This is a genomic window from Kitasatospora sp. NPDC093550, assembly GCF_044764985.1.
Classification (GTDB): domain Bacteria; phylum Actinomycetota; class Actinomycetes; order Streptomycetales; family Streptomycetaceae; genus Kitasatospora.
Map to the genome: position 1 here is coordinate 175,893 of NZ_JBIWJF010000006.1, position 110,584 is coordinate 286,476.

The 110,584-nt window shown below is 75.4% G+C and carries 101 protein-coding genes, 4 tRNA genes and 2 pseudogenes (1 of these 107 running past the window's edge); 56 read left to right on the forward strand and 51 right to left on the reverse strand.

Annotated elements, in window-relative coordinates:
* Nucleotides 1–389 precede the first annotated feature (389 nt).
* Complete coding sequence (locus tag ACIRD3_RS11720; protein ID WP_402214370.1) at nt 390–1,343, reverse strand: alpha/beta hydrolase family protein; 954 nt, start codon at nt 1,341–1,343, stop codon at nt 390–392.
* A 131-nt stretch (nt 1,344–1,474) separates the two neighbouring features.
* On the opposite strand from ACIRD3_RS11720, the gene ACIRD3_RS11725 reads away from it, so the two are divergent.
* A complete protein-coding gene (locus tag ACIRD3_RS11725) occupies nt 1,475–2,056 on the forward strand; it encodes a TetR/AcrR family transcriptional regulator (RefSeq protein ID WP_402214371.1) in 582 nt (193 codons plus the stop codon).
* 43 nt (nt 2,057–2,099) lie between these two features.
* Here ACIRD3_RS11725 and ACIRD3_RS11730 read toward each other — a convergent pair whose 3' ends face one another.
* The 3 genes from ACIRD3_RS11730 to ACIRD3_RS11740 all read right to left on the reverse strand — a co-directional run bounded on the left by ACIRD3_RS11730 (nt 2,100) and on the right by ACIRD3_RS11740 (nt 6,773).
* Nucleotides 2,100–2,516, reverse strand: coding sequence for a carboxymuconolactone decarboxylase family protein (locus ACIRD3_RS11730; protein ID WP_402214373.1), 417 nt, complete (start codon nt 2,514–2,516; stop codon nt 2,100–2,102).
* Nucleotides 2,517–2,679: 163 nt separating this feature from the next.
* Nucleotides 2,680–3,783 (reverse strand): NADH:flavin oxidoreductase/NADH oxidase, encoded by a 1,104-nt coding sequence (locus tag ACIRD3_RS11735; protein WP_402214375.1) that lies wholly within the window; start codon nt 3,781–3,783, stop codon nt 2,680–2,682.
* Between the two features lie 227 nt (nt 3,784–4,010).
* Nucleotides 4,011–6,773 carry an ATP-binding protein gene (locus ACIRD3_RS11740; protein ID WP_402214748.1) on the reverse strand — a complete coding sequence of 921 codons (2,763 nt, stop codon included), beginning with the start codon at nt 6,771–6,773 and terminating at the stop codon, nt 4,011–4,013.
* Nucleotides 6,774–6,986: 213 nt separating this feature from the next.
* On the opposite strand from ACIRD3_RS11740, the gene ACIRD3_RS11745 reads away from it, so the two are divergent.
* Nucleotides 6,987–7,913, forward strand: a complete 927-nt coding sequence (locus tag ACIRD3_RS11745) for a hypothetical protein (RefSeq protein WP_402214377.1) — start codon at nt 6,987–6,989, stop codon at nt 7,911–7,913.
* Between the two features lie 74 nt (nt 7,914–7,987).
* Here ACIRD3_RS11745 and ACIRD3_RS11750 read toward each other — a convergent pair whose 3' ends face one another.
* On the reverse strand, nt 7,988–9,382 hold the full coding sequence (locus ACIRD3_RS11750; RefSeq protein ID WP_402214378.1) for an MFS transporter: 1,395 nt from the start codon (nt 9,380–9,382) through the stop codon (nt 7,988–7,990).
* Between the two features lie 458 nt (nt 9,383–9,840).
* Here ACIRD3_RS11750 and ACIRD3_RS11755 point away from each other — a divergent pair, with 458 nt between their 5' ends.
* Nucleotides 9,841–10,683, forward strand: coding sequence for an alpha/beta fold hydrolase (locus ACIRD3_RS11755; protein WP_402214380.1), 843 nt, complete (start codon nt 9,841–9,843; stop codon nt 10,681–10,683).
* Nucleotides 10,684–10,788: 105 nt separating this feature from the next.
* Here the strand turns inward: ACIRD3_RS11755 and ACIRD3_RS11760 are convergent, their stop codons facing one another.
* The gene (locus tag ACIRD3_RS11760) at nt 10,789–11,982 is read right to left on the reverse strand and encodes a Cmx/CmrA family chloramphenicol efflux MFS transporter (protein WP_402214382.1); all 1,194 of its coding nucleotides are present in this window, start codon (nt 11,980–11,982) and stop codon (nt 10,789–10,791) included.
* 307 nt (nt 11,983–12,289) lie between these two features.
* Here ACIRD3_RS11760 and ACIRD3_RS11765 point away from each other — a divergent pair, with 307 nt between their 5' ends.
* Entirely contained in the window at nt 12,290–13,474 is a 1,185-nt protein-coding gene (locus tag ACIRD3_RS11765) for an erythromycin esterase family protein (RefSeq protein ID WP_402214384.1), read from the forward strand.
* 25 nt (nt 13,475–13,499) lie between these two features.
* On the opposite strand, the gene ACIRD3_RS11770 is transcribed toward ACIRD3_RS11765, so the two are convergent.
* The gene (locus ACIRD3_RS11770) at nt 13,500–14,006 is read right to left on the reverse strand and encodes an NUDIX domain-containing protein (protein WP_402214386.1); all 507 of its coding nucleotides are present in this window, start codon (nt 14,004–14,006) and stop codon (nt 13,500–13,502) included.
* Between the two features lie 419 nt (nt 14,007–14,425).
* Between ACIRD3_RS11770 and ACIRD3_RS11775 the strand changes: the two genes are divergently transcribed.
* The gene (locus ACIRD3_RS11775; RefSeq protein ID WP_402214388.1) at nt 14,426–15,253 is read left to right on the forward strand and encodes a helix-turn-helix domain-containing protein; all 828 of its coding nucleotides are present in this window, start codon (nt 14,426–14,428) and stop codon (nt 15,251–15,253) included.
* The gene (locus ACIRD3_RS11780) at nt 15,250–15,465 is read left to right on the forward strand and encodes a DUF397 domain-containing protein (protein WP_402214389.1); all 216 of its coding nucleotides are present in this window, start codon (nt 15,250–15,252) and stop codon (nt 15,463–15,465) included. The genes ACIRD3_RS11775 and ACIRD3_RS11780 overlap by 4 nt, the downstream gene beginning before the upstream one ends.
* A 122-nt stretch (nt 15,466–15,587) precedes the next feature.
* On the opposite strand, the gene ACIRD3_RS11785 is transcribed toward ACIRD3_RS11780, so the two are convergent.
* Nucleotides 15,588–16,979: a uracil-xanthine permease family protein gene (locus tag ACIRD3_RS11785; RefSeq protein WP_402214390.1), complete on the reverse strand. Its 1,392-nt coding sequence runs from the start codon at nt 16,977–16,979 to the stop codon at nt 15,588–15,590.
* Nucleotides 16,980–17,230: 251 nt separating this feature from the next.
* Between ACIRD3_RS11785 and ACIRD3_RS11790 the strand changes: the two genes are divergently transcribed.
* Together ACIRD3_RS11790 and ACIRD3_RS11795 are read left to right on the forward strand one after the other, a co-directional pair.
* Entirely contained in the window at nt 17,231–17,788 is a 558-nt protein-coding gene (locus tag ACIRD3_RS11790) for a hypothetical protein (RefSeq protein WP_402214392.1), read from the forward strand.
* On the forward strand, nt 17,785–18,084 hold the full coding sequence (locus ACIRD3_RS11795) for a hypothetical protein (RefSeq protein WP_402214394.1): 300 nt from the start codon (nt 17,785–17,787) through the stop codon (nt 18,082–18,084). Before ACIRD3_RS11790 ends, ACIRD3_RS11795 begins: the two co-directional genes overlap by 4 nt.
* 81 nt (nt 18,085–18,165) lie before the next feature.
* On the opposite strand, the gene ACIRD3_RS11800 is transcribed toward ACIRD3_RS11795, so the two are convergent.
* Complete coding sequence (locus ACIRD3_RS11800) at nt 18,166–18,801, reverse strand: CatB-related O-acetyltransferase (RefSeq protein WP_402214750.1); 636 nt, start codon at nt 18,799–18,801, stop codon at nt 18,166–18,168.
* A gap of 232 nt (nt 18,802–19,033) precedes the next feature.
* Here ACIRD3_RS11800 and ACIRD3_RS11805 point away from each other — a divergent pair, with 232 nt between their 5' ends.
* From ACIRD3_RS11805 to ACIRD3_RS11815, 3 genes are all read left to right on the forward strand, one after another.
* A complete protein-coding gene (locus tag ACIRD3_RS11805) occupies nt 19,034–20,017 on the forward strand; it encodes an RNA polymerase sigma factor SigF (RefSeq protein ID WP_402214396.1) in 984 nt (327 codons plus the stop codon).
* A gap of 65 nt (nt 20,018–20,082) precedes the next feature.
* Nucleotides 20,083–20,478, forward strand: coding sequence for an STAS domain-containing protein (locus ACIRD3_RS11810; protein ID WP_402214397.1), 396 nt, complete (start codon nt 20,083–20,085; stop codon nt 20,476–20,478).
* A gap of 147 nt (nt 20,479–20,625) precedes the next feature.
* Nucleotides 20,626–21,090 (forward strand): ATP-binding protein, encoded by a 465-nt coding sequence (locus ACIRD3_RS11815; protein WP_402214399.1) that lies wholly within the window; start codon nt 20,626–20,628, stop codon nt 21,088–21,090.
* A gap of 58 nt (nt 21,091–21,148) precedes the next feature.
* Here the strand turns inward: ACIRD3_RS11815 and ACIRD3_RS11820 are convergent, their stop codons facing one another.
* Complete coding sequence (locus tag ACIRD3_RS11820; RefSeq protein WP_402214401.1) at nt 21,149–21,520, reverse strand: PRC-barrel domain-containing protein; 372 nt, start codon at nt 21,518–21,520, stop codon at nt 21,149–21,151.
* A 292-nt stretch (nt 21,521–21,812) separates the two neighbouring features.
* On the opposite strand from ACIRD3_RS11820, the gene ACIRD3_RS11825 reads away from it, so the two are divergent.
* The gene (locus ACIRD3_RS11825) at nt 21,813–22,988 is read left to right on the forward strand and encodes a mechanosensitive ion channel family protein (protein WP_402214403.1); all 1,176 of its coding nucleotides are present in this window, start codon (nt 21,813–21,815) and stop codon (nt 22,986–22,988) included.
* Between the two features lie 38 nt (nt 22,989–23,026).
* Here ACIRD3_RS11825 and ACIRD3_RS11830 read toward each other — a convergent pair whose 3' ends face one another.
* From ACIRD3_RS11830 to ACIRD3_RS11840, 3 genes are all read right to left on the reverse strand, one after another.
* Nucleotides 23,027–23,806: a hypothetical protein gene (locus tag ACIRD3_RS11830; protein WP_402214405.1), complete on the reverse strand. Its 780-nt coding sequence runs from the start codon at nt 23,804–23,806 to the stop codon at nt 23,027–23,029.
* Between the two features lie 167 nt (nt 23,807–23,973).
* Nucleotides 23,974–25,077 carry a glutamate--cysteine ligase gene (locus ACIRD3_RS11835; protein ID WP_402214407.1) on the reverse strand — a complete coding sequence of 368 codons (1,104 nt, stop codon included), beginning with the start codon at nt 25,075–25,077 and terminating at the stop codon, nt 23,974–23,976.
* A gap of 50 nt (nt 25,078–25,127) precedes the next feature.
* Nucleotides 25,128–25,844: a TetR/AcrR family transcriptional regulator gene (locus ACIRD3_RS11840; RefSeq protein WP_402214409.1), complete on the reverse strand. Its 717-nt coding sequence runs from the start codon at nt 25,842–25,844 to the stop codon at nt 25,128–25,130.
* Nucleotides 25,845–25,976: 132 nt separating this feature from the next.
* Between ACIRD3_RS11840 and ACIRD3_RS11845 the strand changes: the two genes are divergently transcribed.
* Both ACIRD3_RS11845 and ACIRD3_RS11850 read left to right on the forward strand, forming a co-directional pair.
* Nucleotides 25,977–28,196 carry an MMPL family transporter gene (locus ACIRD3_RS11845; protein ID WP_402214411.1) on the forward strand — a complete coding sequence of 740 codons (2,220 nt, stop codon included), beginning with the start codon at nt 25,977–25,979 and terminating at the stop codon, nt 28,194–28,196.
* A gap of 85 nt (nt 28,197–28,281) precedes the next feature.
* Nucleotides 28,282–29,091, forward strand: coding sequence for a hypothetical protein (locus tag ACIRD3_RS11850; protein WP_402214413.1), 810 nt, complete (start codon nt 28,282–28,284; stop codon nt 29,089–29,091).
* A gap of 67 nt (nt 29,092–29,158) precedes the next feature.
* On the opposite strand, the gene ACIRD3_RS11855 is transcribed toward ACIRD3_RS11850, so the two are convergent.
* On the reverse strand, nt 29,159–29,800 hold the full coding sequence (locus tag ACIRD3_RS11855) for a hypothetical protein (protein ID WP_402214414.1): 642 nt from the start codon (nt 29,798–29,800) through the stop codon (nt 29,159–29,161).
* A gap of 138 nt (nt 29,801–29,938) precedes the next feature.
* On the opposite strand from ACIRD3_RS11855, the gene ACIRD3_RS11860 reads away from it, so the two are divergent.
* A complete protein-coding gene (locus ACIRD3_RS11860; RefSeq protein WP_402214416.1) occupies nt 29,939–31,303 on the forward strand; it encodes a M14 family zinc carboxypeptidase in 1,365 nt (454 codons plus the stop codon).
* Nucleotides 31,304–31,347: 44 nt separating this feature from the next.
* Here ACIRD3_RS11860 and ACIRD3_RS11865 read toward each other — a convergent pair whose 3' ends face one another.
* From ACIRD3_RS11865 to ACIRD3_RS11885, 5 genes are all read right to left on the reverse strand, one after another.
* Nucleotides 31,348–33,591, reverse strand: a complete 2,244-nt coding sequence (locus tag ACIRD3_RS11865; protein WP_402214418.1) for an MMPL family transporter — start codon at nt 33,589–33,591, stop codon at nt 31,348–31,350.
* A 157-nt stretch (nt 33,592–33,748) separates the two neighbouring features.
* Nucleotides 33,749–35,794, reverse strand: a complete 2,046-nt coding sequence (locus ACIRD3_RS11870) for an NHL repeat-containing protein (RefSeq protein ID WP_402214420.1) — start codon at nt 35,792–35,794, stop codon at nt 33,749–33,751.
* Nucleotides 35,795–35,986: 192 nt separating this feature from the next.
* On the reverse strand, nt 35,987–36,409 hold the full coding sequence (locus ACIRD3_RS11875; RefSeq protein ID WP_402214421.1) for a heme-binding protein: 423 nt from the start codon (nt 36,407–36,409) through the stop codon (nt 35,987–35,989).
* Nucleotides 36,410–36,469: 60 nt separating this feature from the next.
* Nucleotides 36,470–37,660 (reverse strand): MFS transporter, encoded by a 1,191-nt coding sequence (locus tag ACIRD3_RS11880; protein WP_402214423.1) that lies wholly within the window; start codon nt 37,658–37,660, stop codon nt 36,470–36,472.
* Between the two features lie 242 nt (nt 37,661–37,902).
* Nucleotides 37,903–38,370 (reverse strand): MarR family winged helix-turn-helix transcriptional regulator, encoded by a 468-nt coding sequence (locus ACIRD3_RS11885; protein WP_402214425.1) that lies wholly within the window; start codon nt 38,368–38,370, stop codon nt 37,903–37,905.
* Between the two features lie 244 nt (nt 38,371–38,614).
* On the opposite strand from ACIRD3_RS11885, the gene ACIRD3_RS11890 reads away from it, so the two are divergent.
* Nucleotides 38,615–39,712: a chemotaxis protein gene (locus ACIRD3_RS11890; protein ID WP_402214427.1), complete on the forward strand. Its 1,098-nt coding sequence runs from the start codon at nt 38,615–38,617 to the stop codon at nt 39,710–39,712.
* An 87-nt stretch (nt 39,713–39,799) separates the two neighbouring features.
* Here ACIRD3_RS11890 and ACIRD3_RS11895 read toward each other — a convergent pair whose 3' ends face one another.
* Nucleotides 39,800–40,108, reverse strand: a complete 309-nt coding sequence (locus tag ACIRD3_RS11895) for a hypothetical protein (RefSeq protein WP_402214428.1) — start codon at nt 40,106–40,108, stop codon at nt 39,800–39,802.
* 305 nt (nt 40,109–40,413) lie between these two features.
* Here ACIRD3_RS11895 and ACIRD3_RS11900 point away from each other — a divergent pair.
* Nucleotides 40,414–40,740: pseudogene (locus ACIRD3_RS11900) on the forward strand (aminoglycoside phosphotransferase family protein); the annotation flags it as partial.
* On the opposite strand, the gene ACIRD3_RS11905 reads toward ACIRD3_RS11900, so the two are convergent.
* Nucleotides 40,740–42,368, reverse strand: coding sequence for an IS200/IS605 family accessory protein TnpB-related protein (locus ACIRD3_RS11905; protein WP_402214430.1), 1,629 nt, complete (start codon nt 42,366–42,368; stop codon nt 40,740–40,742). The pseudogene ACIRD3_RS11900 and the gene ACIRD3_RS11905 sit on opposite strands and share 1 nt — an antisense overlap.
* 404 nt (nt 42,369–42,772) lie before the next feature.
* Here ACIRD3_RS11905 and ACIRD3_RS11910 point away from each other — a divergent pair, with 404 nt between their 5' ends.
* From ACIRD3_RS11910 to ACIRD3_RS11930, 5 genes are all read left to right on the forward strand, one after another.
* The gene (locus tag ACIRD3_RS11910; protein WP_402214432.1) at nt 42,773–43,567 is read left to right on the forward strand and encodes a GNAT family N-acetyltransferase; all 795 of its coding nucleotides are present in this window, start codon (nt 42,773–42,775) and stop codon (nt 43,565–43,567) included.
* Nucleotides 43,568–43,608: 41 nt separating this feature from the next.
* Nucleotides 43,609–43,833: a translation initiation factor IF-1 gene (infA, locus tag ACIRD3_RS11915; protein WP_402214434.1), complete on the forward strand. Its 225-nt coding sequence runs from the start codon at nt 43,609–43,611 to the stop codon at nt 43,831–43,833.
* A gap of 175 nt (nt 43,834–44,008) precedes the next feature.
* Nucleotides 44,009–45,106, forward strand: coding sequence for an alpha/beta fold hydrolase (locus ACIRD3_RS11920; protein WP_402214435.1), 1,098 nt, complete (start codon nt 44,009–44,011; stop codon nt 45,104–45,106).
* 157 nt (nt 45,107–45,263) lie between these two features.
* Nucleotides 45,264–46,256, forward strand: a complete 993-nt coding sequence (locus ACIRD3_RS11925; protein ID WP_402214437.1) for a DUF4232 domain-containing protein — start codon at nt 45,264–45,266, stop codon at nt 46,254–46,256.
* A 387-nt stretch (nt 46,257–46,643) separates the two neighbouring features.
* Entirely contained in the window at nt 46,644–46,979 is a 336-nt protein-coding gene (locus ACIRD3_RS11930) for a hypothetical protein (protein WP_402214439.1), read from the forward strand.
* 165 nt (nt 46,980–47,144) lie between these two features.
* Here ACIRD3_RS11930 and ACIRD3_RS11935 read toward each other — a convergent pair whose 3' ends face one another.
* Complete coding sequence (locus tag ACIRD3_RS11935; protein WP_402214440.1) at nt 47,145–48,206, reverse strand: AraC family transcriptional regulator; 1,062 nt, start codon at nt 48,204–48,206, stop codon at nt 47,145–47,147.
* 143 nt (nt 48,207–48,349) lie between these two features.
* Here ACIRD3_RS11935 and ACIRD3_RS11940 point away from each other — a divergent pair.
* A tRNA-Glu gene (locus ACIRD3_RS11940) sits at nt 48,350–48,421 on the forward strand.
* Between the two features lie 59 nt (nt 48,422–48,480).
* Nucleotides 48,481–48,678 (forward strand): hypothetical protein, encoded by a 198-nt coding sequence (locus ACIRD3_RS11945; RefSeq protein ID WP_402214442.1) that lies wholly within the window; start codon nt 48,481–48,483, stop codon nt 48,676–48,678.
* A gap of 322 nt (nt 48,679–49,000) precedes the next feature.
* Here the strand turns inward: ACIRD3_RS11945 and ACIRD3_RS11950 are convergent, their stop codons facing one another.
* From ACIRD3_RS11950 to ACIRD3_RS11960, 3 genes are all read right to left on the reverse strand, one after another.
* A complete protein-coding gene (locus ACIRD3_RS11950) occupies nt 49,001–49,660 on the reverse strand; it encodes a hypothetical protein (protein ID WP_402214444.1) in 660 nt (219 codons plus the stop codon).
* Between the two features lie 92 nt (nt 49,661–49,752).
* Entirely contained in the window at nt 49,753–50,943 is a 1,191-nt protein-coding gene (locus ACIRD3_RS11955; RefSeq protein ID WP_402214446.1) for a serine hydrolase domain-containing protein, read from the reverse strand.
* Between the two features lie 207 nt (nt 50,944–51,150).
* Nucleotides 51,151–51,915, reverse strand: coding sequence for a GntR family transcriptional regulator (locus ACIRD3_RS11960; RefSeq protein WP_402214448.1), 765 nt, complete (start codon nt 51,913–51,915; stop codon nt 51,151–51,153).
* Nucleotides 51,916–52,150: 235 nt separating this feature from the next.
* Between ACIRD3_RS11960 and ACIRD3_RS11965 the strand changes: the two genes are divergently transcribed.
* A complete protein-coding gene (locus ACIRD3_RS11965) occupies nt 52,151–53,692 on the forward strand; it encodes an alkaline phosphatase family protein (RefSeq protein WP_402214450.1) in 1,542 nt (513 codons plus the stop codon).
* Nucleotides 53,693–53,963: 271 nt separating this feature from the next.
* Here the strand turns inward: ACIRD3_RS11965 and ligA are convergent, their stop codons facing one another.
* The 5 genes from ligA to ACIRD3_RS11990 form a co-directional block, all read right to left on the reverse strand.
* Nucleotides 53,964–56,042 carry an NAD-dependent DNA ligase LigA gene (gene ligA / locus ACIRD3_RS11970; RefSeq protein WP_402214751.1) on the reverse strand — a complete coding sequence of 693 codons (2,079 nt, stop codon included), beginning with the start codon at nt 56,040–56,042 and terminating at the stop codon, nt 53,964–53,966.
* A gap of 363 nt (nt 56,043–56,405) precedes the next feature.
* Nucleotides 56,406–56,594, reverse strand: a complete 189-nt coding sequence (locus tag ACIRD3_RS11975) for a hypothetical protein (protein WP_402214753.1) — start codon at nt 56,592–56,594, stop codon at nt 56,406–56,408.
* Between the two features lie 182 nt (nt 56,595–56,776).
* On the reverse strand, nt 56,777–57,595 hold the full coding sequence (locus tag ACIRD3_RS11980) for a methyltransferase domain-containing protein (RefSeq protein WP_402214452.1): 819 nt from the start codon (nt 57,593–57,595) through the stop codon (nt 56,777–56,779).
* A 44-nt stretch (nt 57,596–57,639) separates the two neighbouring features.
* Nucleotides 57,640–59,208, reverse strand: coding sequence for a murein biosynthesis integral membrane protein MurJ (gene murJ, locus ACIRD3_RS11985; RefSeq protein WP_402214454.1), 1,569 nt, complete (start codon nt 59,206–59,208; stop codon nt 57,640–57,642).
* A 237-nt stretch (nt 59,209–59,445) separates the two neighbouring features.
* Nucleotides 59,446–61,086, reverse strand: a complete 1,641-nt coding sequence (locus ACIRD3_RS11990) for an FAD-dependent monooxygenase (protein WP_402214455.1) — start codon at nt 61,084–61,086, stop codon at nt 59,446–59,448.
* A 316-nt stretch (nt 61,087–61,402) separates the two neighbouring features.
* Here ACIRD3_RS11990 and ACIRD3_RS11995 point away from each other — a divergent pair, with 316 nt between their 5' ends.
* Nucleotides 61,403–62,434 carry a glycosyltransferase family 2 protein gene (locus ACIRD3_RS11995; protein WP_402214457.1) on the forward strand — a complete coding sequence of 344 codons (1,032 nt, stop codon included), beginning with the start codon at nt 61,403–61,405 and terminating at the stop codon, nt 62,432–62,434.
* A 72-nt stretch (nt 62,435–62,506) separates the two neighbouring features.
* Here the strand turns inward: ACIRD3_RS11995 and ACIRD3_RS12000 are convergent, their stop codons facing one another.
* A complete protein-coding gene (locus ACIRD3_RS12000) occupies nt 62,507–63,229 on the reverse strand; it encodes a TetR/AcrR family transcriptional regulator (protein ID WP_402214459.1) in 723 nt (240 codons plus the stop codon).
* Between the two features lie 164 nt (nt 63,230–63,393).
* Here ACIRD3_RS12000 and ACIRD3_RS12005 point away from each other — a divergent pair, with 164 nt between their 5' ends.
* A complete protein-coding gene (locus ACIRD3_RS12005) occupies nt 63,394–64,995 on the forward strand; it encodes an FAD-dependent monooxygenase (RefSeq protein WP_402214755.1) in 1,602 nt (533 codons plus the stop codon).
* Between the two features lie 34 nt (nt 64,996–65,029).
* Here ACIRD3_RS12005 and ACIRD3_RS12010 read toward each other — a convergent pair whose 3' ends face one another.
* Complete coding sequence (locus ACIRD3_RS12010; RefSeq protein ID WP_402214461.1) at nt 65,030–65,302, reverse strand: hypothetical protein; 273 nt, start codon at nt 65,300–65,302, stop codon at nt 65,030–65,032.
* 107 nt (nt 65,303–65,409) lie between these two features.
* Here ACIRD3_RS12010 and ACIRD3_RS12015 point away from each other — a divergent pair, with 107 nt between their 5' ends.
* Together ACIRD3_RS12015 and ACIRD3_RS12020 are read left to right on the forward strand one after the other, a co-directional pair.
* Nucleotides 65,410–66,066 (forward strand): hypothetical protein, encoded by a 657-nt coding sequence (locus tag ACIRD3_RS12015; protein ID WP_402214463.1) that lies wholly within the window; start codon nt 65,410–65,412, stop codon nt 66,064–66,066.
* Between the two features lie 368 nt (nt 66,067–66,434).
* The gene (locus ACIRD3_RS12020) at nt 66,435–66,932 is read left to right on the forward strand and encodes a hypothetical protein (RefSeq protein WP_402214465.1); all 498 of its coding nucleotides are present in this window, start codon (nt 66,435–66,437) and stop codon (nt 66,930–66,932) included.
* 119 nt (nt 66,933–67,051) lie between these two features.
* Here ACIRD3_RS12020 and ACIRD3_RS12025 read toward each other — a convergent pair whose 3' ends face one another.
* The gene (locus ACIRD3_RS12025; RefSeq protein WP_402214467.1) at nt 67,052–68,077 is read right to left on the reverse strand and encodes a hypothetical protein; all 1,026 of its coding nucleotides are present in this window, start codon (nt 68,075–68,077) and stop codon (nt 67,052–67,054) included.
* A 501-nt stretch (nt 68,078–68,578) separates the two neighbouring features.
* Here ACIRD3_RS12025 and ACIRD3_RS12030 point away from each other — a divergent pair.
* Nucleotides 68,579–69,535, forward strand: a complete 957-nt coding sequence (locus ACIRD3_RS12030) for a ribonuclease BN (protein WP_402214469.1) — start codon at nt 68,579–68,581, stop codon at nt 69,533–69,535.
* Nucleotides 69,536–69,586: 51 nt separating this feature from the next.
* Here ACIRD3_RS12030 and ACIRD3_RS12035 read toward each other — a convergent pair.
* Nucleotides 69,587–69,910 (reverse strand): annotated as a pseudogene (locus ACIRD3_RS12035) (pyridoxamine 5'-phosphate oxidase family protein); the annotation flags it as partial.
* A gap of 105 nt (nt 69,911–70,015) precedes the next feature.
* On the opposite strand from ACIRD3_RS12035, the gene ACIRD3_RS12040 reads away from it, so the two are divergent.
* Entirely contained in the window at nt 70,016–70,309 is a 294-nt protein-coding gene (locus tag ACIRD3_RS12040) for a hypothetical protein (RefSeq protein WP_402214471.1), read from the forward strand.
* On the opposite strand, the gene ACIRD3_RS12045 is transcribed toward ACIRD3_RS12040, so the two are convergent.
* Nucleotides 70,290–70,742, reverse strand: coding sequence for an iron chaperone (locus ACIRD3_RS12045; protein WP_402214473.1), 453 nt, complete (start codon nt 70,740–70,742; stop codon nt 70,290–70,292). The genes ACIRD3_RS12040 and ACIRD3_RS12045 overlap by 20 nt on opposite strands.
* 194 nt (nt 70,743–70,936) lie before the next feature.
* Here ACIRD3_RS12045 and ACIRD3_RS12050 point away from each other — a divergent pair, with 194 nt between their 5' ends.
* Nucleotides 70,937–71,347 (forward strand): PPOX class F420-dependent oxidoreductase, encoded by a 411-nt coding sequence (locus tag ACIRD3_RS12050; RefSeq protein ID WP_402214475.1) that lies wholly within the window; start codon nt 70,937–70,939, stop codon nt 71,345–71,347.
* A 144-nt stretch (nt 71,348–71,491) separates the two neighbouring features.
* Here ACIRD3_RS12050 and ACIRD3_RS12055 read toward each other — a convergent pair whose 3' ends face one another.
* Together ACIRD3_RS12055 and ACIRD3_RS12060 are read right to left on the reverse strand one after the other, a co-directional pair.
* Entirely contained in the window at nt 71,492–71,833 is a 342-nt protein-coding gene (locus ACIRD3_RS12055) for a VOC family protein (RefSeq protein ID WP_402214476.1), read from the reverse strand.
* 91 nt (nt 71,834–71,924) lie between these two features.
* On the reverse strand, nt 71,925–72,878 hold the full coding sequence (locus tag ACIRD3_RS12060) for an AraC family transcriptional regulator (protein ID WP_402214478.1): 954 nt from the start codon (nt 72,876–72,878) through the stop codon (nt 71,925–71,927).
* Nucleotides 72,879–73,073: 195 nt separating this feature from the next.
* On the opposite strand from ACIRD3_RS12060, the gene ACIRD3_RS12065 reads away from it, so the two are divergent.
* Nucleotides 73,074–73,982: an MBL fold metallo-hydrolase gene (locus ACIRD3_RS12065; RefSeq protein ID WP_402214480.1), complete on the forward strand. Its 909-nt coding sequence runs from the start codon at nt 73,074–73,076 to the stop codon at nt 73,980–73,982.
* Between the two features lie 161 nt (nt 73,983–74,143).
* Here ACIRD3_RS12065 and ACIRD3_RS12070 read toward each other — a convergent pair whose 3' ends face one another.
* Complete coding sequence (locus ACIRD3_RS12070; RefSeq protein ID WP_402214482.1) at nt 74,144–75,700, reverse strand: RICIN domain-containing protein; 1,557 nt, start codon at nt 75,698–75,700, stop codon at nt 74,144–74,146.
* A gap of 416 nt (nt 75,701–76,116) precedes the next feature.
* Between ACIRD3_RS12070 and ACIRD3_RS12075 the strand changes: the two genes are divergently transcribed.
* Nucleotides 76,117–76,716, forward strand: coding sequence for a TetR/AcrR family transcriptional regulator (locus ACIRD3_RS12075; RefSeq protein ID WP_402214484.1), 600 nt, complete (start codon nt 76,117–76,119; stop codon nt 76,714–76,716).
* 69 nt (nt 76,717–76,785) lie between these two features.
* A complete protein-coding gene (locus tag ACIRD3_RS12080) occupies nt 76,786–77,526 on the forward strand; it encodes a VC0807 family protein (RefSeq protein WP_402214485.1) in 741 nt (246 codons plus the stop codon).
* Between the two features lie 236 nt (nt 77,527–77,762).
* Here ACIRD3_RS12080 and ACIRD3_RS12085 read toward each other — a convergent pair whose 3' ends face one another.
* The gene (locus ACIRD3_RS12085) at nt 77,763–78,032 is read right to left on the reverse strand and encodes a hypothetical protein (protein ID WP_402214487.1); all 270 of its coding nucleotides are present in this window, start codon (nt 78,030–78,032) and stop codon (nt 77,763–77,765) included.
* Between the two features lie 520 nt (nt 78,033–78,552).
* Here ACIRD3_RS12085 and ACIRD3_RS12090 point away from each other — a divergent pair.
* On the forward strand, nt 78,553–81,042 hold the full coding sequence (locus ACIRD3_RS12090; protein WP_402214489.1) for an FtsX-like permease family protein: 2,490 nt from the start codon (nt 78,553–78,555) through the stop codon (nt 81,040–81,042).
* A 97-nt stretch (nt 81,043–81,139) separates the two neighbouring features.
* Here the strand turns inward: ACIRD3_RS12090 and ACIRD3_RS12095 are convergent, their stop codons facing one another.
* Nucleotides 81,140–81,352: a cold-shock protein gene (locus ACIRD3_RS12095; protein ID WP_393028426.1), complete on the reverse strand. Its 213-nt coding sequence runs from the start codon at nt 81,350–81,352 to the stop codon at nt 81,140–81,142.
* A gap of 437 nt (nt 81,353–81,789) precedes the next feature.
* Between ACIRD3_RS12095 and ACIRD3_RS12100 the strand changes: the two genes are divergently transcribed.
* Both ACIRD3_RS12100 and ACIRD3_RS12105 read left to right on the forward strand, forming a co-directional pair.
* Nucleotides 81,790–83,562, forward strand: coding sequence for a DUF4157 domain-containing protein (locus ACIRD3_RS12100; protein ID WP_402214491.1), 1,773 nt, complete (start codon nt 81,790–81,792; stop codon nt 83,560–83,562).
* A gap of 82 nt (nt 83,563–83,644) precedes the next feature.
* Nucleotides 83,645–84,451, forward strand: coding sequence for an SDR family NAD(P)-dependent oxidoreductase (locus ACIRD3_RS12105; RefSeq protein ID WP_402214493.1), 807 nt, complete (start codon nt 83,645–83,647; stop codon nt 84,449–84,451).
* A 47-nt stretch (nt 84,452–84,498) separates the two neighbouring features.
* Here the strand turns inward: ACIRD3_RS12105 and ACIRD3_RS12110 are convergent, their stop codons facing one another.
* The 3 genes from ACIRD3_RS12110 to ACIRD3_RS12120 all read right to left on the reverse strand — a co-directional run bounded on the left by ACIRD3_RS12110 (nt 84,499) and on the right by ACIRD3_RS12120 (nt 86,965).
* Complete coding sequence (locus ACIRD3_RS12110; RefSeq protein WP_402214495.1) at nt 84,499–85,458, reverse strand: hypothetical protein; 960 nt, start codon at nt 85,456–85,458, stop codon at nt 84,499–84,501.
* The gene (locus ACIRD3_RS12115) at nt 85,455–86,462 is read right to left on the reverse strand and encodes an SPFH domain-containing protein (protein WP_402214496.1); all 1,008 of its coding nucleotides are present in this window, start codon (nt 86,460–86,462) and stop codon (nt 85,455–85,457) included. Before ACIRD3_RS12115 ends, ACIRD3_RS12110 begins: the two co-directional genes overlap by 4 nt.
* 83 nt (nt 86,463–86,545) lie before the next feature.
* Entirely contained in the window at nt 86,546–86,965 is a 420-nt protein-coding gene (locus tag ACIRD3_RS12120) for a MarR family winged helix-turn-helix transcriptional regulator (RefSeq protein WP_402214498.1), read from the reverse strand.
* A gap of 99 nt (nt 86,966–87,064) precedes the next feature.
* Here ACIRD3_RS12120 and ACIRD3_RS12125 point away from each other — a divergent pair, with 99 nt between their 5' ends.
* The 3 genes from ACIRD3_RS12125 to ACIRD3_RS12135 all read left to right on the forward strand — a co-directional run bounded on the left by ACIRD3_RS12125 (nt 87,065) and on the right by ACIRD3_RS12135 (nt 90,292).
* Nucleotides 87,065–87,892 carry an SDR family oxidoreductase gene (locus ACIRD3_RS12125; RefSeq protein ID WP_402214500.1) on the forward strand — a complete coding sequence of 276 codons (828 nt, stop codon included), beginning with the start codon at nt 87,065–87,067 and terminating at the stop codon, nt 87,890–87,892.
* Nucleotides 87,893–88,089: 197 nt separating this feature from the next.
* Nucleotides 88,090–88,854, forward strand: a complete 765-nt coding sequence (locus ACIRD3_RS12130) for a VOC family protein (RefSeq protein WP_402214502.1) — start codon at nt 88,090–88,092, stop codon at nt 88,852–88,854.
* A 346-nt stretch (nt 88,855–89,200) separates the two neighbouring features.
* Nucleotides 89,201–90,292: a VWA domain-containing protein gene (locus tag ACIRD3_RS12135; protein ID WP_402214504.1), complete on the forward strand. Its 1,092-nt coding sequence runs from the start codon at nt 89,201–89,203 to the stop codon at nt 90,290–90,292.
* Nucleotides 90,293–90,362: 70 nt separating this feature from the next.
* On the opposite strand, the gene ACIRD3_RS12140 is transcribed toward ACIRD3_RS12135, so the two are convergent.
* Nucleotides 90,363–90,884 carry an ArsR/SmtB family transcription factor gene (locus tag ACIRD3_RS12140; protein WP_402214506.1) on the reverse strand — a complete coding sequence of 174 codons (522 nt, stop codon included), beginning with the start codon at nt 90,882–90,884 and terminating at the stop codon, nt 90,363–90,365.
* Nucleotides 90,885–90,942: 58 nt separating this feature from the next.
* Between ACIRD3_RS12140 and ACIRD3_RS12145 the strand changes: the two genes are divergently transcribed.
* From ACIRD3_RS12145 to ACIRD3_RS12155, 3 genes are all read left to right on the forward strand, one after another.
* A complete protein-coding gene (locus ACIRD3_RS12145; protein ID WP_402214508.1) occupies nt 90,943–91,863 on the forward strand; it encodes a S41 family peptidase in 921 nt (306 codons plus the stop codon).
* 141 nt (nt 91,864–92,004) lie between these two features.
* Entirely contained in the window at nt 92,005–93,882 is a 1,878-nt protein-coding gene (locus ACIRD3_RS12150; RefSeq protein ID WP_402214510.1) for a hypothetical protein, read from the forward strand.
* 82 nt (nt 93,883–93,964) lie between these two features.
* Nucleotides 93,965–94,405: a VOC family protein gene (locus ACIRD3_RS12155; RefSeq protein ID WP_402214511.1), complete on the forward strand. Its 441-nt coding sequence runs from the start codon at nt 93,965–93,967 to the stop codon at nt 94,403–94,405.
* Nucleotides 94,406–94,449: 44 nt separating this feature from the next.
* Here the strand turns inward: ACIRD3_RS12155 and ACIRD3_RS12160 are convergent, their stop codons facing one another.
* On the reverse strand, nt 94,450–94,959 hold the full coding sequence (locus tag ACIRD3_RS12160) for a nuclear transport factor 2 family protein (protein WP_402214513.1): 510 nt from the start codon (nt 94,957–94,959) through the stop codon (nt 94,450–94,452).
* A 124-nt stretch (nt 94,960–95,083) separates the two neighbouring features.
* Between ACIRD3_RS12160 and ACIRD3_RS12165 the strand changes: the two genes are divergently transcribed.
* Nucleotides 95,084–96,022 (forward strand): LysR substrate-binding domain-containing protein, encoded by a 939-nt coding sequence (locus ACIRD3_RS12165; RefSeq protein WP_402214515.1) that lies wholly within the window; start codon nt 95,084–95,086, stop codon nt 96,020–96,022.
* The gene (locus ACIRD3_RS12170) at nt 96,009–96,176 is read left to right on the forward strand and encodes a hypothetical protein (RefSeq protein ID WP_402214517.1); all 168 of its coding nucleotides are present in this window, start codon (nt 96,009–96,011) and stop codon (nt 96,174–96,176) included. The genes ACIRD3_RS12165 and ACIRD3_RS12170 overlap by 14 nt, the downstream gene beginning before the upstream one ends.
* Before the next feature lie 34 nt (nt 96,177–96,210).
* On the opposite strand, the gene ACIRD3_RS12175 is transcribed toward ACIRD3_RS12170, so the two are convergent.
* Nucleotides 96,211–97,986 carry a hypothetical protein gene (locus ACIRD3_RS12175; protein ID WP_402214519.1) on the reverse strand — a complete coding sequence of 592 codons (1,776 nt, stop codon included), beginning with the start codon at nt 97,984–97,986 and terminating at the stop codon, nt 96,211–96,213.
* 342 nt (nt 97,987–98,328) lie between these two features.
* Between ACIRD3_RS12175 and ACIRD3_RS12180 the strand changes: the two genes are divergently transcribed.
* The 5 genes from ACIRD3_RS12180 (at nt 98,329) to ACIRD3_RS12200 (ending at nt 101,128) form a co-directional block, all read left to right on the forward strand.
* Nucleotides 98,329–99,660: a hypothetical protein gene (locus ACIRD3_RS12180; protein ID WP_402214521.1), complete on the forward strand. Its 1,332-nt coding sequence runs from the start codon at nt 98,329–98,331 to the stop codon at nt 99,658–99,660.
* A gap of 87 nt (nt 99,661–99,747) precedes the next feature.
* Nucleotides 99,748–100,560 (forward strand): maleylpyruvate isomerase family mycothiol-dependent enzyme, encoded by an 813-nt coding sequence (locus ACIRD3_RS12185; RefSeq protein WP_402214522.1) that lies wholly within the window; start codon nt 99,748–99,750, stop codon nt 100,558–100,560.
* Nucleotides 100,561–100,856: 296 nt separating this feature from the next.
* Nucleotides 100,857–100,928: transfer RNA gene (locus tag ACIRD3_RS12190), tRNA-Gln, on the forward strand.
* 28 nt (nt 100,929–100,956) lie between these two features.
* Nucleotides 100,957–101,041 (forward strand) — tRNA-Ser (locus ACIRD3_RS12195).
* Nucleotides 101,042–101,045: 4 nt separating this feature from the next.
* Nucleotides 101,046–101,128: transfer RNA gene (locus ACIRD3_RS12200), tRNA-Tyr, on the forward strand.
* A gap of 119 nt (nt 101,129–101,247) precedes the next feature.
* Here the strand turns inward: ACIRD3_RS12200 and ACIRD3_RS12205 are convergent.
* Nucleotides 101,248–101,826, reverse strand: coding sequence for a hypothetical protein (locus tag ACIRD3_RS12205; protein WP_402214524.1), 579 nt, complete (start codon nt 101,824–101,826; stop codon nt 101,248–101,250).
* Between the two features lie 258 nt (nt 101,827–102,084).
* Here ACIRD3_RS12205 and ACIRD3_RS12210 point away from each other — a divergent pair, with 258 nt between their 5' ends.
* Both ACIRD3_RS12210 and ACIRD3_RS12215 read left to right on the forward strand, forming a co-directional pair.
* A complete protein-coding gene (locus ACIRD3_RS12210; protein WP_402214526.1) occupies nt 102,085–102,723 on the forward strand; it encodes an ATP-dependent Clp protease proteolytic subunit in 639 nt (212 codons plus the stop codon).
* Nucleotide 102,724: 1 nt separating this feature from the next.
* The gene (locus ACIRD3_RS12215; protein ID WP_402214528.1) at nt 102,725–103,327 is read left to right on the forward strand and encodes a ClpP family protease; all 603 of its coding nucleotides are present in this window, start codon (nt 102,725–102,727) and stop codon (nt 103,325–103,327) included.
* Between the two features lie 67 nt (nt 103,328–103,394).
* Here the strand turns inward: ACIRD3_RS12215 and ACIRD3_RS12220 are convergent, their stop codons facing one another.
* Together ACIRD3_RS12220 and ACIRD3_RS12225 are read right to left on the reverse strand one after the other, a co-directional pair.
* Complete coding sequence (locus ACIRD3_RS12220) at nt 103,395–103,937, reverse strand: helix-turn-helix domain-containing protein (RefSeq protein WP_402214530.1); 543 nt, start codon at nt 103,935–103,937, stop codon at nt 103,395–103,397.
* 153 nt (nt 103,938–104,090) lie between these two features.
* A complete protein-coding gene (locus tag ACIRD3_RS12225; protein ID WP_402214531.1) occupies nt 104,091–104,888 on the reverse strand; it encodes an NAD-dependent epimerase/dehydratase family protein in 798 nt (265 codons plus the stop codon).
* Nucleotides 104,889–105,358: 470 nt separating this feature from the next.
* On the opposite strand from ACIRD3_RS12225, the gene ACIRD3_RS12230 reads away from it, so the two are divergent.
* Nucleotides 105,359–106,144 (forward strand): hypothetical protein, encoded by a 786-nt coding sequence (locus tag ACIRD3_RS12230; RefSeq protein WP_402214533.1) that lies wholly within the window; start codon nt 105,359–105,361, stop codon nt 106,142–106,144.
* Between the two features lie 46 nt (nt 106,145–106,190).
* Here ACIRD3_RS12230 and ACIRD3_RS12235 read toward each other — a convergent pair whose 3' ends face one another.
* Both ACIRD3_RS12235 and ACIRD3_RS12240 read right to left on the reverse strand, forming a co-directional pair.
* Nucleotides 106,191–107,192, reverse strand: a complete 1,002-nt coding sequence (locus ACIRD3_RS12235) for a hypothetical protein (protein WP_402214534.1) — start codon at nt 107,190–107,192, stop codon at nt 106,191–106,193.
* 61 nt (nt 107,193–107,253) lie between these two features.
* Entirely contained in the window at nt 107,254–109,161 is a 1,908-nt protein-coding gene (locus ACIRD3_RS12240) for a protein kinase (protein ID WP_402214536.1), read from the reverse strand.
* 336 nt (nt 109,162–109,497) lie between these two features.
* Here ACIRD3_RS12240 and ACIRD3_RS12245 point away from each other — a divergent pair, with 336 nt between their 5' ends.
* Nucleotides 109,498–110,322: an SDR family NAD(P)-dependent oxidoreductase gene (locus tag ACIRD3_RS12245; RefSeq protein ID WP_402214538.1), complete on the forward strand. Its 825-nt coding sequence runs from the start codon at nt 109,498–109,500 to the stop codon at nt 110,320–110,322.
* Between the two features lie 129 nt (nt 110,323–110,451).
* Nucleotides 110,452–110,584: the 5' end (the start) of an NADP-dependent oxidoreductase gene (locus tag ACIRD3_RS12250; RefSeq protein WP_402214540.1), read on the forward strand. Its footprint extends 791 nt past the window's final position; only the first 133 of its 924 coding nucleotides appear in the window; it begins with the start codon at nt 110,452–110,454; the stop codon falls past the right edge of the window.

Below are 110,584 nucleotides of genomic sequence, written 5' to 3' on the forward strand. Positions count from 1 at the left end.
GGGGGGGGGGGGGGGGGGGGGTGGTGGTTTGGGGGGGGGGGGGGGGGGGGGGGCGGCCGCCCCCCCCCCCCCGGCGGGCGCGGCCCCCCCCCCCCCCCCCCCCCCCCCCCCCCCCCCCGCCGCACTCCGCGGCTCCGCCGCTCAGCCCTCCGTCGCTCCGCCCTCCGTCGCGTCCCACGGCCGGCGGCTGCCCGCCGGGAACCCGGCCCGCGCGGCGAGGGCGAGCGCGGCCGCCGGCCGCAGGTCCTGCGCATCGGCCGAGTACGCCGGGACCGGCGCCAGTCCAGCCTCCGTCAGGCGCTGCGCGCGGGCGGCGTCCAGCAGTTCGTCCAGACGGCGGTGGAAGCCGGCGACGTACGCCCCAAGGCCGGGTGGAGGCCGTCCGAGGGCTACTTGGCCTCGACCCGTCCGACCGGGTCGGGGTCGCTGGCCAGGGCCTCGCACGCGGTGTGCCAGGCCGGGTCGCCGGGGTCGAGCCGGCTGTGGAGGTAGGCGGCGGTGAGCCGCCCGAGGGCGGCGACCCGTCCGGGGTTCTCGTCGGTGGTCTCGGCGGCGTCGTACCCGGCGATCCCGCCGAGTCCGTGCTCCGCGTCGAACAGGGTCAGCAGGGACTTGGGGCCGGGGGCGAGGGTGTAGGGGTCGGCGTGCCAGTCCGGGCCCATGTCGGTGAAGTGCCGGGGGTCGTCCTTGTCGCCCGCGACGACCAGGGCGGGGGTGGTCATGGTGGAGAAGTCGACGGCTCCGATGATCGGCCACTGCTCGGCCATCGGGCCGTTGAGGACCTCGCCACCCCTGCCGGGCGCGGCGAGCAGCACGCCCGCCGTGATCCGCGGCTCCGCCAGGCGCACCACGTCGCCGGTGGCGGGGTCGTGGAGCCCGGCGCCCAGCAGGAGGGCGGCGGTGAAGCCGCCGAGCGAGTGCCCGGCGAGGGCGACCTTGGTGCGGTCGATCCGTCCCGCGAGCTGCGGGACGGTGCGCTCGATCACGTCGAGCCGGTCGAGGACGTGGGTCATGTCCTCGGCGCGGGAGCGCCAGAAGTCCGGTGCGCCGGGGGCGTCGGCGACCAGGTGGCTCAGCGTCCGGGAGGTGAGGTGGGTGGGCTGGATGACGACGAACCCCTGGGCCGCCCAGGAGTTGGCGAGCGGCGCGTAGCCGTTCAGCGAGGACAGGTTGTTCGAGGGGCCGTGTCCGTGGGAGAGCAGGAGGACGGGAAGGCCGCGTCCGGTCGCGGGTGCGGAGACGCGCACCTGGAGGTCCACCGGCCGCCCGGGCACGGACAGGACCACCGGGCTGTACGACAGGACGGGCACGGGGACGGGTGCGGTCTGGGTGGATGCGCTCATCGGGGTCCTTTCGCGGATGCTCCCGGCTTCGGCCGGGGGCGTCCCGCTTCGGCTAACCTGAAGCGGAACGCTGTCCCATTTACTATCCGGAACATGGTTCCGTTTTGTCAACGGTCTCGGAGGGAGACGTCGTGTCCAGCGAGAGCCCCACGGGGAAGGCGTCGGCGCGGAGCAAGCGGGCCGACGCGCTGCGCAATCAGCAGGCGCTGCTCGCGGCCGCGGCCGAGGTGTTCGTGGCCGCCGGCGTCGATGCGCCGGTCCGCCAGATCGCGGCCAGGGCGGGGGTCGGAACGGGAACGATCTACCGGCACTTCCCGACCCGGGCCGATCTCATCACGGCCGTCTACCGCCACCAGATCGAGGAGTGCGCGCAGGCCGGCCCGCGGCTACTGGCCGACGCCGACTCCCCGTTCGCCGCCCTGTGCCAGTGGATCGACCTCTTCGTCGACTTCCTGGTCACCAAACACGGACTGGCCGACGCGATGCAGTCCGACGGCAGCGGCTTCGCCGCACTCCACAGCCACTTCCTCGACCGCCTGCTGCCGGTCTGCGCGCAGTTGCTCGACGCCGCGGTCCAGGCGGGTGAGATCGGGCCGGACACCCGGCCCTACGAACTGATGCGCGGCATCGGCAACCTGTGCATCGGAGGCGCGGACCCGCAGTACGACCCGCGGCGCCTGGTCGAACTCCTCCTGCACGGACTGCGGCTCTGACGGGTGCGGCGGGGCGTCCCCGCCCGCGCGGGGTGGTGGGCCGTCAGGAGTGCTGGAGCGGGAGGAGGCCGCGTTCGGTGAAGACCTTCTTGGCGACGAAGGTGGCGTTCAGGGCCTTGGGGAAGCCGCAGTAGCCGGCGGAGTGCAGCAGGGCCTCGACGATCTCCTCGGGGGTGAGTCCCACGTTCAGGGAGGCGTTGATGTGGACCTCCAGCTGCGGCTCGCAGCCGCCGAGCGCGGTGAGCATGCCCAGGGTGACCAACTGGCGGTCGCGCGGGGCGAGTTGGGGGCGGTTGTAGATCTCCCCGAATCCCCAGGCGACGATCTGGTGGCCGAGTTCGGGGCTGATGTCCTCCAGTGACTCCACCACCCGGCGCCCGACCTCGCCGTCGATCCGGTCCAGCACCTCCAGCCCGTGCTCGAAGCGCTCCCGGCGGACCTGCGCGTCGTTCGTGCCCATGTGTCGCACTCCTGTCTCCGGGCCGCCCGTACCGGCGGCCGCGTCGCGTTTTCGACCTGGGCAGAACCGTAGGACTTGGAGTGCGCTCCAACTCAAGCCCGACACTCCCGCCCCCGCGGGGGAGGGCGGCGGGGGCGGGCCGGGACGTCGGGGTGACCGGGTGTCAGGCGCGGTGGTACTGGGCCGGGGTGGGGACCTCGCCGCCGAGTTCGGCGGCGGCGTGGCGGGCCCAGTACGGGTCGCGCAGCAGCTCGCGGCCGAGCAGGACGGCGTCGGCGCGGCCCTGGGTGATCAGGGCCTGGGCCTGGGCGGGGTCGGTGATCAGGCCGACGGCGGCCACGGGCAGGCCGGCCTCGCCCCGTACGGCCTCGGCGAAGGGCACCTGGAAGCCGGGCGCGGCCTCGATCCGGGCGTCCGGGACGATTCCGCCGGTGGAGACGTCCAGCAGGTCGACGCCGTGCGCCTGCAGTTCCTTGGCGAGGCGGACGGTGTCCTGGGAGGTCCAGCCCTCGCGGCCGTCCTCGGGGTTCTCGGTGAGCCAGTCGGTGGCGGAGACGCGGAAGAAGACCGGCAGCCCCTCGGGCCACACGGCGCGCACCGCGTCGACGACCTCCAGTGCGAAGCGGATCCGGCCCTCGAAGGAGCCGCCGTAGCCGTCGGTGCGGCGGTTGGTGTGGGGGGAGAGGAACTGGTGGATCAGGTAGCCGTGGGCGCCGTGGACCTCGGCGACCTGGAAGCCGGCGTCCAGCGCGCGCCGGGCGGCGTCGGCGAACTGCCGCACGATCGCGCCGATCTGGTCCTCCGTCAGCTCGTGCGGCGCGCTGTGGGCGGGGGAGAAGGGCTCGGTGCCGGGGCCGACCGGCGTCCAGCCGTGCTCCTCGTCCGCGGCCAGCGGGCGCCCGCGCTCGACCCAGGTCCGCTCGGTGGAGGCCTTGCGCCCGGCGTGGGCGAGCTGGATCGCGGGGACGGTGCCCTGGGACGTCAGGAAGGCGGTGATCCGGCGGAAGGCCGCGGCCTGCTCGTCGTTCCAGATCCCGAGGTCGTACGGGCTGATGCGACCCTCGGGGCTGACCGCGGTGGCCTCGGTGATGATCAGTCCGGTGCCGCCGGCGGCGCGCGCCGCGAGGTGGGTGAAGTGCCAGTCCGTCGGCACCCCGGCCGCCACCCCGTCCGGCAGGGCGCTGTACTGGCACATCGCCGGCATCCAGATCCGGTTGGGGATGGTCAGCGAGCGCAGGGTGTACGGGGTGAAGAGGGTGGTGCTCACGTCGGACTCCCGGTGGGGTCGGCGGCGCCGGACAGAGGGCGGCGACCGCAACTGCTTGCAGCTGCAACTTATGTATTCAAAGATAGTTGCACGCGCCTGACATTTGCAAGGAGTGCGGTATGTGCAGGGAGTGCTCCGACCGCCTCCCGCCCCCGGAACGCGCCGCGGCGCCCAGAGCCGCCGCGGCGCTCGGAGCCCGCCGCGGCGCTCGGAGCCCGCCGCGGCGCTCAGAGCAGGCCACCCGGCCGCAGCAGCCCGCGGGCCCGGGCGGCCAGGCCGTCGGCCCCGCACCGGCCGGCCAGCTCCAGCCCGCGGGTGAGCGCGGCCCGGGCACCCGGTGCGGTGGTCCCCAGCGCCTGCCCCAGGTCGACCAGTGCGAGCGCGTGCTCGTAGCGGGCCGGTGAGCGCTCCAGCACGCCGACCGCCTCCGCCAGCAGCTCGGCCGCGCGGGACCGCTCGTGGACGGCGGCGCACAGCCGCAGCGCGCTGCCCACCGCCGACTCCGTCCCCGACTCCCGGGCCCGGCGCACCGCCTCCGCGGCCAACTCCCGGGCCCGCTCCGGCTCCTCGGGCGCCACCGCCCGCGCCAGGTGGCCCAGCCACGGTGCCCACACCGTGTTGCGCCACCCGCGCGCGTCCAGGGCCGCCCCGGCGGCGGCCAGCGTCGCCGCCGCGCCCGCCGCGTCGCCCCGGGCCAGCAGCAGGCGCCCGTACAGCGTCGGGGCGTCCGGCAGCACCATCACCGTCGGGTACGGCGGAGCGAAGGCGTGGTCGCGCGCGAGCTCCAGCGCCTCCTCCAGCCGGCCGCGGGCGGCCAGCGTCTCGGCCAGCGCCCCGACCGCGTCCCAGTGCAGGGGGACGTCCGGCCCGATCCGCTCGGCGATCCGCAGCGCCCGGCGCAGGTAGTCCTCCGCCGCGGCGAGCGCTCCGCACCGGAAGCGCAGCATGCCGGTCAGCAGGTAGGCGAAGCCCAGGTGGCCGCCGCTCCACCCGGCGACCTCGTACGCCCGCACCGCCTCCACGAACAGCTCCTCCGCCCGGTCGACCCGGTCGGCGTACAGGTAGCTGATGCCCAGGATCCCGGGCAGCTCGAAGCCCCAGGTGGTGTTGGTCCAGCCCAGACTGCGCGGCAGCCGCCCACCCGGCAGCGCGGACTCGCCCAGGGCGAGCGCCTGCGCACGGTCGACGCCGCGCAGCGTGAGGTCCCAGCAGCGCAGTACGGCCACCGCGTGCGCCAGCCCGTCGCGTTCGAACACCGCCCCGCCCGCCGCCTCCCCGCCCGCGCCGGGGTCGCCGACGCCCGCGCCGATGTCGCTGAAGGCCAGACCGACCGTGCCCAGCATCCGGTCGAACTCCGCCAGACGCCGCGAACGGCCCGGCCCGTCCGGATCCCGCGACTGGAACGCGGCGAACATGAAGTGCGCGACCTCCAGGCGCAGCCGCCCCGGCCCGGGCCCGCCGGCAGCCGCCTCCTCGGCGCACAGCGCGGCGGCCTCGCCGACCCGGTTGCTGTGCGCGAGGGCCTGGGCGAGCCGGAAGACCGCGTCCACCCGCAGCTCCGGGCCCAGCCCGTACGGGTCGGCCAGCGCCAGGCGCAGCTGGTTGACGGTCGTCGCCGGATCGGTCAGCAGCGCCGAGCAGCCGAGTTCGTAGAGCACCTGGGCGCGGTCCTCGTCGGCGGGCGGCTCGCTGATGGCGCGGCGCAGGCAGCGCTGCGCCGCTTCGGGCGCGCCGATGGCCAGGTGCTCGCGGGCCGCCCGGCGCAGCTTGTCGACGATCGCGCCGTCCCCCTCCGGCAGGATCTCCAGCAGGTGCCGGGAAGCCGCCAGCAGGCCGAGGCCGGCGTTCTCCAGCTCGACGGCGGCCACCCCGTGCATCCCGGTACGGGTGGACGGCGGCATCGACTGGTACACCGAGGTGGCGATCAGCGGGTGGACGAACTCCAGCCGGCCCGCCGCGGTGCCGGTCAGCACCCGGTGGCGCCGCAGCTCCCGCACCGACTGGGCGGCGGTCTCCGGGCCCTGGGCGCAGATCGCGGCCGCGAGGTCGGGGCGGATGTCGGTGTCCAGCACGGACGCCGCCCAGGCGAAGCGCAGCGTGGTCGGACCGAGCCGCTCCAGCCAGTGCCGCAGCGTCATCCCCCGCGCGGTGGCGGCGAGTTCGCGCAGCTGCCCGCTGCTCTCCTCGACCGGGTCGAGCCGCTGGTCGGCCACCTCGCGCAGCAGGGCCGCGGTCTCGTACGGGTTGCCGCCGGTGACCGCCCACACGTGACGGCAGAAGGCGTCCTCGGCCGCGGCACCAAGGGCCTCGCGGACCAGGTGCGCGACCGAGGCGGGCTGCAGCGGGCGCAGTTCGTGCCGGCGGTCGGCCCGCTCGGCGAGGCCGCGCTGCAGTGCCAGGGCGTCGTCGGGGAACTCGTCGCGGCTGGCCAGCACCAGCAGGGCCGGAAGCTCCCGGACCCGGACCGCGAACCCTGCCAGCCAGCCCAGCGACTCCGGATCGGCCCAGTGCAGGTCGTCGACGATCACGGCCAGCGGGGAGCGCACCTGCACGAGGCGGGTGAGGACGAAGTCCAGCCCGTCCCGCACCCCCTGCGGGTCGAGCTGCCCTCCCGGCGGCACCAGGCCGGTCGCCGGGCCGACGACGTCCTCCCACGGACCGAAGGCCCGGGCCCGCTCCTCGTCGGACAGGGCCGCGAGCACCGGGCGCACCAGCTGGCGCACCACGTGGAACGGCTCGTGGCACTGGCGCTGCCCGCCCCGGGCGAACAGCACCGTGCAGCCGGCGTGCCGCGCGGCCCGCCGCACCTCGGTCAGCACCGCGGTCTTGCCCAGTCCCGCCGCGCCCGTGTACAGCAGCAGCTCCCCGACCTCGGTGCCGACGGGCCCGGTGAGCGCCTCGATCGCCCGGCTCGCCGAGCGGATCTCGGCCTCGCGCTCGTGCAGCCGACCACCCTCCGCGCCGGCCCCGCCTCCGCCCCCGGGCTTCATCTCGGTCACCTTGCCTCCAATTCGCCGTGTCGAAAAGGCCGTTGAGAGGCCGACGGTACTGCCGCGGAGGCGGCCGCGGTGGGGGCTTGACAAAGCCGTCCGACGGCCGTCCCGAAAACCCGTTGGCCCCCGGCCGTCCGGCCCGCGATACTTCGCGCGGTACCAGAGGGCGGGACCGGATGCCGGGTGGAACGGGCAAGGGGGAGTGCGTTTTTGGAGGTCTTCACGTGCGAGGGGTGCGGTGCCGTCCTGACCGCGCCGTTGTCCCGGGTCCCGTTCCCCGTCTACGCCCACGCCTCCTACGGCAACGGCCACCCGATGCCCGTCCTGATGGCCTCGGGCACCTACGCCGCTGACGACGACCCGGCCGGGGACACCCGCTTGATCGTGATCGCCCCCGGCGACGCCGTCGGCACCGCCCTGGTCCAGCGCCGCGAGTACGGCGCCTGCTGCGGCATCGACGGCCGTTACGGCCCGAACGTCACCTGCGCCGGCTGCGGCCGCAAGGTCGCCACCAGGGTGGACGACTGCTCGCTGTGGCAGGCCACCTGGCTGGAACCGCACGCGGTGCGCGCCGTACCCGCGGGCCCGGACCGCCCGGTCGCCGGCTGGGCCGAGCTCACCGCGCGGTGGTGCGCCACCGAACCGCTGGACCAGTCGGGCGAGTGGGACCCGCGCTGGGAGGCGGAGGCCTCCGTGACCCTCGCCCACCTGCACCACCTGGCGCAGGGCGCGCTCATCACCCTCCCCGGCGGCCCGTTCGCGGACGCCTTCCGCCCGCTCCTCGGCGAACTGCCGCCCCCGGCACCCGGCCCCGCCCTGCGCGCGGTCCTGGCCGGACCGGGGCTGCCGCTCTCCGGCCCCCTGCCCGACATCGCCGTGGTCCCGCGCCACCCGCAGACCGGCGAAGCCTGGCCCACACCCCCGGGCGTGGCCGCCGCACCACTGGCCGCCGCGTACTGGACGCACTTCGCGTACCTCCGCGAGCGACTGATCCGGCCCGCCGCCGGCCGGCTGCCCGCGGACGTCGAACGCGACGACCTCCTGCCGCCCCACCCCCGGCGCCCCGTCCTCCTCGTCTGGGGGGCCTACGCCACCGCCCTGGAGCGCCTCGGGCACGCTCCGGTCAACGGCCGGTGAACCAGCGCCGGCGCCGCCCGGAAGACCCCGGGCGGCGCCGATGGTTCACACGCCGGCCGTCAGCGCACCAGCTGTCAACGCACCGCCTGCGGGACGCGCTGCGCCGGGACGGACGGCGCCGCACGCCCGGCCGACGAGGCGTCGGCCGCCGGAGCCGCGCCCAGCGCCGTGCCCCGGGTCTCCTCCGCCCACAGCACGCACACCAGCAGACCCAGCGCCGTGGTGCCCGCCGCGATCAGCATGGTCGGCCCGGTGCCCAGCCCGGTCAGCGACAGCGGCAGCAGGTAGGTGCCGACGGCCGCGCCGATCCGGCTCACCGAGGTGGCCACACCCACCGCCGTGGCCCGGATCTCGGTCGGGAACAGCTCGTTGGGGTAGGTCCAGTCGAGCACGTTCGGCCCGCCGCACAGGAAGGCGTACGCGCACAGCGCCAGCAGGGCGACCGCGGCCGGGGCACCCGGCCACACGCCCAGCAGCGCCAGCGGCACGGTCATCAGGGCGAACGACCAGATGATGACGGGCCGTCGCCCCCGGCTGTCGATCAGGCGCAGCGCCGGGTAGCAGCCCAGCAGGAACACCAGGCTGATCAGCCCGGTGCCGAGGGTCTCCATCACGGTGCCGCCCGGCATGCCGAAGGAGGAGAGGATCTGCGGGCCGAAGGTGAGCATCGCGAACAGCGGGCCGACCTGGCAGAGGAAGAACAGGCCGCAGAACAGGGTGCGGCGCCGGTAGGGCTGGGTCAGCAGCAGGCGCAGCCCGCCCGGGCCGCCGCGCCCGGCCGGATCGGGCATCAGCTCGCGGCCGTCGACCCGCACCCCCAGGTGCTTCTCGACCACGCGCACCGCGTCACCGACCCGCCCGTTCGCGGCCAGCCAGCGCGGCGACTCCGGCGAGCCGCGCCGGATCACCAGGAACACCACGCACAGCACCGTCGAACTCGCCAGCATCCACCGCCAGCTGCCCGGCCCCGCCAGCTCCAGGAACAGGTAACCCACCACGTACGCGAGCACCGAGCCCGCGTACCAGGCCACGATCTGCTGACCGAGCAGCCGCCCGCGGTGCTTGGCGGGCAGCCACTCGGCGAGCAGAGAGGTCGCGATCGGGTAGTCGGCGGCCACGGCCATGCCGAGCACGAAGCGCAGCACGGTGATCGCCCACACCGCGTCGACCCAGAAGGAGGCCACCGAGCAGGCCACCATCACCAGCAGGTCGGCGGTGTACATCACCTCCCGGCCGATCCTGTCGGTCAGCACGCCGAACAGCGCGCCGCCGACGAACATGCCCACCAGGGCGGCGGCGCCGATCAGACTGACCTCGGCGGTGGACAGCCCGAGGTCGGGACGCATCCCGATCAGGGCGACGCCGACGATGCTCAGGATGTAGCCGTCCAGCAGCGGCCCGCCCGAGCAGGCCAGGGCCAGCCTGCGGTGGAAGGCGGTATACGGGGCGTTGTCGATGGTCTGGGACATGTGCTTGGGGTCCTCCGGAGCGTACGGCGGGCGGCGCTGCGCCCGTCCGTGCGCCGGGTAGACGGCGGGGAACGACGCCGCCCGGCTCGGGCGGCGCCACCGCCCGATCACACCGGGCGACCGTCCACGGTTGCCCGGCCCGGCCACCGTCACCACCGGGGCGAAGGTCGGCCGGATTCGTGCCCAAGGTCCCGAAGCGGACAGGCCCTCCGCCCGTGCCGGATCGCCGCCCGGCCAGTCCTGCCGCGGCCGACGGCCGCCGCGGGGCCGTACCGCCGCCCGATCGCGTCCGCGCGGTGACGCTCGTCACCCCGAGGGGCCCAACCGGCCCTCACCCGTGACCCGTGTCACATCGTCAGCGGTCAGGTGCCCACCTCGGGCCGCCGCCCGGGGTTGGGCCGGGGGACGCGCGGGATAGCCTGGCCGCCGACACGGGAACGAGGGGGGAACCGGGGCCGATGACGTACGCGACGACACCGGACGGCGTCCGCATCGCCTACCAGCTCCAGGGCGGCCAAGGCCAGGGCGGCCAGAGCGGCCAGGACAGCGAGGGGACGCCGACGCTGGTCCTGCTCGCGGGCCAGGCCAACAACCACCACTGGTGGGACGCGGTCCGCGCCGACTTCCACCCCGCCCGCAGCACCCTCACCCTCGACTACCGCGGCACCGGCGACAGCGACAAGCCCGACACCCCGTACAGCACCGAGCTGTTCGCCCGGGACGTCGTCGCCGTCCTCGACGAACTCGGCATCGACCGGGCCGACGTCTACGGCACGTCCATGGGCGGACGGGTCGCCCAGCAGCTCGCCGCCCGCCACCCGCACCGGGTCGGCGCCCTGGTCCTCGGCTGCACCTCACCCGGCGGCCCGCACGGCGTCGAACGCGGCAACGACGTCCGCCGGGCCCTGGCGCAGACCCGCCCCGGCGCCGCCCGGCAGGCCCTGCTGGAGCTGATGTACACGCCCCGCTGGCTCGACTCCCACCCCGGCCCGCACCACACCCTCGGCGACCCCGACATGCCCGCCCACGCCCGGCACCACCACCTGGTGGCCAGCAACCGGCACGACGCCTGGGACCTCCTGCCGCGGATCGCCGCGCCCACCCTGGTCGTCCACGGGAGCGACGACCTGCTCAACCCCGCCGCCAACGCCCCCCTGCTGGCCGACCGCATCCCCGGCGCCCGGCTGCACCTGATCCCCGGCGCCCGGCACGCCTACTTCGAGGAGTTCCACGCCCAGGCCGGGCCCCTCGTCCTGGACTTCCTCACCACCGCCCCGCGCGGGCCGGCGCAGCTGGTCTGACTGCCCCCGGCCGCCGAGCCGGCCCGCCGGCCCGCCGACCGACGACCCCGCACGCTCCGGCAGGAGCGTGCGGGGCCGCACCGGGCCTCCCGGTTCCGCGTCGGGCTACCGGCTGTGGTCGTCGGCCGTGGACCCGGTGGTGCGGCCGGCGGTGAGGGCGGGGAGGAGCGGGAACGCGATGAGCAGCGCCACCGCGACGAGCAGGCCGCTCGCCCAGAGCGGCCCGAGACGTCCGGCGTCGGTGCCCAGGGCGGCCGCGGCGATGACGGGGCCGGCCGCGGCGCCCGCGTTGAGTGCCGCGGTCGCGTACGAGCCGGCCATGGTGGGGGCTCCCGCGGCCTCGTAAAGGACCCGCGTGATCAGCGTGCCGCCCAGCGCGAACGACAGCGCCCCCTGCGCGAACACGAGGACGAACAGGGCGACCGGCTCGTCGGCCGTGACCGCCAGAGCCGGCCAGCCGACGACCAGCAGCGGCCCGCCGACCGCGACGACCGCCCCGGGGCGCCGGTCGGACAGCCGTCCGGCGACGGTGGCGCCCACGAAGGAACCGGCACCGAAGAGCACCAGCGCGACGGAGACCCACAGCTCGCCCAGCCCGGCGCCGCCGGTCACCACGGGGGCGAGGAAGGTGAGGCTCGCGAACGTCGCCGCGTTCACCAGCGCGCCGAGCAGCATCACCAGGACCAGCCGCGGCCTGGCGAGCTCGGCGAGTTCCGCGCGCAGGACCGGCCCGCCGGCCGCCCCGTCCCCGTCACGCCCTGCCGGGATCCCCCTCAGGATGCCGAGCGCCGCCGGCAGGCAGAGCGCGGCGACGGCCCAGAACACGGCCCGCCAGCCGAGCACCGCGCCGAGCACCGATCCCCCGGGGACACCGGCGACCGTGGCCACCGTCGTGCCCGACAGCAGCACGGCCAGCGCGCGTCCCCTCCGGTCGGACGGGACCAGCGCGGCGGCAGCCGTCAGGGCCACGGCGAGGAACCCGGCGTTCGCGAGCGCGGCCACGACCCGGGTGGCGAACAGGACGGGGAAGCCCGGGCTGACGGCGCCCACGGCGTGAGCCGCCGCGAAGACGAGCACGAACCCGAGCAGGGCGGCGCGCCGGGGCCAGCGCCGGGCGAGCGCGGCCACCAGCGGGGCACCGACCAGCATGCCGACCGCGAAGGCCGAGGTGAGCGCGCCAGCCGTCCCGACGGTGACGTCGAGATCCGAGGCGATGTCCGGCAGGAGGCCGGCGAGCATGAACTCCGAGGTCCCCATGGCGAAGACCGCCAGGGCGAGCAGGTACAGCGGAAGAGGCATCGAGTGGCTCCGAGGTGAGAGAGGCACGAGAAGGTCATCTCGTCACCGCGGCCAGCCCCGGGCGCACACGCGTCCCACCGCCGTCCCTCCGCCGTCCCCCGGTGGGGAGCGGCGCGCGACGACAGGGCTACGGGCTCAGTGGTTCAGGGGGCTGACGGCGTGACCGAAAGCCCCCACCGTGTCCGACTCAGGACTCGACATGGTCCGTACGCTACCTCCCGCCCCCGGGGGCACGGCAACCGCCCGTTCCGGAGAGCGGACCGACTCGCTTGACCTCAAGTCGACTTGAGCTACCAGACTGGCCGGCATGCCGAACGACACCGCAACCAGCAGCCGTCAGCCCGTCCTCCCTCAGCCGGTTCTCCCGCTGACCGACACCGCGCTCGACGAGATCGCCGCCCGACTGGCCGCCGGGGCCACGGTGATCGGCGTCGGGGAGTCCACGCGCTTCTCCCGGGAGACCTTCGGGGTACGGGACCAGCTGTTCCGCCGACTCGTCCGCGACCACGGCTTCCGCGCGCTGGCCCTCCAGGACGGTGCCGGTGCCGCCGCGGCCCTCGACGCGTACGTGGCCGGCGGCGAGGGCACGGCCGCGTCCGCGCTGGCCGGCGCCTGGAGGCCGTGGCGCACCGAGGAGACGGCCGGCGCCCTGGAGTGGATCCGGGCGTTCAACCGGGAGCACGCGGACGACCCGGTCCGGATCATCGGCGTCAAGCCCGTCCAGGCGGCGCCCGCCGACTACGACGCCGTCCTGGAGCACGTGCGCGCGGTGGCGCCGGAGCGGCTCGCGCAGCTGACGGCCCACCTGGAGCCCATCCGCACCGCCCACACGCTCGACGAACACGTCCAGCGGGCGCGTGGAGTCCACCCGGGACGGCCGTTCGCCGAACACGCCCGCGACGCCCTCGCGTTGGTCGAATCCCTCCCGGGGGCCGGCGGGGAGGCGCTCGCGCGGATGCGCCTCATCCTGGAGTTCCACGACCGCAGCGTCGCCGGGCGCGGCACCTTCGCGGGCGAGGCGGAGGTCGGGGCCGACCTCGTCACCGACTTCCAGCGCCGGACCGGCCTGCGCACCGTCTACTGGGACGGCATCGCCCACACCTCCGCGACCGACACCGCCTTCGGTCTCGCCCCCGAGCAGGGCGCGCAGGCCACCACCGGCAGTCTGCTGCGCAAGCGCTACGGCGGGCAGTACGTCTCCGCGGCGATCGGCTTCCACCACGGTGACCTCGGCGTGGCCGTCGTCCCCGCCCCGGGCGCGGACCTGGTCGACGCGGAACTCGGCGGGACGGACCTGCCCGCCCACTGGCTGGACCTGCGCCAGGACGCCGTCCGCAGGCGGTGGGACGGACCGGCGAAAGCCCGCGTCATCAGCGGCGTCTACACCGTGGAGCGGGACGCCGTCGAGCACCTGGCCGTCGACTCCCTGGCCGAGGCCTTCGACCTCCTCATCCACATCCGCGAGGTCTCCCCGGTGCACTGGCTGGCCTGAGCGCGGGCGCGTCGGGCACTTGCGGTCAGCCGACCGGGACGGGGACGCCCCGGATGAGCAGCGGCAGGCCCGCGCCGTGCTCCCAGGCGTCCCAGGCGTCCTCGACGCGCCGGAGCTGGTCGTCCGCCATGACGCGGCGCAGCTTGGGCTGGGGCACCCAGTGCAGCGCGCGGATACCCGTGGGCGGCTGGTGCGGCCGGACGGCCCCGGCCTGCCGGGCGGTGACCACCCCGCCCGCGTACACGAAGTCCAGGGCCTCGGGGAGTTCGCAGGCGGGGGAGTAGTCGACGGTGAGGATGGTGCGGAGGGGAAGGACGAGCCCGGTCTGCGTCTCCAGGTGCCGGCGGGCGGCGAAGTGCGGGAGCTCGTTCTGCTCGGCGCTGCCGCCGGGCAGGGTCAGTCCGTCGTGATGGGCGGAGTCGACGAGCAGGACGAAGAAGTCGCCCGATCCTTTGGGGTCCTCGCGCAGGACGAACACCTGCTGCCCCGACCGCCGGCCGGGAGGCTTGCTGTCACCGAGGATCGCGCTCAACTCTGCTCCCCGTGCGAGGACTTGCCGTCGGACTGAAAGGGCCACCCGTCGAACGGCCGGCGCCGCGCCTTCCCCCCGGTCCCCGGCGCGCACTCCCGCGGGTGCAACGACTCGATCAAGCCGAGATCCACCAGCCGCTCGGGCCCGGTCGCCCCCAGCGGCCGCAGCACCGCCTTCCCGAGGAACACCTCCACGAACACCCCCTCGCTGGGCCGCCCGTCGTGCGGTCTGCTGAAGTCCCGCACCACCTCGTGGAGTTGGAAGGGGGGAGAGGGATTCCGAGCGTCAGACATGAGGTCTCCACAGGTAGCACTGCGCTTCCGGCGAATCACCGGGTGTAGCCATGGTGGTGCCTCGCTAGCTACGATTGCCAGCCTTCAACCTTCACTGTTCCGTCGAGTGACAAGGCAGGGAGAGCCATGGGGCACGATGAAGACGATCAGTCCTTGTCTCCTGCTGTGCGCTTCGGCAATGAACTCCGCAGGCAACGGCGCGCAAGAGGGTGGTCCCAGGCGTCCCTGGGCAAGCGCATGGGCTACAGCCATGGGCTGATCTCATACCTCGAAGGGGCCAAGAAGCCCGTAACCCGTAAATTTGCGGTTGCAGCCGACCGGGTGTTCGAGACGGACGGGATGTTCGTCGAGCTGTGGCGCAGGATCTCAAATGCCAGCCTGCTGGAAGGATTCGATGAGTACGTCGAGTCCGAGGCGCGGTGCCGAAGGATTCGTACCTTTGAATTAAACGTCATGCCGGGCCTGTTCCAGACAGAGGCATACGCGACGGCCCTGGCGACTGCGGCGGTTCTTCGAGGCAGCATCACCAAGGCCCAGGCTCAGGAGCGAGTCGACTTCCTGATGGGGCGTCAGCAGGTGCTTCGCCGTGATCCGCCGCCGACAGTGCACGCCGTCATGGATGAAAGCTGCTTGCTCCGGCCAGTGGGGGGACGGGGCGTCATGGTCCGCCAGCTTCAACACCTTGAGAGTCTGGCCGAGCTTCCAACGGTGACCCTTCAAATCGCCCCCTTCGCCTTGGGGGAGCACGTCCCGTTCACGATGCCCATCGTTCTGCTGACACTGCGAGACCGTTCGATTGTCGGCTATGCCGAGTCCCAGGCACGTGGCATCGTGGAGCGAGGGCGCACCACGGTCGAAGGCTGGGACAGTGACTACGATCAGCTCCAGGTGGAGTCACTGTCCAAAGTGGCTACGCTCGACCGGATTCGCGCTGCTTGGAAGGACCTTGAATGATCAGCCCCACTCTCGACCTCGCTGGCGCCAGATGGCAAAAGTCCGGTTACAGCAACAACGGGGGCAACTGTGTGGAGGTGGCTCCCGGCTTCCCCGGTGTGATGCCCGTCCGCGATTCCAAGGACCCCAACGGACCGGCTCTGGTCTTCCCCGCCGAGGCCTGGGTGGCGTTCGTCGCGGCTGTCCGTGGTGGCGAGTTCGGCGACGTCTGAGCAGATCCGTAGGCCCGGACCGCGCCTACGCGCGGTCCGGCCATCGTTTTGAGTGGCTCGCGAGTCAGGAGCGCCAGACCCGGCGGACGTGGGCTCGCAGCCCGCGTCCGCCGGGTGCATCCTTACGATTCGTCAGCCGACGGCTGCTCGTCGTACGAGGACGTGCCCTCGTCCAGCAGCGGCTCCTGCGTCTTGAGGTGCGCCGGGGCCAGGGCCCGCAGCGCGTGGTAGCCGGTGATGACGACCAGGGTGCCCAGGGCGATGCCGCTGAGGGTGAAGGTGTCGGTGAACTTCATCGTCACGTTGCCGACGCCGATGATGATGCCCGCCGCGGCCGGGACGAGGTTGAGCGGGTTGCGCAGGTCGACGCCGGACGTGGTCCAGATCTGGGCGCCGAGCAGGCCGATCATGCCGTACAGGATGACGGTGATGCCGCCGAGCACCCCGCCGGGGATCGCGGCGACGACGGCGCCGAACTTGGGGCAGAGGCCGAACAGCAGGGCGAAGCCGGCGGCCGTCCAGTACGCGGCGGTGGAGTAGACCCGGGTGGCGGCCATGACGCCGATGTTCTCCGAGTAGGTGGTGTTCGGCGGGCCGCCCACCGCCGTGGAGAGCATGGAGGCCACGCCGTCCGCCGAGATCGCGGTGCCGAGCTTGTCGTCCAGGTTGGTGCCGGTCATCTCGCCGACGGCCTTGACGTGGCCGGCGTTCTCGGCGACCAGGGCGATCACCACGGGCAGGGCGACCAGGATCGCGGACCACTGGAAGGACGGGCCGTGCAGGGTGGGCAGGCCGACCCAGTCGGCCTTGCCGACGCCGGACAGGTCCAGGCGCCAGTGGTCGGTCAGGTGGCCGCTCGCGTCGACCGAGTGGATCTTGCCGAAGACCCGGTCGAACAGCCAGGAGATCCCGTACCCGAAGACCAGCCCCAGGAAGATCGCCACCCGCGACCAGAAGCCGCGCAGGCCCACCACGGCCAGCCCGGTGAACAGCATCACCAGCAGCGCCGTCCACTGGTCCTGCGGCCAGTACGTGGAGGCCGTCACCGGGGCCAGGTTGAAGCCGATCAGCATGACGACCGCGCCGGTGACGACCGGCGGCATCGCCGCGTGGATGATCCGCGCCCCGAAGCGCTGGACCGCCACGCCCACCAGGAACAGCGCCACGCCGACCACGAACACCGCGCCGGTCACCGTCGCGCTGGTGCCGCCCTGGGCCCGGATCACCGCGGCGACGCCGACGAAGGACAGCGAGCAGCCCAGGTAGCTGGGCACCCGGCCGCGGGTGGCGAGCAGGAAGATCACGGTCGCCACGCCGGACATCATGATGGCGAGGTTCGGGTCGAGGCCCATCAGTACGGGCGCCACGAAGCTCGCCCCGAACATCGCCACCACGTGCTGGGCGCCGAGGCCTACCGTGCGGGGCCAGGAGAGCCGTTCGTCGGGGCGGACCACCGCCCCCGGTGCGGGCGTGCGCCCGTCACCGTGCAGCTTCCAGCGCACGCCGAGATCCATGAGGGGACTTCGCTTTCTCTGTACTTCCGAGGAACCGTCGGCACCATTCTGATGGCCGCCGGATGCCCGGACGATCACCAGCCCCGCCCCCGCGGACGCGGCCCCGCACACCGGAACGCCCCCGCCGCCGGGCGCGGCGGGTAGAACGATCCCCCGGCAGGGAAAGTGACGTCGCATCAGGCAACGACGGGGCGCCACCGTGTCCGAACGGTTCGTCCCCGTCGTCCGCCCGCCCGCCCGAGGGAGCCGCGATGACCGTGCCGCCGCAGCCGACCTGCCCGCACCACCCGAACCTCCCGAACCAGCAGGGCTGCCCGTACCCCCCGGGCTGCCCGAACCTCCAGACCCGCCAGAGCGAACTGCTGGAGCTCTACAAGCTCGCCGTGGAGATGGCCGACCGCATCTCGGCCCGCCGGGGCACCGCCAACACCTTCTTCCTGTCCGTGCAGACCGCCCTGGTCACCCTCATAGGCTTCGGCATCCCCAAGCTCTCCGAGTCCCCGTGGTGGGTGTCGACGGCCGTCGCGCTGGCCGGCCTCACCCTCTCCGTCGCCTGGTGGATGCAGCTGCGCAGCTACCGGGACCTCAACGCCGCCAAGTTCGCGGTCATCAACGAGCTGGAGGCGGAGCTCGCGGCGCGGATCTACACCGACGAGTGGCAGTCCCTCAGGAACCTCACCCGCAGCGGCCGCTGGCACAAGCACTACACCGAACTGGGCACCAGCGAACGGTCGGTGCCGGTGGTCTTCGCGGCCGCCCACCTGATCCTGCTCACCGGCACGCTGGTCACCGGCACACTGGCTTCATGAGTCACCTCGATCCGATCGCCGACCTCATCCGCGCCTGCCTGCCCACGGAGGCGAGGCCTCCCGCGGGCTCCGACGACCTCTTCCGGATCTACGCCGTCCTGCTCCAGGCCAAGGGCGACCAGGTCACCGACGAGGACGTCCACAACGCCTGGACCGCCTGGGCGCAGTCCACCGACGACAGCCACAAGTCGCTGGTGGCCTTCGACGAACTCGACGCGCCCACCCGCGCCCTGGACGCCCCCTACACCCGCGCCATCCGTACCGCCGCCCGCCGCCTGCGCCATTCCACGGCCTGACCCCACGGCCTGACCCCACGGCCTGACCGACGACCCCACGGCCGCGGGCCCGCGCCCCGGCCCCCCGGCCACGGCCGGGGTTCAGGGCGCGGCGGCCTCCAGGTCGTCGACGGTGCCGGACATCACGGTGCGCAGGTGGCGGGTGAGGTGCTCGGCGGGCCAGTGCCACCAGGCGAGCGCGAGCAGCCGGGCGACGTCCGCCTCCGGGTAGCGCGGGCGGAGCACCCGGGCCGGGTTGCCGCCGACGACGGCGTAGTCCGGGACGTCGGAGGTGACGACGGACCCGGCGGCGACGATCGCGCCGTGGCCGATGCGCACCCCGGGCAGGACGGTGACGCCGTGGCCGAGCCACACGTCGTGGCCGACCACGGTGTCGCCGCGCCCCGGCAGGCCGGTGATCAGGTCCAGGTGCTCGGCCCAGGCACCGCCCATGATCGGGAAGGGGAAGGTGGAGGGGCCGTCCATCCGGTGGTTGGCGCCGTTCATCACGAACCGCACCCCGGTGGCGAGGGCGCAGAACTTGCCGATGACGAGCTTCTCCGGCCCGTAGTGGTACAGCACGTTGCGGGTCTCGAACGCCGTCGGGTCGTCGGGGTCGTCGTAGTACGAGTACTCGCCGACCTCGATCAGCGGCGAGGTGACCAGCGGCTTGAGGAGCACCACCCGGGGCTGCTCGGGGAAGGGGTGCAGCACGGTCGGGTCGGGCACGGCGGGGATCACGGCGGCACGCTCTCGGATCGGTGACGGGACGCGGGCGACGGCGCGCGGGCCGACGGCGGCGGGACGCTCCATGATCCACCGGGCCGGGGGCTTCCGGCAGCCGGTTCGTCTGCCATCCACCCGGTCCCCGGACGGGTTTCACGAAACCTCCACCCGGGGTGGCCGCATCGACCGGCCGTCACGGGGTAGCCGGGGCGTTCGACCGTGTCGACACGAGGAAGGGACTCCCATGGCCGTGAGCACTGGTGAACCGACCGTCTGCGCCGACCCGTCGACGGACCTCCCGTCGGCGGCTCTCCCGTCGGCGGCCGGCCCGTCGACGGGAGAGCCGCCGTCCCCGCCGTCCCCGCCCGCCGTGCCCCCGCTGCCCGCCGCGCCCGTCGGGTCCGCCGCCGGCCTGCGGGACCTGCTCCCGCCCCAGCTCGCGGCGGTCGAGGACCCGCGGGAGGTCGCCCCGGCCGACGCGCGGGAGCTCACCCGGGTGCTGCTGCGCCGCCTCGGCACGCTGGAGGAGGGCACCCGGGAGTACTCCTACGTCCGCGCCACCCTGGTGGAGATGAACCTGTCCCTGGTGCGGTTCGCGATCCGCCGCTTCACCACGCACCGCGAGCCGCAGGAGGACCTGCTGCAGGTCGGCGCGGTCGGCCTGATCAAGGCCATCGACCGCTTCGACCCGGACCACGGCGTCGAGTTCACCAGCTTCGCCCTGCCGACCGTCCTCGGCGAGATCCGCCGCCACTTCCGCGACACCACCTGGGCCGTCCACGTGCCGCGCCGCCTCCAGGAGCTGCGCATCGTCCTGGCCAAGGCCCAGGACAGCCTCGCGCAGGAACTGGACCGGGCCCCCACGGTGGCCGAACTGGCCGAGCGCCTGGACCTGTCCGAGGAGGAGGTGGTCGAGGGCCTGACCGCCGCGAACGGGCACACCGCCGGCTCGCTGGACACCGGCACGGAGGACGACGAGCGCCCCGGCCCGCTGGGCGAGCGCCTGGGCGGCGAGGACCCGGAGCTCGCCCTGGTCGAGAACCTGGTGGCGCTCAAGCCGCTGGTCGCCGCGCTGCCCGAGCGCGACCGGCTCATCCTGTCGATGCGCTTCTGCGAGGACCTGACGCAGTCCCAGATCGGCGCCCGGCTCGGGCTGTCCCAGATGCACGTCTCCCGGCTGCTCGGGCGCACCCTACGGCACCTGCGCGAGGGACTGGAGGAAGGCTGACCCCTGCTTGGCCGACGGGCGGGATCTCCGTATGGTCGGAGGGCACGGACATGGAGGGGACGACGATGACGCCATCCGACAACGACCAGGCAGACCGCGTGCTGGAAGCCTTCCCGCCCCGGGCGGGGCAGGCGGTGGAGGTCCGTCCCGGGGCGGGCGGCGCGGAGGTGTGCGTGCTGGCCGGCGACCTCGACATCGAGAACCTCGCCCCGGCCGCCCGGGCGCTCACCGCCCTGGTCGCCCGGCGGCCCCGCGCGGTGGTGGTCGACCTGTCCGGCGTCGGCTTCTGCGACTCCTCCGGCCTGAACCTGCTGCTCAAGACGCGGCTGGCGGCGGAGGAGGAGGGGGTGGCCCTGCACCTGGCCGCGGTGCCGCCCACCGTCATGCGGGTCCTCGAACTGACCGGAGCGCACGCGGTGTTCTCCCTCCACGCGTCCGTCGAGTCGGCCCTGAGGGCCTGAGCCGGCGCCGGCCCGGGGTCGTCCGCCGGTGCTCACGGGGTTGTGCCGTTCGGGCCACGGCCCGGGGGCCGGGCGGTGCATAATCCCGAAAGCGCCGGGAAACCGACCATGCGACAAACCGCCGTCGATCCGAAGGGGTGCCCTCAGATGACGATGAGCCGGGGAACCCTGGAGGGAGACCCGCACCGGGCCGGGCCCGCCGTGCCCGTCGGCGGCCAGCGCCGCAGACTCACCCTGGCCGGGCTCCCCAAGCCGGTCGCCCACGCCAGGACCTTCACCGCCGGGGCCCTGGACGACTGGTACGCCCGTACGGGCGAGGGCGTCGCCGCGGACGTGGTCCTGCTGGTGGCGGAACTGGTGGCCAACGCGATGCTGCACGGCGACGGGCCGCTGGAACTGGTCCTGGACGCCACCCGGGCCCGGCTGCGGATCGAGGTCAGCGACCGCAGCCCGGCCATGCCCGCCCCGCGGCTGCCGCACCGGCCCGCCCTGCCCGGCGGCCACGGCCTGGTCATCGTCCAGCGCATCGCCGACCGCTGGGACGCCGAACCGCACAGCCAGGGCAAGACCATCTGGGCCGAGTTCGACGCCCACCGCCTCACCCGCGGCTGACCCGCCGCCGCCCCGCGGACGGCCGTGGCCGTGGCGCGGGGCGGCGCGGTCGGACGGGTCAGCGGATGCGGCCGTTGCCGTAGAACGGGCCGTAGTACAGCGCGTACAGGTCGCGGACGTCCGGCTCCGCCCAGTCCCGGCCCTCGACGAGGTCGGGGCTGTTGCGGATCTCCTCCTTGGTCCGGTCGACGTACACCTTCTGCTCCCCGATCTCGATCCGGGCGACGGTGCCGGCCGGCAGCAGCACCCGCTTGCCGAAGATCCAGGGACCGGTGTCGACCACCAGGTACTGCGCGTCCACCTCCTCGGACAGCTTGTCCACCTTGCCGATCGGACCGTCCTCGGCCTCCACGTGGAACCCGATGAGATCGGTGCCGGCGGTGTGACCGGAAGCGTCGCGGAACTCCCAGATACCGGTGCTGTCACTCATGCCCTGCTCCCTTCCGTGGCCACGGACCGGGCCGGATGCCCGGTCCGACGCGGACACGCAGACCGGCTGCCCCCGCCCGCCGCTTCCATGCCACCCCCGGCCGGGAACCCCCGCGCCGCGCCCGGCCTGTGGCCCGCAGGGACCCCGGCCTCCTGCCCGCCGAGAGCCCGCCACCCCTGCCCGTTCCCCGTTCTCCCGCGCCCCGCGTCCGCCGGCGGCAGGAATGCCCGGGCCCCTTCGGGAAAAACGTCCCCCGACCCCCTGACCCCGGGGCAGAAGGGAAGAGCGGACGATGTGGTGGAGTCTGGTACGCCTGGCGCTCGCGGGCGCCGTGGCGGTCCTCGTCGCGTACGGCTTGGACCGGGCCGCGCAGGCGGCGGTGCGGCGGCTGGTCGTGCGCGGCGCCACCAGCGGGGTGCCGCTGCTGGTGCGCAGGTGCCGGCTGCCGATCCTGGCCCTGACGACGAGCCTGCTGCTGCTCGGCGCGCTGCCCTGGGTCGACGCACCGCCCGCCGCCCGTGAGGGGCTGCGCCATCTGGCGGTGGTCCTGGCGATCGCCGCCGGGGGGTGGCTGTGCGGCCGGGTGGTGGCGCTGCTCGTGGACAGCGCGCTGCGGCTGGCCGTGCACCGCCGGGACCCGGCGTGGGCCGGGCGGGCCCGCACCCAGGCCGGCCTGCTGGGCCGGATCGGCCAGGCGGTGGTCGCGGTGGTGACGCTGGCGGCGGTCCTGATGACCTTTCCGGCGGTGCGCGGCATCGGCACGAGTCTGCTGGCCTCGGCCGGTCTGGCCGGGGTGGTGGCCGGGGTGGCGGCACAGAGCACCCTGGCCAACGTGTTCGCCGGTGTCCAGATGGCCTTCGGCGACCTCGCCCGGATCGGGGACGTGGTCGTGGTGGGCGGCGAGTGGGGGACGGTGGAGGAGCTCACCCTGACGGCGGTGGTGATCGAGACCTGGGACCAACGGCGGCTGGTGATGCCGATGTCGTACTTCGCGGGCCGCCCGTTCGAGAACTGGTCGCGCCGTTCCAGCCGGATCACCGGCACCGCGCTGCTCCACCTCGACCACCACGCCCCGGTGGCCCTGCTGCGCGAGGAGTTCGAGGCCTTCCTGGCGAAGAGCGAGCTGTGGGACGGCCAGGGCAGCGCCCTGCAGGTGGTCGACACCACCCCGACCACGATCGTGGTCCGGGTGCTGGCCACCGCGGCGAACGGCGCCGACGCCTTCGAGCTGCGCTGCGAGCTGCGCGAGCACCTGGTCGGCTTCCTGCGCGACCACCACCCGTACGCGCTGCCCCGGCTGTCCGTGACCCAGGCTCCCGGTCAGCACCCGGACGCCCGGGACGCCCGGAACGACCCGGACACGCGGAACGACCCGGACGCCATGGGCGCCATGGGCGCCTCGGAGGTCCCGGACCCCCGGGCCGCGGCCGACGCGCCGCGCCCGCCGTGGAGGCCGCCGCGCCGGTGACCGCCGCGGCGCTCCGCCCCGCCGCGACCGCCGGGCTCTCAGCGTCCCTCGACCGCGCGGGCGTCGCCGGTCAGCGCGTAGCGGCGGCAGGCCAGCAGTTCCTCGCAGGTGCTGCCGATCTCCTTGCCCAGCAGGTGCAGGACGCCTTCGGCGTCGCGGTCCGGGACGTAGCCGGGGGCGACCCGCAGGGCGAGCAGGCCCAGCTCCCGGAAGCCGCCCAGCATCCGCTGCTGCGCGCCCAGGCCGCGGGCGACGAGGGCCCGCCAGGCCTCGACGTCGTGGCCCTCCGGGGTCCGGACGCCCTGGAGGTCGATGGGCGGGACGTCCGGGCGTTCGCGGAGTTCGGTGACCGCGTCGGCGACGGCGGCGCCGACCAGGGCGGCGTCCAGCGGAGCGTCGCCGGCCTCCACCCGGACCCGGGCCAGCCGTTCGGCGATCAGGTCGGTGAGCTCGGCCAGCCGGCCGCGCAGGTCGACCACGGCCTGGACGGACAGCACCGGCCAGGAGTCCCAGACGTGGGAGAGCGGGGGCCCGGCCTCGCGTTCCACGGCCTCCTCGATCGCCTCGGCCACCGCCGCGAGGTCCAGCAGCCGGTAGGCCGTGGGACGGGAGAGGCCGAGCTCCGCCATGGCGTAGGCGCCCCAGGTGGGGAAGCCGAGCGCCGTCCAGACCCGGCCGCGGTGCGCGGCGCGCACCGCGCGGGTCAGCACCAGGGCGGAGGTGCGCGGATCCGCCACCGCCGCCCTCAGCTCGTCGGTCAGCCTCCGGGCCTCGGCCGCGTCGGCCACGGGCCCCGGGTCGTGCTGTCGTTCGCCCATACGTCTGCATGTGCCCTCACCCGGACGGGTCGAACCGGGACAGAATGGTGTGAATCGTCCAGTCGGTTCGGTCGTCCAGTCGGTCCGGTCGTCCGGTCGTCCGGTCGTCCGGGGTGTCCGGCTCGGTCAGCTCGGTCCGGGTCGTCCGGGCCGGTCCGGGCCGCGGCTCATGGCGTGCGGGTCACCGTGGATCCCGCCAGCCGTTCGGCCAGGCCCTGCCGGCCGTGCTCCCGGAACCAGCGGCGCTGGCGGTCGGCACCGTTGCCCGCGCGCTCGAAGCCCCACCACAGCCCGGCCACCCGGCCGGTGTCCCCGGCCGCCTCCAGGCCGGGGGCGATGTGGGCGCGCAGCTCCTCGACCACGGTCGCGGCCGGGCGGGCGCTGCCGTCGGCGGGGGAGACCAGGCGGCCGTGCAGGCCGGTGCGGGCGGCGTGCCAGGTGGCGGCGCGCAGCAGTTCGTCGGGGGTGTCCGGGCGGGGGAGTCCGGCCCGTTCGGCCAGGACGGCGGTGGTGACCAGGGCCCGGACCAGGCCGGCGAACAGCTCGGCGTCGGCGACCGTCAGCTGGACGTCCATCGCGCGCACCTCGACCGTCGGGTAGCGCTCGGACAGCCGGGCGTGCCAGTAGAGCTGGCCGGCGTCGGAGATCGCCCCGGCGGTGCGCAGGGCCGTCACCCGCCGCCGGTAGTCGGCGGCGTCGCGGAAGGCGGGCGGCGGGCCGCTGACCGCCCACTGGTCGAAGTGGACCGTGCGCCAGCTGGCGAAGCGGGTGTCGCCGCCGCGCCAGTAGGGCGAGTTGGCGCCGAGTGCGATGAGCACCGGCAGCCAGGGGCGCAGTCGTACCAGGGCGCCCAGGCGTTCCTCCTCGTCGGGGACGCCGACGTGGACGTGCATGCCGTTCAGCATCAGGTCGTCCACCAGGGCGGGCGCCTGGCGCTGGGCCCGCCGGTAGCGCGCGCTGTCCGTGACCGGCACCGGGCCGGGCGGCCCGAAGGGGGACGAGCCGGCCGGGACGAGCCGGCAGCCGTGCCGGGCCGCGGCCGCGCTGAGTCCGGCGCGCACCCGGGTGAGGTGGCGCGAGACGCCCGCCAGGTCCTCGCAGACCGGGGTCGCGCTCTCCACCTGGACCTGGAGCAGCTCGTGCTGGGCCTCCGCGGGGCGCAGCGCGGGCGCCCGGGAGGCGGTGGCCAGGACCTCGGCGGCCCGGGGCAGCGGGGTGCCGTCCCGCGGGTCGACCAGCAGGTACTCTTCCTCGACTCCGAGTGTCAGCATGCTGCTCCGGCTACCCCCGGGCGCCGGTCGTACGCGCCCGGCGGGGCCGATCACCGGGCGTCGGCGCCCGCCCCGGTTCCGTCGCCCGCCTCCGCCTCCGCCTCCGCCGTCGACGTCGTCCCCGCCTCCGCCTCCGCCTCCGCCGTCGTCCCCGGCCCCGTCCCGGCGCCGGCGAGCAGCGCGTGCACGGCGGCGGCCATGGTGTGCCGGGCCTGTTCGACGTCCAGGCCGCAGCCGCGCCAGTGGTGCCAGGCGCTCCAGGTGGTGACCGCGTCCAGGGCGTTGAGCAGGTCGGTGCGGGCGGGCTCGGGCAGCGGGTCGAGTTCGGCGGCGAAGACCTGGGTGAGCCGCAGCCGGGCGAAGTCCAGCATCTGCCGGACGGCCTGCTGGACCCGCGGGGAGGGGTTCTCCAGGCGCATGATGGCGAGCCTGGCCGGGGTGACGCCCTCCAGGATGCGGGCGCGCTGTTCGGTGATGGCCGCCACCCGCAGCTCGCGCGGCCCTTCGGTGGGCAACGGCCTGATCTGGGCGGCGAGCTGTTCCAGGCGCCGGTTGACGGCGACCTCGGCCAGCTCGGCCATGTCCGCGAAGTGGTGGAAGACCAGCCGGCGCGAGACGCCGGCCCGTTCGGCCACCTTGTCGGCGGGGAAGTGCGCCTGGTTCTCGTCGAGCAGCGACAGCACCGCGTCGGCGATCTTCTCGCGGGTCTGCCGCCCGCGTTCCGTGCGCCCGTCGGGGACGGGAGCGGCGGTTTCGGTCCGTTTCACGTGGGCCCCCTCGCCCTCTTTGACTTTCTTGCACCGCGAGTGCAAGTGTACGCGTTGCACGGTGAGTGCAATAAGTTTGGCGGGGGCCCGTTGCGCGCTGCCCGCCGCACGAGAAGGGGCCGTCCGCCGCCGATGTTCACCACTGTGGGGCGCTGGTGCGCCCGCAGGCCCAAGCGCGTCCTCGCGGCCTGGCTGCTGCTGGCCGCCGCCGCGCTCGCCGCCCTCGCCGCCTTCGGCCGCGTCACCAGCGAGGCCGTCTCCATCCCCGGCAGCGACAGCCAGGCCGCCAAGGACATCGCCGACCGCGCCTTCCCCGCCCCGGCCTCCGGCAAGCAGCCCGTCCTGCTGCACGCCCCCGACGCCGTCGCCGCGCTCACCACCCCCGCCACCGCCGCCGCGGTCCGCGGCGCGGCCGCGGCCATCGCGACGGTGCCGCACGTCGTCGCCGTCACCACGCCCTACGACCCGGCCGGCGCCGCGGCCATGAGCGCCGACGGCCGCACCGCCTACCTCTCGGTCGAACTCGACGTCCCCGGACGGGACGTGACACCCGCGACGACCGACGCCGTGCTCGCCGCGGCCGCCCCGGCCACCGCCGCCGGCATCGAGGTCACCCCGGGCGGCTACCTGGCCGCCGCGGTCGACAAGGGCAGCACCGGCCGCAGCGAGGCCATCGGCCTGGGCGCCGCCCTGGTGATCCTCACCCTCACCCTCGGCGGCCTGCTCGCCGCCGCCCTGCCGCTGCTCGCCGGTGTGGTCGGACTCGCCATCGCCCTGCCCGTCCTCGGCCTGGCCGGCCACCTGATGGACGTGCCCGAGGCCGGCGAGACCATCGCCGCCATGATCGGCCTGGGCGTGGGCATCGACTACACCCTCTTCGGCCTCACCCGGTTCCGGGACCTGCGCGCCGCCGGAGTCGGGATCGAGGACGCCGCCGTGCGCACCACCGCCGGCTCCGGCAAGTCCGTCGCCTTCGCCGGCGGCGCCGTCGTCGCCGCGCTCGCCGGCCTGGCCCTGGGCGGCCTGCCACTGCTCTACGCCCTGGCACTGGCCCCCGCGATCGCCGTCCTGACCGCGCTGGGCGTCAACCTCACCCTGCTGCCCGCCACCCTCGTCCTGCTCGGTGCCCGCCTGAGCCCCAGGGCCGCCGCCCCGGCCCCCGCCGGGCGCCCGCGCGGCTGGGGGCGGATCGCCGCCCTGGTCGCGGCCCGGCCCTGGTCCCTGCTGCTGGCCGGCCTGGCCCTGCTCACCGCCCTCGCCGCCCCGGCCGCCGGCCTCCACCTCGGCCAGCTCGACGCCGGCAGCAAACCCGCGGGCAGCATGAGCCGCACCGCCTACGAGCGGATGGCCGCCGCCTTCGGACCGGGCGCCAACGGCACCCTCCAGGTCGTCGACGTCCTGCCCACCCCGGCCACCCCCGGATCCGCCGACCCGCGTGCGGCGGCCGTGACCACCGCGCTGCGCACCGCCGAGGGCGTCGCCGCCGTCAGCCCGCCCGCGCTCGCCGCCGACGGACGCACCGTCCGCTGGCAGCTCACCCCGGCCACCGCCCCCTCCGACCCCGCCACCGCCGCGCTCGTGCGCCGGCTGCGCGCCGACGTGCTGCCCGCCGCCACCGCCGGCACCGGCCAGGCGGTGCACGTCGGCGGCACCCCCGCCGCCCAGGCGGACCTCAACGCGCGCATCGCGCAGCGCATGCCCCTGGTCGTGGGCTTCGTGCTGACCGTCGCGGGCCTGCTCCTGCTGCTGGCCTTCCGCGCGCCCCTGGTCGCGGTGAAGGCGGCCGCGATGAACCTGGTCTCGGTCGCCGCCGCCTACGGCGTGCTGACCGCGGTCTTCCAGGACGGCCACGGCGCCCGGCTGATCGGCCTGGACGGCGCGGTGCCCGTCCCCGGCTACGTGCCCCTGCTGATGTTCGCCGTGCTCTTCGGCCTGTCGATGGACTACGAGGTCTTCCTGCTCAGCGCCGTACGGGAGGGCTACCTGCGGGAGCGCGACAACCGCCGCGCCGTGGTGGCCGGCCTCACCGCCACCGGACGGATCATCAGCTCGGCCGCCCTGATCATGGTCGCGGTCTTCCTGAGCTACCTGCTCTCCGACGACCCGGTGGTCAAGATGTTCGGCATCGGCCTGGCCACCGCCGTCGCCCTGGACGCCACCGTCGTCCGCGGCCTGCTGGTGCCCGCCACCATGGTCCTGCTCGGCGACGGGAACTGGTGGCTGCCCCGGTGGCTCGACCGGCTGCTGCCGCACGTCGACATCGAGGGCGACGGCCACCAGGAGCCCCCCGCCACGCCCGCCACCGCCGCCCCGGAGGCGGACCCGGACCCGGCCGCGGCCGCCGCCCGCTGAACCCCGCGGGCCCCGCCCGTCCCCCGTCCCCCGTCCCCCGTCCCCCGTCCCCCGTCCCCGATCCACGGACCAGGAGCAGTTCCCGATGTACCCGCACCCGCGCCCGCGCCGTCTGCCGGCCCTCACGGCCCTCGCCCTCACCGCCGGGGCCGCGTTCGTCGCGGCGCCCGCCGCCCACGCCGCCCCCGACTGCGGCCGGCCACCCGTCCAGTACTCCGTCGACGGCGGCGCCCACTGGACGAACGGCGCGACCATGCCCGCCGAGTCCGCCACCGTCCAGGTCCGCCTGGCCGGCGTCCCGACCGCCGGCTGCGACTACCACGTCTCCCTGGGCTCCTACGAGGCCCAGGGGCCGACCTGGGCCACCTCGGGCCGGCAGGCCTTCCTCGGCTGGGCGACCACCACGCTCACCCGCGAGCACTACCGCGACACCCTCGACGTCACCGGCCACCTGCCGCACTGCTTCGGCGAGTTGGCCCTCTACGCGGTCGGCGAGAAGTACGACGGCGGCGACAGCGACCACCCGCTGCCGCACTACCCGGACGAGCCGTTCTCCGGCCTCCAGATCGCCTCCTGGAACGGCGGCACCGCCTGCGCGCCCACGCCGACCGCCACACCCACGACCGCCGCACCCACGCCGACCGCCGGGCCGACGGCCACCGCCGCGCCCGCCTCCCCGACGCCCGCGCCGACCGACAGCGCCTCCCCGGCCGCCCCGGCACCCTCCCCGGCCCGCCCCACCGCCTCGCCCCGGGCCACGACCACGGCCACGGCCGCCCCGACGCTGGCCGCCACCGGCTCCGACGACGGCCTGCTGACCGCCGCCGCGGCGGGCGCCGCGCTCCTGCTCGCCGCCGGCGGCGCCGCGGCCTACGCCGGACGCCGCCGCCGCTGACGGCACGCCGACGCGCGGGCGGGTGCCGCATCGTGAGGGGACGGCACCCGCCCGCGAACGCGCCGGATCAGCCGGCGTTCAGGGCGGCGTCGACGGGCTGCCCGGCGGCGGCCTGCTCGACGCGCCGGGCGAGCATCGTCGCCATCTTCTGCAGCTGCGCCACGTCCGAGGAGTCCTCGAGCATGACGCCCGCGAAGGCCGTGCCCACCCGCATCAGGACGACGTTGCGCGGGCTGTCGTGGTACGTGCCGCCGTAGGCGACGGTCTCGTTCCCGGTGGCCGGCACCGAGAGCTTGGAGGAGGTCTTGCCGGCCTTCGCCTCGAACTCCTTCGCGGTCTTCGCGAGGTACGCGCTCGCCTCGGCCGAGGAGCCGAAGGTGGTGATCTTGAAGGTGGCCGTGACGGCCCCGGCCTCGAAGTCGGCGGTGCCGTCGAGCTTGCAGCCCGGACACTCCTCGCCCGACTCCTCCGCGGTGGCGACCCGGTTGCGGTGCACCTCCCAGCCGGGCATGGCCGCCCGACCCGGCAGGGTCTGCTTCAGCGCGACCTTGTCGGACAGCACCGTCGTGAAGTCCGGCCACTTCTGCGCGCCGGCGGCGAGGTCGCCCGAGATCGGGCTGGACCCGCAGGCGCTCAGCGCACCCCCCAGGACGACCGCCGCCATACCGATGCCCAGGACCCGTGCGCCGGTGCCGATCCGCGTGACCATGTCCAAAACCCCGTCCCTAGCTTTCAAGATCATCGGATCTTACGTCAGATCACAGACGGGGTGGGACGCTCCCGCCACGCCCCCCGCCGGGCGTACGCTCCCAGCCCCGGGAGAGACGACCACAGGGGGGAACACCGGATGATCACCGACCCGTCGACCGACGCGGGCAAGGCCGTCCTGCTCCACGACCGCTGCCCCACGCTCACCGAACTCGCCTCCACCGCAGCCGAGTTGGCCGCCAGGTCGCCGGAGCTCTGCCGGGTGCGCACCCTCGGCACCTCCCGCGCCGGGCGCCCGCTCACCCTGCTGTCCATCGGCCGCGCCGAACGCGACGTGCTGGTCGTGGCCGGAGCCCACGCCGACGAGTTCGCCGGCCGCGCCAGCACCGTGGAACTCGCCCACCGGGTCCTCGCCCGCCCCGCCCTGCGCACCGCCGCCACCTGGCACTTCCTGCTCTGCCTCGACCCCGACGGCGCCCACCTCGCCCGCGGCGCCCTCACCGCCCGCACCCTGCCCGAGTACTTCGCCGGCTACTTCCGCCCCGCCGCCGAGGAACAGCCCGAATGGGCCCCCGCCGTCGGCGCCCGGCTCCCGGAGAGCCGCATCCTGCTCGACCTGATCGACGAACTGCGCCCCGCCCTCCAGTTCACCCTGCACAGCATGGACGTGGGCGGCACCTTCCTCCAGGCCACCTGCGACCCGGCCGCCCTCGCCGCCCCCTTCGCCAGCTCCGCCGCCGCCCTCGGCATCCCGGTCGAGACCGGCACCTACGACACCTTCTGGCTGCGCGAGTCCGGCCCCGGCGTCTTCCTGATGGAGCCCCACCACATCGACCGCCAGGAGACCAGCACCGGCATGCTGACACCGCGCCGGACCGGCCGCCCCGCTGGCACCGGCGTCCCCGACGGCCCGGACGGCACCGCCCGCGTACGGGCCTCCACCTGGTTCGCCCCGCAACGCCACGGCGGCGAGACGGTCATCGTCGAGGTGCCCGCCTGGACCAGCGACCGCCTCGGCGACACCCGCCCCGTCGACGACGCCGCCGCGTGCCTGAGCGCGGGCGCCGACCGGCTGCGCACCCGCACCGCCCTGCTCGCCGAACTGCTGGATGCCGCCCTGCCCCACCTGCCCGCCGACGACACCGCCCTGCTCCGCGCAGCCCGCAGCCCGCTGACCGCCGCCCGGCAGTTGGCCGACGAATGGGACCCCGCCGCCCTCGGCCGCCGCCTGCTGCGCCCGGGCCTGATGACCCGTTCGAAACTCGCTGGCATCGACCTGTGGGCGCACCGCATCCCGGTGCGCACCGCCGCCCTGCTGCGGCGCGCCGTCGAACCGGCCGGCGCCCGCGCCGCCGGGCAGGCCGCCCGCCTCGACGCCCTGCTGCAGGACTGGTGCGCCCGCTACCAGCGGCGTTTCCGCCCCGCCTGGCTCCCGGTGACCCGCCAGGCCGAGCACCAGGCCAACATCGTCCAGGCCGCCGTGGAACTACGCCTGACGGCCTGACGGCACGGTGACCTGACGGCACGGTGACCTGACGGCCCGGTGGTTCAGGCCTTCTCGCCCTCGCCCTCCGCGTCGATGTGCGGCAGGATCCGGTCCAGGAAGCGCGGCGTCCACCAGGCCGCCGAGCCCAGCAGGGTCATCACCGCCGGGACCAGCAGCAGCCGCACGATCGTCGCGTCCACCAGCACGCTCACGGCCAGGCCCAGCCCCATCATCTTGATCACGATGTTGTCGCTGACGATGAACGCCGCGAAGACGCTGACCATGATCAGCGCGGCGCAGGTGATCACCCGCGCGGTGATCTCCAGCGCGTGCGCCACCGCGTCCTGGCTGCGCCCGGTGCGCAGCCAGGCCTCGTGCACCCGCGAGAGCAGGAAGATCTCGTAGTCCATGCTCAGCCCGAAGACGATCGCGAACATCATCATCGGCACGTAGCTCTCGATCGGGACCTTCCCCGCGACACCGAGCGCCGGCCCGCCCCAGCCCCACTGGAACACCGCCACCACCACCCCGTACGAGGCGGCGATGGACAGCAGGTTGAGCACCGCGGCCTTGACCGCGACGAGCAGGCCGCGGAAGACCGCCAGGATGATCAGGAAGGCCAGTCCGACCACCACCGCGATGATCGGCACCAGCCGGCTGGAGACGATGTCCAGGAAGTCGACCTGGGCCGCGGTGTTGCCGGTGACGTAGGTCTTCGCGCCGCTGCCGCTCACCGCGTCGGGCAGCACGTGGTCCGACAGCCGGTTGACCAGGTCGGTGGTGGCGCGGTCCTGCGGGGCGCTCGCCGGGATGACGGTGTTGAACAGCACCGCGCCGTCCGGGCTGGTCTGCAGCGGGGTGCTGCTGGCGGCGCCGGGCAGGCCGGTGAGGGCCTGCTGCAGCGAGGTCTGCAGGCCGGCCCGGGCGTCGGCGGGCACCGCGCTCTGGTCGACGACCACGGTCAGCGGCCCGTTGGAGCCCGGGCCGAAGGCCTGGGACATCAGGTCGTAGGCGCGCCGGTCGGTGAAGTCGGTGGAGTCGGCGCCGTCGCCGATGTGGCCGAGCTGGATGGAGAACAGCGGGATCGCCAGCACCGCCAGCACGACCACCCCGGCCACCAGGAAGCGCCAGGGGTGCGCCTCCACCCGGCGGGCGTAGCGGTGCCAGGTCCCGCCGGCCTCCGCGCCGCTCCCGTCCTCGGTGCCGCCGGCCTCGGCGATCGGGCGGCGCACGCAGATGCGGTCCATCCGGCGCCCGATCACCCCCATCAGCGCCGGCAGCAGGGTGAGCGCGCCGAACACCGCCGACACCACGGTCACGGCCGCCGCCGCGCCCAGCTTGGCCATGAAGGAGATGCCCGACACCGACAGCCCGGACAGCGCGATGATCACCGTGCAGCCGGAGACCAGCACCGCCCGTCCGCTGGTGGCCACCGCCTGCCCGGCGGAGGCCACCGGGTCCACACCGTCCATCAGGTTCTGCCGGTGGCGGGTCAGCAGGAACAGGGCGTAGTCGATGCCGACCCCGATGCCGATCATCGTCGCCAGGGTCGGGGCGACGGTCGCGAAGGTGGACAGCGCCGCGATCAGCCCCAGCACCCCCAGGCCCACCACCGCCGCGAACAGCGCCGTCAGCAGCGGCAGCCCGGCCGCGATGAGACTGCCGAAGCCCACCAGCAGCACCACGACCGCCACCGCGAAGCCGATCGCCTCGCTGGAGCGGTCGTCCGGCGCCGGCCGGGCCAGCTCGCCCAGCGGACCGCCGTACTCCACCTGCACCCCGGCCTGGCGCAGCGGCGCGACCGCCTCGTCCACCCCGGTCAGGTAGTCGGTGCCCAGCAGGGTCGGCGAGGTGTCGAAGCGGACGGTGATGTACCCGGTCAGCCCGTCGGCGGACAGCGGACCGCCCGGTGCCGGGGGCTGGCCCGGCGGCGGCAGCGGGCTCTGCACCGCGATCACGTGCGGCAGCTGCTGCAGCGAGGTGACGGCCTGGGTGATCTGCGGCTGGAAGCCGGGCAGCTGCGCGGCGTCGTGCAGCACCACCTGGGAGCTGGTGCCCGCGGCGGCCGGCTCGTGCGCCTGCAGCACGTCGCGGCCCTGCTGCGCCTGGGTGCCGGGCAGGGAGAAGTCGTCCGAGTAGGTGCCGCCGACCGTCTTGTTGGCGGCCTGGATGCCGGCCAGGGCGACGATCCACAGCACGATGACGATCAGTGAGTGGCGTGCGCACCACTCGCCCAGGCGGCGCAGCGCGGCGCGTTTGGCCGGGCGTGCGGTGGCCGTGGGGGCGGGTCGGGCGGACGGCGGCATGGACGGCTCCCGGGTGTGTCGCGCGCTGGTGCGCCGGATCGGCGCAGTGTTCCCGGCGGGGCGGGGGCGGGCCACGGGTACCGGTGGGTAGTCGCCCTGTCAGCCCCGGCGTGGCGGGCCGGGGCCGGCAGGGCGGACGGGGCGGGGCGGGGAGCGGTCAGGGCTGGGCGGGGCCGCCGAGGGCGGGGGTGCGGACGGGGGCGGCGGCGCCGATCAGGACGACGAGTTCGTGGCCGCCGGGGTTGGTCTGGACGGGGACGGTGCGCCAGTTGTTGGCCAGCCAGACGTTGCCGGAGGGGTCGATCTGCAGGCCGGTGTTGCGTTCCAGCGCGTCGCTGGAGTAGCCGGTGCCGGGCGGGGAGAGGGGCTGGCCGGTGCGGTGGCCGGGCGGGCAGGCGGTGAGGTCGGTGCCGCACAGTCGGGCGACGCGGTGGCCGCCGAAGTTGGCGACCCAGACGGTGTCGTCGCCGTCGACGGCGATGCCCCAGGGCAGGAACAGGCCGCCGTCCGTGAAGGGGGCGGGGGCGGGGGTGCCGTCGGGGGCGATCAGGGTGACGGAGGCGCCCGGGCGCGGGCCGGTGTCGCCGGCCAGGGCGGCGGTGGTGAGGTCGTCCGCGGTGGTGTCGGCGCAGGGGACGGGCAGGATGCCGCTGTTGCTGACCCAGGCGTAGCCCTTGCTGTCGGTGGCGAGGGCGAGCGGGCGGCGCAGTCCGCCGCCGGTGACGGTCCGTTCGGCGGTGCCGTCGGGGCCGAGGACCTGGACGCTGTCGTTGCCGTTGCCGCTGACCCACAGGCGCCCGCCGGGGTCGACGGCGGCGCCGAAGGGCTTGCTCAGCGCGGGGGTGGGGACCTCCCGGGCGCGGGTGGCGTCGCCGTCCGGGATCCGGGTCACCCCGGCGCCGCCGCAGTCGGCGGCCCAGACGGTGCCGGAGCGGTCGGCGGCCATGCCCTGGGGCTGGGCGATGCCGTGGCCGCGCCAGCCCTCGGGCGGGGAGAGCGGGGTGCCGTCGGGGGCGAACCGGGAGAGGCTGCGTTCGAGGTCGGTCGGGTCGATCGGGCAGCCGCGGCCCTGGAAGCCGAAGTTCGCGACCCAGGCGCTGCCGCGGGCGTCGACGGTGATGCCGAAGCCGGCCCCGTACAGGCCGCCGCCGGTGTAGGGGGCGCCGGGGGCGTCGTGGCCGGTGGGGGTGAACTTCAGGACGGTGCGGCCGCCGCAGACCGGGCGGGCGGGGTCGGCGTCGTAGCCGTAGTTGTTGCTGACCCAGGCGTTGCCGTCGGCGTCGAAGGCGATGTTGCCGGGGCCGTCGAGTTCCCGGCCGTTGCCGTCGTAGCGCAGGGCGACGGTCCAGGCGTCGGGGGCGGCGGGCAGCGCGGGCCGGTAGCGGGGGGTGGTGTCGGCAAGGGCGAACAGGGCGGCGGCGTTGTGGCCGGGGTCGTGGGCGATGTCCACGGCGGCCCGCAGGGTGTCGCGGGGCCGCTCGTGGCCGGGGCGGCGGGCCAGGTCGAACAGCTGGTCGCAGGCGTCGCCGGTGACGCAGGCGGCCAGCAGGTTGGCCAGGGTGTTGAACTCGGCCATGGTCGAGGTGAGGGCGCCGTTGGGCGGGGCGGCGAGCGGGGCGGCGATGTCGCCGGTGCCGGTGTCGGCCAGGTTGTGGGCGATGGCGGCGGCGTTCTGCAGTCCGGGGCGGGTGCCGGAGACGCCGGCGGGGCCGGTGAAGCGGGCCAGGGCGTAGGCGACGGCGACGGTGGTGCGCTCGTTGACGACCAGTTCGGGCGGGGCCGCGGCGCCGCTGAGCACGGCGGCGAGGGTGACCGGGCCGTCCGGGCCGTGCCGCGGGGGCCGGTCCTGCGGGGTGCGGTCCGGTGCGGCCGGGGCCTGCGGGGCGCGGGCGGTGGCGGGCCCGAGGTCGGCGAGCACGTAGAGGACGGCGTTCGGGTCGCGCGGGCGGCGGTAGTCGAGGGTGAAGCGCCCGTCCTCGGCGCTGCTGGTGCGGGCCAGCACCCGCGGGGCGGCGCCGGGGCCGTCGCCGGCCTGGTAGAGCGTCACCGCGGCGCCGCCGAGCGGGGTGTCGCCGCTGCGGACCACCCCGCACTGGCCGGCCGGGTCCCACCCGGCGGGTGCGGGGGCGGCGGCGTGGGAGGGGCCGGCGGCGAGCTGGGCCAGGAGGGCGGCGGTCAGCAGGACGCCGTGGCGTCGGCGCATGGGGGCTCCGTTCGGTCGCGGGGGACGGCGGCCCGTGCGCGCGTCCGGTGCGGGGCGCGGCCGCCGTCCTCCTGCCTGCCACATCCGCCGCCCGCCCGCGCGCGACCGGCCGCGGGGCGCGGCGGAAATTGCCCGGTACGGGCGAGGCGGCGGAGCGTGGCGGCGGATGTGGCGGTCCGGCGGGGCGGGGTGTCAGCCGAGGTGCTCCAGGGCGGCGGCGGCGAAGGCGTGGTCCTGCTCGGGGGCGCCGCCGCCGATGCCGAGGGCGCCGATCAGGCGGCCGTCGCGGCGCACGGGCAGGCCGCCGGCGATGAACAGCAGGGGGCGGTCCAGCGCGGTGGGCAGGGAGTGGAACGGGCCGTCCGGCTTGACCAGGTCGACCAGGTCGGCGGTCGGGGCGTCCAGCTGGAGGGCGGTGTAGGCCTTGCGGGTGCTGGTCTCGCCGGAGATCAGCACGGCGCGGTCGTCGCGGCGGAAGGCGAGCGGGTGGCCGCCCGCGTCCAGGACGGTGACGCTGACCGCGACCCCGGCCGCCTCGGCGGCGGCGCGGGCGGCGGAGACCAGGGTCTCGGCGTCGGCGGTGGTCAGCGGGGCGACGGCGGTGGTGGTGCTCATGGGGGCGCTTCTCCTGGGTGAAAGGGGGGTGTCAGCGGGTGGGAGGTCAGTGGTGGGTGGTCAGTGGTGGACGGGGACGCGGGCGGGGGCGGTGGCCGCGGGGGCGGGGGAGCGGCGCTCCAGGGCGGCGGACCACAGGGCGAGCAGGAGGGCGGCGGCGGCGAGGGCGGCGCCGACCCAGTTCGGGGCGGTGTAGCCGAGGCCGGCGGAGATGACGAGCCCGCCGAGCCAGGCGGCCAGCGCGTTGCCGAGGTTGAACGCCCCGATGTTGACGGCCGAGGCCAGGGTGGGCGCGCCGTGGGCCTGGTCCAGCACCCGCTTCTGCAGCGGGGGGACGGTGGCGAAGCCGAGGGCGCCGACCAGCAGGACGGTGACGGCGGCGAGGGCCTTGTTGTGCGCGGTGAGGGTGAACACCGCCAGCACGGCGGCCAGGCCGCCGAGGGTGGTGTAGAGCAGCGGCATCAGCTTGCGGTCGGCGAACTTCCCGCCGAGCAGGTTGCCGAGGAACATGCCGACGCCGAACAGCACCAGCAGCCAGGTGACGGCGCCGTCGGAGTAGCCGGCGACGTCGGTCATCATCGGCGCGATGTAGGTGATCGCGGCGAACACGCCGCCGAAGCCGAGCACCGTCATCGCCATCGCGAGCAGCACCTGCGGGTTGCGGAAGGCGGACAGCTCGCGGCGCAGGCGGGCGCCCTCGGGGCGGGGCAGGTCGGGCACCAGCCGGGCGATGCCGAGCAGGCCGACCACGCCGAGCGCGGCGACGACGGCGAAGGTGGTGCGCCAGCCGACGGCCTGGCCGATGAAGGTGCCCAGCGGGACGCCGACGATGTTGGCGACGGTCAGCCCGGTGAACATGGTGGCGATGGCGCCGGCCTTCTTCTCGGGGGCGACGAGCTCGGCGGCGACGACGGAGCCGATGCCGAAGAAGGCGCCGTGGGCCAGCGAGGTGACCAGGCGCCCGGCCAGCATCAGCGGGAAGGTCGGCGCGACCGCGGAGAGCAGGTTGCCGACCACGAACAGGCCCATCAGCAGCATCAGCATCGTCTTGCGGCCGAGCCTGGTGCCGAGCACGGTCATCAGCGGCGCGCCGAGCACGACGCCGAGGGCGTAGCCGGTGACCAGCAGGCCCGCGTCGGGGATGGACACGCCGTAGTCGCCGGCGATGCCGGGCAGCAGGCCCATGATCACGAACTCGGTGGTCCCGATCCCGAAGGCGCCGATGGCCAGGGCGAGGAGAGCGAGGGGCATGGGCCCGAACCCTTCTGTGGATTGCTTGAAAGAGCGCCTAGCGCGCTTTCACAATAGTTGCAGACGCGCTATAAGTGCAAACGCCGATAGAAGGCATTCGGAAAGGGGGTTCGGGCGCGGGCGCCGGCACGGGCGGGCGCGGGCGCGTGCCGGGGGAGGGGAAACGCGACCGGGCCCGACGCGTCCGCGCCGCGGGGCGGCGGGGACGGGTCGGGCCCGGTGGGGGGCGGGGGTGAAGGGCGTCAGCGGCGGGGCGAGGCCGCGTCCACGGCCTCCACCGCCTTGACCAGCGAGACCAGCTCGGGATTGCGGGCGGCCTCGTCGAGCGCCTCCCGCAGGGCGGCGTCATTGGTCGGCCGGGCCTGCGCCAGGAGCTCCAGGCCGGCCTCGCTCACATTGGTGTAGATGCCGCGCCGGTCGGTCGGGCACAGGTAGCGCGCCAGCAGGCCGCGGTCCTCCAGGCGGGTGACCAGGCGGGTCGTCGCGCTCTGGCTGAGCACCACCGCGTCGGCGACCTGCTTCATCTGCAGGTGCCCGCCCTCGCCGTCGTGCTGACGGCTGAGCACGTCGAGCAGCGAGTACTCCCGCACGCTCAGGTCGTGCCCGGCCTGCAGGGCGCGCTCGATGTGCGCCTCGATCCTGCCGTGCAGCAGGGACAGCGCGCCCCAGCCGCTGGCGAGGGCGGTGAGCGCGGGGTCGGTGGCGGTCATCGGCCCGACCTCCTTCCGGGTACGGCGGTGCTGCGGCCAGGATACGCCATGAACGGAAATATCGGCGAGCGCCGGTATCAGGCTCACGCAACTACCTGCCCCAAGGTCGGGGTCGCTCACGCTCCGTGCTGGACCGCCCACGCGCCGTCCATCCCCATATCGGTACATTGAGGGCATCCGGGAGCAGCGACAGGCTTCGCGCGTCCACGCACAGAAGGCCGAACCGCCTTCGGAAAGGGTCTCCATGCACCCCGCCCTCAGCCCCGCCGTCCTCGCCGAGCTGCGCCGGCCCCGGCCCTACCCGGCGGTCTCGATCCTGATGCCCACCCACCGCCGCGAACCCGACGACGCGCAGGACCCGGTCCGGCTGCGCAACCTGCTGGCCGAGGCGAAGGAGAAGGTCCAGGCCGACCCGGCGGTCTCCCGCGCCGACCGGATCGACGTGCTGGAGCAGCTCGACCGGGCGCTGAGCGAGGTCGACCTGGTGCACGCCGAGGACGGCCTGGCGATCCTCGCCGCGCCCGGCGAGCACCAGGTCTGGTCACTCGGGCGCACCGCCCCCGCCCGGGTGGTCCTGTCCGACACCTTCCTCACCCGCAACCTGGTCGCCGCGCACGCCGCCGAACGCCCGTACTGGGTGGTCGCGATCGCCGCCGACAAGGTGGCGCTGTGGGGCGGCACCGAGGAGCGGGTCACGGAGGAGACCGGCAACGGCTTCCCGCTGGTGCGCAGCTACCCCAACCCCGACCCCGAGCGGCAGGAGCAGATCGGCGACACGCCCAGCACCTTCCGCGACGAGGAGACCAAGACCTTCCTGCGACAGGCCGATGCCGGGATCGGCAAGGTGCTCGCCGCCGACCCGCGCCCGCTGTACGTGGTCGGCGAGGCCGCCGCACTCGCCCTGCTGGACGCCGTCGGCCCGCTCGCCCAGCAGGCCACCGCGCAGGTCCCGCACGGCGGCCTGGCCCACGCCGACGCCGAGACGGTGCGCCGCACGGTCGCCCCCGCGGTGCGCGCCCACGCCGAGCGCGAGGTCGCCGACGCCCTCGCCCTGCTCGACAAGGCCCGCGGCGGCAAGGGCTTCGCGGCCGGCCTGGACGAGGTCTGGCAGGCCGCCGGCGAGGGCCGGGTGGAGCGGCTGGTGGTGGAGGAGAACTACCGCGCCACCGTCCGCGACGACGGCGCGCACCTCGTCCCCGCCGAGGCCGGCCAGCCCGGCGCCCGCGAGGACATCGTCGACGAGGTCATCGAGCGCAGCCTCGGCACCGGCGCCACCGTCAGCTTCGTCCCCGACGGCACCCTCGCCGACAGCGGGATGATCGCCGCCGCCCTGCGCTACTGACCCACCGCGCCACCGCGCACCCCCGGCCGCGGCGCGTCCCGTGCGGAACCCGCGGCCCCGGCTGATCCGCCGGCTCCCGCGGGCCGTTCACACGGCTGCGGGCGCGGCGGGTGCGGTGGGCCGGGGGGCGGGGGCGTGCGCGGTGGCCGGGGTGTCGGGGGCGGCCGGTTCCAGGGACACCTCGAGCACGTCGACCATCCGGCGCAGCTTCTGCTGGACGCGGACGGCCTCGGGCCGGGGGACCCGTACGACCGCCCGGGCCGAGGCGGGCGCCGAGGCCGGGGCCGCGGTGCTGAAGGCCAGGTCCAGGACCCGGTGGTTGTTGAGGGTGGAGGCGAGTCGCGCGAGCGTCCCGGTGGTGGGGCGCAGGGTGACGGTGAGTCGGGTGTGCTCCATGGCGGCGGTCCTGTCGGTGGGTGGGACTGGCGGGGCCGGGAAAGCAGAAAGACCCCTCGCGGAGCGCGAGAGGTCTGCGTGCGGGCGGTGGGCCGGGGAGGGTCACTCCTCCCGGCGCGGTGCCGGCACGCTGCCGCTGGTAATCAGCTGCTGCTGCATGCTCCGCATGCTGGCAGAAACCCGCGCGGGTGGGACGGGGCGTCTCACACTGCGGGACGTCCTGCGGCGTCCGGGGCACGGGACCGAGCCGCGGCGCTGAGCCGGGGCGCTCGCGCGTGACACCGCGCGGATGGTGAGGTGGCGGGATGACGCGTCATCATGAGAGTCCCGCCGTCCGGCCGTTGACCCTGGAATGGGTGCGCCGGCACCTGGAGGCCGGCGAGCGGATCGTCGGAGCCGAGCCGCTGCACGGCGGCGCCACCGCCGAGATGCGCAGGCTGACCGTCGGCACGCGCGGCGGAGGCACCCGCCACCTGGTGCTGCGCTCCTTCGTCGACCCCACCCGGCAGGGGCCGGCCGAGGAGCTCCTGCACCGGGAGGCCGACGCCCTGACCACGCTCACCGGCACCGGCGTGCCGGCGCCCGCCCTGGTCGCCGTCGACCCGGGCGCCGCGCACTGCGAGTACCGTTCCTAATCAGTGAGCAGGAGTGAGTCTTGGACCCACACCTGTGCACTGCGGACATCCCGAACGGTTGTGGATGTCCTGGTTGCCCGCGTTCGCGCCGCGCCCGGCGACACGGATCGTGTCCGTGGTCCGGGGATGCGGGGGCGGGTTCCCTCAAGCCCCCGGTCGCCGGGTCGGGCCTGGGCGGTCCGATGCCCGCGACGATCACTCCGGTCGTCGCGGGGCGGTGCCGTCCGTCGCCTGATCCGGTGACCGAGGGCGCGTCGTCCGATCGCCACGCCTGCCGCCTGGTGGCGGGTGACGGGGCGACGGCCAGTGGTGAGGGGTTTCTGCCAGTGCTCGGCCCCCCACCCGCTGGTGTAGGCGGGATCGACGGCGATCACGCCGATGCCGGCTTCCGCGCACATCGATACCAGGCGTGCGCGGAGCTTGCCGGTCGGGATGCCGGAGACGAGCTGCCGGAACCGCTTCTTGCGGCCGTGCTTCTCCCGGGTCTTGGAGTCGGTGAAGTCCAGGTCTTCGATTCCGATGGCCTGCACGCCGGTGGCCCGCGCCCAGTGCAGGAGGCGGGTGAGGGCGTGGCGCAGTTGGGCGTCGCGGTGGGTGGCGGTGCCGGTCAGGTCGTAGTCGAAGCGGCGCGGCTGCCCGACCGGGTTGCCGTGCTCGTCGAGCCGCCAGGCGGCGAGGTGGTCGGCGTTCATGTCCACGCCGATCACGCCCCGGGCGCGCAGGGTGTCGAGCGGCACGACGGGCAGGTTCTTGCGGGTCCAGGAGGCGTCGATGTACCAGCGGCCAGAAGACGCGTTGAGGTGGATGCGGTAGGCGACGGCCCGGTTCGCTTCGATCCGGTCGCGCCACTCCTCGCCCCGGTGCGCAAACGACACCGTCGCGGCCAGGACGTACCGGCCATGGGGTGCGTTGGCGAGATGTGCCAGCGGTGTCGGCAGCTTGAGGCCGACCTCACCGCCCGGGGTGACCCGGATCGTCTCGTTCCCGTAGCGCTTGCCGCACTCGCCGTCCGCGGTGAGGAACCAGCGGGCCGCCTGCCACTGGGCGCGCCACTGCCCGGCGCTCTTCCCGGCGGCTTGGAGGTTGTGCCGCTGGTTGAGCAGCTTCCGGCCGCCGCGCACCACCGACACCCTGCCGGCCTCGTGGTCGGCCTTCACCCGCCCGTACTCGCGTTCCAGGTGCGTCAGGCGGCGCGACTTGGCGTGCCACTGCCCGCGCGACCGGTACCCGCCGGGCTGCCGTTTGGTGCCCTTTTCGCCGATCGGCAGTGCGAGGCGGTGGCGGATCACGGCGATCCCCGCGGCAAGCCCCCGCAGGTGCTGCCACTGCGCGCGGCGCGACAGGCCCCACTGGTCATGGGTGGCCTTCGTGACGGCCCCGGCCCAGCGCGACGACGACTGCGGAGTGAGGCCCCGCTTGCGAGCCGCCCACGTCTGGGTGGAGTGCTCCATGCCGTCGGCGACGCGCCGGGCCAGATCCCGTGAGGCGAGTGAACCCAGGTGTCCGCCGACCAGGCGCAGCACGGCGTCGTCCTCGGCGGTCGGGCCCTTGAGCCGGTCCCGGATGCACACGCCCGATGCGGCCTCGGCGACGAACGGCCGGGCGATCTGCCGCAACACCGCCATCCCGACCCCGCCCTCGCGCATCCTTCGACCACGCACATGCTGGCACACCCAGCACCGTCAACGGCCCGCAACAGGAGAAGCGGTCCCTTCCCGACAACACGTCAGCAGAACCCGACAAAGTCACTCATGAACACCAAAGCTCACTCAACGACACTCAGCCGCCAACGGTTCACCACCCCGACTGAACCGCCGCAGGCCTGGACACCCGGACGCCCACGCGGATAAAGCGGTTGGGCGGCCGGGCGTGGAGCTGCTACGGTCTGCGCAGCCGTGAGACGACGCGAGGAGGTGACACCCGTGAAGGCTGTATCCGTGTGGGTGCTCCTCCTTTCCGCCGCGGCGGGCGATTGACGCAGGCGTCGCCCGGGAGCGCCTCGAACCAGGCACTCCCGAAGGGCACCACCATGAACACCTCGCATCCCCTCCCGGGCACCGACGGCCACGCGCTCGTGGTCACCCGTGTCTCGGACACCCAGTGGCACGCCGTGGCGGACGACCTCGTGGTCGGCTCCGGCGACGCCTCCCGCCGCCCCGACGGGCGGCTGTTCGTCAGCGTGGACGCGTGGGACGGCGCGGTCTTCGACCGCCTCGCCCACGCCCTGCTGACCGACCTGCCGGAACCCCTGCACACCGTCACCGACGAGGCCGACCAGGAGACGACGGCCGCCTGGCAGCGGGCCGGCTTCACGACCGTACGCCGCGAACGGTGCTACGCCGTGCCCACCGACCCGCAGGTCACCGGCCTCGGCACGGTCCGGCCCCCGGCGGGGGTGACGGTCGTGCCCGCCGGGCAGGCGCAGGAGGGCCCGCTGCGCGACCTGGACCGGGTCGTCCACGCGGAGGTCGCGGCCGGCCCCGGCTGGCCGGCGATGCCCGCCCAGGTGCTGCCCCGGCCGGCCGGCACCACCGTGCTCGACCCCGCCCGGTACACGGTGGCGCAGCAGGACGGCCGCTACCTGGGGCTGCTGCGGATCGCGCCGCCGCGCCGGCCGCGGATCGGGCTGCTCGCCGTGCGCGAGGACCACCGGCGCCGCGGCATCGCCCGGGCGCTGCTGGCCCACGCGCTGGAATCGCTGCACCGCGAGGGCGTCACCTCGGCCTGGGCCGAGGTGACGGAGTCCAACACGCCCGCCACCGCGCTGTTCGAGGGCATCGGCGCCCGCCGCGCCGGAGGCGTCCTCGAACTCGCCCACCATTGACGATCATTGACAGTCCATCACCGAACGGAGAGGTGAGAGCCATGAGCAAGACAGCAGACGGCATCGAAGTGGAGGGCACCGTCACCGAGTGCCTGCGCAACGCCACCTTCAGGGTCGAACTCCCCAACGGGCACGTCGTGCTCGCCCACATCAGCGGCAAGGTCCGCAAGAACCACATCAAGATCCTCCCGCACGACCGGGTGCTCGTGGAGCTCAGCCCCTACGACCTCACCCGCGGCCGGATCCGCTACCGCTACCGGTCATAGCCGGCCCGCCCCCGCCGCCCCCGGGCGGCGGGGACCGTCGTTCTTCCGTACCGCCGTCCGGGGGCCGAGAGTCAACTGACTGATGTGCCCGCTCGCCCGGCCGGACACAGTGGGGGTGCCGGCCGCCGGTTCGCGGCGGTGGCGGCTGATCCGAGCGCGTGACGGAGGAACGGGCATGATCGACAGGCGTACCTTCACCAAGGCCGTCGGGCTGGGGGCGGGCGCGGGCGCGCTGTCCCTGGCGGGCCTGCCGCAGGCCCAGGCGCAGGCCCAGACGCAGGCCGCGGAAGCGGCAGGGGCCACGGGGCCGGCGGGGGCGGTGCAGGCGGGCGCCGGGCCGGACGGCGGCGGTGCCCCGGCCGGGCGGACCGGGTTCGCCCGGCTCGCGCAGGTGCGCGCCGGGGTGCTGGACGTCGGGTACGCCGAGGACGGGCCGGCCGACGGTCCGGTGGTGATCTGCCTGCACGGCTGGCCGTACGACATCCACAGCTACGTCGACGTCGCCCCGCTGCTCGCCGCGCAGGGCTACCGGGTGATCGTCCCCTACCTGCGCGGGCACGGCACCACGCGCTTCCTGTCCGCCCGCACGCCGCGCAACGCGCAGCAGGCGGCGGTCGCGGCCGACGTCGTGGCGCTGATGGACGCGCTGGGGATCGGGCGGGCGGTGCTGGCCGGCTTCGACTGGGGTTCGCGCACCGCCGGCATCATCGCCGCGCTGTGGCCCGAGCGGGTCACGGCGCTGGTGGCGGTCAGCGGGTACCTGATCACCAACGTGGAGCAGCAGCACGAGCCGCTGGGCGCCGCCGCCGAGCACACCTGGTGGTACCAGTTCTACTTCGCCACCGAGCGCGGGCGCCGCGCGATGGAGGACCGGGACAAGCGGCGCGGCCTGTGCCGGCTGGTCTGGGAGAACGTCTCGCCGACCTGGGCCTTCGACGACGCCGTCTTCGAGCGCACCGCGGCCGCCTTCGACAACCCCGACTACCCGGCGATCGTCATCCACAACTACCGCTGGCGCCTGGGCCTGGCCGACGGCGAGCGCCGCTACGACCGCCTGGAGCAGCGGCTCGCCGCCCGGCCGGCCATCCCGGTGCCCACCGTCACCCTCGACCCCGGGCGCGACCCCTTCACCGCCCCCGGCGACGGCTCCGCCTACCGCCGCTACTTCACCGGCCCCTACCTGCACCGCACCCTCGCCGACGTCGGCCACAACCTGCCCCAGGAGGCGCCGGCCGACTTCGTCCGGGCGGTCCTCGACGCCGACCGCCTCTGACGCCGGCACCCGACGGCCCCGGGCTCCGCGCGACACCCGCGGGGAGCCCGGGGCCGCTCGCCCGCGGCCCGGGGGTGCGCGGAGCATTGCAGACCTGTTGCACAGGGAGTGACCCGGCTCACGGCAGTTCGGGTGCGGAGCATGATCGACTCCTCCGATGCGCCAGTTCGAGAAGCACCCCAGCCCGCTGACGGCCCGTCGACCCGCGGTGGCGGCCGCCACGCTCGCCGCCGTCGCGGCCGCCGCCCTGCTCACCGGCTGCGGATCCCGGGTCACCGGGGCGGCCGGCACCCCGGCGCCCTCCGGCGGCGCCGGGCCGTGCGGGGTCGCGCTGCCCTCGCCCACCCGCGGCCAGGATCCGTCCGTCCTCGCCCGGGACGGGGCGCGGATCACCGCCCTCAACACGGCCTGCGCGGAGTACGAGGTGACCAACCCGGGCACCGAACCGTCCGACGTCACGGTGCGGTTCAGCCGGCCGGCGAGCTGGGGCACCGGGGCGGAGACGGTCTCGCGCACCGTCGAGGCGCTCGCCCCCGGGGCCACCGCGAAGGGGCGGCTCGACCTGACCGCGCCCGGCCGGGCCGAGCCGGACCCCGCCCGCACGGTGAAGATCCTCCGGGTCCGCAGTGTGCCCACCGCCGAGGCCCCGCGGCCCGACGGCCCCTGCCCGGCCTCCGGCCTGCGGCTCTACGCCGACGAGGGCGACGCCGCGATGGGCCTGCGCGTGCTCGGCCTGCACCTGCGCAACTGCGGCACCGCCACCGTGAACCTCGACGGCTACCCCACCCTGCAACTCCTCGACCCGGAACACAGGCCCGTCGACGGCGTGCGGCTGCTGCCCGGCGGCGCCGCGATCGCCACCGGCACCGGCGCCGACGACCCGCCGCAGAAGATCGCGCTGCGCCCGGGCGAGGGTGCCCGCGCCACCCTGGTGTGGCGCAACACCACCGGCGACGGCGCCCCGGTGGACGTCCCCTACGTCCGGGTCCGCGCCACCCCGGACGCGCCGCCCGTGACGGTCACCCCGGAACTCGACCTGGGCACCACCGGGCGCCTGGGCATCGGCGCCTGGGCCCGCGAAGCCGACACCCCCCGACCCCCCGCCACCACCCCGCCGGGCCAGGCCCCCCTGCCGGGCCAGAGCGGCTGACGGCCCGGGGCCCCCGACGGCCCGGCGCCACCGCCGCGGGGGAGGGCCCCGGACGGAACCGTCCCGTCCGGGGCCCCGGCGCGTCCTCGCCTCCGGACGTGCCCGGACGTGCCCGGACGGGAACGGCGGCGGGCGGCGGCCGTTTCCGGCCGTTCCCGGCGCCGGGGCGCCCGCCCCGCCCGTCCCGGGGGTGCGGCGCCGCCCCAGGACTGCCGGGGTGCGGGGGGAAGACCGCTGCGTCCGGCGGGTGCGGTGCATTTCCCGCCGTCACCTGCGGCCGGGGGCGGGCGGATCCCTATAGTCGCCGCAGCGCCGGTGAGGCAGCCGGCGCGACGGCGCCCGACCACGGCCGTTCCCCCGTGACGACTCCTTCGAGGACGGACCACCGTGAACACCCGGACCAGGAACAGGACCGCCGGCTTCCTCGTGACGGCGGCCGCCGCCGCGGCCCTGGGCATCTGCGCCCCGGCCGCCCAGGCGCGGAGCGCCGCCCCGGCCGCCGTGCTGAGCGTCAACTGCAGCACCGGCAGCTTCGGCAGCGACGGCACCCAGCAGTACTTCACCATCTCCTGCTCGGCCACCGGCACCACCAAGTGGTGGGTCAACGTGAGCTGTTCGAACGGCACCACGCGGACGGCCGGGCCGTACACGACCTTCCAGAACGTGCGGGTGTACTGCCCGCCGAGCACCACCGCCCTGCGCGGCTGGGTCAGTTACGTCTGACCCCTCGATCGAGGCCGACCCCGGGCCACCCCGGGCCACCCCGGTACGGCCGCCGGCCCGGCACGCTCCCCCGTGGCGTGCCGGGCCGCCGGACTCCACCGTGGAGGATGCCAGCGCGCGGCCCGCCCGGCTGCGCACCGCGTCGACGCTTCCTTGGCAATGCGTCTACTCTCCGGCGTCCGCCCCGTCCCCGGCGGCTGCGGCGCGCGCCGCGTCGTCGTGCCCGGACAGCGCCAGACGCCGGTGCTCGCCGGGCGGCAGCCCGTACGCGGCGCGGAAGGCGCGGCTGAAGTCGGAGGGCCGGGGGATGCCGCAGCGGGCGGCGACGGCGTGCAGCGGCAGGGTGCGCAGCGCGGGGTCCGCGAGGTCGCGGTGCGCCTTCTCCAGCCGCCGGGCGCGGATCCAGGCGGCGACCGTCTCGCCGTGGGAGTGCCGGGTGAACAGCCGGTGCAGGTAGCTGACGGAGACGTGGTGGGCCGCGGCGATCGCGGCCGGGGTCAGCCCGGGGTCGTGGAGGTTGCGCCGGACGAAGGTGCGGACGTTCTCCACGAGGGCGCGCCCGCGGGCGTCGTCGGGCAGGGCGTCCTCGGCGTCGAGCTCCCGGGCGAGCAGGGCGGCCACCAGGTCGATGACGACGGTGCCCAGGCGGGGTGCCTCGGCGGGGCCGAGGAGGGCGGCCTGGCGGTCCAGGCCGACCAGGAAGTCCGCGAGCAGGCCGCTGGTCCCCTCGCGGCCGGAGAACGGCCGCCCCATCAGGGCGCGCAGGCGGTCGGCCGGCAGCGGCAGCGCGGCCAGGGCGAAGTCGATGCCCATGGCCGCGACCCGCCGGGGCCCCGGGTCGGCGGCGGGTGCGCCGAGGCCCCGTACGTCGTACGGCTGCGAGCTGTCGAGCACGTACAGCTCGCCCGGGCCGAACACGGTGGTCGGGTCGCGGTCGTCGCGGGTGAGCGACAGGCCGCCGTCGAGCACCAGGGTCAGGTGGCACACCTCCGGGTCCGACCGCCGCACCCTGGCGGCGGTCCGGCGGAAGCGCGCGGGCGGGAAGGAGGACCTGAGGAGGGTCACCGGCCCGAGTTCCAGGCGCCGCATCTCGGCCCGGAAGTGGTCGGCGTGCGCGCTGGTCATCTCGCTGTCGCGGGTGCGCCCGATCAACTCCCGCCAGTAGTCGAACCGTTCCCTCGCGGGCACGTCCTCGCCCCGGAGCACGATCCCGGTATCCGCGGTCACGTCCACCGCTTCCCTTCACGTTCCGTTCCTCGGCCGGCCGACGGCCCGCCCCACCCGATTTTCCTCTTCCGATCATGAGCTGGTAACTTTCTGCCTGTCAGCGGGACGGGATCGCGCAAGCGCTCGAGGGCCCGCGAGGACATGCGTCGGTGGTGCAGCGGTAGCACGCCCGCTTTCAGCGGGAGGGGTTCGTTCGATTCGGGCCCGGCGCTCCAACGGGCAGGGGCGGACGTCGAATTCGGCGTCCGCCCCTCTGCCGTTCTCCGCTGTCGTTGTGCGGGGCCGCGCGGGAACGCCCCGCGCGTCGCCCTGCGCGGGTGGCGGCTCGCTCGGCGGACTGTCGTCCGTCCTGCTCACCGGGTGGCCCGGCGCCCGCGGCGCCCTGACGGTGGCCGCCGCCGGCTCCGCCGCCGTCATCGGCCTGCTGCTCTCACCGGTCGCCCGGCTGCTCAGCCTGCCGACGGGGCCCTGAGCGCGTCGCGCGGGAAGACCCCGCACGCGTGCGCGGGCGAGCGTCCGTGGGGCGGCCGGAGGATCTCCGGCCGCCCCACGGCCCCCCACCCCCGCGGCCGCCGCCCGGCCGGCCGGCGCCGGCGGGCGGTCGGGGTCCTGGTCCCCACGGGCCGCGCCTGCCCGATCCGCCGGGGCCCACACGGGCGACCGGCGGATTCCGGGGCCGGGCCCCGGCGGCGCCACGCGGTCGGGCCGGCCGGGCCGGTCGGGATGCCGTCCCGGTGCCGACGGCCCTCGTCAGGCCTTCGTCAGGCCTTCGTCGGGGTGCCGTTCGGCCGTCGTCAGGCCGGCCAGTCCAGGCACAGCTCGGACAGCCGCCCGCCCAGGCGGTTGCGGGCGTGCTCGCGCATCCGGGCGCCGTACACCGGGTGGGCGGCGAGCGCGGAGTAGCCCTCGCCGCGGCGCAGCGGCAGGCCGGCGGTGTCGGCGAGGTAGACGTCCAGCCCCGGGTACATCAGCTCGATGCAGGGCAGGTCGTCCACGTCCAGCGCGAACACCGGGTACTCGCCGTGCCCGTCCGGCACCCCGGTGGCCAGCACCCGGCGCGAGTCGGAGCCGCCGGGCAGCAGGAAGCACTCGTCGAACCGCTCCGACAGCGCCGTGAACGGGGCGCCCCAGCCCTCGCCGAACTCCGCGAGTGCGATCTCGCCGAGCGGGCGCGGGGTGAACACCGGGACACCCGTGCCGTCCTCGGCGAGCCGGCCGAAGCGGCGCAGCAGCCCGGTGTCGTACGCCAGCCAGTGCCGCAGGCTGGGCGGCAGCGGGCGCCCGCTCGGGAACACCGCCCGCTCCAGCGCCCCGGGCGCGACCGGCCGCGGCTCCCCGTCCACCCACGGCCCGGCGAAGCGGTCGTAGGCGAGGACGGGGCGCCGCGGATGGGCCCGGACGGCGGCGACGGCGCGTTCGGTCAGGGCGGCGCCGTGCTCGGCGGCGGAGGTCATCACGGGCTCCCGGGATCGCTGGGCGTGGGTCCGGCGGTGCGGCGGGACCACGGTACGCGCCGCCTGTGACGGTCGGCCGCCCCGCGCGGCCCTCAGCCGGCCAGCAGCGCGCAGACGAAGTCCTCCTGGACCGCGCGCAGGTGCGCCAGCAGGTCCGGGTTGCCGCGCTGGTTGACCTGGGTGGTGACGGAGACGGTGAGGCTGCGGCGGCCGTCCGGGGTGCCCGCGCCCAGCTGGGTGTAGCCCGCGGTGTTGCCGGTGTGCCCGTACACCACGCCGCAGCGGGTGGTGTACTCGAAGATCGCCAGTCCGGCGCGGTTGGCCCCCGGGCCGGCCGGCTCGGAGGCGCCCTCGACGAAGGCCCGCTGCTGACGGCGGGTCGCGTCGCTGATCAGCGGGCCGCCCGCGTACCCGGCCGCGAACACGCTGAAGTCCCTCGGGGTGGACACGATGCCGCCCGACGCCCAGGCGCCCGAGGCGCCGAACAGGGTGCTCACGTCCTCGGGCGCGGCGGGCGGCTGGGGGGCGTAGCCGTGCAGGTACGGCTCGGGCAGCCGGTAGCCGGAGGGGAGGCTGGTCTGCGTCAGGCCCAGGGGCTGGTAGACCTCGGAGGCCAGCAGGTCCTCGTAGCGCTGCCCGGTCGCGGCCTCGGCCATCAGGGCGACGGCGATGTTGTCGGAGTTGGAGTACTGGTAGCGGGAGCCGGGGGTGAACTCCAGGTCCTGGTCGGCGACGTAGTCCAGCAGGTGCCGGGAGTCGAACACGTGGTGCGGGTCGGCGAGGATCACCTCGACGAACCCCGGGGCGTCGCTGTAGTCCGGCAGCCCGCTGGTGTGCTGGAGCAGCTGGCGCAGCGTCACCGCGCCCCAGGCGGCGGGCAGCGCCGGCAGCCGCCGGGCGATCGTGTCGTCCAGCCCGAGCAGCCCGCAGTCCACCAGGCGCAGCGCGACCGCGCCGCTGAACGCCTTCGCGGCGCTGGCCAGCCGCATGTGGTCGTCGAGCCGGGGCGGACGGCGGGTGCCGACCTCCGCGGTCCCGGCCCGGAACACCCGCACCCGCTCGCCGTCGCGCAGCACCGCGATGGCCCCGGGCGGCCCGTCCGGACGGTCGACCAGCTCCTGCAGCTCGGCGCGCAGCGCGAGGTCGTCGTCGTCGCGGGGCGCGGCGGCGGCCGGGGCCGCGGCGGGCCCGGCGGACGCCAGCGCCAGCGCGGCGGTGAGCAGCGCGGCGACCGCGCGCCCGGGGCGGCGGGTCTTCGGTGAACGGCGGGGGTGCAGGGACACGGCGGGGCCTCCGGACGACGGAACGGGTGGGGACGGGCGGGGCCGGACCGCCACCGCCCGGCGGCGGGACGCACCGCCGCCCTGGCCGCAAGGGATCACCCGCCGACACCCCGGGGAAACGGCCCGGCGCCCCCCGTGACCCGCCCAGCCGTACGGTGACGGCGGCCGGGCGCCACCCGCTGAGGGCCCGCCACCCGGCGGGACCCGTCAGGCGGGTGGGGCGCCGAGGGCCAGGGTGAAGCTGAAGCGGTCGCCGCGGTAGAGGGTGCGGACCTGTTCCAGGGGGCGGCCGTCGGCGTCGAGGCTGCGGCGGTGGAGCAGGAGCATGGGCAGCGCGGGCGGGGTGCCGATGAGCAGGGCCTCGCGCGGGCTGGCCAGGACGGTCTCGATGCGCTCGTCGGCGGCGCCGAGGTGGAGGCCGCGGGCGCGCAGGTGGCCGTAGAAGGAGCCCTCCGGGTCGAACTCCGTCGCCAGGTCGGGCACCCGGGCGACGGGCACGTAGGTGGACTCCAGCCCGACGCGTTCCTCGTCGGCGCGCAGCACCCGCTCCAGGTGCCACAGCGGCTCGCCCTCGGCGACGTCCAGGCGCTCGGCCAGCGCCGGGTCGGCGGGCAGGCGGTCCAGGCCGATCAGGGTGCGGCCGGGGCGCAGGCCCTGGCGGGTGACGCCCTCGGTGTAGCTGGACAGCGACAGCGGCTGCTCGATCTTGGGCCCGGCGACGACCGTGCCCCGGCCCCGGCGGCGCAGCCGGCCTTCCAGGAGCAGCTCGCGCAGCGCCTGGCGGACGGTGGCGCGGGCGACGCCGTGACGCTGCGCCAGGTCGGCCTCGGTGGGCAGCCGCCCGCCCGGGCCCAGCTCGGCGATGAGGTCCTCCAGCCGGGCCTTGACCAGGTAGTACTTGGGCACCCTGCCGTGCTCGGGGACACCGGCGCGGGCGGGCTCGGCACCGGGGCGGGGGATGGGGTCGCTCACCGCGCAAGCCTACCGAGCGGCCCGGGAGCGTGATCGACGGCCGGGGCCGACGGCCAGGGCCGAGGACCGGAGCCGACGACCCGGGGTCAAGGTCACGGAACGATAACCGGTCTGGTCTGAATTTCGGCGGTTGTTCATACAAGCGTGGATTCGGAGAGGGCCCGTCCTCGCCCGGCCGCCCCATCCTCGGTGCCGGTGCAACTGCACCCCGCCGCCGCCCAGTTGGGAGTCCCCGTTGCGTACCTCCCGTTCCACCCCCGCCACCGTCCGCACCACCGCCCTCGCCACCGCGACCGTCGCCGCCACCGTCGCCGCGCTGATCCCGCTGTCCGCCGCCACCGCGGCCGCCGCCGACGGCTCGTACCAGGGCCTGCCGAACGGCACCAAGCAGGCCAAGACCCTGGTCGTCGGCATCGACGGCACCCGCTACGACAAGCTGCTCACCGCCGACGCGCCCCACCTCAAGGCCCTGATGGCCGGCGGCATGACCGCCACCGGCAACCTCTACGCCAACCCGCTGGCCCCCACCCTGTCCGGCCCCGGCTGGTCGACCATCGCCACCGGCGCGTGGCCCGACAAGCACCAGGTCAAGGACAACACCTTCACCGGCGCCCGCTTCGACCTGTACCCGGACTTCGCCACCCGCCTGGAGAACGCCGACCCCGCCGACTCCACCCTGGTCATCGGCTCCTGGAACCCCATCACCGCGAACGTCTTCAACGGCCGCGCCGACCTGCGCATCCCGGAGAGCGAGAACGACCCCAAGACCGCCGCCGACGCCGCCGACTACCTCGCCCACGGCAACCCGGACACCACCTTCCTGCACTTCGACGAGGTCGACGAGGCCGGCCACGCCCACGGCGGCGCCAGCCCCGAGTACCTGGCCGCCATCCACTCCGTCGACGCCCTCGTCGGCCAGGTCCTCCAGGCCGTCACGTCCCGCCCCACGTACGGCGACGAGGACTGGCTGATCCTCGTCACCACCGACCACGGCCACACCGACGCCGGCGGCCACGGCGGCAACAGCGCCAACGAGCGCCAGACCTTCCTGATCGCCGACGGCGCCGGCTACACCCCCGGCTCGCGCCGCTACGACGTCAAGCCGGTCGACATCGCCCCCACCGTCCTCAAGCACGAGGGCGCCCCCGTCGACCCGGCCTGGCAGCTCGACGGCCGGCCGATCGACGAGATCACCCCCGATGCCTTCGACGCGCTGCGCCCCAGCCTGCAGACCCGCGTCGACGAGAGCGGCATCCCGGCGACGGTGAAGGGCTGGACGCACACCCCGCCGACCGGCTGGAGCATCGACAACTCCCGGATGCCCAGCGGCGGCGTGACCGAGTGGCGCGGCTGGGCCTTCGCCACCGACGAGTTCTGGACCGCCACCCAGCTCGGCCAGTCCCGCGAGACCAATGTGCGCGCCCGCAACGTGTTCGCCGTCGCCGACTCCGACGAGTGGGACGACAAGGCGCACGGCGCCGGCCAGTTCGACTCCACCCTGCTCAGCCCCGCCTACCCGGTCGCCGGAGCGAGCCGCGGCACGATCTCCTTCGCGACGAACTACAAGGTCGACGGCCCGCAGACCGGCGACCTGTACGTGGTCTTCGACAACGGCGCCCCGCAGCTGGTGAAGTCCTACCGCAGCGACCTCAACACCGTCGAGCACCTGCCCGTCACCGTCCCGGCCGGCGCAACCACGGCCCGCTTCCAGTTCCGCTACACCGGCACCAACAGCGCCTTCTGGACCGTCGACCAGGTCACCTTCACCGCCTCCTGAGGCCCCGGGCCGCCGGACCGCGCGGACACGCGAGCGGGGGGCGCCCCCCCCCCGGGGGCGCCCCCCGCGCCCCACCCCCGCCCCCACCGCCGCGTCCGGCCCCGCCCCCCCGCCCCCCCCCCCCCCCCCCGGCCCCCCGGGCCCCCCCCCCCGCGCCCCCCGGGGGGGGGGGCCCCCCCCCCCCGGGGGCGCCCCCCGCTCGACCGTGACCAGTCCGCTCGGCCGTGACCGGCCCGCTCGGCCGTGACCGGCCCGCCGCCGGACCCGCCCGTCAGCCCCGGGCGGGCAGGTGGGCGGCGACCAGGGCGGCGAAGTCGTCCGGGGTGACGATGCGGACGCCCAGCTCCTCGGCCTTGGCGCGCTTGGAGCCGGCCTTCTCACCGGCCACGAGCAGGGTGGTGCGCTTGGAGACGGACGAGGACGCCTTGCCGCCGGCCCGCTCGATGAGCTCGTTCATCTCGTTGCGGGAGAGGGCGGCGAGCGCGCCGGTCATGCTGCCGGTGACGACCACGGCCTCGCCCGCGAGGGGGCCGGCCTCGCCGGTGAGCGGGCCGGCCCCGTCCTCGGCGGCCGGCTCCTCGGGGCCGGCCGCGGCGGGCGCCTGCGGCGCGGTGACGGCCGTGCCCACGCCGCGCTCCGCGAGACGGTCCAACAGCGGTGCGAGCTCGGCGAGTTCGGCGACGATGACCCGGGCCTTCTCCGGGCCGATGCCGTCCACCGCCGCCAGCGTCTCGGCGTCGGCGGCGCGGATCGCCGCCATCGACCCGAAGTGGGCGGCTATCCGGCGGGACATGGTGCGCCCGGTGCCGCGCACGCCCAGCGCGCAGAAGACCCGGTTGAGCGGGCGGCTGCGGGCGGTCTCGATCGCGGCGAGCAGGTTGTCGGTGCTGGTGTCGCCCATCCGCTCCAGGGAGAGGAGCTGCTCACGGGTGAGGGTCCACAGGTCGGCGAGGTCGGCGACCAGGCCGGCTTCGACGAGCTGGACGGCCCGGGTGCCGCCCAGGCCCTCGATGTCGAGCTGGTCGCGGCCGGCCGCGTAGATCACCGAGGCCACCGCCTGGCAGTTGCGCCCGCGGGCGCAGCGCCAGCGCTGCTCGGTGGTGTCGATGGCGTCGCCGCAGCGCGGGCAGGCCTCGGGGAAGGCGATCGCCCGCTCCTCACCGGTGCGCTCCTCGACCAGCGGGGCCTCCACCCGCGGGATGACGTCCCCGGCCCGGTAGACGAACACCCGGTCGCCGATCATCAGACCGCGCCGGGTGATGTCGGCGGGGTTGTGGAGCGTCGCGTAGGTGACGGTCACGCCGTCGATGACCACCGGCTCCAGCACCGCCCGCGGCGCGATGATGCCGGTGCGCCCGACGTTCCACTCCACGTCCAGCAGCCGGGTGACCTTGTGCTCGGCGGCGAGTTTGCGGGCCACGGCCCAGCGCGGCGCGCGCGAGCCGGACCCGGCCTCCCGCTGGTCCGCCGCCGCGTCGGCCTTGACCACCACGCCGTCGATCCCGAACGGCAGCCCGGAGCGCAGCGCGGCGATCTCCTCGACCCGTTGCTGGGCCTCCTCCAGCGTGGCGCAGCGCAGCGGACGGGCGGCGGTGCTCGCGGCCGTGTTGGCCCCGAGGGCGGCCAGCCTCTCCAGCAGCGCGCTGTGGGTGAGCTCCTCGTCCAGACCCACGGCGCCGTAGCCGAAGAACGTCAGCTCGACGCGGTACGGGCGGTCCTTGGCGCGCAGGGTGCCGGCCGCGCCGTTGCGCGGGTTGGCGAAGGGGACGGCGCCGTGGGCGGTGCGCACCTCGTTGGCGTGCTCGAACTGCTCGCGGGTGAGCAGGACCTCGCCGCGCAGCTCGACGTCGACGGGCTCGGCGAGGGCGGCGGGCAGGCCCAGCACCGCGTCGGCCGCGTGGCTGATGTCCTCGCCGGCCAGGCCGTCCCCGCGGGTGATCAGCTGCTGCAGCCGCCCGGCGCGGTAGCGGGCCGCGACCGCCAGGCCGTCCAGCTTGGGCTCCACGCACCACGCGGCCGCCGGGCGGCCCAGCCGGCGCTCCAGCCCGGCCGCCCAGTCCGCGAGCTCCTCGGCGGAGAAGACGTTGTCCAGCGACAGCATCGGCACGCTGTGCGGCACGTCGCCCTCGACCGCGCCGCCGGCGACCTTCCCGGTGGGGGAGTCCGGCAGCACCTCCTGCGGGTGCGCCTCCTCGTAGGCCGCGATCGCGCGCAGCAGGGCGTCGTACTCGTCGTCGCCGAGCGGGGTCGCGCCGTCGGTGTAGTAGGCGGCGGCGGCCCGGACGGCGGCGGCGACGGCATCGGCGTAGTCGCCGGAGGTGAGCAGAGCGGCGTCGTTCATGGGCGACATCATCACCGCCGGCACTGACAACGGCGCCGGGCGCCGGGGGCGCAGGACGGACGGCGGTGGGCCGCGGTGGGGGCGTGCCACCGGCGCGGGCGGCCGCGCCCCGCTCCCGCCGCGGCGGCGGTGCGCGCGGTGCGCCCCCGGCTGCGGTCGGCCGGCGTTGACGCCCGGTCACGCCGGGGCGGAGCGTGGCCGGTGGCGGGGCGCCGCCGCCCGGCGGCCGGATCCACGGCTACCCCGTGCCGGCCGGCTGGACGATCACGGGGCACCGACTCGGTCTGCTCGTGGCAGGACCTGCACTTCGCCTGAGGCCCGGCCCGCGGCGGCCCGCAGGCCGGTCGGCCGACGGCCGCCGCGGGCCCGTGCTCAGGGGAGGTAGCGCTCCAGTGCGGCGGCGCCCTTGCGCTCGATCTCCTGGCGCGCCCACTCGACGCGTTCGGGGGTGACGTCGCGGCCCGACGCCATCACGAGGTCCTCGGGGTCGAAGGGGCGCTCGCCCCCGGAGTAGATCTGCCGCTGCACCCCGGAGGACGACTCCGGCGTGCCTTCGTTCATCGCTTCCCGCATGTCCATCACCTCATCGCCTGGTGGCCCGTACGCACGGTCCTTCGATGGTCGTTCCGGCGGGCGGGCCATGACGGGTGGAGCACGACCAAGTTACTCCGTTCAGGTGAATGCGCACCCCGTCCGGCTCCCTCCGGGAGGCGGATCGCCGATCAGCGGGGTCCGTCCGCCCGTCAACGGGGCCGGTGGGCGACGGCGGCGAACAGCGTCACCGACAGGTGGAAGGCGCCCCGGGCGGCGGCCTCCTCCGCACCGGCGAGGAGGCGCTCGTGCTGCTCCTCGTCGATCAGGCCCCGCTGGAGCGCCTGGGCGCCCAGCCGCTCGACGATCGGCCCGCTGACCGTCCGGGGGTCGTGCAGCAGGACGTCGGCGCCGAGCCCGTCCACGCCCAGGCCCGCCGCGGTGAGCCAGTCCGCCAGGCGGCGGCCGGCGTCCGGGGTGGCGGCGTTGGCCCGGGCGACGGTGGCCAGCGCCGGGCGGATCCCCGGGTCGGCGGGGTGCAGGACGAAGGTCGACCAGTCGGTGTCCAGCAGGGCGATGCGCCCGCCCGGGCGCAGCACCCGGGCGAACTCGGCGACGGCCCGTGCCGGGTCGTCCAGGTGCTGCAGGACGCGCTCGCACCAGAGCACGTCCACCCCGGCGTCGGGCAGCGGCAGCGCGAGCGCGTCGCCGTCCAGGAACCGGGCCGTACTGCCGGCCTCGGCGGCGCGCCGCCCGGCGACGGCCCGCAGGCCCGGGTTCGGCTCGAGGCCGGTCGCGACGCCGCCCGGGGCGACCGCGTCCGCGAGCACCCGGGTCTCCGACCCGGTCCCGCAGCCGACGTCCAGCGCCCGCTCGCCGGGCCGGGCCCCGAGGCGCTCGTGCGCCCACCCGCGCAGCCGCCGCACACCGGCGTTGCCGGCCTGCACGTCCAGGGCGGCGACCAGCCGGTCGGTGACCGCGGGGTCGGCGTTGGCGGTGTGGAAGGCCGAGGTGGGGCGCGGGTCCGTCATGCCCCGACTCTAGGCAGTCGCCGGGCCGTCGGGTGCGGTGCGGCTCAGCGCAGGCCGGGCAGGGCGCGCAGTTCGCCGACGCGCAGCAGCCGGGCGAGCAGGACGAACAGCACGGCCATCGTCGCGCCGCCCGCCGCCAGCGGCAGGAGCGTGTCGCGCAGCGCGGACGCCGGGCCGTCCGGCAGGCCGCGGGCGACGAGCCGGCCGGCCGCCCCCGCGAGGGCCGCGGCGGCGGCCAGCTTGCCGTAGGTGCGGCAGATCCGGCGCCCGTCCAGCAGGCCCCCGGTGCGGCGGCGCAGCCGCAGCGCCGTCAGCAGCAGGCCGACGCCGTACGAGAGCGCGTACGCGCCCGCCATGCCGGTGACCGCCCAGCGGGGCGGCAGCAGCAGGTGGCAGGCGGCGGCGAGGGCGACGTTGGTCGCGCCGATCCCCAGGGCGAGGAGGAAGGGGGTGCGGGTGTCGTCGAAGGCATAGAAGCCGCGCAGCAGCAGGTACTGGGCGGAGAAGGGGATCAGCCCGAGCCCGAAGGCCTGGAGCATGTGGCCCAGCGGCAGGACGGCGGCGGCGCCGACGGGGCCGTGGGCGAACAGCAGCCGGGCGATCTCGGGGCCGAAGGCGAGGAAGGCGAAGGCGGCCGGGACGATGGCCACGCCGCTGGTGCGCAGCGCGCGGGACAGGTCGGCGCGCAGGTCGGCGATGCGGTGGTCGAGGACGGCCCGGCTCATCCGCGGCAGGAGCGCGGTGACCAGGGTGACGGTGACGACGGCCTGGGGCATCGACCAGATCTGCTGCGCGTAGGTGTAGGCGGTGTAGCCGACGCCGTCGTGCGGCAGGGCGGTGTCGGCGGCGGAGGCGAAGCGGGTGACGAGCGTGGCGGCCGCGAGGTTGGTGAGGACGAACAGCAGGGTCCAGCGGGCGGCGCTGACGCTGCGGCGCAGGCCGGTGCCGCGCCAGTCGAAGCGCGGGCGCGGACGGAAGCCGGCGGCACGGGCGTACGGGATCAGGGACAGCGCCTGGAGGGCCAGGGCGAGGGTGGTGCCGGCGCCGAGCAGGGTGATCTGCTCGGGGGTGATGGCGGAGACCGTCTCGGGGGCGTTCAGCAGGCCGAGGTAGAGGCCGAACACCGCGATCAGGACGAGGTTGTTCAGGACCGGGGTCCACATCATGGCGCCGAAGCGGTTCCGGGCGTTGAGGACCTGGCCGAAGATGCCGAACAGGCCGTAGAAGAAGATCTGCGGGAGCAGGTAGCGGGCGAAGACGACGGTCAGCTCGAACGCGGCGTGGGTGTCGGGCGTGTCGTCCTGGTAGAGGCGGATGACGTCCGGGGCGGCCCACACCGCCAGGGCGGTGCCGGCGGCCAGGACGCACAGCACCAGGGTGACCAGCCGCTGCTCGAACGCGGCGCCGCCGTCGGGGTGTTCGGCGCGCGCCCGGACCAGCTGCGGCACCAGGACGGAGTTGAGCGCGCCGCCGATCAGCAGGAAGTACAGGCTGGTGGGCACGGTGTTGGCCTGGTTGTACGTGGTGGCGAGCAGTCCGGTGCCCAGCGCGGCGCCCTGGAGCGACTGCCGGATCAGGCCGGTGAGGCGGGAGACCACGGTGCCGGCCGTCATCAGGACGGACGGGCGTGTCAGCCGGTTCGGGCCGGTGCCGCGTTTGCGGGCCGCGTGCCGGCCCCGGCGTCGCCGCGGGTGGTCCGGTGCCGTGGTCGGTCGCTCTGTCGTGGTCGGTCGCTGTGCCGTGGTCCCCTCGATCATGATCAGCAATCTACGTGCCACCGGGCGCAGTTGAGGGCCGGTCAGCCAGGTGGCAGGCAGCGGGTGGCCGGCGGGGTGCGGGGCGGCGGGTGCTCAGGCCGGGGTGAAGGTGCGGCGCAGGTGGGCGACCAGGTGGGCCGGGTCGGTGGCGGGCAGGCGGGCGGCGAGGTGGCCGTCGGGGCGGATGAGGAGGGCCTCGCCGTCGTCCGGCCGGTAGGCGGTGCGGAAGGCGCCGCCGGTGTCGTGCAGGACGGGCAGGCGCAGGCCGTCGGCGGAAGGGGCGGTGGGGGAGGGGGCCGGGTCCGGGGGGAGGACGGCGTAGGCGTCGAGCAGGCCGTGCGCGGCGGCGTGGGCGGCGGCCGCGCAGGTGCGCAGGGTCCGCGTGTCGGTGGCCGGGCCCGCGGACAGCAGCAGGACGTGGTGGGTGCCGCGCAGCAGTTCGTGCAGGCGCTGCGGGTAGGCGGTGAGCGGGCGGGTGAGGCCGGGGCAGTCGGGGGCGCGGTCGCCGGGGGCGGGGCGGGTGCCCGGGGCGGGTTCGGTCAGCGGGCCGTCGCGGTAGCCGACCAGCAGCTGGGCCTCGCGCAGCAGCGGGGTGGCCGGGTCCTCGGGGGCGGTGTCGAAGCCGCCGCGGGCGTGGCGCACGGTGCGCGAGACGACCTCCTCGCCGACCGGGTGGCGTTCGGCGTGGTAGCTGTCGAGGAGGGTGTCGGTGGCGGCGCCGCGCAGGGTGAGGGCGAGCTTCCAGGCGAGGTTCCAGGCGTCCTGGATGCCGGTGTTCATGCCCTGGGCGCCGGTGGGCGGGTGGATGTGGGCGGCGTCGCCGGCCAGCAGCAGCCGGCCGGCCCGGTAGCGGTCGGCGAGGCGGTGGCTGATCCGGAACACCGAGGACCAGCGCAGCGCGGAGGCGGTGGCCGGGCGCGGCGAGAGCCGGTCCAGGGCCTGCTGGATGTGCCGCAGTTCGGGCCCGCGGCCGCCCTCCAGGCCGTGCGCGACCCCGCGCACCGGGTCGGCGGGGGTGGCGAGTTCGGGCGGGACGGTCATCGACACCCGGTAGCGCCGGCGCCCCGGCAGCGGGACGCACACCAGCGTCTCCCCGGCGGCGCCGGGGTCGCCGGGGTCGGCGCGGCGGGTGGCGCGCACCGCGTAGCCGGGCGGCAGGTCCCAGTCGAGCTCGACGTCGCCGAGCATGAACTGCTCGGGGAAGGCGTCGCCGCCGAAGCCGATCCCGGCGGCGTGGCGCACCGTGCTGTGGGCGCCGTCGCAGCCCACCACGAAGCGCGCGGACAGCTCGCGCGGCCCCCGCGGGGTGGCCAGGGTGGCGCGCACGCCGTCCTCGTCCTGCCGCAGGCCGAGCACCTCGGTGCCCCGTTCCACGGCGCCGCCGCAGCCGGCCAGGTGCTCGGCGAGCAGCCGCTCGGTGGCGTCCTGGGGCAGCGCGGCGAAGCGGTACGGCACGTCGGCGGGCAGGTCGAGGTCGAGACGCGGCGCGGGATCGCCGTCCGTGAAGGCGAGCTGGCCGAGCAGGGGCACCGCCTCGTCCAGGACGCGGCGCACCAGCCCCATGGCGTCGAAGACCTCCAGGGTGCGGGGCTGGATCCCCACCGCCTTGGCGTAGGGCTGCGGGGCGTCCAGCCGGTCCACGATCCGGCACCGCACCCCGCGGCGGCACAGTTCGGCGGCGGCGGTCAGGCCCACCGGTCCGGCCCCCACGACCAGCACGTCGATGTCGTCCATGCCCGCTCCGCCCGTCCGTCGGCCCGTTCCTCGGCGGTCCGGCTCCGGCGCGGTGCCGCCGTACTCCCAGGCTGCCCTCCGCCCGGGTGAGCCGCCCGGCGGGGCGGATTCCCCGTACGGGGGGAACCCCCTCGCGCACGGTTGACACCGGACACGGCCGCTCCACCGGTCCACACCCTCGACGACACTCACCGTTAACCCACCGGACTTGTATGATCCCTACATTCGGGCCACTGCCGGTGACCGGCCGTCGGCGGTGCGTCCCCGTCCGGTCCGTCCGGTCCGTCCGCTCCTGAGCGCATCGAAAGGCCGCCCGATGGCCCCCCGACTGTCCGTCGTCGTCCCGATCTACAACGTCGAGCGCTACCTCCGGGAATGCCTCGACTCGATCGCGGCCCAGACCTTCGACGACTTCGAATGCGTCCTGGTCGACGACGGCTCGACCGACGGCGGCCCCGCCATCGCCCGGGCCTACACCGAGCAGGACCCGCGCTTCCGCCTGGTCCGGCAGGAGAACAAGGGCCTCGGCGCCGCCCGCAACACCGGCTGGCGCCACCTCACCCCCGGCACCGAGTACCTGACCTTCGTCGACAGCGACGACACCCTGCCCCCGCACGCGTACCAGCTGATGATCAGCACGCTGGAGGAGACCGGCTCCGACTTCGTCACCGGCAACGCGCTGCGCCTGCGCACCGTCGGCCTCACCCCCTCGCACGGCCACCGCCGCGCGTTCCGCGAGACCCGGCTGCGCACCCACGTCAGCGAACTGCCCGCCCTGGTCACCGACCGCACCGCCTGGAACAAGGTCTACCGGCGCTCCTTCTTCGACGCCGCGGGCATCCTCTACCCCGAGGGCATCCTGTACGAGGACGCCCCGGTCAGCGTGCCCCACCACTTCCTCGCGAAGCGGGTCGACGTGCTCTCCGAGCCGATCTACCACTGGCGGGTGCGCGAGGACGGCGACCTGTCCATCACCCAGAAGAAGACCGACCCGCGCGGGCTGGTCGACCGGGTCCGCTCGATGGAACTGGTCCGGGAGTGGCTGCTGGCCCGCCCCGAGCCGGAGTTCGCCGAGCACCTGCGCGCCTACGACCACAACTGCCTGGTCGAGGAGATCCCGATGTTCTTCTGGTCCGTCCCGGACGGCGACCGCGCCTACCGCGAGGCCTACCAGCAGCACGTCAGCCGCCTGCTGCAGGCCATCGGCCCCGAGCGCCTGACCGCGCTGAGCAGCCAGCTGCGGCTCAAGTACCGCCTCACGCTGGCCGACCGGATGCACCGCTTCGTCGCCGTCCAGCGCCTGCACCGCCTCGCCCGCCGCACCCGCCAGGCCGCCGCCCGCGGCTGAGGCCGGGGCCCCGGGGGAGCCGGGGGCCGGGTTCCAGGGGGCTCAGGGGCCCGGGCCGGGGAAGGGGCCGGGTCAGTGGCGGCCGAGGCCGTCGATCATCAGGCCGAGGGTGAAGTCGAAGCGGTCGTGGCCCTCGCCCGAGGTGAGTTCGGCGGCGTGGCGGGTGGTGTGGGGGAAGGCCCCGGCGGGCAGCGCGGTGAAGCGGCGCAGCAGTTCGTCGCGGTCGACGACCCAGGCGTCGTCCCCGTCCGCCGCCCGCTGGCGGACCACCGACAGCTCCAGGCAGTAGGCGGCCACGTACAGCAGGAGCGCGTCGGCGGCCCAGGCGGCGGCCTGCGGGGCGACGCCGCCGGCCAGCAGGATCGCCAGCATCCCCTCGCTGACGCGCAGGATCTCCAGGTCGGTGGGGGCCATGGCGAACGCGGCGCGGGAGATGCCGGGGTAGCGCAGGTACTGGTCGCGCATCCCGGCGCACACGTCGCGCAGCTGCTCGCGCCAGGTCGCGGGGTCGGGCGCGGGCAGGGCGAGTTCGGAGCACAGCCGGCCGATGAGCAGTTCGTCGAGGTCGGCCTTGTTGACCACGTGGGCGTAGAGCGAGGCGGGGCCGGTGTCGAGCGCGCCGGCGAGCCGGCGCATGGTCAGCGCCTCGTAGCCCTCGGTGGCGACGACGCCCAGCGCGGTGTCGACGACCTGGTCCACGGTGATCGGGGCCTTGCGGCGCCGCGGCCTGGGGTCGGTTCCGGCTTCGGGGTTCGGCGGCTGGTGGCGCGCCGCGCGTCGCTCTCTCGGGTTCACCCGGCCATCATACCGTGACGCGAACACTGTTCGTTTGTGGAACACTGTTCGTTATGGATATCGATCAGGGCATGGACCAGGGCGTCGGCCAGCAGAGGGAGCGGGACGTGGAGCAGCGGCGCGCGGAGCACCGGCACGTGGACCAGCCGCCCGTGGACCAGGGCATGGACGCCGACGTGACCGTGGTCGGCGCCGGGCCGGTGGGCCTCGTGCTCGCCGCGGAGCTGGCGCTGGCCCTCGGCGGAGCGCGGGTGCAGGTGCTCGAACGGCTCGCCGAGCCGGACCGGGGGATGAAGGCCGGGGCGATCAACGTACCGACCGCCGAGGCGCTCGACCGCCGCGGCCTGCTGCCCGCCGCCGAACGGGTGCAGCGCGACCTCCTCGCCCGCACCGGCCCCTTCGCCGCCCCCACCGACGGCCGGCACCCGCGCTTCACCGGGCACTTCGCCGGAATGGTCCTCGACCCCGGCCTCGTCGACTGGACCGACCCCGACCTCGCCGCGCACACCGCCGTCGACGGCGCGCGGATGGTCCCGCAGCGCGAACTGGAGGAGCTGCTGGCCGCCCACGTCGCCCGGCTCGGCGTGGCGGTGCGCCGCGGGGTGGAGGTCACCGCCCTGGAGGACACCGGCGACGGCGTGCTCCTCGGCACCACCGCCGGACCGGTGCGCACCGGCTGGCTGGTCGGCTGCGACGGCGGACGCAGCACCGTACGCCGCCTCGCGGGCATCGAATTCCCCGGCACCGACCCGGAGTTCACCGGACACCTGGCGGTCGCCGACCTCGCCGAGCCGCACGGGCTCGCCGACGGCTGGACCTGGTCGACCCGCGGCGCCTACCGCTACGGCCCGCAGCCCGGACGCCTGGTCACCGTCGAGTTCGGCGCCGCCCCCGACCGCTCGGCACCGGTCACCCTCGCGGACGTGCAGGAGAGCCTGCGCCGGGTCTCGGGCACCGACGTCACGCTGACCGCGCTGCGGGGCCCCGCGACCCGCTGGAGCGACAACGCCCGCCAGGCCGCCGCCTACCGCGCGGGCCGTGTGCTGCTGGCCGGCGACGCCGCCCACGTGCACTCGCCGTTCGGCGGCCAGGGGCTCAACCTCGGCGTCGGCGACGCGATGAACCTCGGCTGGAAGCTCGCCGCCGTGGTCGCCGGCTGGGCGCCCGAAGGGCTGCTCGACACCTACGACGCCGAGCGCCGCCCCCTCGGCGCCTGGGTGCTGGACTGGACCCGCGCCCAGACCGGGGTGCTGCGCGGGGACGCCGGGTCGGCCGCGCTGCGCGAGGTCCTCGCCGACCTGCTGGCCACCCGGGACGGCGCCACCCACGCCGTCAAGCAGATCTCCGGCGTCACCCAGCGCCTCGACCTGCCCGGCGACCACCCGCTCACCGGCCGCCACGCGCCCGACCTGCCGCTCGCCGACGGCTCCCGGCTGGCCGACCACGGCCACGACGGCGGCTTCCTGCTCCTGGACCGCACCCCGCACGGCGCGCTCGCCCGCCTCGCCGCCCCCTGGGCCGGGCGGGTGCGCACCGTGGCCGACGGCTCCGGGGCGCCGGGCCACGGCTCCGCGGAACCGGTCAGCGGCTTCCGGACGCCGGTCGGGGTGCTGGTCCGTCCGGACGGGGTGGTCGCCTGGGCCTGCGACAGCGCGGCCGTGACCGGCCCCGAGGCCACCACCGGCCCCCAGAGGGCCGGGGGTCTCGAGAGCGCCGCCGGTCTCGAAGCCGCGCTGCGCCGTTGGGCCGGCGCGCCGTCGCGGTGACGCCGGGGCCCGGGGCTCAGCCGGCGCCCGGGGCTCAGCCGACGCCCGGACGCCCGGTCCGCGGCCCGGCCGCGTCGAGCGCGGCGAGCAGCCGGGCACGGACGTCGGCGGCGGCCTCGCGGGTGACCGGGTCCTCGCTCTCCAACTGCGGGGCGATCAGCTCCACGGCCGCCGCCAGCAGCGGCAGCGGCACCTCCGCGGTCCGCAGGTGGAGGAGCTGCGACGCCGCCCGCTCGCCGGGCGAGGCCGGGGCGGGGGCACCGGGGATCAGGGCGGTGATGCCGCGGGGGAGTTGGCTGCCGGTCACCCGCCCATTCTCCCGCGCCCGCACCGGTGGCGATCACCACCGTCCGCGACCCGGCCGTTCCGTCAAGAGGGTGCTCCCGGACGGCCCGGGGCGGGAGGATGACCGGCATGAGTGCGATCATCAGCATGGACCTGGCCGGTTTCGTCCCACGTGCGGACCAGGACGGCGCCGGGGGCGGAGACCGGGTGTGGGACGACGAGCGCGGGGTGGTCCTGTCCGTCCACGACTTCGCCCTGGTGCCGGACCTGGTCGCCCCGCTCGACGCCGGTGAGCGGCTGCTGCGCGACCTGGCCCGGCAGACCGCGCAGGGCGGCGCCGCGCTGATCGAGGCGGAGGTCCGTGAGCTGGGCGGGCTGCCGGGCCTGCGGCAGCTCGTCAAGATCCCCCGGCCGGGCGGCCCCGGGCAGGTGTTCGTCGGCGCGTGGACGGTGCCGCGCGACCGCTGCAGCGTGGTGCTGAAGGTCCAGGCCGCCGAAGGCCCGGTCACCGGCATGCGGGAGGCCGTGGTCGCCGACCGGGTCGGCTTCGACGCCTACGTCCGTCCCCACCCCTACGACCCCGAGCTGCGCGGCCCGCTGCCCTCCCACGTGGCCGACCTCCCGGAGTGGGACGCCCACTTCCCGTCCCACCCGCTGACGCTGGTGCGCGAGACCCTCGCCCGGGTCGGCGCGAGCGCCGTCCTGGACGACCGCTTCCGCACCCTCCCGCCCTTCACCGGCCCGGCGCCCGAGCCCGCCCGCCGCCGCTGGTGGTCCCGCCGCTGACCGTCCGCCGGCCCCGGCCGGCCCCGGTCCTGGCGCCCGCCCCGGCCCCGGCCCCGGTCGGGCGGGCGGGCGCCGGACGGGGTGTGCCGGGTGTCCCGCACGCCCCCGCCGGCCCCGGCGCGGCCCGTTCGGGTGGTGTCCGGTCGGGCGGGGGCGTGCTGGCGGCAGTCGGGCGGGCCGATACGGAAGGGTTCGGCTGCGACCTATTTCTGGCGGATGCGGAGGCGATCGTGGCCGGTGGACGGAACGCTGTTCGAGCGGGACGGGCGGGCCGGGCGGCCGCGTCCGTCGTGCTGCTGGCCCTGGCGACGGGGTGCGGAGGCGGCGGCTCCTCCACCGGGACGACGAGCACGACCGGGCAGACGTCCGTGCCGACGGCCTCGTCCGGGACGAACGCGAACGCGATCGCCACGCTCTTCCCGGCCAGCAAGGGCCACACCACGGTGACCAAGGCGAAGGTCCCCACCACCCCGCTCGGGCAGCAGAACCACAAGGTGGTGCTGCTCACCGCGCCCCCCGAGAGCTCCGGGAGCAGCGCCGGCACCGGGGTGACGCTCGGGGCCGCGCACCTGCCCGCCGGGAGCTTCTCGCTGGCCGGCAACGCGTGCACCGGACAGACCCTGCAGCCGGGGCAGACCTGCCCCCTCGAGATCGTGTTCGCGCCGACCAGCGTCGGCACCCACAGCGCAGAGCTGACCGTCGACACCTCGGCGGGCCGCGCGGACTACCGCGTCGAGCTGACCGGTGAGGGGGTGGCGTCGGCCTCGGGCTCGGCCTCGCCCACGCACACCTCGCGCACGCCCGTGGTCACCTCCCCGGCCGAGTCGTCCCCGGCGGAGGCGACGGCGACGGCGTCGGAGGGCTGACGGCGGGCGGCCGCCCGAGGGCCGGCACAGGGACGCCGGAGGGGCGGCACAGGGACGCCGGAGGGCCGGCACAGGGCGCCCGAGGGCCGGCACGGCGCGGCTGACACGTCGCCGAGGCGTCAACCGAGCGTCTCGATGCGGATGGTGTCGTCGTCCCGCAGGACCACGGTCACGTCCTTGGGCCGGCGGCGGTCGTAGGAGGCGAGGTAGTAGCGGGCGCTGGACTTCGCGAGCAGGACGAATCCCCGGTACTGGTGGCGGTACGGCCCGCTGGTGTCGCCGAGGTCCGTGTAGTCGATGCCGCGGGCGTCGTGGGTGAGGGGGGAGCGGGAGTAGACCAGGACGTTGACCTTCTCCGCGAACCCGGAGTCCGAGTCGCTGGCGGCCTGGCTGTCCCCGGCCTCGTCCGCGTAGCGCGCCAGGGCGAAGAACAGGCTCATCGTCAGCAGCCCGACGAGCACCGCCCCGGCGAGCGCCTGGACCCGCTCGCCGGCCGCCGGGGTGCCCCGTGCCCGGCGGCCGAGCTGGTGCAGGCGCAGCGCGAACAGGGTCAGCGCGGCGCCGAACGCCACCACCAGCGGGGGGACGACCGTCCGCGGCCAGCCGGCCTGCAGGAGCGGGAGGACGCTGCGGGTCCACCAGCGCGGCTGGATGAAGACGAGGAAGCCCAGCAGGAGCAGCAGTCCGCCGGCGAGGCCGCAGGCCAGCGACGCCCGCCGCCACGGGGGGTCCTCGCGCCGGGCCAGCCGGCGCTCGATCCAGGCGAAGAGCAGCAGGGCGAGCAGCCCGCCGCACAGCAGCAGCCAGAGCGGGAGGAAGAGCGCGTTGGGGCTGACCGTCAGGTAGCTGTCGCGCGACAGTTCCAGGTCGCTGGTGGGGATGCCGAAGTGGACGTAGTACGACGTCATGTACGTCCGGCCGACGTAGTACAGCAGGCCCACGATGACCGATCCCGGCGCGACCACGTAGGCGGCCTTCTCCAGGAACGCCCTGGTCCGGTCGTCCCTCGGCTTCGGCGCGGGGGCGGGCTCCGGGGCGGAGGCGGCGGCTGCGGCGGCTGCGGCGCGGGGGCTGCGGTCGGGCCTGGCGCGGGACGCCGGGCGGCGGAGCCGACGGGCCGAGCCCCTGGCACGGGCGTCTCTCATGCCCTCCCCAACGACGCGTCCCGCGCTCCGGTCACGGACGGCCCAGCGCCGGTGCGCCCCGCTCCCGCCCGGCGGCTCCCGCCCCGCCCGGGGACCGGGGAGCCCTCCGGCCACGCCTCGGGCATCCGGGCTCGGGGCATTCCTCGGCCCGTCGCGTCGTGCTGTCGTTCTGCCCTGTCGATCGGCAGGGTGGGGCGGCGGTGGGAGGGGGCGTTTTATGTCGATCGGCACATGTGCGGGAGGGGGTGAGGGGGTCAGGCTTGGGGGCATCGAGACGGCGGCCGCCGGGGTCGTCGGGGAGGGGAGGCCACCGTGTTCCTCATTCGTCCGCGTCGTCGTGTGTGCACCGGTGTCCGGGCCGGCGCTGCGGCCCGGGCCCGGGCGCGGCGCGGGCCGCCGTGCGACGGTGAATACAGGACCGCCGCTGCGGAGGCGGGTGTCGCCACCGGCGGGGCGGGTCCCGACGGGCCACGAATCCACGCGGTCGCCGGAGGATGCACCATGCGCGCGAGGGACAGGACACCGGGAACGCCGGAACCGGAGGAGGGGCCCGGCGACGGGCTCGGCGACGAGCGCGGCGACGGGCTCGGCGACGAGGGCGGGACCGAGGACGGGACGGCGCACGGGAACGCGGGTGTGCGGCGGGCCCGGCGGGCGGCCGAGTGGGGGCAGGCGAGGTACTCCGGCTCCTGGGCCGAGAACCTGTGGACCAGGCTGGACGCGGTGGACTTCCTCGGCCAGGCCATCGTGCTGGCCGCCACGCTGCTGCTGTGCGCCGTCCCGTTCCTGATCGTGGTGTCCGCCCTGTCCGGGCGGTCGGCGGTGTCCGGGATGACCCATCGGCTGGGCCTGAGCGCGGAGGCCTCCGCCGACGTCAGCCGCCTGATCGCCCCCTCCTCGACGACCTCCGGGGCGGTCACCGGACTGTCGTGGGTCTTCTTCGTGCTGGGCGGCCTGGCCACCGCCGTCTCGATCCAGCAGCTGTACCAGCGGGTGTTCCAGCTGCCCCGGAAGACCTGGGACCGGCTGCGCGCGCTGGTCTGGCTGGCCCTGGCGGTGGGCTGGCTGGCCCTGGGCACCCTGGCGGGGCGCACCCTGCACGCGAGCCAGCCGGTGCTGTGGTGGATCATCGGCGCCGCCGGGTGCGTCGGCGCCTGGTGGTTCACGATGTGGTTCCTGCTGGCCGGGCGCATACCCTGGCGCCGACTGGTGCCGTGCGCGGTCGCGACCGGCGGGTTCTGGATCGGCATGCTGGTCGTCTTCCACTTCACCTTCTCCGGCATGGTCGTCGGCAACGAGGACGAGTACGGGCCGATCGGGGTGGTGTTCGCCCTGATGTCGCTCTTCATCGCGATCGGCGTGGTGATCATCCTGGGCGCGTCCGCGGGCATGATGTGGCACGACCGCGGCATGTCCTTCCGCGCGGCGCTCCGGCGAATACGGCGGCCGCCGCGGTAGTCCCGGCCCGGGTTGCCGCCGCGCCCCGGCCGCCGGCCGCCTCGCCCGGTGTCAGGCCGGCCACCGGCCGTCGCGCATCAGCTCGCGGCCGGCCAGCTCGTCCGCCTCGCGCCAGGCCTGGACGCGGCGCGGGGTGATGCGGAACCACCGGTAGGCGGTGGCCGACTGGCGCGGGTCGAAGCCGGTGCGCGCGGCGAACCGGTCGCCCCGCTCCCGCGGCAGCGCCTCGATCCCGAGGACCTCCACCTCGCCGTCGACCACGGTGACGTCACGGGTGTGGCCCAGGGAAAGCCGGGTGGTGCGGCCCGCCGTCAGGTTGCGGCCGGTCGGGCTGTCCGCGGGGGTGGCCACCAGCAGGGTCTCGCCGTCCCAGTCGATGTCGGCGTTCTCGCCGTTCGTCGTGCCGTTCACCGCGTGGGCGGCGGCCGAGGTGGCCGGGTTCGCCCCGCCGGGTACGTGGCGGGGCGCGCGGAGGCCTCGGTGCTCGCCGGCGATCCGGACGCCCCCGCCCGGATCGCCGCGGTCCGCGCCGTCGTCGAGGACAACCCCGAGGAGAACCCCGTCGTCACCGCCCAACGCGGCCGCGCGCAGGCCCTGCTGGACGGTGACACCGGCCGGCTCCCCGCCCTCGCGGCGGCCTTCGAAGCGGCCGGCAGCCCCTACCAGGCGGCGCGCACCCTCCTGCTCGCCGGAGACGGCCACCGCACCGCGGGCCGCGCGGCCCGCGCCGACCTCGGCCTCGCTCCGGCTCCGGCTACCCGGCGGCGCGCTTGACCAGGTCGGCGATGCGCTGCTCGACCTCCGCCGTGATCTCGGCCAGCGCGAAGTAGGCCGGCCACATCGGGCCGTCGTCCAGCTGCGCCTGGTCGCTGAAACCGAGCATGGCGTAGCGGGACTTGAACTTCTCGGCGCTCTGGAAGAAGCACACGACCTTGCCGTCCCGGGCGTAGGCGGGCATCCCGTACCAGAGCTTGGGCGCCAGCTGCGGGGCGGTGGCGGTGACGACGGCGTGCACCCGCTCGGCCATCGCCCGGTCGTCGGCCCCCATCTCGGCGATCTTCGCGAGCACGTCCCGCTCCGCCTCGGCCGCCTTCTCCGCCTTGGACCCCTTGCGGGCGGCCTTCTTCAGCTCCTGCGCGTGGTCCTTCATCGCCGCCCGCTCCTCGGCGGAGAACCCGGCGTGCTTGTCGTTCTCGTTGCTGGTCATGGTCGATCCACCCCTGGTCTCGCGCCGTCAAGAGTCCGATCGGTCCTGCCTGCCCGGCCGGCCCGATCGCCGTGACCACACTCTCCCCCATCCGCCCCACGGAGCGCATCCGTGCTCACCACGGATCCGCACCACGGACACCGGTCCAGACACCGGTCCGAACACCAGTCCGTACGGCCGGTAGCCTTGATCGAATGTCAGCCACGATGAACGATGCCGTCCGCGCCCTGCTCGACGCGCCGGTCCCCGCCGTCCTCGCCACCCTCAACCCGGACGGGAGCCCGCAGACCTCGGTGGTCTGGGTCGGCCGCGACGGGGACGACGTCCTCGTCTCCACCGCCGCCGGACGCCACAAGGAGCGCAACCTGCACCGCGACCCCCGCGCCAGCCTCACCGTCTACGACCCCGCCGACCCGCTGCGCTACGTCGAGATCCGCGGGCTCGCGACCATCACCGAGGACACCGGCCGCGCCGTCGCGGTCGCCCTCGCCGAACAGTACGAGGGCCCCGGCGCCGGCCAGGAGTACCTGGAGCTCCCGCCCGAGGTGCTGCGGGTCGTCGTCCGCATCACCCCCACCAAACTGATCGGCACCGCCACTGCCTGACCATCCGTCAGTTCCACGTCGGACGGGGAGTGCCCCGGCCGGGCGGCTGCGGGCCGTGGCGAGCCCGCCGTCCGCCGTGAGGCCGACCGTGCCGGTCGGAGTCGTCAACGGGCGGCCGCGACCGGCACGGTGGCGCGACACGCCTCAGTGGACGCAGAACTCGTTGCCGGCCGGGTCCTGCAGCACCGTCCAGGTGAGGCCGGGAACGCTGTGCTCGCCGACGACGCTCGCCCCCAGAGCGACCAGCCGCTCCACCTCACCCGCCAGGCCCGTGTCGGGCGCGGCGGCGAAGTCGACGTGGACCCGGTTCTTGCCCCGCCGCTCCTCGGCCACACGCTGGAAACCCAGGGCCAGGGGCTGTGCCCTGACAATGACGAAGTCGCCGTGGTCCTGGGCGATCTCGCCTCCCAACGCCGTGGCCCACCACTGGGCCAGCTCCTGCGGTTCCGCACAGTCCACCGTGATCATCACTGCTGCCAGACTCATGATCGTCACCCTAGCCACGACCACCGACAACCGGCCCCCGGCCCCGCCTCCGGCCGGCTCGGTCCCGGCCTCGCCAGGGCTCCCCGCGGGGTCAGGCGGCGAGGGCGGGGGCGGCGGTGCGGTAGCGGCCGGGGGTGGTGCCGAAGTGGCGGGTGAAGGCGTGGGAGAGGGCGTAGGGGCTGGCGTAGCCCACCTTGCGGGCGATGGTTTCCAGCGGGTCCGGGGTGTCGCGCAGCAGGCCCGCGGCCCGGGTCATCCGCCACCAGGTGAGGTAGGCCATCGGGGGGCGGCCGGTGAGCGTGGTGAAGCGGCGGGTGAGGGTGGCGCGGGAGACGCCGGCGCGGGCGGCGAGGGCCTCGGCGGTCCACGGGTGGGCCGGGTCCTCGTGGACGGCGGCGAGCGCGGCCGCCACCACCGGGTCGGTCAGGGCCGCGCCCCAGCCGTCGGCGCCGCGCCGGGTGGTCCAGGCCCGGACCAGGTAGACCAGCAGCAGGTCGATCAGCCCGGGCACGGCGAGTTCGCCGCCGGGGCGGGCGGCGGTCAGCTCGGTACTCAACAGGTCGACGGCGGCGCGTAGTTCGGGGTGCTCGCCGGTACGGGTGGGCAGGTGGACGACCTGGGGCAGCTCGCGCATCAGCGGGTGTCCGAGCCCGTGGTCCAGGCGGTACTTGCCGCACAGCAGATCGGCCGCGCCGGGGGCGTCGGCGCGAGCCGGAGCGGCAGCCGCGGAGGCGGCGGGGTCCGGGCGCCGGTGCGGGCCGAGCAGGGTGTCCAGTTCCGGCAGGCGCGCCGCCCGGTCGGCCGTCAACTCCCCGTCGGACAGGGCGTGTCCGCTGCCGTGCGGCAGCAGGACGGCGTCCCCGGGCTCCAGGCGCAGCGGCTCGCCCCCGTCGGCCCGCAGCCAGCAGCCGCCGGCCAGCACCACGTGGAAGCCGGCACCGGCGTAGGCGGGGATCCGGGCGCCCCAACGCCCCGCCACCCGCAGCCGGTTGGAGGAGGGCCGGCCCGTCCGTACGGCGGCGATCGCATCGCTGACCACGTCCATCCGGCCATCGTAGCCACCCCCGGAGCTCCGCCGCCGTAGGCCGGAGATGAGCCGTCCGCGTATCGGAGCGAGCCATCGGCGCATTGAGCGGCTCAGCCAGGCTGCCTAGGCTCGACGAGCAGCCCACGAAGGGCGACGACGGACCGACGACGGACCGACCTCGGGCCGACGACGATCAGATGAGGGGGACGAACCGTGGAACGGATCGTGCTGGGGGACGTGGAGATCATCCGGGTGCTGGAGTTCCAGGGGCCGTTCGCGCCGGCGGCGGCGATCGTGCCCGGCCTCGCCGAGCCGGCCTGGACAGGCGGCGACGCCGACCTGGTGCCCGAGCACTACGACCCGGTCTCCGGCGCCTACATCGGCGCGCTGCAGACCTGGGTGGTGCGCAGCGCCGGCCGCACGGTGCTGGTGGACACGGGGGTCGGCAACGGACGCGAGCGGCCCTCGACGGCGATGTTCCACCGGCGCCAGGGGCGCTTCCCGGAGCTGCTCGCGGCGGCGGGGGTGCGCCCGGAGGAGGTGGACGCGGTGGTGAACACCCACCTGCACGCCGACCACGTGGGGTGGAACACGACCGAGCGGGAGGGGAGTTGGGTGCCGACCTTCCCGAACGCGGTGTACTACCTGCCGGCCGCGGACCGGGCGTTCTTCGACCCGGCCGCCGGGCACGCGGCCCGCGACAGCGGCGCGGCGGACCCGGCGCACTGGGCGGAGTGGGACCTCGTGTTCGAGGACAGCGTCGCCCCGGTGCTGGCGGCCGGGCAGGCGAAGGAGTGGTCGGGCTCGCTGCGCATCGACACGGCCCTGGTGCTGGAGGAGGCGCCGGGTCACACCCCGGGCTCGTCCGTGCTGCGGGTCGACTCCGCCGGTGAACGGGCCGTGTTCGTCGGGGACTTGATGCACTCCCCGGTCCAGCTGGCGCACCCCTCGTGCAGCAGCTGTTTCTGCCTGGACCCGGAACAGGCGGCGGCCAGCCGCCTGCGGGTGCTGGAACGGGCCGCGGATGAGCGGGAGTTGGTGATTCCGGCGCACTTCGCGGGGGTGGGTGCGGCGCGGATCAGGCGCGCGGGCGCGGGGTTCGCGCCCGACTGGGTGCGCTGACCGACGCCCCTTCCGCAGGCCCGACGGCCCGCCCCGGCACCCGGCCGGGGCGGGCCGTCCGGTCTCGCCGGCCCGCCCTGTCCGACCAGGTCGGTTCGGGCCGGGGTCGGTTCGGGCCGGGGTCGGTTCGGGCCGGGTGGGTCGGGTCAGGTCGGGTCGGCTCAGCTGAGGGTGGCCCAGCCCTGGCTGTTGGCGGCGCCGGCCCGGTTGACGGTCACGGCGGATCCGGCGCTGACGGCGGTGCTGTCCAGGACGTAGCCGGTGGCCGGGTTGGTGATCGTGTAGGTGCCGCTGCCGTTCTGGGCCACCCGCCACTTCTGGTGCGTGTCGGCGGAGTCGAAGGCCTTCAACGTCACCTGGGTCCCGGCGGTGGTGGGCGCGGTGAGGGTGAGCGGGGTCGGGCAGCTGTCGTAGATCCTGACCGTGCCGTCCGCGGTGGTGTCGAACTTCCACCGCTGCGAGGCGTGGGTGGAGTCGTAGGTGTTCAGGTCGGCGACCACGTTGGTGGTGGCGGCGCACTGCCCGGCGTGCTCCAGCGCCAGCCCGCCGCCGTCGGTCAGGGCGTGGTACTGGTTGTCGGCGACGATCGTGGGCCCGTAGTCGATGGTGTGCGCCGCCAGGTAGGTCAGCGCGGCACCGGTGGTGGGGAGCGGCGGGTACGCCGCGGGCCGACCGGTCTTGAAGTAGTCCGCGAAGGTGGACTGGGTGTGCGCGGTCATCACCGCGAGGGTGGCGTTCCACCCCCCGTCGACGTGGTTCCACAGGTCGAGCAGCGCGCCGTCCACGTTGCCCTGGACCTGGTCGCCGGTGTTCCACCCGGTGGTGTACGTGAAGGGGTAGCTGCTGCCGTCCGACCACACGTAGCGGTAGTCGCCGAGGAGGTAGGCGGCGGCGGAGTCGGCGAAGCCCTCGGTCCAGGCGCAGCTGCCGGAGCTCGCCAGGTCGATGTAGTGCGGGCTGCAGTTGGTGACGGCCGGGAACGTGCCGTTGTAGAGGCGGTGCATGAGGAAGTGGCCGGACTCGTGGAGCACGGTGTGCTCGGAGTCCGGGTCGGCGTCGGTGAGGTGGACGGTGTTGGCCAGGTCGTAGTACGGGCCGTCCGTGGAGCCGCTGGTCCAGCGGACGTTCAGCTCGGTGCAGGCGTTGTCCGCCTCGTGGCTGGACCAGCAGGTGCTGCTGGGGTTGTTGCGGTGCGACCACAGGAGGTAGACGGTGTCGAAGGCGTGCCAGGCCCGCGCGGAGGCGGCGAGCGGCTTGAGGACGCCGACCGACCCGCCGGTGGAGACGTTGGACCAGGTGGGGGAGTCCAGCGTGTAGGGGGTGCCGGTGGTGTCGCCGACCTTCCAGAGCTTGCCGCTCTCGGTGCGGAAGCGCACCCGGATGCTGCTCATGGAGGTGGTGGAGACGGGGGTGTAGCAGAGGTTGAACCCCCCGTCGCCGGTGCCGGTGTACTGGTAGTCGGCGGTGAGTTGGTGCGGGGCGTCGGTGGACTTCTCGTTGCCCCACAGCGCGACGTTGGCGTTGCGGACCGGTTTGGTCCTGGTGGGCTTCGTGGGGCCGTCCTCGGCCGACTGGTAGTCGTACTGGAGGTTGCCGCTCAGGCAGATGGGGGAGGCCGCGGCGGCGGGGGAGGCCGTCAGCGGGACGGCGGCGGTGGCGGCGAGGAGGGCGGTGCCCAGGGCGGCGAAGCCGCGCGGCAGGCGCAGTCCGATGGTCAAGGACGGTTTCCTCTCGGGGAGTGGGCGCACGGTGGTGCCCGAGGCGGTGTCCTGATCGGTCGGTGGCACGGGCACCGTTCGTCGACGACCGGGCCCGGAGCCAGGATCGGGGCCCGGGCCTGCCGCGGTAAGGGCGCTCGGAAGCGCGAGCGCGAGCCGGTGGTCCGGCGGGGGCAGTTCGGTTGCGAATCCGCCGCCGCACGCCGCACCTCCGCACGTCGCCCCCCCGTACGTCGCCCCCCGCTCGCGTTCGCCGCAACGGTCCCCCGCTCGCGTTCGCGTTCGCCGCGCCGCATTCCACGCGCCGTCCGCCGGATTTTGCTCGCCCGCGCAAGTTCTTGCTCAGCCGAGCAAAGTGCTCTACAGTCTTGCTCAGGCAAGCAAGAATCAGCTTGAACGGGCAAGGAGGGGTGGGGATGGGGAGGACGTTCACCGAGTCGGGGCGCCGGGCGCAGATCGTGCAGGCCGCCATCGAAGTGGTCGCCGAAGTGGGGTACGCGAAGGCCTCGTTCAGCCGGATCGCGAAGCAGGCCGGGCTGAGCAGCACCGGGATGATCTCGTACCACTTCGCCGGCAAGGACGACCTGATGCACGAGGTCGTCGCCGAGGTGACCAGGGTGACCGCGGGGTTCATGATGCCCCGGATCGCCGCGGCCGAGGGCGCGGGCGCCCGGCTGCGGGCGTTCATCGAGTCCAACGTCGAACTGCTCGCGGTCTGGCCCGGGCACCTGAAGGCGCTGATCGAGGTGCTGCCGAACCTCGGCGGGGACGACCCGGCCACGGTGGGCTACAAGGCCTCCCTGCAGCAGGTGATGGAGGGCCAGGAGCAGGCGGTCCGCGCGGCCCAGGAGGCGGGCGAGTTCCGGGAGTTCGACCCGCGGCTGATGCTCGTGGCGATGCGCGGGGCGATCGACGCCGTGGTGATGCGCTGGGTGGGGGACCCGTCCTTCGACGTCACCGAGGCGGGCCGGGAGCTGGCGGACATCTTCGACCGGGCGACCCGCGCCGAACCGTAGCGGGGCAGCGGGGCGGGCAGGGCCGGCAAGGGCGGCAGGATCGCGCACAGGACAGGGGAGAGGGCAGTCATGGGAGGGGCGAGTGTGATGGGGGAGACCGTGGACGAGCAGACCGTGGGCGCGAAGGCCGTGGACGCGAAGGCCGAGCAGGAGGGTGGCCGGCAGGGGGCCGCGCCCACCGAGGCGCAGAAGGCGCGCGCCGCCAAGCGGGCGCTGGCCAAGTCGCTGGTGTTCGAACTGGCGCTGCCGCTCGGCGGTTTCTACGTGCTGCAGGGCGTGGGCCTCAGCCAGTGGGCGGCGCTGCTGGTCAGCAGCCTGCTGCTGGTGCCGTGGCTGGTGCTGGGAATGGTGCGCAGCCGCCGGGTCGAGGTGTTGCCGGCGTTCACCCTGCTGATGGTCGCCGTCGGCGCGCTGATGTCGATGGTCAGCGGCAGCCCCCGGGTGCTGCTGGTGCGCGACAGCTGGGTGTTCGGCGCGCTCGGGCTCTGGGTGCTGGGCACGCTGGCGACGCGGCGTCCGTTCATGCTGACCGCGGCGCGTTCGATCGTCGCCGCCAAGATCGGCGAGGCGGGGGCCGAGGAATGGGTGGCGCGCTTCGACCACGACGCGGTCTTCCGCCGCCACCTGCGCCTGCTGACCGCCGTGTGGGGCCTCGGGTTCGCCGCGGACGCCGGGATCCGGGTGACGCTGGCCTGCACCCTGCCGGTGGACCTGGTGCCGCTGGTGAACACGCTGCAGTGGCTGGCGGTGCTGGGCGGGCTGTTCGGCTTCCACTTCTGGTACGTCAACCGCCACGGCCTGAAGGTCTGACACCGGGCCACCGGGCCACCGGGCCACCGGGCCGCCACGGGGGAGGCGGGGGCGGCAGGGGCCCGGAGAGAAGCGGGGGGAAGCGGGGGAACCGGGGGGAACCGGGGGAGCGGCGGGGGGGGGGGGGGGGGGGGGGGGCCCCCCCCCCCCCCCCCCCCCCCCCCGCGCCGTGCCTGTCGCCCGGGTCACGGGCGCGCGGCGCGTCCGTCCCGCGGACTGCGCGCACCGCCGTTGGGTCAGCCGTTGCTCCAGGACGCGCCCGAGCCGGTGAACGACCCCGAGACACCGTTGTCGTCGGCCAGGATCCAGAAACCGGCGTGGGCGATCCCGTCGGGGGAGACCGAGGATTCGACGGCCGCGACGCCGGCGCCGTTCTGGTTGGCCATGAACCCGCCCTTGCCGAAGTCCGCGCTCAGGCCCTCCTGGGCCGAGGCCAGGCCGGCGCAGCCGATCACGAGCGGGGCGGTGAGGGCACCGATGGCCAGAACACGCTGGAAAGCACGCATGGGAAATCTCCTCCACGGAGTTCAGGGATTGAAAGGGACGGCGCCGAGCGGCCCGCCGCGACTTCAGACAGCCATGCGCCGCGACCCCCCGCAAGTGCTGCCGCCGCCCGAGCGGACCTCACGGCTCGTCAAAAACTCCGAGCTGACCTGCGGAAACGCGGAACGGACGGTGATCGCCCGGGATCAGTCGGGCGGAGCAGGCCCGTGGGCCTTCCGCGTACCGGGCGCGGACCGCCCGCAACACCCGCCGCCCGGCCCCGCTGAGCCGCCCCCGCCACCCGGCCCGCCGAGCCGTCCCCGACGCGGAGTCAGGGGGGCGTCAGGGTCAAGATCGGGGCCCGCCCGGAGGTGGGGCGCCCGCATCCGGTCCTACCGTCGCTGCGGCGGGTGCGCGACGCGCCCCCCGGCCGACGGCCGGCCGGCGAAGCGGCCGACGACCCCACGCAGAAGGCGAGCGAGTGACCCCGAACAAGGCTCTACCGGTACGGGCCGCGCGGCCCGGCGGGCGCGGGGCGGGCCCGTGCTGAAGATCGCCGTGGCCTCCCTGCGCCACCGACTGACGGGCTTCGCGGGCGCCTTCCTCGCCCTCGCGCTCGGCACCACGATGATCGGCACGATGGCGCTGACCCTGGCGGCCACCTTCGGCACCCCGCACCCGGGGCCGCAGCGCTTCGGCCGGGCCCCGGCCGTGGTCGCCCCGGCGGGCTTCGAGGGGAGCCCGATGAAGGCCCCCGCGGTGCTGCCGGCCGAGGTCGTGGCGCAGTTGACCGCCGCCGGTGCGGCCACCGCCGACCGCAGCTTCCCGGTCCGGCTGCGCCCCGCCCCCGGGGAGCCGGCCGACGGCCGCGCCCCCGCGGGGACGACCGGCCACCCCTGGTCCTCGGCCGCCTTCGCGGGCTACCGCCTGACGGCCGGGCGCGCGCCGCAGGACCCCGGCGAGATCGTCGTCGGCGGGGGCGACCGCTCCCTGATCGGGCGTCAGACCGAGGCCGCCACGGCGGCCTCCGACGGCACCGGCCGCTACCGGGTGGTGGGGGTCACCGACGCCCGCTGGTTCGAGGACGCCGTCTTCTTCCACGACGCCGAGGCGCAGCGCCTGTCGCCCGGCGTCAACGCCCTGGTCATCGACCGGGACCGGGCGCAGCCGTCCGCGCTGACGGGCGGGCGGGCCGTGGTCCTCACCGGTGCCGAGCGCACCCGGCTCGACCCCGATCCCACCGGCGGCGCCCAGGCACTGGCCGGCGTCCAGGCGATGGCGGGCAGCACGACCGGACTCGCGGTGGGCGTCGCGGTGTTCGTCGTCGCCGCGACCTTCGCCTTCGCCACCGAGCAGCGCCGCCGCGAACTGGCGCTGCTGCGGCTGGTGGGGGCCGCCACCCGGCAGGTGCGGCGGATGGTGCTGGTGGAGGCGCTGCTGGTCGGCCTCGCGGCGGCGGCCGCGGGCTGCGCGCTCGCCCCGCTGTGCGCCGTCCCGCTGCGCTCCTGGATGCTCGGCCACCACGTGGCCCCGTCCTGGTTCACCGTCCCGCTCTCCCCGCTGCCGCTGCTGGCCGCCTTCGCCGTCGGCGTGGCCGCGGCGTTGGCCGGGGCGGGCGCCACCCTGGTCCGGGTCTCGCTGATCCGGCCGCTGGAGGCGCTGCGGGAGAGCGCGGTGGAGCGCCGCGTGATGACGCCCGTGCGCTGGCTGCTGGGCACCGGGATGCTGGCCGGCGCGGTCGTCGCGGGGGCGGTGATCGCCCGGAGCGAGCCGTACCTGGCGGCCAGCGCCCGCAAGTACCAGGCCGTCCCGGTCCTGTACGTCGGCGCGGTGGCCCTGCTGACCCCGGTCCTGCTGCGGCCGCTCGCCCGACTGCTGACCGGACCGCTGCGCCGCTCGGCCACGGCCGGCCCGCGGCTGGTGCGCGCGAACGTCCTCGCCTCCCACCGGCGGACGGCCGCCACGGTGGCGCCGGTGGTGGTGGCCGTCGGGCTGGTCGGCGCGCTGCTGACGATGCAGGGCTCCGGTGACGCCGTGGCACTCGCCCGCCAGCGGCAGGAGGTCCACGCGGCGGGCGTGGTGGTGCCCGGCGGCGGCGGGATCGACGCCCGCACGCTGGAACGGCTGGCGGCCGTGCCCGGCCTGCGGGCCACCCCGGTCACCTCGATGAACATCCGGATCGGCACCGAGCGGGGCGAGCAGATCGACTCGCTGAGCGCCGAGGCGGTGCCCGCGGCGGCGCTGGGCGCCACCGTCACGCCGCCCGTGGTCTCCGGCTCGCTCGCCGCGCTGCCCGAGGACTTCCTGGTCATCGACGAGCACGCGGCGGAATCGGACGGGCTGTCGGCCGGGGGCCGGGTGGTCGTGCTGCTGCCGACCGGGGCGCGGGTGCCGGCCGTGATCGCGGCGGTCGTCGCCCGCGGCCTGCACGGCGACGACACCTACCTGTCCGCCTCGCTGACCGGCGCGATGGCGCCCGGCCTGGTCTACCTGGACTCCCGGCAGGGCCCGGGCCGGCCGCTCGACGACGGGCAGACGGCCGCCGTGGAGCGGGCGCTGGCCGGCACCGGCGCCCACGTCGTCGGCTACGACGCCTACCTGGAGGCCCGGCGCGCGCACGCCGCCGAGCAGGCGGACAACGCCGCGGTGGTCATCCTGGGGATCGCGCTGGCCTACGCGCTGATCGCGGTCGCCAACACCCTGGCGATGGCGGTGGCCGACCGGAAGCGGGAGTTCGCCCTGCTCGGGCTGGCGGGCGCGGTGCGCGGCCAGATCGTGCGGATGGCGGCGGCGGAGGCGGCCGTCGCGGTGGTCGCCGGCACCGTCCTCGCGGCGGTGGCGACCGTCCTCGCCGCGGTGACCCAGCACGCCGCGCTGGGCGAACTCGTGGCCGGCGCGCCGACGGTGGTCCCGTGGGCGCGGATCGGCGCGACCGTCGCCCTGTGCGCCGTCGTCGCCGCGGCCACCGCGGCGGCCGCGACCCGGCGGGCGACCCGCCGGCGGGCGATCGACGCCGCGGGCGCCCGCGAGTAGGGCGCGGCACACGGCGACCGCGGACGCGGGGGCGCCCGCCCGGCCGGGACGGCGGGCGGGCGCTCGGGGCCGGGGCCGCAGGCCGGGCCGCGGGTGCCTAGCCCACGACCTGGACCTTGTCGGCCTGCATCCCCTTCTGCCCCTGGACGGCCTCGAAGGTGACCTTCTGTCCTTCCACCAGGGACTTGAAGCCGCTTCCCTCGATCGCACGGAAGTGAACGAACAGGTCAGGCCCGGACTCCGGGGTGATGAACCCATACCCCTTCTCGTCGTTGAACCACTTCACCGTGCCGTTCTGGCGCTCCGCCATGTGTCTGTCCCCTGGTCGAATACGAATGGTCGATGCGAATGTCGAGACGAACGTTGCCGACCGAGATCCTTTCACGCGGAGTGAGGATTCGGGTGCCAAGCGTGACGCGCGTCCGCATGCCGTCGGCGCGGTCGGCCGGGCCGACCGCGCCGTACGGCCGGCGCCGCACGGCCGCGCCGGACCGGACGGTTGCCCCGCCCGACCCGGACGGTTGCCCCGGACGGCCCCGGGTGGTTGCCCCGGACGGCAGGACCGGGTCCGGTGAGGTGCGGATCCGTTCAACCTGCTTGAACGGGGCGTGTGTTGTCAGTCCGGTGGCCGCATACTGATCGGTACTTCGGTACTTCGGTACTGGCAGCAGCGGCCTTCGTCCCGCAGGCGCGGAAGGCGCGGAAGGTGTGACCGCGGGCCGCTCCTCGACGAGGGAGTGAGCACGCGTGCGTGAGGAGAAGAAGGCCGGTCGCGGCGGTGCCGTCGCCGAGCGGCAGCAGGCCCGCAGGCCGTCCCCGGCCCCGTCCGGAGCCGCGGTCGGTCTGCTCGGCCTCCAGGCCTCGGTGGGCAACGCGGCGGTCGTCCAGATGCTCCGCCGGGAGGGCGCGCAGCGGCGGCCCGCACCCCACCGGCACGCCGGAGCCCCCACGCGCGCCGGGCACCACGCGCACCGGGACGAGGTGCCCGCCGTCCAGCGCTCCGCCGTCCACGAGGTGCTGCGCGGCAGCGGCCGGCCGCTGGACCAGGCGTCCCGCGCGGACATGGAGGCCCGGCTGGGCGCCGACTTCGGCGACGTCCGGGTGCACACCGGCCCCGCCGCGCGGGCCTCCGCCGCCGAGATCGGCGCCCGCGCCTACACCAGCGGCAACCATGTGGTGCTCGGCGAGGGCGGTCACGACCGGCACACCCTCGCCCATGAACTCACCCACGTCATCCAGCAGCGCCGGGGCCCCGTCGCGGGCACCGACAACGGCGGCGGCCTGCGGGTCTCCGACCCCTCGGACCGCTTCGAGCGCGAGGCGGAGGCCAACGCCGCCCGGGTGCTGCGCGGCCCGGCCCCCGCCCGGACGCACGAGCCCGAGGCCGCCGGGGCCGCGCCCGGGCCGGCCGCCGTGCAGCGCGTCACCATCGGGGAGGCGATGCCGGGCCGCGTCGTCCCGGCGGACCGGGTGCAGGCCTTCCAGGACCTGGCCCGGCAGGTCTGGGCGGGGGCGGACCAGGCCCTGGTCCGGGAGACCTGGCAGGGCTTCTTCCAGAGCCTCGGCTCGGAGCAGGCCGTCCGGGACTTCTGCGAGCAGAACCGCGCCGCCTTCCAGCCCCCGCTGCCCGCCGCGCTCCCGGCGGACGTGGGGCAGCTGGTCGACCTCGCCCTCAACTCCCTGCCGGACAACGCGCCGTTCCCGCACCGGGACGGGGCCGACGCCCTCTACTGGTACCTGCTGGACGTCGTCCTCGACCCGGCGTACGGCTTCGAGGACACCATGGACCTCGCCGACGAGATCGGCCCGGACCTGCTGCGCCGGGACATCCTCAACCCGGTCAACTTCGCCTCCTGCTACCCGACGGCCCAGCACCTGTTCCCGGTCCTGTCCGGCGTCACGGCCCAGCAGGGCGAGAGCCGCGAGGCGCTCTCGCACCGCGCGGCGAACGAGGCCATGGCCCAGGGCCCGGGCAACGACCGGGACGTCACCGAGAACGCCGGCGCCTTCCGCACCGCCGTCGCCGGGCTCACCAACGCGATCCGCTCGGCCGAGGGCCACGGCGCCGAAGCCGTCTTCCGGATCGAGTTCGCCGGGCACGGCTTCACCCTGGTGCTGCGGCGCCCGGACCCGGCCCAGACGGCCCTGCACATCGAACTGATCGAGAGCCTCGCGCACGCCGCCTCCCTGGACTCCTCCCTCAAGCGCCCGGGCATGCCGGTGGACGCCGTCTGCCAGGCCCTGACCCAGATGGCCGACGACGACTGGCAGGTCCGCCAGCAGGGCGCGGGCACGCTCGGCTGGAACTCCCACGCCCTGTTCCTGCACGACGCGGGCCAGCCCGGCACCCCCGGCTACCCGCGCTCCTCCTACCCCGGGCAGGCCAACGCGGCCGAGGGCGAGTACTTCCCGCGGACGAAGATGAAGTGGTGGGCGAACCCCCTGCACCCCAACGGGGTGGAGAACTGGGCGCAGCAGGGCCGCGACCGCCTCGGCCGGCTGGAGAACGCCGGCCTGTGACGCGCCGGGGGCCCGCCCGCTCCGGCCGGCCGGGCCCCTCCGCCGTTGACACCGGGGCGCGGCGGGGACCAGGGTGAGGGGCATGATCGACTTCCGTCCCGCCCCGCCCGCCGACGACCCGGCCCCCGCACGGGGCGTCCTGGTCACCGGGGCCGCGAAGGGCATCGGCCGGGCCGTCGCGCGGGCCTTCGCCGCGCGGGGCGACCGCGTCGCCGTGCACTACGCGTCGAGCCGGGCCCGGGCCGAGGAGACCCTGGCCGCGCTGCCCGGCGAGGGGCACGTCCTGGTCGAGGGCGACCTGAGCGACCCGGCCGCGGCCGAGCGCATCGCCCACACCGCGGACGAGCGGCTCGGCGGGGTGGACGTCCTGGTCAACAACGCCGCCGTGGCCACCTCCGCGGACAACGCCCACCCGGTGGCCGAGGTGTCGTACGAGGACTGGCAGCGCGTCTGGCGGCAGATGGTCGACGTCAACCTGCTCGGCGCGGCGAACCTCGGCTACTGCGTCGCGCGCCGCCTCATCGCCCGCGGCGCGCCCGGCCGGATCGTGCACATCGGCTCGCGCGGCGCCTTCCGCGGCGAGCCCGACCACCCCGCGTACGGCGCGAGCAAGGCCGCGCTGCACGCCCTCGGCCAGTCCCTGGCCGTCGCCCTGGCGCCGCACGGCATCTCGGTGACCTCCGTCGCCCCCGGCTTCACCGCCACCGACCGGGTCGCCGACCGCCTGAGCGGCGCCTCCGGGCAGGCCCTGCGCGGGCAGAGCCCGTTCGGCCGGGTCGGTACCCCGGAGGAGGTCGCCGCGGCCGTGCTCTACCTGGCCTCCCCGGAGGCGACCTGGGCCTCCGGCACCGTCCTGGACCTCAACGGGGCCTCGCACCTGCGCCTTTGACCGGCGGTGGGCGGGACGCGCAGGGTCTGCCCGGGGAGGCCGGGCGGTCACCCCAGCAGGCGCAGCCGGGTCGTGGCGACGCCCAGGCGCACGCTCTGGCCCCAGGTCAGGTCCAGGGCGTCCGCCTCGATCCCGTCACCGAAGGCGACCAGGTGCTCGGACTCCACGGTGAGCACCAGCTGCCGCCCGGCCTCCAGCAGACCGTGCACCCGGCTGGTGCCGGTGGTGGGGGAGGGCCAGGCCTCCCGGACGAACCAGGCCAGCGCCGGGGCGCCCGGGGCCGGCAGCGCGGGCACCTCGGTGAGGGCGCCGGGGCCGCCGCGCTCCAGCCACGCCGAGCGGCACCAGCCGGTGGCGCCCGTGCCGGTGCCGACCAGCACCCCCGAGGAGGCCTGCGCCTCCGCCGGCTCGGCGGCCTCGGCCGTGTCCGGCGTGCCGCCCGCCGCACCGCCCGGCGCGGCGGCCGTGCCCAGGCGGTAGCGCGCCGTCTGGTGGCCCGGCTGCCCGACGTACACCTCGTTCAGCGCGAGCAGCCGCTGGCCGTCGTCCGCGACCGCCTCGACCATCGTCCGCTCCTCCAGCGCCCCCTCGCCGTGCGCCGCCGCCCGCAGCAGCCCGGGCAGCGCGGCCACCCGGTGACGCACCAGCACACCGGGGTTGCGCCCGGGATCGGCGTCCACCCCGACCACCGGCTGACCGTCCAGGTACTTGGCCACGTTGGCCACCAGGCCGTCCTGGCCGACCACCGCCACCACGTCCCCGGGCTCGAACAGGAAGCGCGGCAGGTCCGCCCGCTCCACCCGGCTGCGCCGCCAGTCCAGCGGCACGGCCGCCGCCGCCCCGGCCAGCGCCGCGGCCTGCCGGTGGTGGCGCTGCTCGACCTCCTCGGCCGAACGGCCCCGGGAGGCCAGGAAGAACGCGGCCTGCCCGGGCGTGCCGTGACGCGCCACCAGCTCCTCGTACTCGGTGCGCCGGTGCACCAGCACCACCCGCGGGGCGAGGGTCACCGCCGTTCCCCGGGGGCGCCGAGGCGGGCCAGCAGGCCGGTGAGCACGTCCGGGGTGAGCGTCACGCTGTCGATCCGCGGCAGGTGCTCCGCCAGCCGCATCAGCGCCAGCGCCCGCAGCACCGCCGGATCGGCCTGCTGGTGGGCCGCCAGCCAGGCCGCCTCCGCCGCGGCCCGGGCCTCGCCGAGCTCGCGGGCGGCCTGCGCCTCGGCGGCGGCCAGCCGGGTGCGGCGCTGCGCCTCGGCGTCGGTGCGCACCCGGTCGGCGACGGCCTCCTCCTCCGCCTGCAGCCGGACGTTGGCGCCCTGCTGGGCGAGCAACTGCTCCTCGCGGCGGGCGAGTTCGATGCGGTTGGCGAGCTCGTTCTCGGCGATGCCGCGCTCGTGCTCGACCGCGACCGCCCGGCGCTCGAAGGTCGCCCGGTCGGCCTCCTGCTGGACCAGTTCGCGGGCGGGGGTGCGCAGCGCCCGCTCGACCTCCGGCTCGGGCCGCAGCGCGACCACCCGGACGGCGATCACGGCGAGTCCGGTCTCGGTGATCCGGGGCTCGTCGGCGAGGCCCGCGGACATCCGCTCGCGCACCGCGTCCACGCCGTCCGCGAGGGCCCCGGCGAGCGGGGTGCGGGCGAGCAGGCCGAGCGCGTGCTGCTGGGCGGTCTCGGTGAGCAGGGTGGCGAGCTGGTCGAGCGGGGCGGCGCGCCAGGCGCCGGTGTCGGGGTCGATCCCGAAGTCGACGCGGGTGGCGGCGGTGGCCGGGTCGGTGATCCGGTAGGTGAGCGTGGCCTGGACGGTGACGTCCTGGAAGTCCGAGGTGCGGGCGTGGAAGAGCATGGCGAGTTCCCGGTCGTCCACGGGCACCTCGGAGATCGCCGCGGTCAGCGGCCGGAACCAGAAGGCCAGCCCGGCCCCGTCGTGGGCGACCCGCCCGCGCCGCAGGTGGCGCACGTGGGCGGTGGGGACGGCGCGCAGGTGGCGCAGCCCGAATCGTCTGGTGATGTCGGCCATCGCAAAAACCCCTTTTCGTCACCTCGACGATATTGGCCCGGGCCGGTTCTCGTCAAGGTGACCAAAAGGGGTGCGGTCGGCCGTCAGGCGTCCAGGACCAGCTGCAGCAGCTCGCGCAGGCTCTCGCGCTGCCCGGCCGTGAGCCGGGCCAGCGGATCGGCGGCGAAGGGCATCCGGGCGCGCAGGTCGGCGGCGACGCCGCGCCCGGCCTCGGTGGCGGTGACGCGCTTGACGCGGCGGTCGCTCTCGTCGACGCCGCGCTCGACCAGGCCGCGGGACTCCAGCCGGTCGATGATCACGGTCACGTTGGACGGCTCCGCGTGCAGCCGCTCGGCGATCCGGCGGGTGGGGACCGGGTGCTCGGCGGCCAGCAGGGCCTTGGCCTGCAGCGGGGTCAGGTCGTGGGCCGCGGCGGCGGCCTCGGCCTCCCGGCCGTAGCGGCGGGTGATCGCGGCGAAGAGGCCGAGGACCTCGCCGGTGAGCTCATCCGAGGGGGTGGACATGGGTCCAGCCTAGCCAGGTGCTTGACAAGGTTGAATATCGGCTCACATAGTTATGGTTCATATTGGTTATGAACCATAAGCATGTGAGGGGCCACCGCCATGAGCAGCACCAAGACCGTCCTGATCACCGGCACGTCCTCCGGCATCGGCCTGGCCGCCGCCGTCGCCGCCGCCCGCGCCGGCTGGCACGTGATCGCCACGATGCGCGACACCGCCAAGGCCGGCGCCCTGCTCGCGGCGGCGAAGGACGCCGGCACCACCGTCGAGGTCCGCGCCCTGGACGTGACCGACCCCGCCTCGGTCGAGGCCTGCCTGGCCGGGCTCGACCGGCTGGACGCGCTGGTCAACAACGCCGGCGCCGGCCACGTCGGCACCCTGGAGCAGGAGAGCGTCGACGACGTCCGCGCCGTCATGGAGGTCAACTTCTTCGGCGTCCTGAACGTCACCCACGCCGCCCTGCCCCTGCTGCGCGCGAGCAAGGGCCGCGTGCTGACCGTGACCAGCGTCGGCGGGGTGATCGGCCAGCCGTTCAACGAGGCCTACTGCGCCGCCAAGTTCGCCGTCGAGGGCTTCATGGAGTCCCTCGCCCCGGTCGCCGCCACCACCGGCGTGACCGTCGGCGTGATCGAACCGGGCGCGGTGGCCAGCGAGTTCGTCGCCAACGTGGGCCTGGCCGACGACGCCCTGGAGCAGGCCGGACCGTACGCCCCGGCCCTGTCCGCCTACCTCGCCCGCACCCGCGACGCCTTCGCCAACGCCCAGACCTCCCAGGCCGTCGGCGAGCTGATCGCCGACCAGCTCGCCGCCGAGCGGCCCGCCTTCCGGCTGCTCACCTCCGACGCCGCCCGCGCCTTCGTCGGCGCCAAGCTCAAGGACCTCGACGGATCCGCCGTCCAGGCGATGACCGGCGCCTGGGTCGCCCGGTAGCCCGGCCTCAGGAGTCCGGAGCCCGGCGTCCGGAGCCTGGGCCAGGGGTCCGGAGTCCGGCGTCCGACGCGCTGGGCGCGGTGCCCGTCCGGCGGGGTGCCGGTCCACTAGGCTCACCGCCAGCCGCCTGACCGGCGGAAACGGCGGGCCGTTGCCGCCGGTCCCAGGAAACCGCGTCGAGAGGCAGTGCGTTGAAGGTGACCGAGATCGTCCCTGGTTCCCCGTGCTGGGCGCAGCTGAGCGCCCGCGACCTTCCCGCGGCCCAGCGGTTCTACGGGGAGCTGTTCGGCTGGACCGCCGAGACCGACCCGGACCCGCAGTACGGCGGCTACACCACCTTCTTCCACGACGGCGCGCCCGCCGCGGCCGTGGCCCCGCTGATGAACCCGCAGCAGCCGGTGATGTGGCTGCTCTCCTTCGCCGCCGAGGACGTCGACCGCACCTGCGAGAGCGCCAAGGAGGCGGGCGCCCAGGTGTGGATGGGGCCGATGGAGGTCGGCGACCTCGGCCGCTGGGCGCTGCTCAGCGACCCGACCGGCGCGCCGTTCGCCGTCTGGCAGAGCCGCCGCTTCGGCGGCTTCGGCGTGGTGAACGAGCCGAACGCCTTCGGCTGGGCCGACCTGACGAGCCGCGACAAGGACGCCGCGGTCGCCTTCTACAAGAAGGTCTTCGACTGGCAGGTCTGGCCCCACGACACCTACCCGATGGTCGGCCTGGCCGACCGGATGTTCGGCGGCGTGATGGCCATGGACGGCGCCCTCCCGCCGGAGGTCCCCTCGCACTGGAGCCCGTACGTCCAGGTCACCGACGTGGACGCCACCGCGGCGAGCGCGACCCGCCTGGGCGCCGAGGTCCTGTACGGACCCGCCGACACGGAGATGGACAACGGCCCGCGGATCGCCCTGATCCGCGACCCCCAGGGCGCCGCCTTCGGCGTCTTCACCCCCCGCGCCGAGGGCTGAGCGCTCCCCGACGCGATCGAGCCCCGGGCCGTCCGGCCCGGGGCTCGATCGCGTCGGGGACCGTTCAGGGGCCTCGAGCGTGACATGAGGGTTCTCCTGGGCCAAGTGCGGGCGACGGAACGGGCGTTGACGTTCCCACCGGCCCGGGCGGGGCCGCCGGGAACGGAGCGGCGCACAGCGGCGAAGCTAGGACGAACAATCGACGGATGGCGCGTTCCGTGTCACCGCCCCGCAACGCCCCGGGCCCGGACGGAATGTCAGTGGCCCCTCGTAGTGTGGAAACCACGTCGGAGGGGGCGCCGGAAAAGGCGCCGAAAAACACCAATCCTTGAAACGGGGTAGACCCATGTCTGCGAACAGGATCAAGCACAAGGTCAACCACGTCTCCCTGGTGGTCGACAAGTCCGGCTCGATGCGCCAGCACGCCGCCCAACTCGTGCGCGTCGTCGACGAATTCGTGAAGGGCCTGCAGGAGGAATCCGACCGCCTCGGCCACGAAACCCGGATCAGCCTCTACGCCTTCGACCACGAAGTGCAGAACCTGGTCTGGGACATGGACGTCAAGCACCTGCCCTCCCTGCGCGGCCTCTACAAGGTCGACAACGGCGCCACCGCGCTGATCGAGTCGGCCGTGAAGTCCATCGACGACCTGAAGAACATCTGGGAGGGCTACGGCGAGCACTCCTTCCTCCAGGTCGTCGTCACCGACGGCGAGGAGAACGCCTCCGGCTTCTCGCAGAGCGGCCAGATGCACACCCGGATGGGCGCCGGGAAGGGCGCCGGCGTCCTGCGCTCCTGGATCGAGCGCATCCACACCGCCATGGGCGAGCTCCCCGACCACTGGACCTCGGCGATCCTGGTCCCGAACTCCCTCGCCAAGCGCACCGCCCAGGAGTACGGCTTCCCGGCGGGCAACATCGCCATCTGGGACGCCGACTCCAGCCAGGGCGTCGAAGAGGCCATCGGCACCGTCAAGAGCGCCGCCACCAGCTTCCTGCGCGGCCGCGAACAGGGCGTGCGCGGCACCAAGAACCTCTTCGCCATGGGCCAGGACCTCAACACCGCCGACGTCAGCGCCAACCTCGACGCCCTGGACACCGGCAAGTACATCCTCGTCCCGGTCGACCAGCAGCTGCCGATCCGCGAGTTCGTCACCACCTCCGGCCACCCGTACACGACCGGCTGCGCCTTCTACGAGCTGTCCAAGCGCGAGAAGATCCAGGCCGGCAAGCAGCTCGCGGTGGCGGAGAAGGACCCGGCCACCGGCCGGATGACCGGCCGGGTCTTCTCCGGCCCGGCGGCCCGCCGGCTGCTCGGCCTGCCGGCCTCGGAGGCCACGGTGAAGCCGGGCGACAACCCGTCGTACACCGTGTTCGTGCAGTCCACCTCCGTCAACCGGAAGCTGGTGCCGGGCACCAAGCTGCTCGTCATGCTGTAGCCGGCAGGGCGGCCGGTCCGGGCCCGGCGAGGGGTGCCGACCGGCCCGGCCGGACCCGGCCGGGCCGGGGTCAGCGAGGGGGCCCGGCGGTGGGGTCCGCGTGCTGGTACAGCGTCACCAGCAGGCCGTGCACCGGCTCGCCCGGGTCCTCCTCCACCTCGTCGACCAGCCGCTCCAGCGCCTCGGCCAGCCGGGCCGCCTTGGCCGGGCCGAGCCGCAGGTGGCGCAGGGACAGCAGGTGTTCGGCGGGGGAGCGGTCCAGCTCCTGGGCGACGGCACCGAGCATCGCGGCGGTGCCGTCGGCGCGGGGCTCGGCGACGAGCATCCGCTCGGCGCTGCGCCGGTAGTACTTCTCGGTGCCGCCGCGCACCTGCCGCGTCCCCGCCTCCTGGACCAGTCCCGCCTCGCACAGCACCCGCAGGTGGTGGGAGACGCTGCCCTTGTTCACGCCCAGCTGCGCGGCCAGCCGGCTGATCGTCGAGGGCTGCCCGCTCAGGGCGAACAGCAGGCGCTGGCGCAGGGGGTGGGCGAGCGCGGTGTGCTGCTGGGGGGTGCTGATCTGCTGGACGTCGTCGTCCGGTCCTTGGCTCACGGCATCAAGTGTTAAACGCTCTTGACGCTTTCGCAAGCCGCTGGTCTACTTCCCTGCCATGACCACCACCACGTCACCCGCCCTGGACACCGCCGCCGTCGTCGAGTCGATCGCCGACCTGGTCGCCGAGAACTACGTCTTCCCCGAGGTCGCCCTGCCCCTGGCGGCCCTGCTGCGCGAGCGCCGCGCCGCGAACGCCTACCGGGCCGGGACCGCCGAGGAGCTGGCCGAGGAGGTCACCGCCGACCTGCGCTCCGTCAACGGCGACCTGCACCTGAGCCTCAAGCACCACGCCGAGCCCGTACCGCAGGGCCTCGGCGAGGCGGCCATGACCGCGATGCGGCGGCAGTTCGACGAGACCCTGGGCGGCGTCCCGCGCGTGGAGCTCCTCGACGGCGGCGTCGCCGTCCTGGAGTTCGCGCCCTACCTGTTCCCGCTGGACTGGGCCGCCCAGCCGCTGGCCGCGGCGCTCAACCTGGTGGCCCCCGCCCGCGCCCTCGTCCTGGACCTGCGCGGCAACCGCGGCGGCGACCCGGACACGGTCGCCTTCGTCTGCGGCTACCTGCTCGACGGCCGCACCCACCTCAACACCCTCGTCTCCCGGCAGGGCGAGAAGGCCGAGCAGTCCTGGACGCCCCCGTTCGTCCCCGGCGCCCGCTTCGGCGCCGACAAGCCGCTCTACGTGCTCACCAGCGCCACGACCTTCTCCGCGGCCGAGGAACTCGCCTACGACCTGCAGCAGCTCGGCCGCGCCCGGACCGTCGGCGAGACCACCCGCGGCGGCGCCCACCCCCGCGAAGGCTGGACCGTCCACCCCCACCTGGAACTCACCGTCCCCGTCGCCCGCGCCCTCAACCCCGTCTCCGGCACCAACTGGGAAGGCACCGGCGTCCAGCCCGACGTCCCCTGCCCCGCCGACGACGCCCTCGACCGCGCCCTGGCCCTCGCCACCGCCGACCTGGCGGACCCCGCCTCCTGACCCGGGCCCGCTCCCGACGCTGCGTCACCACCCCGGGACACCGCCTCGGCACGGGCAAACCCGTGCCCGGTACCGTGGACCGACCGGGCCACCGGCCGCTGCGCGGCTCCCCGCCCGTGATCAGCCCAGGGAGGTCCGCACGTGGCGTCACCGGAGTACGAGCACATCGACAACACCGTGAACGGCGGCACGTTCCACGGGCCGGTGATCCAGGGCGGAGTCGTCCACCTCCACGTCTCCGGAGCACAGACCCTACAAGGGCCGGTGGGCGTGCCCCTGCACTCCCTCGACGACCCGATGTCCCTCAACGTCCGCCGGAGCATCACGACCGACCACGACGACGGCGGTGCACTCCCCGCCTACGTCGCGCGGGCGCACGACACCGCACTGCGCTCGGCGGTGCGCCGGGCCGCCGACGGCGTCGGAACCACCGCCGTTCTGGTGGGCGGCTCGTCGACCGGCAAGACCCGGGCGTGCTGGGAGGCCCTGGGAGAACTGCCGCCGCACTGGCGCGTATGGCACCCGCTGACGCTCCGCCGACTCCACGCGGCACTGCGGACACCCGGCGCGATCGCCCCGTACACGGTGCTGTGGCTCGACGAAGCGCAGTCGTACCTCCTGCAGCCCACCAACCCGATGGGCGAGGAGGCCGCCGCCGGCCTGCGCGAGCTGCTGGCCGCCCCGGAGCGCGGGCCCGTCCTCGTCCTGGGCACCCTGTGGCCCGAGTACTGGCTGCTCCTCGACGACGAGTGCCACCGGCACACCAGGGCGCTCTTCGAGGGCCGCAGCATCAGGGTGCCGGACGCCTTCACCCGGCCGGAACTGGCCGAACTCGCCCGGGCCGCGCGAACGGACCCGCGCCTCGCCGAAGCGGCCCGGCAGGCGAGGGACGGCGAGGTCGTCCAGTACCTGGCGGGCGCGCCCGTCCTGGTGGAGCGGTACGACACCGCACCCTCGGCCGCCCGCGCCCTGATGGAGACCGCCATGGACCTCCGGCGCCTGGGGCACAGCGCGGACCTGCCGTGGCCGCTGCTGGCCGGCGCGGCACGGGCCTACCTCTCGCGGAGCCGGCAGGACGCGGCCGGGCCCGACCTGTGGGAGCAGGCCCTCGCCTTCGCCACCGCCCGCTCCCGTGGCGCCCCGGGACCGCTCACCGCGGTCCCGTCCCCCCACGCCCCCGCCGGCCCGGACGCCTCGCCCGCGCCGGCCCGCTCCTGGTTCCGGCTCGCCGACTACCTCGAGGAGCACGGCCGCCGGACCCGCAGCCACCACGTCCCCGGCGCCGCCTTCTGGGAGGCGGCCGCGGACCACTGCTCGTCCACCGACGACGCCGTCGCCCTCGGCTGGTCCGCCAAACAGCGGCTGAGGCTCCGACAGGCCGACCTGCTCTACCGGAAGGCCCACGACGCCGGGAACCCGTCCGCCCGGCACGGCCTGGCCGAGATCCTCGAACGGACCGGCCGACGGGCCGAGGCGGAACGCCTCGCCGCGGAAGCGGCCCGCGAGCGGGACATGACGGTCTTCCGATCCCTGGCCCACATGCACGAACGAGACGGCTCACCGGAGGAAGCGGCCCGGCTCTACCGGGCGAACATCGCGGCCGGTAGTCAATTCGCCCCCTGGGACCTGGCCTGGCTCCTCGAACGCAACGGCGACCCGTCCGCCATGCAGCGGCTCCTGGCCAAGGCGCTCGCCTCCGGCGACTGCAACGCCCAGAACGCCGTCCCGTGGCTGCGCATCGGCCCCGGTCGGTACTCCTCCCTGGACGAACTGGTCAACGACGCCGCCATGTGCGGGAGCGTCGTCGCCAAATGGGCCCTCGCCACGCAGCAGTACCCGGCGGACGAGGCGACCGGACCCGGACCGGAGCCCGAGGAGGCCTGCCGCCGAGCCGCCGACGCCGGAGCGGGCGAGGCCCTGGAAGCCCTGGCCAGACAGCGCCGGGCCGACCCCGAGTGGGCCCGACTGTTGCGCTACGGACTGGAGCCGGACGGCCGGACGGCCGAGCCGTGGGCCTAGCCTGACCACCTGTCACACCCGGGGTGCTCCCGCGGTGCCGCGCCTTCCCGCGGCCGTCGGAGGTCCGCAGTACGGTCCTGCCATGGCAGCAGGAATCGATCTGACCCTCGACTGCGCGGACGCCGAGCTCCTCGCCGAGTTCTGGAAGACGGCCCTCGGGTACGTGGACGAGCCGCCGCCCGCCCCCTACCGGACCCGCGAGGAGTGGCTGGCCCAGTTCGACCTCCCGGGGGGCGAGTCCGCGGACGACGCCGCGTGGCTCTGCGACCCCGACGGCGTCGGGCCCCGGCTCTCCATCCTCACGGTCCCCGAGCCGAAGACCGCGAAGAACCGGCTCCACATCGACATCCGGGTCCCCGGCCACGGCGGCGTCGGTGAGCGGTGGGCGCGGATCCGGGCCGAGTCCGAACGGCTGGTGGCGGCGGGCGGCAGCGTGCTGGAGGAGTTCGAGGGGCACCACATCGTGATGGCCGACCCGGAGGGCAACGAGTTCTGCGTCGCCGCGGCCCCGGCCCGCCGCTGACCGCACCGGCCCGGGGCTGGCCGCCCCGGCCGGCCCCGGTGTGGTCAGCCGCCGAAGACGGCCGTGGGGTCGCCGGTGAACCAGGTGTTGTCGATGCGCATCCGCCGGATGAGCCAGCGGCCGCCGTCGCGCACCAGGTCGACGGTGTAGGGGTTCTTGAGCAGGGCGTGGGTGCCGGGGTCGGCGCTGAGCAGGTGCTGGGCCTCGACGAGGGCGGTGAGGCGGGCGGTGTCCCCGTCGAGGTCGATGCGGGGGTTGGTGACCTGGTGGGTGGTGTCCACCCGGCCGGTGAACATGGTCAGGATGGTGTCGACGATGAAGTCCCGGCCGGTCATCAGCGGCGGCTCGCCGCCCCAACGGGCGGCGGCCGGACGGAAGTCCAGCTCCGCGTCGGCGGTGAAGGCGGAGGCGAAGAGCTCGCGGTCCTTGAGGTCCTGGCCGAGGCCGAAGCGGTAGAGGGCGTCGGTGATCTCGGCGCGGTCGCGCAGTTCGGCGAGCACGGCGGCGGTGTCGTCGGGCTTGGCGGTCAGGGCCTGCAGGGGGTGGGCGGTCATGGTGTCCTCCGGGGGCGGGATGCGGATCGGCTTCGACGTGATCCACTCTGCCGCCGTGACCGTTGGCGAACAACGGCCCTCTGCGTCATGATCGTGAACCGGGGCTTAACGACGGGGGGTTCGGGTGATCGAGCGGCACGAGGCGGAGGCGTTCCTGACGCTCGCGCAGGAGCTGCACTTCGGGCGCACCGCCGAGAAGCTGCGGGTGTCCACCGCCCGGGTCAGCCAGACCATCCGCAAGCTGGAGCGGCGGGTGGGCGCGTCGCTGTTCGAGCGCACCAGCCGTCGCGTCGAACTCACGCCGCTGGGGCGGAGGTTGGCGGACGAACTGGGCCCGGCCTGGGCGGCCGTCGGCGCGGCGCTGCAAGCGGCCGTCGACGCCGGGCGGGGCCTGTCCGGCAGCCTGCGGGTCGCCTACGTCGGTTCCGCCGCCGGTCAACTCCTCATCGGAGTGGGTGAGTTGTTCCGTGAGCGGGCGCCGGACTGCGAGGTGCGGCTGCGGGAGGCCCGGGCGACGGAGACGGTCCGCTGGCTGCGCGAGGGCGAGGCCGACCTGTGCCTCGTCCCCCTGCCGGTGCACGAGCCCGGCCTGGCCCGCGGCCCCGTTCTGGTGCGCGAGGCCCGCATGCTCGCCGTCCCCGTCGGGCACCCCTTCGACCGCCCGGGCGGGGCCTCGGTCGAGGACCTGGCACGGGTGCCGGTGCTCCGACTGCCGGACGGCACCGCCGTGCCGCCGCCACGGGCGGACGCGGTACCGGGACCGGACGGAGCACCGGGATCGGCTGGAAAACCGGGATCGGACGGAACACCGGGACCGGACGTGGCACCCGGCCCGGTGGCCGAGACCGTCCAGGAGGCGCTCACCCTCGTCGGGGCGGGGCAGGGGGTCCTGCCCGTCGGGGCCCACGCCCGGCGCTACTACCCGCGCCCCGACGTCGCCTACGTCCCCCTGGACGGCGCGCCGCCGCTCGAATGGGGCCTGGTCTGGCCGGCGGAGCACACCACCGCCCGCGTCCGCGCCTTCGCCGAGGCCGCCGCCGACCTGGTCGGTGACCCGCGCTGAGCCGAGCCGCCGGGCCGAGCCGCCGGGGTGCCGGCTGGACCTCCTGGCCGGAGCCGCCTGGGTGCGGACCGTCTTCCGCCGCCTGCCGGTCGAGGACGACTTCGTGCCGCGCGCCGTCGCCACCGTCCTGACGGGCGCGGCCCCGTCCGCGTGACGGGCTCGTCGAGGCCGGGGCCGCCGCCGGACGGTCAGCCCCGGCGGGGGAGGTCCCGGCCGCAGAAGGACCGCCAGTGGGCGGTGTCGAAGGGCACGCTGCCGCACCACAGCAGCTGGTCGGGAGGGGAGTCCACCCACGCGTCCAGGGCCTGCGGGGCCCGGCAGGTGCCGGCCGGGGCGTAGGGGGAACAGGTGCCGTCGGCGCGCTGCAGGGTGTGGGCGCGCCAGGCGTCCAGGCCCATGGTGCCCTCGCCCGGGTCGGTGGGCAGGTACCGGTCGGCCGACCAGGAGGCCGCCATCGCGCCGAAGAGGACCAGCGCGCACAGCGCCCCGGCGGTCAGCCGGTGGCCCGTCGACGGCGGCAGCGGCCGGGACGGGCGCGGCAGGCGGTGGCGCAGCGCGCGCAGCCGGGCGCCGAGCAGCATCGCCGCCAGCACGGTCAGCGTCAGCAGGCTGTAGAGGATCAGCCAGGTGGTGCGCGGGTAGAGCATGACGGCCTGGTCGTGCTCCATGTGCGCGGCGAACCAGAACCGCAGCAGCCAGGCGCTGCCCAGGCAGGCCAGGGCGGCGGTCACCGGCGGGCGGCGCAGGCCGAGGGCGAGCGCCAGGGCGAGGCCCGCGAGCAGCAGCACGGTGACCGCCGACTGCCCCGAAAGCTCGCCCGGAGAAGGCCAGTTGCCCCAGCCGGTCAGGGAACCCGCGCGGTCGGAGCGCCAGCCGAGGACGTAGGCCGGGTTGCCGAAGACGTCGGAATAGGCGTAGCGGTCGACCGTCGAGGTCCCGGTGGTCACCATCCGCTTCAGCAGCGGGAAGCCGACCAGGGCGGCGGCGAGCGCGGTGGCACCGACGAAGACCGCGGCGCGCAGCAGGGCGGCGCGCCCCCGGCGCCAGGGCGCCAGGGCGAGGACGGCGACCAGCACCCCGGGCGTCGACCAGACGAACCAGCCCGAGTAGACCAGGAACAGCGCCCCCAGCAGCGCGCCGATGCCCGCCCCCGACCGGGCCGCCGCGCGCGGCGACCGGGTGTGCACGGTGGCCAGCCGGGCGAGCAGGAGGCCGAGGACGGGCAGCAGCACCACCATCACCAGGTGGCTGTACGGCCGGATCGGGTCGAGGAACAGCACCGAGGCGGGCAGCGCCACGGCCAGCGCCCACACCGGGCGCAGCAGCACCCGCCAGGCGAGGTACGCCAGCGGGCCGAACACCGCGCTGAGCAGCAACTGCAGGTCCTGGAGGGCGAATCCGGCGTGGCCGTGCCGCACGTGGCGGGTCCACTCGGCGAGCAGCACGACGAACCCGGGCGGGTAGACCGGGGGGAGCTCGTGCCGGTGCAGGAAGGTCATCGCGTAGGCCTGCAGCACGGCCGGGTCGCCGTCCTGGCCGCCGAGCGCCCACGGCGTGCCGTGCAGGGCCACCGCGATCCCGCCGGCCACCAGCCCGGTGACGAGCCCCGCGGCCGCCGCGCAGCCCAGGCGCAGCACCAGCGGGTAACGCCGGGGCCCGGCCCGGTGCGCCGCCCACAGCACCACCGCCAGGACGGGCAACGCGACGACGGCCGCCCGCAGTTGGAGCGCGGCGAGGCCGCTGACCTGCCCGACGCGGGTCAGCGGGTCGACGTCGATGCCCCGGGCCCACAGCAGGAACCCGACCCCGCTCGCCAGCGCGGTGCCGCCCTCCGCGGCCACGGCCCACGCCCGGCGGGACCGCCCCGCTCGGCGCGGCACCGCCCCGGCCCGCACCGGCCGCCGGGCCGGGGGCAGCCGTACGGCCGGGTGCCGCGTCGCGGGAGTGGTCTCTACGCCGGACATGCGGGGTGCCTCTTCCGTCGCGCTGCAGCGGTCTCGTCCGGCCCAACGAGCGTCCGCCGCCGCGATTACGGCGCGCCCGGCGACGGGCCTCCCGGGTCGGTGCGAGGGGCCGGTGGGAGGGGGTGGTCCGAGGGGCGGAAAAAATTCTCGGATCCACCTGCAACCCCGGCGGGGGCCACACGTCCAGTCAGATGAGAGGCGCGGAAGGGGACCACCTTCCGAAGCCGGGCGATGCTCCGCCGTCGCCGGCCCGCTCACCCACGTCGTTTCGTCCGTCCTGCACCGGTGCAGCCGAACCCCGTGTTCGTCATGCCCACGACAAGAATGCTTCCAGGGGGAACCATGTCCAGCACCACCCACGTCCGCCGTTCCCGTCGCGCCGTCGTCGCCGCCACGCTCGGTGTCCTCGCGCTCGGCGGTTCGCTCGCCCTCCCGGCGCAGGCCTTCGCCGAGGCCCCGCACGGCACCCGCACGGGGACGCTGACCGTCCAGGCCCCGGCGGCGGTCGGCTTCGCCGGGCGGCCGGTGGCGTTCACCGGGACCATCACCAACAACGGCACCGAGGACACCCGCTACGCCCTGCTCCTGCAGACCATCACCGAGGCGGGCACGCCGCCGCACGCGATCACGATCGACTACAAGGACCCGGCGAACGGCACCTGGACGCCCGTCCCGCTGGACTTCCACGGCGGCGCCGGCGAGGCCACCTACGACGGCACGACCGGCGCCATCGCGGTCCCGGCCGGCGCGACCGTGACGCTGGACCTGCGCATCGGCGCCCCGATGGGCCTGCCGCACGACGGTGCGAGCAACGGCGGCTTCCGCTCCATCACCCTGGAATCCCGCCTGACCGTGCCGGGATCGGGTGACGACCTGGGCGAGCAGGTCAGCAGGATCTCGGTCGACCCCATCGGCAGCTCGCTGGCCCACGTGCCCGCCACGGCCGTCGCCGGCGGGGAGCCGATCGAGTTCGACGCGGTGCTGGCCAACCCCACCCCGTCCGCCTACACCAACCTCGGCAACGTCCTGTTCGTCGACGACCACGCCACCGTCCAGGTCCGCCGGGCGGACGGCGGCTGGACCACGCTGCCGAAGGTCTCCGACGGCATCCCGGACGACAAGCCCGGCGTCTACCTGCAGGGCCGCGACTCCTCCATCGACGCCGGCGCGACCACGGTGACCCGGGTACGGGTGTCCTACGACGCGACCACCCCGTTGGGCGCGACCACGATCGACCCCTGCCTGTTCGTCAACGAGGGCGCCACCCCGTTCCGCGGCACCACCGACTGCAGCCAGGGCAGCACCGTCCACGTCGTCGCCCCGGCCCAGGCACCCGCCCAGGCGCCCGTGCAAGCCCCGGCCCCCGAGAAGACCGCCGCCGAGCCCGCCCCCGAGACCACGGCCACCAAGACCGCCAGGACCGCCAGGACCACCAGGGCCGCGCAGGCGCAGCCCGTCACCGACACGGCGCCCGCCGTCGAGGCCGAGCCGGTGACCCCCACCGCCCCGGCCACGGCCGCCCCGACCGGTCCCGCCGCCCCCGTCGCGACCCCGGCCGTGCCCGCCGCCACCGAGACCGAGTCCGACACCGTCACGGCCGGCGCCGCCGCCGCCCTCGCCGTCCTCGGTGCCGGCGCGCTCCTGCTCGTCGGCCGCCGGCGCCGTCGGTCCTGAACCGCTCCCGGGTGACCCGCGCCGCCCACCGGAGGTGCGGGTCACGGCTCTGGACAGCAGTACGGGAGTCGGTCACTCTTCTCCACTATGACCTTCCCCCAGCCCTCCGCCGGTGCCGCGCGCACCGCGCTCCTCGAGGCGGTCACCGCGGTCGGCGACGAGGCCGTCGCGCTGCTCGCCGGCGCCCGCGGCGACACCCCGATACCCGGCGCCGCGTGGACGGTCGCCGAGGCCGCCGCCCACCTGGCGATGGCCAACGAGCTGATGGCCGCCCTGGCCGTCGGCGAGGAACGGCCGTACGGGGACGGCACTCCGGGCTCGCTGGCCGCGGCGAACGAGGCCTCGCTGGCCGAGCGGCCCGAGCGGCGCCCGGCCGTGCTCGCCGGGGAGATCGCCCGCTGGGCACGGGAGTTCACCGCGGCGGCCGGCCCGCGGGCCGGAACCGAACCGGTACGGACCCCGCTCGGCCCGATGGACCTGGACACCCTCGGCGCCTACCTGCTCACCCACATGCTGGGCCACCTCTACGACATCGCCGTCGCCCTCGGGCGCCCGCACCCGATCGACCGGCACCGCGCCGCACTGACCCTGCCGTTCCTGCGCACCGCCATGCCCCGGGTGGTGGACGCCCGCGCCGCGGCCGGCCACCGCGCCTGCTACCGGCTGCGCATCCGCGGTCTCGACGGGTTCGCGGTCACCTTCACCGACGGCGCCGCCGTGGTCAGCCGGGAACCGCCGCGCCGCCCGGACTGCACGATCCTCACCGGGCCGGTGGCGTTCCTCCTCATCGCCCTGGGCCGCTACACCGCCACCGCCGCCCTCACCCGCGGCAAGGTCCTCGCCTGGGGCCGCCGCCCCTGGCTCGCCCCGGCCTTCCCCGCCCTCTTCGCCGCCCCCTGAACCCCTGAGTCCTTGAACCCCTGAACCCCTGAGCCCCTGAACCTCGGGGCCCGGAAAAACGGTTGTCCCCCCGCCACGGGTGCGGCACAGTGGGCCCATCGCGCCGCACAGGCCCAGGAAGGAGCACGACCGTGAACACCGTCACCACCACCCGCGTCCGGTCGTATCAGCGCTCCTCCAGTGACCGCAGTTCCCAGAGCACGGGAACGGCCTCGTAGCGCGCTGACCGGCTTCCCGCCGGGCCGCCCCGGGGATCGTTCCCCGCCCGGGCGGCCCGTTTTCCTGTGCCGCCCCCGTGCCGGATGGTGCAACAGGCAGCACTCCTGACTCTGGATCAGGCGATCGGGGTTCGAATCCTCGTCCGGCAGCGCAGCGCACAACAGCGCAGCACCGTAGGGAGAGTTGGCCGAGTGGTAAGGCAGCGGCTTGCTAAGCCGTCGTCGGGGTCACACCCGCGCGCGTTCGATCCGCGCACTCTCCGCCGAGGGCGAGCCGGGCACGGGAGAGCCCAAGGGCCTGTAAAGCCCCCGCTTCGGCTGTGGCGGTTCGAATCCGCCCTCGCCCACCACCGGTGCCACCGGGCCCCGGCCCGTACTCCCGCTGCCCCGAGGGGTGGCAGGGGGTACGGGCCGGGGCCCGGTGGCCGTTCGGATGCCGTCCTCCGGGGAGATCCTCCGGCCCGGCGGGTCAGCTCGGGAAGGGCCAGACCGGGCACCACGGGTAGGTGATCTGGCCCGGGTAGGGCGGGCCCCACGGCGGGCAGGGGGGCAGGGTCGGCGCCGACTGGACGCTGCTCCACAGGACCTTGCCGTTCAGCTGGACGGCGATGGCGCCCTCGTTGTAGACGGCCAGCTCCGCGCCGGGGTTGCGGTCGGTGTTGCTGGCCCACAGCGGGGTGTTGTCGGCGGCGTACACGACGAGGTTGCCGTCACCCTGCATGACCAGGACGTTGCCCCGGGGGATGGCGCCCTTGGCCACCCAGATCGGGGTGGTGTCGCGGTACACGACGACGTTGCCGTCGCCCTGCATGGCCAGCATGATGTGGCGGTCCGGCGAGTACCAGGCCTGGTTGCGGTTGAGCACGCTGTTCATCGGGATGTGGGTGGGCTCGGACAGCGCGGCGGCCACGGCCGGGGCGGCGGCCGGCGAGGCGGCCGGAGCCTTCGGGGCAACCGGGGCGGCGTTCGCGGTGCCGGTGGCGACGGCGCCGAGCGCGATCGTGGTGAGGGCGGCCAGTGCGGCGACCCGGGAGCGGAGTCTGGACATGGGTGGTCGTGAAGTCCTCTCGGAGAATCATGAGTTGACGGTCTATCAGTTCTTGCTGCGGCGCCGTACCCCACGCTAGGCCCGCTGCCCGGCGCCGAGCGGCAGGTCCACCGGCAGCTTCCCGCCCCGCCTCCCGCGGAGCCGCCGCGCGCCTCTGCCGGTGGCGAATCTGCGGCGGGCAGAGAAACCCCGTCCGGGGCGCCTCCGGGGCCGACAGTGGAGTGGACGGCACAAGCCCAGCCCCGACAAGGAGGACCGATGACTTCACCGGCCGCGCTCCCGCCCCGCGCGGGGGAGGGCGACACCCCGCCCAGCCGCTTCGACGACCAGCTCGCCGCGCAGTTGCTCGCCCAGCGGATCGTCCTGCTCGGCACCCAGGTCGACGACGTGTCGGCCAACCGGGTGTGCGCGCAGCTGCTGCTGCTGTCCGCGGAGGACCCGCGTACCGACATCTGCCTGTACATCAACAGCCCGGGCGGGTCGGTCACCGCGGGTCTGGCCATCTACGACACCATGCGGCTCGTCCCCAACGACGTCTCGACGCTGGCGATGGGGTTCGCCGCCAGCATGGGCCAGTTCCTGCTCACCGTGGGCGCCCCCGGCAAGCGGTTCGCGCTGCCGAACGCGCGGATCATGATGCACCAGCCCTCGGCGGGCATCGGCGGTACCGCCGCGGACATCGTGATCCAGGCGGAGAACCTCCAGTTCACCAAGAAGGCCATCGAGCGGATCACCGCCGAGCACACCGGGCAGAGCGAGGAGACGATCGCCCGCGACGGTGACCGGGACCGCTGGTTCACGGCCGAACAGGCCCGGGAGTACGGAATCGTGGACCGGGTGGTGGAGTCCCTCGCCGACATCCGCCCGGCCTCCTCGCGCCGACGGATGGGGCTGTGACATGGGCTCGTACACCGTTCCGTACGTGATCGAGCGCACCGCGCAGGGCGAGCGCTCCTACGACGTCTTCAGCCGGCTGCTGAACGAGCGGATCATCTTCCTCGGCACCGAGATCGACGACGGCGTCGCCAACGTGGTCATCGCGCAGCTTCTGCACCTGGAGGCGGAGAACCCGGAGCGCGAGATCTCGATCTACCTCAACTCGCCCGGCGGATCGTTCACTTCACTGATGGCGATCTACGACACGATGACCTTCGTGCAGGCGCCGATCTCCACCTTCTGCGTCGGCCAGGCGGCGTCGACGGCGGCGGTGCTGCTGGCCGGCGGGGACCCCGGGCGGCGGTTCGTGCTGCGGCACGCGCGGGTGCTGCTCGGCCAGCCGGCCAGCGGCGGGCGGCAGGGGACGGTCTCCGACCTCAGCCTCGCGGCCAAGGAGATGGTCCGCATCCGCGCGCAGGTGGAGGAGGTGCTCTCCCGGCACACGCACCACGACGCGGCGACGCTGCGCGCGGACATGGACCGGGACAAGGTGCTCACCGCCGAGGAGGCCGTCGCCTACGGGATCGCCGACGAGGTGCTGAACCGGCGGCTCGCCTTCACCTGACCCCGGCGCGGGCCGACCTGCGGCCGGCGGCCGGTACCACGGGGGTGTGCCGGCCGCCGGTCGGCGGTCAGGCGGCCAGGCAGAGCCCGTCGTACCGCGCGGTGGGAGCCGTACGGCCGCGTCCCACCAGGCTCCGGCCCGCCTGACCCGTCCGGCCCGGCTGACTCGCCCGGCTGGGGGCGTAACGGGCCAGTTCGTCCTGGGCGAGCGAGAGCAGGTCGCCGAGGCCGAGCCCGAGGGCGCGGGCGGCGGCCGCGAGGACCTCGGAGGAGGCCTCCTTGCGCCCGCGCTCCAGCTCCGACAGGTACGGCATCGAGATCCGGGCGGCCTCCGCGACGTCCTTCAACGTGCGTTCCTGGGCGAGCCGTTCACGCCGCAGCACGTCCCCGACGACGTCGCGCCAGAGCGGCTCCCTCGGCGCAGGCACACGCCCAGGCGCAGTTGCAGGCCCAGGTGCGGGCACGGGCCCGGGTGCGACGGGCACGGGTGCCGGCCGGGCTCCGGCCGGCTGCTGCCGGCCGCGGGCCGCACCCCCGGGCACGGGCTCGGACGGCGCGGCCTGCGGCCGCAGGGGGATGACGCGGGCTTCGTTCGGCGCTTGAGTGCTCACCCCTTCAGCCTAGGGATCCCGGGCGCCGGGGGAAGGGAGCGGCGTTCTGCCCTCGGTGAATCCGCGCGGCCGACCGCCCGCCCCCGGCCCCGACACCGCGCGACACGGCCGCCCCACACCCCGGTGCGAAGCGCGGCCCACGGATGAGCGCGGTCAGCGGCCGGTCTGGGTGAAGCGGCCGCCGAGGTAGCGGAACTCCGGGTCGTCGGCGGCCAGTTCGCCGTGCTCGGCGATCAGCGCGGCGGCGAAGGGCTCGGCGTCGTCCTGGGGGCGGTAGCCGAGGGCGCGGGCGGAGGTGAGGTCCCACCAGGCCCGGGTGTTGGCGGAGATGCCGTAGGCGACGGTGTGGCCGGCCACCGGCCCGGTGAGGGCGGCGTGCACCAGCCGGGTGCAGTCGCCCGGACTGAGCCAGGTGGCGAGCATCCGGACGCTGCGGGGCTCGGGGGAGAAGGAGCCGATCCGCAGCGAGACCGTCTCGATCCCGTGCCGGTCGGCGTACAGCGAGGCGAGGTTCTCGCCGAAGCACTTGGACAGCCCGTAGTAGGTGTCGGGCCGCTGCGGGGTGTCCACCGGCACGGTGGTGCCGTCGGCGGGCCGCTCGGTGAAGCCCACCGCGTGGTTGCTGCTCGCGTTGACGATCCGCCGCACGCCCGCCGCCCGGGCGGCGTCGTAGAGCCGGTAGGTGCCCTCGATGTTGGCCGCCAGGATGTCGGCGAACGGCGCCTCACCCGGGATCCCGGCCAGGTGGACCACCGCGTCGACGCCGTCCATCGCCGCCGCCAGCGCCCCGGTGTCCCGCAGATCGGCGACGACCGCGTCGGGATCGCCGGGCACCGGGAGGCGGTCGAAGCTGCGCAGCCGGTAACCGAGGGCGGGCAGCGACTCCCGCAGGCAGGCGCCGATGCGGCCGGCGGCACCGGTGAGCAGGACCCGACCTGGCTGGTTCACCATCTGTTGCGTCTCCAGGATTCCTCGACGGCCGCGTCCGGGCCGGATGCCCGAACTCGGCGACGTGTGAGGCTACCTGACGCGCCGACGACAAGCAGCCGGGTTTCGGCGGCCGCCCGTGACGCCCGGCGACCGGCTCGACAACGCCGGCTTCGGGGCGGCGGCGATCAAGACGACCGACAAGGACGACCGACAAGGACGACCGCTTCCGTCACCTGCTCAACGCCTCGAAGTCCGGCGGCATCCCGTCCGACCCGGCCTTCGGACGGGCCGGCCGGCGGTGACCGGCGGCCCGTGACGAGCATGGCGGGCACCCGCGCTCGGGCGGATCGGTCGCATGACGTACGGGAACGGGACACGGCCCCGGCCGCCCGTTCCCGGTTGGTGCACCGTCGAACGACCTGACCGCCCGGTCGCCCGCCGGGGGAAATCCTCGCCGGGCGAACCGGGTGGATGTGCCAGGATCCCCTCCCGTGAAGACCTGGAACGAACTGACCCTCGTCGAGCAGGTGCTGGTCCGCCGCGCCGTCGGCGGGACCGGCCCGCGCGGCACCGTGCACCACGTCGCGTCGGTGCTGCGCTGGGCGGGCTCGCCCGAGGCGCCGCGGTGGCGCGACGACTCGCCCGAGAACGAGGCGGCGCGGGTGCGGGAGCTGGCGTCGGCGGTGCTCCGGCTGGTCGCGGACGGGTGGTTGACGCTGCGCCGGGCGCACGGCACCGCGTTCGTCCGGGAGGACAGTCCGCAGGTGGTGGGCGCGGACCTGGAGCAGGTGGTGGTCGACCCGGCCACCTGGGTCTGGAGGGCGGACGCCGGGTCCAAGGCCCCGGATCTCTCGCTGCGGGCGACCGAGGAGGGGGGCCGGCGTTGGACGGCAGCCGTGAACGCCCCGGGCGCCCCGCTCACCATCCACCAGCTGGACCTGTCGGAGGACGAGGACCGGTTCCGGGTGTGCGCCATGGAGTTGAGCGGCTGGCTGACCGGACCGTTCGGGATCCTCGGCGATCTGCCGCCCGGGCTGGTGGGCGAGGAGCTGCGGGAGCACGTGGCGCAGGAGCTCGCGCCGCTGGTCCGGTTCGTCCGCGAGGGCTGGATCGAGGTGCGGCACTTCGCGGAGCCCGGCACCGAGCTGACCGTCGTCCCGCTGGAGGACCTGCTGGACGCCTTCGGTGACCGGGAACTGCGCTGCGACGACCGGGACGACTGGGGCGTCGGGTTCACGTGCGTCCTCATCCAGTCGCCGGCGAACGCACTCCGCTAGCAGCCCGTCGGGCGCCCGGGTCGGCCGGTCGGCCGGTCGGCCGGGCTCAGGGGCAGTGGTACGGGAAGGAGGCGGCCGCGGTGCGGGCGGCCGGGGAGAGCAGCTCCAGGGTGGCGGTGGCCTGGAGGGCGCCCCGCCCCTCGAAGCTCCAGCGCAGCACCAGGTCGGTGTGGTGCACACCGGAGCGGACGGGCTGGACGATCTCCTCCGAGGTGGTGCCGTCGCTGCGCAGCCAGCGGTAACGCAGGCTGCCGGAGCCGCCGTTGGTCTCCACCGCGGCGGTGACCACCGCCGTGCCCGCGCAGCCGGGGCCCGCCGGGTCGGTGGTCACCGCGACGCCGGTGACGGCCAGCGCCGGGGTGCGCAGGTGGCGCCAGGACAGGAAGGCCGCGAGGGCCAGCAGGAGGACGAGCAGCGGCACCAGCCACCGCCACACCCGGCGGGGACGCCGCGGCTGCCCGGCCGCCTCCGCCGCCTGGCCGTGCCACGCGGCGGCGGCCCGCGGCGGGACACCGGGGCCGAAGCGGCGCAACTCCCCGGGGGCGAGCGGGCGTTCCGGCGTGGCGGTGGACGTCGGGGAGACGGATGAGGTGGAGGCGGCCGAGGAACTGAGCGAGGTCTCCCGGGCCTCGGCCGGGGTGACGCTGCCCCCGGTCTGCTCGGGGTCGGCGAGGGTGAGGGTCTCCCCGCTCGCCGGAGTGCTGCGCCAGACGCGGGGGTCGAGGAAGGTCGCGCTCTGCGCCCCGTCCTCCTCCCCGGCGCCGGTCGCGGCGCCCCGAGGCAGCCGTACGGTCGCCTCGCCCACGGCAGCGCCCTTGCCGAGCACGACGGTCCGGTCCGCGCCCGCGTCCACGTCAGCGCCCGCGTCCACGTCCGTGCCCTTGCCGAGCACGACGGTCCGGTCCACGGCCACGTCGGCGCCCGCGGCCTTGCCGAGCGTCACGGTCCGGTCCGCGCCCGTGCCGTCACCGGTCACCGGGCGCGCGCCGAGGGCGACGGTCTGGTCCGCGCCCGGGTCGGGGGCGGAGGCGGGGCGGGGCGTGGGCATGGCTTCTCCAGGGCGGGACGGAACGGAGGACGGACGAGGCGGGTGAAGGCGCGAGGGGACGTCAGCGGGGCGGGTTGCAGAGGAAGGCGGCCGTCTCGTCGGACGTCTTGCCCGGCTTGGCCGCCGCCGGGCTGGTGGTCACCCGCACGCCCCAGGTGGGGAAGGTGTCGGCCGAGCCGAAGTCGTGCGAGCGGGTGACGGTCGCGGTGCCGTTCTGGATCACCACGGTGTCGGTCGCGACGGTGACCGCGCGTCCGCCCGAGCTGTGGTACCAGCTGAACGTCAGTGTCCCGCTGCCGGTGCCCTGGGCGCTCACCGTGGCGGTCGCGGTCAGGCTCCAACGACCGCTGCACGTCAGGGAGTTCATGTTGACCGTGCTGACCGCCAGGGTGGCGGGAGCGACCGTCGGGCTGGGGCTCGGGCTCGCGCTCGCGCTCGGGCTCGGCGGGGTGGTGACGGGGGCGGGCGCGGCCGTGGTGGGGGCCGGCCCGGCGGGGGAGGCCGGGGCGGACGGACGGCCGGGGGCGGGCTGGCCCGGCGCGGCGGGTGCCGTGGCCGCGGGGGCGGTGGACGAGGCGGCGGGGCTGGCGCCGGGCGTGCCGGGGGTGGCCGTGGGCGAGTCCGTCGGGGCGGTCGGTGTCGGGCTCGCGGCGGCGCCGGGGTCGCCGGGGGCGGGGGAGGTGCCGCCCGTCGGCTGCTGCGGGCCGAGGGTGGTGGTCGCCTCGGGGGAGGCGGCGCCGAGGGCCGTCCGGGCGTCGCCGGGGGTGGTGCCCGCGGCCGCCAGGCCGGCCAGCGTGGCCAGGGTGAGGGCACCGGCCGCGACGCCGGTGAGGGCCTTGCCGCGGTTGCGCAGCAGCACGCCGCGGCGGCCCGCGATCCGCCGCAGCGCGCCCGCCCCCGGGGTCGGGGCCGGGGCGGCGCCGAGCGCGGACGCGGCGTCCAGGGCGGGGCCGGCGCCCTGGGGGCCGAGCGCGCCCTGCGGGCCCAGGGCGGTGTGGGCCAGCGAGGTGGCGCCGCCGGCCGCGCCGGCGCCGGGCAGCAGCGCCGCGAGCAGGGCGAGCAGGCCCAGGAGGTCGAGGCGGCCGCGCTCCTCCCAGCCCGGCCCGTAGCCGTCCGTCGCGACGGCCTCCAGCTCCCGGACGAACGCGGCCGCGCTGTCGGGGCGGGCTTCGGGGTCCTTGGCCAGGCCCGCCAGGATCAGCGGCCGGACGAGGTCGGGCGCCAGCTCGGCGGGGATCGGCGCCTCGGCGTGCTGGACGGCGAGTTCGGCGATGGTGGCGCCCTCGTAGGGGCGGGCGCCGGTGAGGCACTCGAAGAACGTGACGGTGGCGGCGTAGACGTCCCCGGCCGGGGACGCCGGGCGGCCCGCCCACTGCTCGGGCGGCATGTAGGCGGGGGTGCCGGAGACGTCGCGGTCCTCGCCGCTGTCGACGGCGATGCCGAAGTCGACCAGCTTCGAGGTGCCGGCCGTGTCGACGAGCACGTTGGCGGGCTTGTAGTCGCGGTGCACCACGCCAGCCTCGTGGGCGGCGGCCAGGCCCAGCAGGGAGCCCTTCAGCACCACCAGGGCGGCCTGCGCGGTGGTGGCGCCCTCCGCGCGCAGCAGGTCGCGCAGGGCGATGCCGTCGACCAGCTCCATCACGATGGCCGAGCCCTCGGCCCCCTCCACGTACTCGTAGAGCCGGGTGATGTGCGGGGAGTCGATCCGGGAGAGCACCTCGGCCTCGGCGCGCAGCGCGGTCGTGCCGACCCGGTCGTGCAGGTACTTGATCGCCACCGGGGTGCCGGTCTCCCGGTGGTGGGCGAGCACGACGCGGCCGCTGGCCCCGGCGCCGAGCTCGCGCTCGTGGAGGTACTCCGGGAGCTCCCAGGGGCGCGCGTCCTCGACCGCCGGGCGCGCCGCCCCGGCCTCCGGTGCCGGGGCGCCGTGCCCCCCGGGTCTGTCGCCCTGCTGCGTCCGGTCGTCCATCGTCTGCTGCTTCCCGTCCCGATCGTGCTCGCCGTCCCCGGGCCGCCGGCCGTCGTGGTCCGCCGGCCGTGCCCGTCGGCGCGGCACCCTACGGCACACCGGCCGACGACGAGGACGCGCCCCGTGGACACCGGGTTCCCGGCCCCCGGAGAGCGTGGATCCCGGGACGGGTGATTCGCACAGCATGCCAACCATTCGAGCGCCCGACCGAGGCCTCCGGCCTGCCGGACCGTTCGCCCCCCGGGGCGGCGGGGCACTCGCCGCCCGCACTGTCGTACGCCTGTGGTACTGCTGGGGCGTCAGGGGTGGTTGGTGGTCGATCGGAGGGGCAGGCCCATGGCCGAGCAGCGCGTGGTGATCGTGACCGGAGGCGGGACGGGCATCGGGGAGGCGACGGCGCGGCTGTTGCGGGAGGGCGGCGACGAGGTCGTCGTCTCCGGGCGCCGCGCCGAGCCGCTGGAGCGCGTCGCCCGGGAGACGGGCGCGCTGGCGCACCCCGCCGACACGACGGACCCCGAGGCCGTGCGCGGCCTGGTCGAGAGCGTCGTCGCCCGCTACGGACGCCTCGACGGACTGGTCGTCAACGCCGGGGTCGGCCGCGGCGGCGGCGTCGGCGAGATCACCGACGAGGACTGGGACCTGGTGCTGCGCACCAACCTCACCGGCCCGTTCCTGACGATGCGCGCCGCCCTGCCGTACCTGCTGGAGGCCCGCGGCGCCGTGGTCGCCGTCGCCTCCGTCTCGGCGCTGCGCAACGGCACGGGCAACGCCGCGTACGCCGCGTCCAAGGCGGCCCTGCTGCAGCTGTGCGGCTCACTGGCGGTCGACTACGGCGCCCGGGGGCTGCGGGCCAACACGGTGTGCCCCAGCTGGGTGCGCACCGAGATGGCCGACCGCAGGATGGCCAGGTTCGCCGAGGAGGCGGGGCTGGGCGAGGGCGGGGCCGGCCGGGACGCGGCCTACGCCGAGGCCACCCGGCTGCTGCCCGCGGGCCGTCCCGCCGATCCGCGCGAGGTCGCCGAGGCCATCGCCTGGCTGCTGTCGCCGGCCGCCTCCTTCGTCAACGGCGCGACGCTCACGGTCGACGGCGGCGCCACCGCCCTGGACCCGGGCACCGTCCCCTTCGCCCACCGGATCACGCCCCGCGGGCCCGCCGCCTGACGGCCGGCGCCGCCCGCGTGCGCCGACGTGCCGGAAGCCCCCGGTTCCCGCAGCCTGGAACGGACCCACCGTCGACCGGCCCCCGCACCGCCCAGGGGCGCACCGGGCCGGGACAGGAGCGAGCGAACGATGAAGGCAGTCCTCTTCCGCCGGTTCGGGGGCCCGGAGGTCCTGGAGGTCGCCGACCTCCCCGATCCGCACCCGGGCCCCGGCCAGGTCCGGATCGCGGTGCGCGCGGCCGGCGTCAACCCGTTCGACTGGA

Excerpts from the sequence above, each read along its gene's own strand:
- ACIRD3_RS11990 (WP_402214455.1), bottom strand. The coding sequence starts at position 61,086 with ATGGACGACATCGACGTGCTGGTCGTGGGGGCCGGACCGGTGGGCCTG.
- ACIRD3_RS11950 (WP_402214444.1), bottom strand. The coding sequence starts at position 49,660 with ATGACCTCCGCCGCCGAGCACGGCGCCGCCCTGACCGAACGCGCCGTC.
- ACIRD3_RS11730 (WP_402214373.1), bottom strand. The coding sequence starts at position 2,516 with ATGGGCACGAACGACGCGCAGGTCCGCCGGGAGCGCTTCGAGCACGGG.
- ACIRD3_RS12210 (WP_402214526.1), top strand. The coding sequence starts at position 102,085 with ATGACTTCACCGGCCGCGCTCCCGCCCCGCGCGGGGGAGGGCGACACC.
- ACIRD3_RS12055 (WP_402214476.1), bottom strand. The coding sequence starts at position 71,833 with ATGAGTCTGGCAGCAGTGATGATCACGGTGGACTGTGCGGAACCGCAG.
- ACIRD3_RS11870 (WP_402214420.1), bottom strand. The coding sequence starts at position 35,794 with ATGCGCCGACGCCACGGCGTCCTGCTGACCGCCGCCCTCCTGGCCCAG.
- ACIRD3_RS12015 (WP_402214463.1), top strand. The coding sequence starts at position 65,410 with ATGAGTGCGATCATCAGCATGGACCTGGCCGGTTTCGTCCCACGTGCG.
- ACIRD3_RS11885 (WP_402214425.1), bottom strand. The coding sequence starts at position 38,370 with ATGACCGCCACCGACCCCGCGCTCACCGCCCTCGCCAGCGGCTGGGGC.
- infA (WP_402214434.1), top strand. The coding sequence starts at position 43,609 with ATGAGCAAGACAGCAGACGGCATCGAAGTGGAGGGCACCGTCACCGAG.
- ACIRD3_RS12240 (WP_402214536.1), bottom strand. The coding sequence starts at position 109,161 with ATGGACGACCGGACGCAGCAGGGCGACAGACCCGGGGGGCACGGCGCC.
- ACIRD3_RS12025 (WP_402214467.1), bottom strand. The coding sequence starts at position 68,077 with ATGAGAGACGCCCGTGCCAGGGGCTCGGCCCGTCGGCTCCGCCGCCCG.
- ACIRD3_RS12045 (WP_402214473.1), bottom strand. The coding sequence starts at position 70,742 with ATGACCAGCAACGAGAACGACAAGCACGCCGGGTTCTCCGCCGAGGAG.
- ACIRD3_RS11910 (WP_402214432.1), top strand. The coding sequence starts at position 42,773 with ATGAACACCTCGCATCCCCTCCCGGGCACCGACGGCCACGCGCTCGTG.
- ACIRD3_RS12185 (WP_402214522.1), top strand. The coding sequence starts at position 99,748 with ATGACCTTCCCCCAGCCCTCCGCCGGTGCCGCGCGCACCGCGCTCCTC.
- ACIRD3_RS11980 (WP_402214452.1), bottom strand. The coding sequence starts at position 57,595 with ATGACGGACCCGCGCCCCACCTCGGCCTTCCACACCGCCAACGCCGAC.
- ACIRD3_RS11755 (WP_402214380.1), top strand. The coding sequence starts at position 9,841 with ATGACGTACGCGACGACACCGGACGGCGTCCGCATCGCCTACCAGCTC.
- ACIRD3_RS11760 (WP_402214382.1), bottom strand. The coding sequence starts at position 11,982 with ATGCCTCTTCCGCTGTACCTGCTCGCCCTGGCGGTCTTCGCCATGGGG.
- ACIRD3_RS11975 (WP_402214753.1), bottom strand. The coding sequence starts at position 56,594 with ATGAACGAAGGCACGCCGGAGTCGTCCTCCGGGGTGCAGCGGCAGATC.
- ACIRD3_RS11920 (WP_402214435.1), top strand. The coding sequence starts at position 44,009 with ATGATCGACAGGCGTACCTTCACCAAGGCCGTCGGGCTGGGGGCGGGC.
- ACIRD3_RS11765 (WP_402214384.1), top strand. The coding sequence starts at position 12,290 with ATGCCGAACGACACCGCAACCAGCAGCCGTCAGCCCGTCCTCCCTCAG.
- ACIRD3_RS11795 (WP_402214394.1), top strand. The coding sequence starts at position 17,785 with ATGAGTCACCTCGATCCGATCGCCGACCTCATCCGCGCCTGCCTGCCC.
- ACIRD3_RS11785 (WP_402214390.1), bottom strand. The coding sequence starts at position 16,979 with ATGGATCTCGGCGTGCGCTGGAAGCTGCACGGTGACGGGCGCACGCCC.
- ACIRD3_RS11820 (WP_402214401.1), bottom strand. The coding sequence starts at position 21,520 with ATGAGTGACAGCACCGGTATCTGGGAGTTCCGCGACGCTTCCGGTCAC.
- ACIRD3_RS11815 (WP_402214399.1), top strand. The coding sequence starts at position 20,626 with ATGACGATGAGCCGGGGAACCCTGGAGGGAGACCCGCACCGGGCCGGG.
- ACIRD3_RS12155 (WP_402214511.1), top strand. The coding sequence starts at position 93,965 with ATGGCAGCAGGAATCGATCTGACCCTCGACTGCGCGGACGCCGAGCTC.
- ACIRD3_RS12160 (WP_402214513.1), bottom strand. The coding sequence starts at position 94,959 with ATGACCGCCCACCCCCTGCAGGCCCTGACCGCCAAGCCCGACGACACC.
- ACIRD3_RS12135 (WP_402214504.1), top strand. The coding sequence starts at position 89,201 with ATGTCTGCGAACAGGATCAAGCACAAGGTCAACCACGTCTCCCTGGTG.
- ACIRD3_RS11830 (WP_402214405.1), bottom strand. The coding sequence starts at position 23,806 with ATGGGCGAACGACAGCACGACCCGGGGCCCGTGGCCGACGCGGCCGAG.
- ACIRD3_RS12115 (WP_402214496.1), bottom strand. The coding sequence starts at position 86,462 with ATGGCCGACATCACCAGACGATTCGGGCTGCGCCACCTGCGCGCCGTC.
- ACIRD3_RS11880 (WP_402214423.1), bottom strand. The coding sequence starts at position 37,660 with ATGCCCCTCGCTCTCCTCGCCCTGGCCATCGGCGCCTTCGGGATCGGG.
- ACIRD3_RS12080 (WP_402214485.1), top strand. The coding sequence starts at position 76,786 with ATGGGAGGGGCGAGTGTGATGGGGGAGACCGTGGACGAGCAGACCGTG.
- murJ (WP_402214454.1), bottom strand. The coding sequence starts at position 59,208 with ATGACGGCCGGCACCGTGGTCTCCCGCCTCACCGGCCTGATCCGGCAG.
- ACIRD3_RS11890 (WP_402214427.1), top strand. The coding sequence starts at position 38,615 with ATGCACCCCGCCCTCAGCCCCGCCGTCCTCGCCGAGCTGCGCCGGCCC.
- ACIRD3_RS11750 (WP_402214378.1), bottom strand. The coding sequence starts at position 9,382 with ATGTCCCAGACCATCGACAACGCCCCGTATACCGCCTTCCACCGCAGG.
- ACIRD3_RS11790 (WP_402214392.1), top strand. The coding sequence starts at position 17,231 with ATGACCGTGCCGCCGCAGCCGACCTGCCCGCACCACCCGAACCTCCCG.
- ACIRD3_RS11925 (WP_402214437.1), top strand. The coding sequence starts at position 45,264 with ATGCGCCAGTTCGAGAAGCACCCCAGCCCGCTGACGGCCCGTCGACCC.
- ACIRD3_RS12095 (WP_393028426.1), bottom strand. The coding sequence starts at position 81,352 with ATGGCGGAGCGCCAGAACGGCACGGTGAAGTGGTTCAACGACGAGAAG.
- ACIRD3_RS12180 (WP_402214521.1), top strand. The coding sequence starts at position 98,329 with ATGTCCAGCACCACCCACGTCCGCCGTTCCCGTCGCGCCGTCGTCGCC.
- ligA (WP_402214751.1), bottom strand. The coding sequence starts at position 56,042 with ATGTCGCCCATGAACGACGCCGCTCTGCTCACCTCCGGCGACTACGCC.
- ACIRD3_RS11905 (WP_402214430.1), bottom strand. The coding sequence starts at position 42,368 with ATGGCGGTGTTGCGGCAGATCGCCCGGCCGTTCGTCGCCGAGGCCGCA.
- ACIRD3_RS12125 (WP_402214500.1), top strand. The coding sequence starts at position 87,065 with ATGAGCAGCACCAAGACCGTCCTGATCACCGGCACGTCCTCCGGCATC.
- ACIRD3_RS12075 (WP_402214484.1), top strand. The coding sequence starts at position 76,117 with ATGGGGAGGACGTTCACCGAGTCGGGGCGCCGGGCGCAGATCGTGCAG.
- ACIRD3_RS11865 (WP_402214418.1), bottom strand. The coding sequence starts at position 33,591 with ATGCCGCCGTCCGCCCGACCCGCCCCCACGGCCACCGCACGCCCGGCC.
- ACIRD3_RS11860 (WP_402214416.1), top strand. The coding sequence starts at position 29,939 with ATGATCACCGACCCGTCGACCGACGCGGGCAAGGCCGTCCTGCTCCAC.
- ACIRD3_RS12060 (WP_402214478.1), bottom strand. The coding sequence starts at position 72,878 with ATGGACGTGGTCAGCGATGCGATCGCCGCCGTACGGACGGGCCGGCCC.
- ACIRD3_RS11855 (WP_402214414.1), bottom strand. The coding sequence starts at position 29,800 with ATGGTCACGCGGATCGGCACCGGCGCACGGGTCCTGGGCATCGGTATG.
- ACIRD3_RS12105 (WP_402214493.1), top strand. The coding sequence starts at position 83,645 with ATGATCGACTTCCGTCCCGCCCCGCCCGCCGACGACCCGGCCCCCGCA.
- ACIRD3_RS12215 (WP_402214528.1), top strand. The coding sequence starts at position 102,725 with ATGGGCTCGTACACCGTTCCGTACGTGATCGAGCGCACCGCGCAGGGC.
- ACIRD3_RS12235 (WP_402214534.1), bottom strand. The coding sequence starts at position 107,192 with ATGCCCACGCCCCGCCCCGCCTCCGCCCCCGACCCGGGCGCGGACCAG.
- ACIRD3_RS11805 (WP_402214396.1), top strand. The coding sequence starts at position 19,034 with ATGGCCGTGAGCACTGGTGAACCGACCGTCTGCGCCGACCCGTCGACG.
- ACIRD3_RS12245 (WP_402214538.1), top strand. The coding sequence starts at position 109,498 with ATGGCCGAGCAGCGCGTGGTGATCGTGACCGGAGGCGGGACGGGCATC.
- ACIRD3_RS11740 (WP_402214748.1), bottom strand. The coding sequence starts at position 6,773 with ATGAAGCCCGGGGGCGGAGGCGGGGCCGGCGCGGAGGGTGGTCGGCTG.
- ACIRD3_RS12175 (WP_402214519.1), bottom strand. The coding sequence starts at position 97,986 with ATGTCCGGCGTAGAGACCACTCCCGCGACGCGGCACCCGGCCGTACGG.
- ACIRD3_RS12085 (WP_402214487.1), bottom strand. The coding sequence starts at position 78,032 with ATGCGTGCTTTCCAGCGTGTTCTGGCCATCGGTGCCCTCACCGCCCCG.
- ACIRD3_RS12005 (WP_402214755.1), top strand. The coding sequence starts at position 63,394 with ATGGACGCCGACGTGACCGTGGTCGGCGCCGGGCCGGTGGGCCTCGTG.
- ACIRD3_RS12205 (WP_402214524.1), bottom strand. The coding sequence starts at position 101,826 with ATGTCCAGACTCCGCTCCCGGGTCGCCGCACTGGCCGCCCTCACCACG.
- ACIRD3_RS11995 (WP_402214457.1), top strand. The coding sequence starts at position 61,403 with ATGGCCCCCCGACTGTCCGTCGTCGTCCCGATCTACAACGTCGAGCGC.
- ACIRD3_RS12145 (WP_402214508.1), top strand. The coding sequence starts at position 90,943 with ATGACCACCACCACGTCACCCGCCCTGGACACCGCCGCCGTCGTCGAG.
- ACIRD3_RS11835 (WP_402214407.1), bottom strand. The coding sequence starts at position 25,077 with ATGCTGACACTCGGAGTCGAGGAAGAGTACCTGCTGGTCGACCCGCGG.
- ACIRD3_RS11825 (WP_402214403.1), top strand. The coding sequence starts at position 21,813 with ATGTGGTGGAGTCTGGTACGCCTGGCGCTCGCGGGCGCCGTGGCGGTC.
- ACIRD3_RS11720 (WP_402214370.1), bottom strand. The coding sequence starts at position 1,343 with ATGAGCGCATCCACCCAGACCGCACCCGTCCCCGTGCCCGTCCTGTCG.
- ACIRD3_RS12120 (WP_402214498.1), bottom strand. The coding sequence starts at position 86,965 with ATGTCCACCCCCTCGGATGAGCTCACCGGCGAGGTCCTCGGCCTCTTC.
- ACIRD3_RS11845 (WP_402214411.1), top strand. The coding sequence starts at position 25,977 with ATGTTCACCACTGTGGGGCGCTGGTGCGCCCGCAGGCCCAAGCGCGTC.
- ACIRD3_RS12225 (WP_402214531.1), bottom strand. The coding sequence starts at position 104,888 with ATGGTGAACCAGCCAGGTCGGGTCCTGCTCACCGGTGCCGCCGGCCGC.
- ACIRD3_RS11775 (WP_402214388.1), top strand. The coding sequence starts at position 14,426 with ATGGGGCACGATGAAGACGATCAGTCCTTGTCTCCTGCTGTGCGCTTC.
- ACIRD3_RS11895 (WP_402214428.1), bottom strand. The coding sequence starts at position 40,108 with ATGGAGCACACCCGACTCACCGTCACCCTGCGCCCCACCACCGGGACG.
- ACIRD3_RS11810 (WP_402214397.1), top strand. The coding sequence starts at position 20,083 with ATGACGCCATCCGACAACGACCAGGCAGACCGCGTGCTGGAAGCCTTC.
- ACIRD3_RS11850 (WP_402214413.1), top strand. The coding sequence starts at position 28,282 with ATGTACCCGCACCCGCGCCCGCGCCGTCTGCCGGCCCTCACGGCCCTC.
- ACIRD3_RS11780 (WP_402214389.1), top strand. The coding sequence starts at position 15,250 with ATGATCAGCCCCACTCTCGACCTCGCTGGCGCCAGATGGCAAAAGTCC.
- ACIRD3_RS11875 (WP_402214421.1), bottom strand. The coding sequence starts at position 36,409 with ATGAGCACCACCACCGCCGTCGCCCCGCTGACCACCGCCGACGCCGAG.
- ACIRD3_RS12050 (WP_402214475.1), top strand. The coding sequence starts at position 70,937 with ATGTCAGCCACGATGAACGATGCCGTCCGCGCCCTGCTCGACGCGCCG.
- ACIRD3_RS12030 (WP_402214469.1), top strand. The coding sequence starts at position 68,579 with ATGCGCGCGAGGGACAGGACACCGGGAACGCCGGAACCGGAGGAGGGG.